The sequence below is a fragment of the Demequina globuliformis genome, assembly GCF_000975155.1.
Taxonomy (GTDB): domain Bacteria; phylum Actinomycetota; class Actinomycetes; order Actinomycetales; family Demequinaceae; genus Demequina; species Demequina globuliformis.
In genome coordinates, this window is the sequence record NZ_BBRG01000001.1 from 114078 (window position 1) to 227889 (window position 113812).

General features: G+C 66.8%; 113 protein-coding genes (2 of these 113 only partly in view). 20 read left to right on the top strand and 93 right to left on the bottom strand.

All coding sequences use genetic code 11. The features are described from left to right. A protein-coding gene (locus AOP75_RS00510) for a spermidine synthase (RefSeq protein ID WP_152649892.1) crosses the window boundary here: on the top strand, positions 1-6 show its 3' portion. It extends 771 nt beyond the left edge of the window; 6 of the gene's 777 nt are visible here — the last part of the coding sequence; its start codon lies off the left edge, out of view; it ends in the stop codon at positions 4-6. Between the two features lie 103 nt (positions 7-109). On the opposite strand, the gene AOP75_RS00515 is transcribed toward AOP75_RS00510, so the two are convergent. Beyond that, the gene (locus AOP75_RS00515; protein WP_062076443.1) at positions 110-313 is read right to left on the bottom strand and encodes a cold-shock protein; all 204 of its coding nucleotides are present in this window, start codon (positions 311-313) and stop codon (positions 110-112) included. Between the two features lie 145 nt (positions 314-458). Beyond that, entirely contained in the window at positions 459-1382 is a 924-nt protein-coding gene (locus AOP75_RS00520; protein WP_062076444.1) for a PAC2 family protein, read from the bottom strand. Between the two features lie 171 nt (positions 1383-1553). On the opposite strand from AOP75_RS00520, the gene AOP75_RS00525 reads away from it, so the two are divergent. After that, positions 1554-3746: a HelD family protein gene (locus AOP75_RS00525; protein WP_062078248.1), complete on the top strand. Its 2193-nt coding sequence runs from the start codon at positions 1554-1556 to the stop codon at positions 3744-3746. 63 nt (positions 3747-3809) lie between these two features. Here the strand turns inward: AOP75_RS00525 and AOP75_RS00530 are convergent, their stop codons facing one another. Next, positions 3810-4604 carry a hypothetical protein gene (locus AOP75_RS00530; protein ID WP_062076445.1) on the bottom strand — a complete coding sequence of 265 codons (795 nt, stop codon included), beginning with the start codon at positions 4602-4604 and terminating at the stop codon, positions 3810-3812. Positions 4605-4750: 146 nt separating this feature from the next. Here AOP75_RS00530 and serA point away from each other — a divergent pair, with 146 nt between their 5' ends. Beyond that, complete coding sequence (gene serA, locus AOP75_RS00535; protein WP_439645176.1) at positions 4751-5947, top strand: phosphoglycerate dehydrogenase; 1197 nt, start codon at positions 4751-4753, stop codon at positions 5945-5947. 83 nt (positions 5948-6030) lie between these two features. After that, entirely contained in the window at positions 6031-7944 is a 1914-nt protein-coding gene (locus AOP75_RS00540) for a DEAD/DEAH box helicase (protein ID WP_236683046.1), read from the top strand. Positions 7945-7981: 37 nt separating this feature from the next. Here AOP75_RS00540 and nrdR read toward each other — a convergent pair whose 3' ends face one another. Together nrdR and AOP75_RS00550 are read right to left on the bottom strand one after the other, a co-directional pair. After that, positions 7982-8431, bottom strand: a complete 450-nt coding sequence (nrdR, locus tag AOP75_RS00545) for a transcriptional regulator NrdR (RefSeq protein ID WP_062076447.1) — start codon at positions 8429-8431, stop codon at positions 7982-7984. 63 nt (positions 8432-8494) lie between these two features. Further along, positions 8495-8869 (bottom strand): LysM peptidoglycan-binding domain-containing protein, encoded by a 375-nt coding sequence (locus AOP75_RS00550; RefSeq protein ID WP_201774134.1) that lies wholly within the window; start codon positions 8867-8869, stop codon positions 8495-8497. Between the two features lie 182 nt (positions 8870-9051). Here AOP75_RS00550 and lexA point away from each other — a divergent pair, with 182 nt between their 5' ends. After that, positions 9052-9759, top strand: coding sequence for a transcriptional repressor LexA (gene lexA / locus AOP75_RS00555; protein ID WP_062076449.1), 708 nt, complete (start codon positions 9052-9054; stop codon positions 9757-9759). Positions 9760-9762: 3 nt separating this feature from the next. On the opposite strand, the gene AOP75_RS00560 is transcribed toward lexA, so the two are convergent. From AOP75_RS00560 to hflX, 3 genes are read right to left on the bottom strand one after another with little or no spacing between them, the layout of a single operon-like run. Then, entirely contained in the window at positions 9763-10002 is a 240-nt protein-coding gene (locus tag AOP75_RS00560; RefSeq protein WP_062076450.1) for a hypothetical protein, read from the bottom strand. A gap of 37 nt (positions 10003-10039) precedes the next feature. Further along, positions 10040-11992, bottom strand: a complete 1953-nt coding sequence (locus tag AOP75_RS00565; RefSeq protein ID WP_062076451.1) for an ATP-dependent DNA helicase — start codon at positions 11990-11992, stop codon at positions 10040-10042. Then, positions 11989-13479, bottom strand: coding sequence for a GTPase HflX (hflX, locus tag AOP75_RS00570; RefSeq protein ID WP_062076452.1), 1491 nt, complete (start codon positions 13477-13479; stop codon positions 11989-11991). The genes AOP75_RS00565 and hflX overlap by 4 nt, the downstream gene beginning before the upstream one ends. A 62-nt stretch (positions 13480-13541) precedes the next feature. On the opposite strand from hflX, the gene AOP75_RS00575 reads away from it, so the two are divergent. Then, positions 13542-14162 carry a class I SAM-dependent methyltransferase gene (locus AOP75_RS00575; protein WP_062076453.1) on the top strand — a complete coding sequence of 207 codons (621 nt, stop codon included), beginning with the start codon at positions 13542-13544 and terminating at the stop codon, positions 14160-14162. 21 nt (positions 14163-14183) lie between these two features. Here the strand turns inward: AOP75_RS00575 and dapF are convergent, their stop codons facing one another. The 10 genes from dapF to pgsA all read right to left on the bottom strand — a co-directional run bounded on the left by dapF (position 14184) and on the right by pgsA (position 22673). Next, the gene (gene dapF / locus AOP75_RS00580) at positions 14184-15092 is read right to left on the bottom strand and encodes a diaminopimelate epimerase (RefSeq protein ID WP_062076454.1); all 909 of its coding nucleotides are present in this window, start codon (positions 15090-15092) and stop codon (positions 14184-14186) included. Then, positions 15089-16012, bottom strand: coding sequence for a tRNA (adenosine(37)-N6)-dimethylallyltransferase MiaA (gene miaA, locus AOP75_RS00585; RefSeq protein WP_152649893.1), 924 nt, complete (start codon positions 16010-16012; stop codon positions 15089-15091). The genes dapF and miaA overlap by 4 nt, the downstream gene beginning before the upstream one ends. A gap of 17 nt (positions 16013-16029) precedes the next feature. Further along, on the bottom strand, positions 16030-17568 hold the full coding sequence (gene miaB / locus AOP75_RS00590; protein ID WP_062076456.1) for a tRNA (N6-isopentenyl adenosine(37)-C2)-methylthiotransferase MiaB: 1539 nt from the start codon (positions 17566-17568) through the stop codon (positions 16030-16032). 2 nt (positions 17569-17570) lie between these two features. Continuing rightward, positions 17571-19031, bottom strand: a complete 1461-nt coding sequence (rny, locus tag AOP75_RS00595; protein ID WP_152649894.1) for a ribonuclease Y — start codon at positions 19029-19031, stop codon at positions 17571-17573. Between the two features lie 54 nt (positions 19032-19085). Beyond that, a complete protein-coding gene (locus AOP75_RS00600; RefSeq protein WP_062076458.1) occupies positions 19086-19616 on the bottom strand; it encodes a regulatory protein RecX in 531 nt (176 codons plus the stop codon). Further along, the gene (gene recA / locus AOP75_RS00605) at positions 19616-20674 is read right to left on the bottom strand and encodes a recombinase RecA (RefSeq protein WP_062076459.1); all 1059 of its coding nucleotides are present in this window, start codon (positions 20672-20674) and stop codon (positions 19616-19618) included. The genes AOP75_RS00600 and recA overlap by 1 nt, the downstream gene beginning before the upstream one ends. Positions 20675-20902: 228 nt before the next feature. After that, a complete protein-coding gene (locus AOP75_RS00610) occupies positions 20903-21136 on the bottom strand; it encodes a DUF3046 domain-containing protein (protein ID WP_062076460.1) in 234 nt (77 codons plus the stop codon). Positions 21137-21150: 14 nt separating this feature from the next. After that, positions 21151-21462, bottom strand: coding sequence for a helix-turn-helix domain-containing protein (locus AOP75_RS00615; RefSeq protein ID WP_062076461.1), 312 nt, complete (start codon positions 21460-21462; stop codon positions 21151-21153). Positions 21463-21509: 47 nt separating this feature from the next. Further along, positions 21510-22034 carry a CinA family protein gene (locus AOP75_RS00620; protein WP_062076462.1) on the bottom strand — a complete coding sequence of 175 codons (525 nt, stop codon included), beginning with the start codon at positions 22032-22034 and terminating at the stop codon, positions 21510-21512. 6 nt (positions 22035-22040) lie between these two features. Next, entirely contained in the window at positions 22041-22673 is a 633-nt protein-coding gene (gene pgsA, locus AOP75_RS00625) for a CDP-diacylglycerol--glycerol-3-phosphate 3-phosphatidyltransferase (RefSeq protein ID WP_062076463.1), read from the bottom strand. 62 nt (positions 22674-22735) lie between these two features. Here pgsA and AOP75_RS00630 point away from each other — a divergent pair, with 62 nt between their 5' ends. Continuing rightward, complete coding sequence (locus AOP75_RS00630; protein ID WP_083966584.1) at positions 22736-24097, top strand: CapA family protein; 1362 nt, start codon at positions 22736-22738, stop codon at positions 24095-24097. 60 nt (positions 24098-24157) lie between these two features. Here AOP75_RS00630 and AOP75_RS00635 read toward each other — a convergent pair whose 3' ends face one another. From AOP75_RS00635 to AOP75_RS00655, 5 genes are all read right to left on the bottom strand, one after another. Continuing rightward, positions 24158-26434 carry a putative bifunctional diguanylate cyclase/phosphodiesterase gene (locus tag AOP75_RS00635; protein ID WP_083966585.1) on the bottom strand — a complete coding sequence of 759 codons (2277 nt, stop codon included), beginning with the start codon at positions 26432-26434 and terminating at the stop codon, positions 24158-24160. Beyond that, a complete protein-coding gene (locus AOP75_RS00640) occupies positions 26419-29022 on the bottom strand; it encodes an FtsK/SpoIIIE family DNA translocase (RefSeq protein ID WP_062076464.1) in 2604 nt (867 codons plus the stop codon). The genes AOP75_RS00635 and AOP75_RS00640 overlap by 16 nt, the downstream gene beginning before the upstream one ends. Positions 29023-29101: 79 nt before the next feature. Further along, positions 29102-30784, bottom strand: a complete 1683-nt coding sequence (locus AOP75_RS00645) for a ribonuclease J (protein ID WP_062076465.1) — start codon at positions 30782-30784, stop codon at positions 29102-29104. 7 nt (positions 30785-30791) lie between these two features. Beyond that, on the bottom strand, positions 30792-31691 hold the full coding sequence (gene dapA / locus AOP75_RS00650) for a 4-hydroxy-tetrahydrodipicolinate synthase (protein WP_062076466.1): 900 nt from the start codon (positions 31689-31691) through the stop codon (positions 30792-30794). Positions 31692-31733: 42 nt separating this feature from the next. After that, the gene (locus AOP75_RS00655; protein WP_062076467.1) at positions 31734-32072 is read right to left on the bottom strand and encodes a cupin domain-containing protein; all 339 of its coding nucleotides are present in this window, start codon (positions 32070-32072) and stop codon (positions 31734-31736) included. Positions 32073-32163: 91 nt separating this feature from the next. Between AOP75_RS00655 and AOP75_RS00660 the strand changes: the two genes are divergently transcribed. The 5 genes from AOP75_RS00660 (at position 32164) to AOP75_RS00680 (ending at position 35341) form a co-directional block, all read left to right on the top strand. Next, entirely contained in the window at positions 32164-32967 is an 804-nt protein-coding gene (locus tag AOP75_RS00660; protein WP_062076468.1) for a thymidylate synthase, read from the top strand. Positions 32968-32969: 2 nt separating this feature from the next. Beyond that, positions 32970-33488, top strand: coding sequence for a dihydrofolate reductase (locus AOP75_RS00665; RefSeq protein WP_062076469.1), 519 nt, complete (start codon positions 32970-32972; stop codon positions 33486-33488). 2 nt (positions 33489-33490) lie between these two features. Further along, positions 33491-34126, top strand: coding sequence for a GNAT family N-acetyltransferase (locus tag AOP75_RS00670; RefSeq protein WP_062076470.1), 636 nt, complete (start codon positions 33491-33493; stop codon positions 34124-34126). 196 nt (positions 34127-34322) lie between these two features. Further along, the gene (locus AOP75_RS00675; protein ID WP_062076471.1) at positions 34323-35021 is read left to right on the top strand and encodes an AzlC family ABC transporter permease; all 699 of its coding nucleotides are present in this window, start codon (positions 34323-34325) and stop codon (positions 35019-35021) included. Then, on the top strand, positions 35018-35341 hold the full coding sequence (locus AOP75_RS00680; protein WP_236683047.1) for an AzlD domain-containing protein: 324 nt from the start codon (positions 35018-35020) through the stop codon (positions 35339-35341). The genes AOP75_RS00675 and AOP75_RS00680 overlap by 4 nt, the downstream gene beginning before the upstream one ends. 3 nt (positions 35342-35344) lie before the next feature. Here AOP75_RS00680 and AOP75_RS00685 read toward each other — a convergent pair whose 3' ends face one another. Further along, entirely contained in the window at positions 35345-36109 is a 765-nt protein-coding gene (locus AOP75_RS00685) for a ZIP family metal transporter (RefSeq protein ID WP_062076472.1), read from the bottom strand. A gap of 79 nt (positions 36110-36188) precedes the next feature. On the opposite strand from AOP75_RS00685, the gene AOP75_RS00690 reads away from it, so the two are divergent. Further along, positions 36189-36680, top strand: a complete 492-nt coding sequence (locus AOP75_RS00690) for a GNAT family N-acetyltransferase (RefSeq protein ID WP_062076473.1) — start codon at positions 36189-36191, stop codon at positions 36678-36680. Between the two features lie 68 nt (positions 36681-36748). On the opposite strand, the gene AOP75_RS00695 is transcribed toward AOP75_RS00690, so the two are convergent. From AOP75_RS00695 to rimP, 18 genes are all read right to left on the bottom strand, one after another. After that, complete coding sequence (locus AOP75_RS00695; RefSeq protein WP_152649896.1) at positions 36749-37222, bottom strand: hypothetical protein; 474 nt, start codon at positions 37220-37222, stop codon at positions 36749-36751. 9 nt (positions 37223-37231) lie between these two features. Further along, a complete protein-coding gene (dapB, locus tag AOP75_RS00700; protein WP_062076475.1) occupies positions 37232-37975 on the bottom strand; it encodes a 4-hydroxy-tetrahydrodipicolinate reductase in 744 nt (247 codons plus the stop codon). Between the two features lie 36 nt (positions 37976-38011). Beyond that, positions 38012-39334, bottom strand: a complete 1323-nt coding sequence (locus tag AOP75_RS00705) for a M16 family metallopeptidase (protein ID WP_062076476.1) — start codon at positions 39332-39334, stop codon at positions 38012-38014. Positions 39335-39499: 165 nt separating this feature from the next. Next, positions 39500-41713, bottom strand: a complete 2214-nt coding sequence (locus AOP75_RS00710) for a polyribonucleotide nucleotidyltransferase (RefSeq protein WP_062076477.1) — start codon at positions 41711-41713, stop codon at positions 39500-39502. 341 nt (positions 41714-42054) lie between these two features. Further along, entirely contained in the window at positions 42055-42324 is a 270-nt protein-coding gene (gene rpsO, locus AOP75_RS00715) for a 30S ribosomal protein S15 (RefSeq protein WP_062076478.1), read from the bottom strand. Positions 42325-42414: 90 nt separating this feature from the next. After that, on the bottom strand, positions 42415-43515 hold the full coding sequence (locus AOP75_RS00720) for a zinc-binding dehydrogenase (protein ID WP_083966586.1): 1101 nt from the start codon (positions 43513-43515) through the stop codon (positions 42415-42417). Between the two features lie 126 nt (positions 43516-43641). Beyond that, complete coding sequence (locus AOP75_RS00725) at positions 43642-44505, bottom strand: glutamate ABC transporter substrate-binding protein (protein WP_439645177.1); 864 nt, start codon at positions 44503-44505, stop codon at positions 43642-43644. A gap of 144 nt (positions 44506-44649) precedes the next feature. Continuing rightward, a complete protein-coding gene (locus AOP75_RS00730) occupies positions 44650-45531 on the bottom strand; it encodes an amino acid ABC transporter permease (RefSeq protein ID WP_062076480.1) in 882 nt (293 codons plus the stop codon). Continuing rightward, positions 45528-46181: an amino acid ABC transporter permease gene (locus AOP75_RS00735; protein WP_062076481.1), complete on the bottom strand. Its 654-nt coding sequence runs from the start codon at positions 46179-46181 to the stop codon at positions 45528-45530. The genes AOP75_RS00730 and AOP75_RS00735 overlap by 4 nt, the downstream gene beginning before the upstream one ends. A gap of 75 nt (positions 46182-46256) precedes the next feature. Then, on the bottom strand, positions 46257-47132 hold the full coding sequence (locus AOP75_RS00740) for a glutamate ABC transporter substrate-binding protein (RefSeq protein ID WP_062076482.1): 876 nt from the start codon (positions 47130-47132) through the stop codon (positions 46257-46259). Positions 47133-47188: 56 nt separating this feature from the next. Then, entirely contained in the window at positions 47189-47959 is a 771-nt protein-coding gene (locus AOP75_RS00745) for an amino acid ABC transporter ATP-binding protein (protein ID WP_062076483.1), read from the bottom strand. Between the two features lie 52 nt (positions 47960-48011). Then, positions 48012-48986: a bifunctional riboflavin kinase/FAD synthetase gene (locus tag AOP75_RS00750; RefSeq protein ID WP_062078254.1), complete on the bottom strand. Its 975-nt coding sequence runs from the start codon at positions 48984-48986 to the stop codon at positions 48012-48014. Between the two features lie 52 nt (positions 48987-49038). Further along, complete coding sequence (gene truB, locus AOP75_RS00755; RefSeq protein WP_236683048.1) at positions 49039-49965, bottom strand: tRNA pseudouridine(55) synthase TruB; 927 nt, start codon at positions 49963-49965, stop codon at positions 49039-49041. Then, positions 49949-50395, bottom strand: coding sequence for a 30S ribosome-binding factor RbfA (rbfA, locus tag AOP75_RS00760; protein WP_062076485.1), 447 nt, complete (start codon positions 50393-50395; stop codon positions 49949-49951). Before rbfA ends, truB begins: the two co-directional genes overlap by 17 nt. After that, the gene (gene infB / locus AOP75_RS00765; RefSeq protein WP_062076486.1) at positions 50395-53112 is read right to left on the bottom strand and encodes a translation initiation factor IF-2; all 2718 of its coding nucleotides are present in this window, start codon (positions 53110-53112) and stop codon (positions 50395-50397) included. Before infB ends, rbfA begins: the two co-directional genes overlap by 1 nt. Positions 53113-53246: 134 nt before the next feature. Then, the gene (locus tag AOP75_RS12330; RefSeq protein ID WP_083966589.1) at positions 53247-53516 is read right to left on the bottom strand and encodes a YlxR family protein; all 270 of its coding nucleotides are present in this window, start codon (positions 53514-53516) and stop codon (positions 53247-53249) included. Positions 53517-53575: 59 nt separating this feature from the next. Continuing rightward, the gene (gene nusA, locus AOP75_RS00770; RefSeq protein WP_062076487.1) at positions 53576-54580 is read right to left on the bottom strand and encodes a transcription termination factor NusA; all 1005 of its coding nucleotides are present in this window, start codon (positions 54578-54580) and stop codon (positions 53576-53578) included. A 64-nt stretch (positions 54581-54644) separates the two neighbouring features. After that, on the bottom strand, positions 54645-55106 hold the full coding sequence (gene rimP / locus AOP75_RS00775; RefSeq protein WP_062076488.1) for a ribosome maturation factor RimP: 462 nt from the start codon (positions 55104-55106) through the stop codon (positions 54645-54647). Between the two features lie 93 nt (positions 55107-55199). On the opposite strand from rimP, the gene AOP75_RS00780 reads away from it, so the two are divergent. Beyond that, positions 55200-56183: a DUF4439 domain-containing protein gene (locus AOP75_RS00780; RefSeq protein ID WP_152649897.1), complete on the top strand. Its 984-nt coding sequence runs from the start codon at positions 55200-55202 to the stop codon at positions 56181-56183. A 75-nt stretch (positions 56184-56258) separates the two neighbouring features. Here AOP75_RS00780 and AOP75_RS00785 read toward each other — a convergent pair whose 3' ends face one another. From AOP75_RS00785 to rpsB, 13 genes are all read right to left on the bottom strand, one after another. Further along, positions 56259-58052 (bottom strand): proline--tRNA ligase, encoded by a 1794-nt coding sequence (locus tag AOP75_RS00785; protein ID WP_083966804.1) that lies wholly within the window; start codon positions 58050-58052, stop codon positions 56259-56261. A 120-nt stretch (positions 58053-58172) separates the two neighbouring features. Further along, a complete protein-coding gene (locus AOP75_RS12685; RefSeq protein ID WP_062076490.1) occupies positions 58173-60089 on the bottom strand; it encodes a choice-of-anchor U domain-containing protein in 1917 nt (638 codons plus the stop codon). A gap of 152 nt (positions 60090-60241) precedes the next feature. Then, complete coding sequence (locus AOP75_RS00795; protein ID WP_062076491.1) at positions 60242-61165, bottom strand: GNAT family N-acetyltransferase; 924 nt, start codon at positions 61163-61165, stop codon at positions 60242-60244. Continuing rightward, a complete protein-coding gene (ispG, locus tag AOP75_RS00800) occupies positions 61162-62295 on the bottom strand; it encodes a flavodoxin-dependent (E)-4-hydroxy-3-methylbut-2-enyl-diphosphate synthase (RefSeq protein WP_062076492.1) in 1134 nt (377 codons plus the stop codon). Before ispG ends, AOP75_RS00795 begins: the two co-directional genes overlap by 4 nt. 58 nt (positions 62296-62353) lie before the next feature. Then, positions 62354-63664 carry a M50 family metallopeptidase gene (locus AOP75_RS00805; protein ID WP_062076493.1) on the bottom strand — a complete coding sequence of 437 codons (1311 nt, stop codon included), beginning with the start codon at positions 63662-63664 and terminating at the stop codon, positions 62354-62356. A gap of 37 nt (positions 63665-63701) precedes the next feature. Beyond that, positions 63702-64856, bottom strand: coding sequence for a 1-deoxy-D-xylulose-5-phosphate reductoisomerase (gene dxr / locus AOP75_RS00810; RefSeq protein WP_062076494.1), 1155 nt, complete (start codon positions 64854-64856; stop codon positions 63702-63704). Then, complete coding sequence (locus AOP75_RS00815; RefSeq protein ID WP_083966590.1) at positions 64850-65407, bottom strand: DivIVA domain-containing protein; 558 nt, start codon at positions 65405-65407, stop codon at positions 64850-64852. The genes dxr and AOP75_RS00815 overlap by 7 nt, the downstream gene beginning before the upstream one ends. 3 nt (positions 65408-65410) lie before the next feature. Continuing rightward, positions 65411-66523 carry a dual-specificity RNA methyltransferase RlmN gene (rlmN, locus tag AOP75_RS00820; RefSeq protein WP_062076495.1) on the bottom strand — a complete coding sequence of 371 codons (1113 nt, stop codon included), beginning with the start codon at positions 66521-66523 and terminating at the stop codon, positions 65411-65413. Next, on the bottom strand, positions 66520-67650 hold the full coding sequence (locus AOP75_RS12465; protein WP_062076496.1) for a phosphatidate cytidylyltransferase: 1131 nt from the start codon (positions 67648-67650) through the stop codon (positions 66520-66522). Before AOP75_RS12465 ends, rlmN begins: the two co-directional genes overlap by 4 nt. Before the next feature lie 30 nt (positions 67651-67680). After that, positions 67681-68238, bottom strand: a complete 558-nt coding sequence (gene frr, locus AOP75_RS00830; protein WP_062076497.1) for a ribosome recycling factor — start codon at positions 68236-68238, stop codon at positions 67681-67683. Between the two features lie 32 nt (positions 68239-68270). Next, entirely contained in the window at positions 68271-69020 is a 750-nt protein-coding gene (gene pyrH, locus AOP75_RS00835; protein ID WP_236683050.1) for a UMP kinase, read from the bottom strand. 54 nt (positions 69021-69074) lie between these two features. Continuing rightward, complete coding sequence (gene tsf / locus AOP75_RS00840; protein ID WP_062076498.1) at positions 69075-69914, bottom strand: translation elongation factor Ts; 840 nt, start codon at positions 69912-69914, stop codon at positions 69075-69077. 11 nt (positions 69915-69925) lie between these two features. Further along, entirely contained in the window at positions 69926-70897 is a 972-nt protein-coding gene (gene rpsB, locus AOP75_RS00845; RefSeq protein ID WP_062076499.1) for a 30S ribosomal protein S2, read from the bottom strand. Between the two features lie 389 nt (positions 70898-71286). On the opposite strand from rpsB, the gene AOP75_RS00850 reads away from it, so the two are divergent. Continuing rightward, positions 71287-71871 (top strand): M23 family metallopeptidase, encoded by a 585-nt coding sequence (locus AOP75_RS00850; protein ID WP_062076500.1) that lies wholly within the window; start codon positions 71287-71289, stop codon positions 71869-71871. Positions 71872-71891: 20 nt separating this feature from the next. On the opposite strand, the gene AOP75_RS00855 is transcribed toward AOP75_RS00850, so the two are convergent. The 14 genes from AOP75_RS00855 to rimM all read right to left on the bottom strand — a co-directional run bounded on the left by AOP75_RS00855 (position 71892) and on the right by rimM (position 84491). After that, positions 71892-72749 carry a FliA/WhiG family RNA polymerase sigma factor gene (locus tag AOP75_RS00855; RefSeq protein WP_062076501.1) on the bottom strand — a complete coding sequence of 286 codons (858 nt, stop codon included), beginning with the start codon at positions 72747-72749 and terminating at the stop codon, positions 71892-71894. A 9-nt stretch (positions 72750-72758) separates the two neighbouring features. Continuing rightward, a complete protein-coding gene (locus AOP75_RS00860; protein WP_062076502.1) occupies positions 72759-73709 on the bottom strand; it encodes a tyrosine recombinase XerC in 951 nt (316 codons plus the stop codon). A 103-nt stretch (positions 73710-73812) separates the two neighbouring features. Then, positions 73813-75057, bottom strand: a complete 1245-nt coding sequence (gene dprA, locus AOP75_RS00865) for a DNA-processing protein DprA (protein WP_062076503.1) — start codon at positions 75055-75057, stop codon at positions 73813-73815. After that, positions 75054-76580 (bottom strand): YifB family Mg chelatase-like AAA ATPase, encoded by a 1527-nt coding sequence (locus tag AOP75_RS00870; RefSeq protein WP_062076504.1) that lies wholly within the window; start codon positions 76578-76580, stop codon positions 75054-75056. Before AOP75_RS00870 ends, dprA begins: the two co-directional genes overlap by 4 nt. Next, entirely contained in the window at positions 76577-76933 is a 357-nt protein-coding gene (locus tag AOP75_RS00875; protein WP_062076505.1) for a YraN family protein, read from the bottom strand. The genes AOP75_RS00870 and AOP75_RS00875 overlap by 4 nt, the downstream gene beginning before the upstream one ends. 86 nt (positions 76934-77019) lie before the next feature. After that, a complete protein-coding gene (locus AOP75_RS00880) occupies positions 77020-78384 on the bottom strand; it encodes an MFS transporter (RefSeq protein WP_062076506.1) in 1365 nt (454 codons plus the stop codon). Continuing rightward, on the bottom strand, positions 78381-78971 hold the full coding sequence (locus AOP75_RS00885; protein WP_062076507.1) for an ArsR/SmtB family transcription factor: 591 nt from the start codon (positions 78969-78971) through the stop codon (positions 78381-78383). The genes AOP75_RS00880 and AOP75_RS00885 overlap by 4 nt, the downstream gene beginning before the upstream one ends. Positions 78972-79208: 237 nt before the next feature. Next, entirely contained in the window at positions 79209-80894 is a 1686-nt protein-coding gene (locus tag AOP75_RS00890) for an MDR family MFS transporter (protein WP_083966593.1), read from the bottom strand. Between the two features lie 39 nt (positions 80895-80933). After that, entirely contained in the window at positions 80934-81257 is a 324-nt protein-coding gene (locus tag AOP75_RS00895) for a DUF2469 domain-containing protein (RefSeq protein WP_062076508.1), read from the bottom strand. A gap of 58 nt (positions 81258-81315) precedes the next feature. Further along, positions 81316-82050 (bottom strand): ribonuclease HII, encoded by a 735-nt coding sequence (rnhB, locus tag AOP75_RS00900; protein ID WP_062076509.1) that lies wholly within the window; start codon positions 82048-82050, stop codon positions 81316-81318. Between the two features lie 3 nt (positions 82051-82053). After that, the gene (gene lepB / locus AOP75_RS00905; protein ID WP_083966594.1) at positions 82054-82779 is read right to left on the bottom strand and encodes a signal peptidase I; all 726 of its coding nucleotides are present in this window, start codon (positions 82777-82779) and stop codon (positions 82054-82056) included. Continuing rightward, entirely contained in the window at positions 82776-83123 is a 348-nt protein-coding gene (gene rplS / locus AOP75_RS00910) for a 50S ribosomal protein L19 (RefSeq protein WP_062076511.1), read from the bottom strand. Before rplS ends, lepB begins: the two co-directional genes overlap by 4 nt. A gap of 133 nt (positions 83124-83256) precedes the next feature. Continuing rightward, positions 83257-83961, bottom strand: a complete 705-nt coding sequence (gene trmD / locus AOP75_RS00915) for a tRNA (guanosine(37)-N1)-methyltransferase TrmD (protein ID WP_062076512.1) — start codon at positions 83959-83961, stop codon at positions 83257-83259. After that, entirely contained in the window at positions 83958-84491 is a 534-nt protein-coding gene (gene rimM / locus AOP75_RS00920) for a ribosome maturation factor RimM (protein ID WP_062076513.1), read from the bottom strand. Before rimM ends, trmD begins: the two co-directional genes overlap by 4 nt. 100 nt (positions 84492-84591) lie before the next feature. Here rimM and AOP75_RS00925 point away from each other — a divergent pair, with 100 nt between their 5' ends. Next, complete coding sequence (locus AOP75_RS00925) at positions 84592-85002, top strand: DUF7144 family membrane protein (RefSeq protein ID WP_062076514.1); 411 nt, start codon at positions 84592-84594, stop codon at positions 85000-85002. Between the two features lie 67 nt (positions 85003-85069). Here the strand turns inward: AOP75_RS00925 and AOP75_RS00930 are convergent, their stop codons facing one another. From AOP75_RS00930 to AOP75_RS01000, 15 genes are all read right to left on the bottom strand, one after another. Further along, positions 85070-85300: a KH domain-containing protein gene (locus tag AOP75_RS00930; RefSeq protein WP_062076515.1), complete on the bottom strand. Its 231-nt coding sequence runs from the start codon at positions 85298-85300 to the stop codon at positions 85070-85072. Between the two features lie 2 nt (positions 85301-85302). Beyond that, on the bottom strand, positions 85303-85785 hold the full coding sequence (gene rpsP / locus AOP75_RS00935; RefSeq protein ID WP_062076516.1) for a 30S ribosomal protein S16: 483 nt from the start codon (positions 85783-85785) through the stop codon (positions 85303-85305). A 162-nt stretch (positions 85786-85947) separates the two neighbouring features. Then, positions 85948-86577: a hypothetical protein gene (locus AOP75_RS00940; protein ID WP_062076517.1), complete on the bottom strand. Its 630-nt coding sequence runs from the start codon at positions 86575-86577 to the stop codon at positions 85948-85950. Between the two features lie 66 nt (positions 86578-86643). Continuing rightward, entirely contained in the window at positions 86644-87420 is a 777-nt protein-coding gene (locus tag AOP75_RS00945) for an FAD:protein FMN transferase (RefSeq protein WP_062076518.1), read from the bottom strand. Then, positions 87417-87893: an FMN-binding protein gene (locus AOP75_RS00950; protein ID WP_152649898.1), complete on the bottom strand. Its 477-nt coding sequence runs from the start codon at positions 87891-87893 to the stop codon at positions 87417-87419. Before AOP75_RS00950 ends, AOP75_RS00945 begins: the two co-directional genes overlap by 4 nt. Before the next feature lie 3 nt (positions 87894-87896). Then, on the bottom strand, positions 87897-89249 hold the full coding sequence (locus AOP75_RS00955) for a ferredoxin reductase family protein (RefSeq protein ID WP_062076520.1): 1353 nt from the start codon (positions 89247-89249) through the stop codon (positions 87897-87899). Next, the gene (locus tag AOP75_RS00960; RefSeq protein WP_062076521.1) at positions 89246-90337 is read right to left on the bottom strand and encodes an amidohydrolase family protein; all 1092 of its coding nucleotides are present in this window, start codon (positions 90335-90337) and stop codon (positions 89246-89248) included. Before AOP75_RS00960 ends, AOP75_RS00955 begins: the two co-directional genes overlap by 4 nt. A 4-nt stretch (positions 90338-90341) precedes the next feature. Next, complete coding sequence (gene ffh, locus AOP75_RS00965) at positions 90342-91934, bottom strand: signal recognition particle protein (protein WP_062076522.1); 1593 nt, start codon at positions 91932-91934, stop codon at positions 90342-90344. A gap of 86 nt (positions 91935-92020) precedes the next feature. Continuing rightward, positions 92021-93790 carry a [protein-PII] uridylyltransferase family protein gene (locus tag AOP75_RS00970; protein WP_062076523.1) on the bottom strand — a complete coding sequence of 590 codons (1770 nt, stop codon included), beginning with the start codon at positions 93788-93790 and terminating at the stop codon, positions 92021-92023. Between the two features lie 17 nt (positions 93791-93807). Next, the gene (locus AOP75_RS00975) at positions 93808-94146 is read right to left on the bottom strand and encodes a P-II family nitrogen regulator (protein ID WP_062076524.1); all 339 of its coding nucleotides are present in this window, start codon (positions 94144-94146) and stop codon (positions 93808-93810) included. A gap of 2 nt (positions 94147-94148) precedes the next feature. Beyond that, positions 94149-95387, bottom strand: coding sequence for an ammonium transporter (locus AOP75_RS00980; RefSeq protein WP_062076525.1), 1239 nt, complete (start codon positions 95385-95387; stop codon positions 94149-94151). A gap of 215 nt (positions 95388-95602) precedes the next feature. Beyond that, positions 95603-96433 (bottom strand): DUF2510 domain-containing protein, encoded by an 831-nt coding sequence (locus AOP75_RS00985; RefSeq protein ID WP_083966807.1) that lies wholly within the window; start codon positions 96431-96433, stop codon positions 95603-95605. A 118-nt stretch (positions 96434-96551) separates the two neighbouring features. Then, positions 96552-96932: a hypothetical protein gene (locus AOP75_RS00990; protein WP_062076527.1), complete on the bottom strand. Its 381-nt coding sequence runs from the start codon at positions 96930-96932 to the stop codon at positions 96552-96554. Further along, positions 96929-98056 (bottom strand): signal recognition particle-docking protein FtsY, encoded by a 1128-nt coding sequence (ftsY, locus tag AOP75_RS00995; RefSeq protein ID WP_062076528.1) that lies wholly within the window; start codon positions 98054-98056, stop codon positions 96929-96931. The genes AOP75_RS00990 and ftsY overlap by 4 nt, the downstream gene beginning before the upstream one ends. Before the next feature lie 84 nt (positions 98057-98140). Further along, on the bottom strand, positions 98141-98551 hold the full coding sequence (locus AOP75_RS01000; protein WP_062076529.1) for a hypothetical protein: 411 nt from the start codon (positions 98549-98551) through the stop codon (positions 98141-98143). Positions 98552-98679: 128 nt separating this feature from the next. Between AOP75_RS01000 and AOP75_RS01005 the strand changes: the two genes are divergently transcribed. Beyond that, positions 98680-99933, top strand: coding sequence for a hypothetical protein (locus tag AOP75_RS01005; RefSeq protein ID WP_062076530.1), 1254 nt, complete (start codon positions 98680-98682; stop codon positions 99931-99933). 7 nt (positions 99934-99940) lie between these two features. On the opposite strand, the gene smc is transcribed toward AOP75_RS01005, so the two are convergent. From smc to ndk, 3 genes are all read right to left on the bottom strand, one after another. Further along, a complete protein-coding gene (smc, locus tag AOP75_RS01010) occupies positions 99941-103492 on the bottom strand; it encodes a chromosome segregation protein SMC (RefSeq protein WP_174435787.1) in 3552 nt (1183 codons plus the stop codon). A gap of 101 nt (positions 103493-103593) precedes the next feature. After that, a complete protein-coding gene (locus AOP75_RS01015) occupies positions 103594-104199 on the bottom strand; it encodes a TIGR00645 family protein (RefSeq protein ID WP_083966595.1) in 606 nt (201 codons plus the stop codon). Beyond that, positions 104196-104645 carry a nucleoside-diphosphate kinase gene (ndk, locus tag AOP75_RS01020; RefSeq protein ID WP_062076531.1) on the bottom strand — a complete coding sequence of 150 codons (450 nt, stop codon included), beginning with the start codon at positions 104643-104645 and terminating at the stop codon, positions 104196-104198. Before ndk ends, AOP75_RS01015 begins: the two co-directional genes overlap by 4 nt. A 101-nt stretch (positions 104646-104746) precedes the next feature. On the opposite strand from ndk, the gene AOP75_RS01025 reads away from it, so the two are divergent. Beyond that, positions 104747-105247, top strand: coding sequence for an adenine phosphoribosyltransferase (locus tag AOP75_RS01025; RefSeq protein ID WP_201774135.1), 501 nt, complete (start codon positions 104747-104749; stop codon positions 105245-105247). Here AOP75_RS01025 and AOP75_RS01030 read toward each other — a convergent pair. The 3 genes from AOP75_RS01030 to AOP75_RS01040 are packed head-to-tail and all read right to left on the bottom strand — an operon-like array spanning position 105244 to position 107563. Continuing rightward, positions 105244-105696: a hypothetical protein gene (locus AOP75_RS01030; protein ID WP_062076533.1), complete on the bottom strand. Its 453-nt coding sequence runs from the start codon at positions 105694-105696 to the stop codon at positions 105244-105246. The genes AOP75_RS01025 and AOP75_RS01030 overlap by 4 nt on opposite strands. 26 nt (positions 105697-105722) lie before the next feature. Beyond that, on the bottom strand, positions 105723-106160 hold the full coding sequence (locus AOP75_RS01035; protein WP_062076534.1) for a DUF4233 domain-containing protein: 438 nt from the start codon (positions 106158-106160) through the stop codon (positions 105723-105725). After that, positions 106157-107563, bottom strand: a complete 1407-nt coding sequence (locus tag AOP75_RS01040) for a bifunctional folylpolyglutamate synthase/dihydrofolate synthase (RefSeq protein WP_062076535.1) — start codon at positions 107561-107563, stop codon at positions 106157-106159. The genes AOP75_RS01035 and AOP75_RS01040 overlap by 4 nt, the downstream gene beginning before the upstream one ends. A 37-nt stretch (positions 107564-107600) precedes the next feature. On the opposite strand from AOP75_RS01040, the gene AOP75_RS01045 reads away from it, so the two are divergent. Both AOP75_RS01045 and AOP75_RS01050 read left to right on the top strand, forming a co-directional pair. Further along, on the top strand, positions 107601-108281 hold the full coding sequence (locus AOP75_RS01045) for a cyclase family protein (protein ID WP_062076536.1): 681 nt from the start codon (positions 107601-107603) through the stop codon (positions 108279-108281). Positions 108282-108339: 58 nt separating this feature from the next. Next, positions 108340-109083: an aminoglycoside phosphotransferase family protein gene (locus AOP75_RS01050; RefSeq protein ID WP_062076537.1), complete on the top strand. Its 744-nt coding sequence runs from the start codon at positions 108340-108342 to the stop codon at positions 109081-109083. Positions 109084-109148: 65 nt separating this feature from the next. On the opposite strand, the gene AOP75_RS01055 is transcribed toward AOP75_RS01050, so the two are convergent. From AOP75_RS01055 to ileS, 3 genes are all read right to left on the bottom strand, one after another. Then, complete coding sequence (locus AOP75_RS01055) at positions 109149-110600, bottom strand: bifunctional folylpolyglutamate synthase/dihydrofolate synthase (RefSeq protein WP_152649899.1); 1452 nt, start codon at positions 110598-110600, stop codon at positions 109149-109151. 100 nt (positions 110601-110700) lie between these two features. Next, positions 110701-111537 carry an alpha/beta hydrolase family protein gene (locus tag AOP75_RS01060; protein ID WP_062076538.1) on the bottom strand — a complete coding sequence of 279 codons (837 nt, stop codon included), beginning with the start codon at positions 111535-111537 and terminating at the stop codon, positions 110701-110703. A 136-nt stretch (positions 111538-111673) separates the two neighbouring features. Beyond that, positions 111674-113812, bottom strand: partial view of an isoleucine--tRNA ligase gene (gene ileS / locus AOP75_RS01065; RefSeq protein ID WP_062076539.1) — the 3' portion only. The gene runs 1095 nt beyond the window's last position; only the last 2139 of its 3234 coding nucleotides appear in the window; its start codon lies beyond the right edge, outside the window; the stop codon is at positions 111674-111676.

A 113812-nucleotide genomic window follows, 5' to 3' on the forward strand; every position in this document is an offset into this window, starting at 1 on the left:
TCCTAGGCCCGAGCACGACGAAGGCCGCCACCGGAAATCCGGTGACGGCCTTCGAGAAAACTTAAGTCTGCCCCCGAGTCATGCTCGGCGACAGGGAACTCTCAAGTCCTTAGAGGGGGCGAACGTTCGCCGCCTGGGGGCCCTTGGGGCCATCGGTCACGTCGAACTCGACGCGCTGAGCCTCTTCAAGGCTCTTGTAACCGTCGGTCTCGATTGCCGAGTAGTGGACGAAGACGTCGTCGTTCGAGCCGTCCTGGGCGATGAAGCCATAGCCCTTTTCAGCGTTGAACCACTTCACAGATCCCTGTGCCATGCGTATTTCCTTTGTCTATCTTGCCCGCGGACGGGAGCACCGAACACTCTGCCCGGCGCTGTCGCCGCAATGTTCTTGTTCCGAGCCCAGACAGACCGGTTCTTGCACACTACGTTTTCTGCAACCAGGGCAAGTGTGTCACGTTTTACGCTCCAGGGGGAGTGTCTCCCCGCTGTTGTTGCAGGAATTTTTCAAATTCCGCCCCGAGTTCCTCCGCCGAAGGCAACGGCCCGTCGGCCTCGATGCCGTCCTCACGGCGCTCCATGAAGGCGTCGTACTGCTCTTCGAGGGCCTGGACGAGTGCCTGCACCTCATCTGATTCCGCGCTCTGACGTGCGATCTCCTCGCTCGCCACGAGCGCGTCGTCGGTGAGACCTTCCGCGTCCAACAAGAGTCCAGAGATGTCCTCGACAGCGGCGATGGCGCGGGCCGCCGCTTGCGGGTACGACGACTGCGCAAGATAGTGAGGCACGTGAACCGCCACGTTGACAGCCGACAGGCCCCACTGGCCAAACCGGTACTCCATCAGGTTCATGGCGCTCGCCGGTACCGCGGCCGTGCCGAAGAACGACGCCGCGTCCGGCAACAACTCCTGCGGAGTGCCGTGCACCGTCACACCCAGGGGGCGCGTATGCGGAGCCGCCATCGGGATGCCGTGCGTTCCAAGCGTGAGGCCTACGTGCATGCGCTTCACAATCTCGCGCACCTCAGCGATGTATGCCTCCCACCGGATGTCGGGCTCAAAACCGTGCAGCAACAAGAACGGCGTGTCCTCCAGGTCGCGGACGAGATCCACGTGGAGGTGAGGCTCGTCGTAGTCGGTGAACTCGTTCACGGAGAAGGTCATCTCTGGCCGGCGCGAGCGGTAGTCAAGCAGTTGGTCGATGTCGAAGCTCGCCACGCGCACCGGCTCACAGCCGTCGAGGATCTGCCGCGCCACGAGTGAGCCGGTGTTCCCTGCGTCGATAAAGCCTCGCAACGAGTGCATGAGGACGGCGGAGTCGGCGGGCGCAATGCGCTCCCACTCCTCGACGCCGTCCGGGTTCCAACTCACGAGTGCAGAATTCATAGTTCCTTCATTGTTTCACGCACCGGGCACGGTTTGGCCGATGCACGCTGAGCGCGAAACACCTGCGAGCACCGGCCCATTCCCCGAGTCAGGGGGTGGCGAGCACCCCGAGGTACGGGGATAATGGAGGACTGCCTTGACGCGAGCGGGTCAAGGATGAAGGGCGAAAGCATGCATGACGACAGCACCCGGACCGCCTACGGCCTGGATGCGGAACAGCGCGTAATTGACGGGCTGTACGGTCGCCTCGACGATCTCCGCGGTGAGACCGAACGGCGACTAGCCGAGGTCCGCAAGTCGGGACCGTCGGGATCCCCGCAAAACCGTTCCGAGCGCGATGCCTTCGCGACCCTGTACGAGGACCGCATCATGCAGCTCGACGCGGTGGAGGACCGGCTGTGCTTTGGTCGCCTCGACCTGGCCGACGGCGACCGGCTCTACGTAGGCCGTATCGGGCTGTCAGATGAGGCCCACGCTCCCCTGCTCACTGACTGGCGCGCTCCGGCAGCACGGGCCTTCTATTCAGCAACCGCCGCCAACCCGTCCGGCGTGGTCAACCGCCGTCACCTCACGACGCGCGGCCGCGTGGTCACGGCAGTGGAGGACGACGTCCTCGACGTCGCCGCGCTGCGAGAGGCCGGACTCGACGACACCCTCGCGGGAGAGGGCGCGCTGCTGGCGGCACTCGACGCGCGCCGCACGGGGCGCATGGGCGACATTGTCGCGACCATTCAGGCCGAGCAGGACGCGGTGATTCGCGCCGACCTCGACGGTGCGCTGGTGGTGCAAGGTGGGCCAGGGACCGGCAAGACGGCCGTGGCTCTTCACCGCGCCGCCTTCCTCCTGTACCACCACCGCGAGCAGCTTGAGCGCCGTGGTGTGCTGTTGATCGGTCCGTCGGCGCAGTTCCTGCGCTACATCGACCACGTGCTGCCGTCTCTGGGTGAGACGGGCGCGGTCTCGACCACCTTGGCCGGGTTGGTGCCCGGAGTGCGCATCGGCGCCGTGGAACGGGACGACGTCGCCTCCGTGAAGGGCCGCACCATCATGAGCCGCGTGATCAAGAACGCGGTGCGCGAACGCCAGCGCCTACCGCGCGAGGACCAAGAAGTCTCGATCGACGGACGCACGGTCGTGATTCGCCGCTCAGATATTCGCGAGGCCCAGTCGAAGGCACGCCGCGAGGGCAAGCCCCACAACGAAGCGCGCGCGTCCTTCGCCAAGGAGATGATTGGCCGGCTCACCGCCCAACTCGTCGAGCAACTGGACCACCACCTCGACAACGACGAGCGGTTCGAGCTCGAACGCGACGTACGCGATTCCAAGACAATCAGGATTGCGCTCAACCTGTGCTGGTTGCCCATCACGCCCGTGCAGTTCATTCGCGACCTCCTGTCCAAGCCCCACCTTCTTGACCACGCAGCGCGGAGCCTCAGCGCCCACGACCGCGCGCTCCTCATTCGCCCCTCCCACGCCCCCATGACAGAGGCCGACATTCCCCTCCTGGACGAGGCCGCGGACCTGTTGGGCGATATGCCGTCCAACGCCCCCCGCGCCGCCACGGGAGCCAGCGAGGAAGAGATCGAATACGCCCGCGAGGTGCTGTCGACTTTCGACACCGACGGCATGGTGAGCGCGGAGGACCTCGCCGAACGCATGCGCGGATCAACGTCGCGCATGACCCTCGCCGAACGCGCAGCGAGTGACCGCACCTGGACCTACGGTCACGTGGTGGTTGACGAGGCACAGGAGTTGTCGCCCATGGCATGGCGCATGCTGCTACGCCGCTGCCCCACGCGTTCCTTCACGATCGTGGGCGACGTGGCGCAGGTGACGAGCGCGGCGGGCACCCAATGGTGGCCCGAGACCATGGATCCCCTGTTTGGACCATCGTGGCACCTGCGAGAGTTGACGGTGTCGTATCGCATCCCGGCGCAGGTGGCGCAGGTAGCGCAGTCCTTCGCCAAGGCCGCGGCGCTGCCGGTGAGCGAGTTGAGTGCGGCGCGCGAGGTGGACGATGCGGTCGCCCTGACAACGGCCGATGCCCCAGTTGCGGCGCGAACCGCGGCTCGCCTTGCAGGCGAGCACGCGGCGCGCATGGCCGACAGCGAGGGAGGCTTGGTAGCGATCATTGCTCCGCAGGACAGTCTGGGAGCGGTCCGCGAGGGCCTCGCGCAGCACGCCGCCGCGGCTGACGTCACCGTGTGCACTCCGTTGGAGTCCAAGGGTCTTGAGTTCGACGTGGTGGTCGTGCTCGACCCGGCGGCAATTGCGGCCCGTCCAGGCGACCTCTACGTGGCGCTCACGCGCCCCACTCAGCGCCTGGAGATCGTTCACACCGGACGTTTGCCCGCTGGACTGTGAGGTGCGGGGCGCTGCGGCAAGGAGCGCTCGTGTGACGACGCATCGCCGCTGAGGCTCCAGGCGCTACTGGCAGGGACCCGCACCGGCGACCGCGAGCGCGTACCGGTCCCCCGGCCCCCAGGACGCCGCAGCCATGTTCTCCGTGTGCATCAGCTCAGTGGGATCGTCAACGTGACCCAAGCCCACGACGTGCGCCAACTCGTGACGGATGATTGACTCGGCACGCTCAAGCCCACCTGGCTCCTCCAGCAAGTCAGCCAAGTCTTCCCTGTCCAAGATGACGACTCCCGCGGCCAGGAAGCGTTGGTCGCCGTATGCGCCGGTGACCGATGACGACCCGCCGAGACCTGCAGTGGAACCCGCGAGGTCGGCGGTCTCTTGCTCGTCTGACCACCCGATCACGATCGGAGCAAACCGCTCGCCGTACCGGTCTTGAATCAGCGGCCGGTCGAACGATGCGAGTTCCGATGTCTCCCCTTCGAAATCGAACACCAGACCGGTGTAAACCTCGATGTCAGCGACTGCCCGTTCCACGAGACCCTGAGCGCCTGCAGGCATCCCCTCAGGATTGTGCACCCACGCCAACGCCACGCAAGGGTCGTAGCGCGTCGGCTCGCCGTCCTCTTCGAACAAGAACGCGTGATCTCCTGAGGTCGACGCCGCGACCGCTGGTGCCAGGCGCGCGCCGGACGACTGTGCCTGCGGGACGCGGATCTCCTGCCCCTCGATCTCCAGCACGTTGCGAGGTTGACCCAAATGAGAAATGTCTTCCCACGTGGCGCCCGTCGCCCACACCCCTGCCCCGGCCGCGGCAACGCCGAGTCCGGTGATGACGAGGAGCCTGCTAGCCAGATTCACAGGACATAGCCTGCCATGCGCCCCGTCCGCGCCGTCGCACCCACACGAGCCCAGGCATCGGCCCATTCCTCGGTCCCGCAGGGACCATGACCAACCGCCGGGTAGTCGGATTGGTCACAGCGCCCCATTTGCGGAAAGATAGCCCCGTGCGCGCACTTCTACTTGAGAATCTTCACTCCAAGGCCACCGAGAACTTCGAGGCCGCCGGCATCTCCGTCGAGAACCACGCTGGCGCGATGGACGAGGACGAGCTCATCGAGGCCCTTCAGGGCGTTGAGATCCTCGGCATCCGTTCCAAGACCCAGCTCACCGAACGGGTCATGGCGGCCTCGCCCTCGCTGATCGCGGTCGGAGCGTTCTCCATCGGCACCAACCAGATTGACCTCGACGCCGCCGCGCGCCGGGGCATCGCGGCCTTCAACGCGCCGTACTCCAACACGCGTTCCGTCGTCGAGATGGCGGTGTCGGAGATGATCTCCCTGACGCGCCGCCTCCCGGTTCACCAGAAGCTCATGCACGAGGGCGTGTGGAACAAGAGCGCTGACGGCGCCCACGAGATTCGTGGCCGCACGCTGGGCATTGTCGGGTACGGCAACATCGGTTCACAGTTGTCCGTGGTCGCCGAGGCGCTGGGCATGAACGTCATCTTCTTCGACAGCGCTGAGAAGCTCGCTCTGGGCAACGCCACGCGCATGCCGTCGCTCGATGCCCTGCTGCGCGAGGCAGACATTGTGACCTTGCACGTGGACGGCCGCAGCGGCAACCAGGGCTTCTTTGGCCGCGAGCAGTTCGAATCGATGAAGCATGGTGCGCACTTCCTCAACCTGTCGCGTGGGTTCATCGTCGACGTTGATGCCCTGCGCGAAGGCCTCGAGTCCGGCGCCATTGGTGGAGCCGCCATCGACGTGTTCCCGGAGGAGCCCAAGAAGAAGGGCGACCCGTTCCTCACGCCGTTGCAGAACATCCCGAACGTCATTTTGACCCCGCACATTGGCGGATCAACGGAAGAAGCCCAGCGCGACATCGGCATCTTCGTGTCCACGCGTCTGTGTGACTATGTGACGAAGGGCTCTACGTCCCTCAGCGTCAACCTGCCCAACCTTCAGCTCGACCGCCCGTCCGGATCGCACCGCATCGCCCACCTGCACGAGAACGTGCCCGGTGTGCTCGCGGCCGTCAACCGAGTGTTCGCCGAGCACGAGGTCAACATCGAAGGCCAGATGCTCGCGACCCGCGGTGAACTGGGTTACGTGGTGACGGACATTTCCGCCGGCGTGACCGAGGAGTCCGTGGCAGCGTTGGGCGCCATGCCAGGAACCGTCCGACTGCAGGTGCTCTCATAACTGTCCACGACGCCAGCGACCCGATCGCATTCGCAGACCTCGGTCTGCCACCCACCCTTGTCGAAGCTCTCGACAGGGCGGGGTTGACCACCGCATTCCCGATCCAGTCGGCGACCATCGCCGACGCCCTTGCGGGGCGCGACGTGCTCGGCAAGGCCCGCACAGGCTCAGGCAAGACCCTTGGCTTTGGCCTCCCAGCCATCGCTCGCCTGGCCGACGGAGACAAGCCTGCGCCCACGAAGCCGCGCGCGATCGTGTTGGTTCCCACGCGCGAGCTTGCGATGCAGGTCAACGACGCGCTCGAACCGTTCGCCCACTCGATGGGGGTATCGCTACGCCTGGTGGCAGGCGGCCTGTCCATGACCAAGCAGGTGCAGGCGCTCGAACGCGGAGTCCACCTCCTTGTCGCGACTCCCGGACGCCTTGCCGATCTGACGCGCCGCGGACACGCGGATATGTCAGACGTGGAACTCATTGTGCTCGATGAGGCGGACCACATGGCTGACATGGGGTTCATGGACGAGATCAATGAGATCCTCGAACACGTGCCCGCTGGCGGACAACGCCTGCTGTTCTCCGCCACCCTTGACGGCGACGTCGACCGCCTCGTGGCGGAACACATGGTTGACCCTGTCCTCCATGACGTCACGGGCGGAGACGATGGTCCCGCCAGCATGACCCACCTGGTGCTGAGCATCCCGCCACACGTGAAGTACCAGCTCGCGCACCGGATCGTCGCGCGCGAAGGCCGCACCATCGTGTTTGTGCGCTCGAAGTTGGCCTGCGACCGTATCGCGGGCGAGATGCGAGACGCGGGTGTGCTCGCAGTGTCCCTGCACGGCGACAAGTCGCAGGCAGAGCGCAATCACGCCATTACGGGTTTCCGGGCAGGGCAGATTCCTGTGCTGGTCGCCACCGACGTTGCCGCGCGCGGTATCCACGTCGACGCCGTTGACCTGGTGCTGCAAATGGACCCGCCGTCCGATTTCAAGGACTACACGCACCGTGCCGGGCGCACCGCGAGGGCGGGCAGCGCCGGCATTGTGGTGACTCTGTCACTTCCCCACCAGCGCAAGACCGTTGACCGCCTCATCGACAACGCCGGCGTGGACGCGATCTTCCGCAAGGTACGCGGGGAAGATCAGGAATCGCTCGCGCTGCTCAGCGAGCTCACAGGCGCACGCGAGCCCTCAGGAGTACCGGTCCCCGAGCCCCTGCCAGACAGCGCCCTGCGTGGACGCGGCGGACGCGGACGGCCCGACCGTGGGGGTCGCGGCCGCACCGACAGGAACGGTCGTGAGCGTCCAGCGCGCACCGACTACGGTGCGCGAGCTGACCGCACCCGACGTCCTGCCCGGGGCCGCGATGACTTCGCCGATGAGTCGCGCACCGCCCGCGAGAATGCTCTCCTGGCACGCGAGGAGCGCCTCGCGCGACGCGAAGCCGAACTCGAGGCACGCGAACGCGACGTCGCGCAGCGTGGCCGCTCGCGGGACTACGAGACTGGGCCCGCGAGACGCGGCGGTAGCCGTGATCGCAGCCCCGAACGCGCGACCGGCCGTACTCGCGGAGATGACGACAACCGTCGTGGGTCCAAGCCAGAGGCGCGGCGCCAGGCGCGTGGTGACGGCGACACCCGGCGCCCACCCAGGACGGAGACTCGACGGGACTCGCGCTTCGACGACCGTCGAGACAGTCGCGGAGGCTCAGACAGTCGCGGAGCCTCAGACAGTCGCAGAGGCTCAGGCCGCTCGCGCGATGCACAGGCGCCCGCAAACGACGGCCGCCGCCGTCCCTCGAGCCGCCAGCGCCCACAGGATGATGCTCCGTCCACCGCGCGCGATCGTGGCCAGGCACGGCCCGAGGGTCAGGCGTTCGAATCCAAGAAGGGCGCGTCACACGGCAAGAAGAAGTCTGCCGCGAAGCAATCGGGCCGTTCGGGCAAGGCCCGGCCCAAGAACAAGGGGCAGGGCAAGGGCAAGCGCTCCAAGCGCTAACGGGCCGCCCGGTGGAGCCGGCGGTGCCAGAACGTGGTTACTGCTGACCCGTCCGGAGGTCCGTGATGGCCGCGTCGAAGTCGTCGAGGTTCTGGAAGTCCTGGTACACGCTCGCGAACCGTAGGTATGCCACCTCATCGAGTTCGCGCAGCGGCGGCAGAATCGCCAGCCCAATGTCGGTTGCCTTAATCTCCGCTGCCCCAGAGGCGCGGATCGATTCCTCGACCTTGTGTGCCAGCACTGCGAGGTCGTCGTCGCTGACGGGGCGGCCCTGGCATGCCTTGCGTACACCCCCCACGACCTTCTCGCGACTAAACGGCTCCCCCACGCCATTGCGCTTCATCACCATGAGGCTTGCGGTCTCAATCGTCGAGAAGCGCTTGCCACACTCAGGGCACTCTCGGCGCCGCCGAATCGCAAGACCGTCATCGGACGTGCGTGAGTCAATGACTCGGGAGTCGGCATTCTTGCAGAAAGGACAGTGCATGCCCCTACTTTCCCACGACTAGGCGGTTAGTCGGAATCCTGGGTCCGGCTGCCGCCTGGGGACCTACTCGCTGACGGGCACCCGCAGCTGCTGGCCAACCTGCAGGGAGGACCCTCCCAGTGCGTTCAGCGAAGAAATCTCCGAGACGGCATCGCGCACATCTTCGCCCTCGGGGGTGTATGCGGATGCAATCGACCACAGTGTCTCGCCGTGCGCCACGGTGTAGGTGTCGAAGGCAGTGGGTGTCCCGCCCTCGGAGTCCGCGAACGCCTGCGGGCCAACAATCGCGGCCACGATTGCGAGCAGCACAGCCACGACCGTGCGGCGACGACGGCGCATGACCGGGGTGTCGATCACCCGCACACGGGGGCGCGGCGCGGCGCCTACCGGGCGTGGGCGAACTGCCTGCTTGGGGCTCGTCATCGCAACTGCGGTCATGATCTCCTCCATTCGAACACTTGTTCGTCGAACATCTGTTCTATTTGTAGCACTCTGGGCTGGCTCTGGCAAGACACGCTCGAACATATGTTTGATTCCTGCGCTCGGGTGCTCTACCGTCATGAAGGACAGCGAATCACCGGGGTCTGACATCACAGGCGCCGGGCACCTCAGGAGGCGACATGGCGCAGGCACCGGGAGACGGCGAAGCCACCATCCACGAGTTCCCCGACAAAGGTGGCGCGGGCCTCAGTGAGCGCCAACGGCTCATTCTGGAGTTCATCAAGGAGTGCGTCGAGAGCCGGGGCTATCCGCCGTCCATGAGGGAGATTGGCCGGGCAGTGGGGTTGACGTCGACTTCCTCGGTACAGCACCAGCTGAGCGCGCTCGAAGGCAAGGGCTACCTGCGCAGGGATCCGCACCGCCCCCGCGCGATGGAGGTCGTGTTGCCGGAGGCAACCGACTCCCCCGCGCTCGACGCCCCTGCCGCCCCGCAGGCGCCGGCTGTCCCCGACGACGTCTCTCACGTCCCGCTGGTGGGCCAGATCGCTGCAGGCGGTCCTATCCTCGCGGACCAGGCAGTCGAGGACGTATTCTCGCTACCCCGTCAACTCACCGGACAGGGCGAGCTCTTCATGCTCACCGTCAAGGGTGACTCGATGATCGACGCCGCCATCTGCGACGGCGACCTCGTTGTCGTGCGCCGGCAGAACACCGCTGACAACGGCGACATTGTGGCGGCGCTCTTGGATGACGAAGCAACCGTCAAGACGTTCCGCCGTACAGACGGACAGGTGTGGCTCATGCCTCACAACCCGGCGTACACCCCCATTGATGGCACGCACGCATCGATCATGGGCAAGGTCGTGTCCGTCTTGCGAAAGGTCTAGCGGCTACTCGCCGTCTTTGCCGCTTCGCCAGCCATCCTGCCAGTGAAACTCGCCGGTGATGGCGCGGCGCATCGCGTTCATCGCGTTGGCGATGGTCGTCTGGTACACGCGCGACTGCTCGGTTTCGGCCTCCGCGGCCATAGTCCTCGAGCCCTTCTCGAAGTGTTCGAGGTACTCAGCGAACCTCGCGCGCTCAGCCTCCTGGCCGCGACGGAACTCTTCTGACGTGTCCTGGTCACTCATGTCTCTCCCTCACCCTCGCATCGTCTCTGGATAGAGGCTACTGCCCCGCCGCACGTGCGGCCTCGTCTAGTCGCTCGAGTGCCCCCACGACAACTGCCCTATCCGTCGTGCCCCACAGCGCGGGCATTGACCGGGCGAGGAAGCCGCCGTAACGCGCGTGCTTCAACCGCGAGTCCAGCACAGCGACCACCCCCCGGTCTGCGTGGGTGCGGATCAGGCGGCCTGCGCCTTGAGCCATCAGCAGCGCCGCATGCGTCGCAGACACGGCCATGAATCCGTTGCCGCCGCGTTGTGCGACCGCCTCAGTGCGGGCTTGAGCGATGGGCTCGTCCGGCCGCGGGAACGGAATGCGGTCGATGATGACGAGTGTGGCGGACGGTCCCGGCACGTCGATTCCCTGCCACAGCGACGTTGACCCAAACAGACATGCGCGCGGATCCGCCTTGAATTGCTCGACGAGCGTGGGCAGTTGATCGTCAAGTTGGTAGAGAACGGGCAGATCCAAGCGTTCACGCATTGCCTCGGCAGCCGCCTGGCCTGCCCGGTGCGACGAGAACAAGCCCAGCGTGCGGCCGCCCGCGGCCCGAATGAGAGTCTCCATCTCATCCAGCGCCTCATCGGTAATCCCGCCTGCGCCTGGCTTGGGGAGGTGCGCCGCCACGTACAGGATCCCCTGCTTGTCGTAGTCGAATGGGCTGCCCGCGTCGAGGGTCATCGGCTCGGACACGCCCAGGTGAGCGCTGATGGCGCGGAAGTCGCCGCCCAAGGCAAGAGTCGCGGAGGTGAAGACCGCGGACTTCTCCTCGATCAGCCGCGTACGGATGAGTCCCGCGACGTCGAGTGGCGCAGCCACGATGCGCACGGCCTGCCGCGAGTCGTACTCACCGTCGGGTGGAGCAAGCCAGATGACATAGCGCCCGTGTTCGCCCTGCAGCTCTTCACAGACGTCGTGTATCTCCTGCAGTGCCGCGCTCGCCATCTTGGCAGTGGCTGAGCCAGCGTCTGGCCCGCTCTGTTGGGTTTTTTGCACGGCGCTCAGCAACGCACGCGCGGCACCCCGCACAGCCTCGATAGCCTCCGCGAGCTCCTCGCCTAGCCCCGAGCGCAATCGCGTGGGCTCATGTTCGCCCAAGGCAGCGTCCAACCGGCGCGCAGCGCGGTCAAGGTCGTCGGTGGTGTGCCCCGCCCTCCTGGCAGCGCGTGCCGCCCTGTCCACGCGCAGCACAGTGATCTCGTGGGTCGCGGCGGACGTGATTCGCGACACGAGTTCGTGCGCCTCGTCCACGACCAGCGCGTCGTGGTCGCCCAGGAGGTCATGGGATGCGGCCTGCACGCCCAAGACGGCATGGTTGGTCACCACGATCTTCGCCTGCGCGGCCTCGTCCCTGACCTTTTGGGAGAAGCACTCCTTGATCATCGGGCATTTCGATTCCAGGCATTCGCGTCCCGACACCGACACCTGGGCCCAGGCACGATGGGAGACGCCAGGGATCAGGTCATCGCGATCACCAGTGTCCGTCTCGTCGGCCCACTGGTGCAGGCGCGCAACCTCTTCGCCGAGCGCGCTCGTAGGGCCCGCGGAGATAGGCAACATGTCGTCATCGGGTTCGCCGTAACCGCCAGCGAGTTTATGGACGCACAGATAGTTCGCGCGTCCCTTGAATAGCGCCGCAGCCGGGCGCGTGCCGAGTTCCGGTTCGAGCGCGTCGAGGACCAGTGGCAAGTCCTTGGTAAAGACCTGACGTTGGAGCGCAAGGGTCGCGGTGGACACGACCACGCGCGATCCTTCGCGCGCCGCGTGTGCCACGGCAGGCACCAAGTACCCCAGTGACTTACCGGTACCGGTACCGGCCTGGACAAGCACGTGTTGCTGAGACTGCAGAGCCTCGTCGACGACCTCGGTCATCTGGGTCTGGCCCTCGCGAGGAGAGCCCCCAAGCGCCCCGACAGCGACCTCAAGAAGCCGGACGGCCTCGTCCCTGTCACTCACGCGAAGACGGCCGCCTCCCGGAGCCGTGCGGCGAGCGCCTCATCCACGAGGGCCACCAGGTGGGTACCGGCGCCCTCGTGCGTTTCAGTGAGCACCTCGCCGTGCTTGTGCGCCTCGTTGACGAGGTCACCGCGGGTGTATGGCACAACCAGGTCGATGCGCACCTCGGGACGCGGCAGCTCGCGCGCGATCAGGGCAAGCAACTCGTCGATCCCCGCGCCAGTCAGCGCGGACACCTCGATGGTCATGTCCCGGCGCGCACGCAATCGCATGAGCGTCTCGGGCTCGGCGATATCCGCTTTGTTGAGGACAATGACCTCCTTCACCTGGTCTGCCCCTGGGACGTCGGCGAGCACTTCCCTCACGGCCGCGATCTGGCTCTCCGGGTCAGGATGTGAGGCGTCGACGACGTGCAGCATGAGGTCGGCGTGCGACACTTCCTCGAGCGTCGAGGAAAACGCGGCGACCAACTGGTGCGGGAGGTTGCGCACAAACCCCACGGTGTCAGACACCGTGAACTCGCGGCCATCCGGTGTGCTGGACCGCCGCACGGTGGGATCAAGGGTGGCAAACAGCGCGTTCTCGACGAGCACTCCCGCGCCCGTGACGCGGTTGAGCAGGGAGGACTTGCCCGCGTTGGTGTACCCCACGATCGCCACGTTGGGAAGCGCAAGGCGACGGTCCCGCCGCACGTTACGGGCCGGCTCCATGGCCTTGATCTGGCGGCGCAGTTGCGCCATGCGGGTGTGGATGCGGCGACGGTCGAGTTCAATCTTTGTTTCACCCGGGCCGCGCGAACCCATGCCGGCTGCAGCGCCACCCACCTGACCGCCGGCCTGGCGCGACATGGAGTCACCCCATCCGCGCAGACGTGGCAGAAGGTACTCAAGCTGCGCGAGTTCTACCTGCGCCTTACCTTCCTTGGACTTGGCGTGCTGGGCAAAGATGTCCAAGATCAGCGCGGTGCGATCAATGACCTTCACCTTGACGACGTCCTCAAGTGCGCGTCGCTGGCTGGGCGCGAGGTCGTCGTTGACGACGACGGTGTCCGCGCCCACGGCGTGCACGATCTCCTTGACCTCCTCAGCCTTGCCCTTGCCGATGTACGTGGCGGGGTCAGGATGGGGCCTGCGTTGCAGGACTCCGTCGAGCACCTGCGATCCCGCGGTTTCGGCCAGCGCAGCGAGTTCACGCAGTCCCACCTCCGCGTCTTCGACGGTGCCCCGGGAGAACTGCCCCACGAGCACGACCTTCTCGAGTCGCAACTGGCGATACTCGACTTCAGTGATGTCTTCAAGTTCGGTCGACAGGTTGTCGACACGACGCAATGCAGCGCGTTCATCGCGGTCGAACTGGTCCCCGTCGTAGTCGGTGCGGAGCGTCTGTCCCGCGCTCACTGCGGTCCCGGCGCGCGACAGCACACGGGAAATCGTCGCATCGTCTCGGCGCGCGCGGTCCGCGGAGGTGTCCTCATTCAGGTCTGACATATGCGTCTATTGTCTCACCCCGGGCAGACACGCACCACGCCCGGGCCTGTAACCTCGCTTGAATGAGCACCGCCGACCACTACTTCACGGCCGACCCTGCCTCCGCTGATGAGCGCCGCATCATCAGGGCGGCCATCGCGGGACGCGAAGTCGACCTCGAGACAGCACCAGGCGTCTTCTCCCCCGACCACGTCGACCTCGGCACCCAGGTGCTGCTGCGCCACCTGCCGCCACCGGCGGAGACGGTCCTCGACCTCGGTTGCGGCTGGGGTCCGTTGGCGCTCACCGCGGCGCTGCAGCGGCCCGATGCCCGCATCACCGCCGTCGATGTGAACAGGAGGGCGTTGGACCTGCTGGAGCGCAACGCGGCTCGCTTGGGTGCGTCAGCGGCAATCGAGGCGCGTGAACCTCAAGCCGTGCCCGCCGACCGCACCTTTGCCGCGATCTGGTCCAACCCTCCGATCCGCATCGGCAAGCCGGCGTTGCATGCACTCCTCAGTACGTGGCTTCCGCGGCTCGAGTCCGGTGGTCACGCGCACCTCGTGGTGCAAAAAAACCTGGGAGCGGACTCGCTAACGGCGTGGATCGCGCGTCAGCGGGACGATGCCGGCCGCAGTTGGGGTGACATCGAGAAGGTTGGGTCTGCCAAGGGCTTTCGGGTCTTGCGCTTGACGCGTCGCTAGCCAGTTCGCGGCGCCGTGCCGTCACGCGCCTGCGGGAATAGTGACGCCGTCGGCGACCAGGACCGCAGGCCCCTCAAGCGTGGTCGCATCGTCGGTAATCCGGACGGTCACTTCTCCCCCGGGTACCTCAATGTCCCACACACGTGGCGCATCGGCCCCACCCCAGGTGGACAGCGCCAACGCCACGGCGCAGGCTCCCGTACCGCACGACTGCGTCTCTCCTGATCCGCGCTCGTGGACGCGCATGCGGGCCCAGCCGCGCACCTCGCCGGCGACCTCTCGTTCGCCCAGGGCCACCGCAAACTCCACATTCGAACCGTTCCTGGGCGCCGGTGTCACCGTTGGCGCGGCCGTCAGGTCAAGCGCCGCGAGCTCGTCTCCTGTCGCCAGTGCCACGACATGGTGGGGGTTGCCCACGTTGACGGACAGCGCGGGTCGAGCCACGTCAAGCCCTGTCGCGCGCACCTCGGAATCGAACGGCTCCACCGTGGTCGCGCCCTCGCGGCCCACCACGTACGCTCCCATCCCGATCGCGTACCGGCACTCGCCAACGGCTGTGACACGGCGCGGGCCGCCCCGCGTCATGAAGTCGAGTCCCTCACTCAGATCTTCGCCTGCCTGGGATTCGAGGAAAGCCCCGAAGACCCGGGCGCCATTTCCGCACATCTCTGAGGTGGTGCCGTCAGCATTCCAGTAGTCCATGAACCAGGTCTGCGGCTCCGCGCCTGCCCCTGCGGGCAACGCGCCGGAACGCACGGCACGGATGACCCCGTCGCCGCCGATGCCGCCGCGCCGGTCTGCCAGCGTGCGCACGAGCGCAGGAGTCAGATCAATGGCGCCCGCCTCATCCATGAGCAAGACGAAGTCGTTGCGCGTGCCGTGACCCTTGGTGAAGGCCACGGCGGCGGTCGGCTGGGGCACGTCAGTCATGACCCCAGGTTACCGGCCACACGCACCACCGCCGCGGCAGCGCGTGCCACATCGCTCCTGGATGCGGGGGCTGGAATCCACGTCACCCGTGGATCGGGCCCAAACCACCTGCGCTGACGGCGCGCGAGACGACGTGTGTGTTGGGCGATGAGTTCACGGGTCTGCTGAGCAGTGAGCTCGCCATCGAGGTGCCGCAAGGTCTCGGCATACCCGACGGCGCGCTGCGCAGTGGTGGCCTCGCGCAAGCCGCGCGCGACGAGCGCACGGACCTCGTCCACCAGGCCGCCGTCCCACATGGCGTTGACGCGGGAGTCGATCCTGGGGTCCAACGTCGCGTAGTCGAGGTCGAGCCCCACCTGCACCGTCGGGATTTCGTAGGTGTGCTGCGGCAATACGGACGAGAACTGCTCCCCCGTCAGCGTGATGACTTCGAGTGCGCGCACAATGCGCTTGGCGTTGCGCGCGTCGATGCGCTCCGCAGCAAGGGGGTCGACGGCGGCGAGCTCGCCGTGCAGGATTCCCGGGCCCTCCGACTCGGCCCGAGCTTCCAGCGCGGCGCGCAGCTCAGGGTCAGTCGGCGGAAACGAGAAGCGGTCAATCAGCGCTCGGTGGTACAGCCCGGAGCCACCCACGACGATGGCACGCTTGCCCCGTGCGTGAATGGCCGCGATGTCCGCGCGCGCCTCCCGTTGAAAACGCGCGACCGAGGCATCCTCGCTGACATCGAGAGTATCGAGTTGGTGGTGCGCAATGCCGCGGCGTTGGTCGACCGGGAGCTTCGCGGTCCCAATATCCATACCGCGATAGAACTGCATCGAGTCCGCATTGACGATCTCGCCGTCGAGGGCCTCAGCCACCGCGAGTGAGACGTCTGACTTACCCGTCGCGGTGGAACCGACTATGGCGATGACCGGTGGCACCGGCGACGCTGTAGCGTTCACGCTCCGGCGACGCGCAAGGTGGGGATCCCCAGTCCTACTGGACCCGCGGCGGGTGTGCCCGTGCCGCAGGAACTACCACAGCCGCCACCCCCGTGGTCGTGGCCACCGTCGCGCACCTGCTGCCACGCATCGCCCGCCTGCGTGGATCGCACGGCGTAGGTCCCGCCGGCAATCGCGGAGTCGGCGATCAGGTGATACGGCGCCGCATGCGTCACATCGACCGTCACCAGGTCTCCCGGGCGGGGAGCCGGCCCGTTCTCGGGAACCGTGAAGTGCACAAGTCGGTTATCCGGCGCACGCCCGGACATGCGCTCGTGCTGCGCATCCTTGCGGCCACCCGAGCCCTTGCCTGTGCTGTCCAACACGAGGACCTCGACGGTGCGGCCCACGATCTTGTGATTTTCCTCGACTGAGATACGGTCCTGCAGCGCAAGCAGCCTCTCGAAACGCGCCTGAACGACCTCCTTGGGAAGCTCCGGCAAGTCGAAGGCCGGCGTCCCTGGCCGCGGCGAGTACTGGAACGTGAAGGCGCTCGAGAAGCGCGAGGCCTCGACCACTCGAAGCGTTTCCTCGAAATCTTCCTCGGTCTCCCCTGGGAAGCCGACGATGATGTCAGTGGTGATCGCAGCGTCAGGCATGACCGCCCGCACCTTGTCGAGGATTCCGAGGAACCTCGCTGACCGGTAGGACCGACGCATGGCGCGCAACACCGCGTCCGAGCCGGACTGGAGCGGCATGTGCAGACTCGGCATCACGTTGGGCGTCTCCGCCATGGCGTCAATGACGTCGTCAGTGAACGCTGCGGGGTGGGGCGAGGTAAAGCGCACGCGCTCGAGCCCATCGATCTGACCACAGGCACGCAAGAGCTTGGCGAAGGCTCCCCGATCACCGAACTCGACGCCGTAGGAGTTGACGTTTTGCCCCAGGAGCGTGACCTCGACGACGCCCTGAGACACGAGCGCCTCGACCTCCGCGAGAATCTCCCCCGGCCGGCGGTCGCGCTCCTTGCCACGCAGCGACGGAACAATGCAGAAGGTGCACGTGTTATTGCACCCCACCGAGATTGACACCCAGGCGCTCGAGATGGCGTCTCGACGGCTCGGCAGCGTGGACGGGAACACCTGCAGAGATTCCTCGATCTCCACTTGAGCCTCAGCGTTGTGCCGGGCGCGCTCAAGCAAAGCTGGCAGAACGTCGAGGTTGTGAGTGCCGAACACGACGTCCACCCAGGGCGCCATTTCGACGATCTCTCCACGGTCCTTCTGCGCAAGGCAGCCGCCGACGGCGATTTGCATGCCAGGACGCCTGGCCTTGACGGACGCCAACTGCCCCAGATTGCCGTAAAGCTTGTTGGCTGCGTTTTCGCGGACCGCACAGGTATTGATGACGACGACGTCTGCCTCGGATTCGTTCGGCGCGGCGGCGGTGTAGCCGGCGCCTTCGAGGAGACCCGCCATGTGCTCAGAGTCGTGGATGTTCATCTGACATCCGAGCGTTTTGACGAGGTACGTGGGTGCGAGTGCGGTGTCTGTCATGCCTATCCTGCGACGGCGTCCGCGCGGCGTTCGCGGATCACGGTCACTTTGATCTCCCCAGGGAAGCTGAGGTCATTGCTGATGTGCTCAGCAATTGTACGCGCCAGATCCCCTACCGCGGAGTCCGCGACCTCGTCTGGTTCCACCATGACGCGCACCTCGCGGCCGGCGGACATGGCGAGAACGCGGCTGACCCCTGCGTGCTCAGCGACCAAGTGCTCGAGGTTCTCGAGGCGTTCCACGTAGCCGTCAGAGTCGTCACGGCGGGCGCCCTGACGACCTGCGGAGACGGCATCAGCGACCTGCACGATCACGGCCTCAACCGTCTCTTGCGGCACCTCGTCGTGGTGGGCAGCGATGGCGTTCACGACGCTGGGCTGCTCGCCATGCTCGGCGGCGAACGCCGCCCCAATCGCTGCGTGCGTTCCGGGAGTGTCGTGTGTGAAGGCCTTGCCGATGTCATGCATGAACGCTGCGCGGCGTGCCAGGTCGACGTCTGCACCGATCTCTTGAGCGATGTCTGCCGCAATCTGTGCGCACTCCACCAGGTGGGCCAACACGTTTTGCCCATACGACGTGCGCAGGCGCAACTTCCCCAGAGCTTCGATCATCGCGGGGTCAACTGCGCTGACGCGTGCAGCCTCGAGGGCGTCGAGCCCGGCGTCATGGTGACGCTGCTCGGCCTCCTCAACGGACTTCGCGTACGCGGCCTCGACGCGCTGCGGGTGGATGCGGCCGTCCTCGACAAGATCGCGCAGCATGACCTCGGCGATTTCTCTACGCGCGACGTCGAAGCAGGACAACTGGACTGCATTCACGCCTTCTTCGACAATCACGTTAACGCCGGTCAGAGCCTCAAAGGCGCGGATATTGCGGCCCTCACGACCGATGATGCGCCCTTTCATCTCCTCGTTCGGCAAGTCGATCCATACCGTCGCGCTCTCGGAGGACGTGTCCGCGGCTTGGCGCTGCATCGCCTGAACGAGGATCTCGCGTGCCTTGCGGTCGGCGTCCTTGCGCGCGGCGCGGCCAATGCGGCGCACGGTCGTGCGCGCACTCTCTTTGGCATCTTTGATCAGACGCGCCTCGAGCGCCGTCCTCGCCTCGTCTGCATCAAGGTGGGCGATGTCAGCGAGAGCCTCGCGCTGCTGACGCTCGTAGCCGCTGCGCTCCTCGTGGAGGCGGCGCTCGTCGCGCGCGATGACTGCGGCACGCTCGTCGAGCGCGCGTGAGTACTTCTGGGCGGCGCGTTGGTCGGCCGACAGTTCTTTTTCGCGCTGCGCTACCCGCTCCTCGCGGCGTTGTGCCTCCGACAACAGCTCGCGCGCCTCCGTGCGGATACTCTGCACTTCCTCGGTGCTGGAGCGGCGAATGTCGGAAGCCTCGCGCCGCGCGAAGTGCACCAGCAGTAGGGACACCAGCAACAACACCAGGGTCGCGACGGTGGCGATCAGTTGCGTCACGCCCACTCTCCTTGGGTCTCGAGGCTCACGCGCCCCTCGGACGCTGGTGACAGACTACGCACCCTCACTATCGGCACGTTGCAAGTCTTTCACGAGCGAGAACGCCAACGACGGCGAATAACCACGCCGTCCGAGCATGCCCACGACGCGTCGCGCGCGAGCATCGTTGTCGACGTGCGACAACTGATTCCACCTTTTGTGCGCGAGCGCCGCGGCCGCGGCGCGCTCGTCATCGTCGCTGATCTGCTCGACCGCCTCCTGCACAAGTGAGTCGTCGAACCCTTTACGCCTTAGCTCCTGCGCGATCACGCGCCGTGCTTTGCCGCGCTCGTTGTGGCGAGTGCGAGCAATCGCGCCCGCCAAAGCGGCGTCGTCGAGCAGCCCCACCTCGACGTAGCGAGCGACGACCTCATCGGCAACGTCGTCGGGAACGTCGCGGGAGATCAGCGCCTCCCGCAACTGCCCCGTGGAACGAGGCGAATGCGACAGCAGTCTCAGCGCGATCTCCCGGGCACGCTCGCCGGGGTCAGCGTCGTGGGACGCCGACCCCGCGCGTGCCTGTTTGCGCTGGGACGAGGACGCCATCAGAAGGTGGCGCTCTCCTTGTCCTCCGGCGCTGCGTCTGCAGGCGCGTCCTCTTCACTCAGACCGCCCACGCCAAGCTTGCGCTTGACCTTCAACTCCACCTCAGTCGCGAGCTCAGGGTTGTCCTTGAGGAAGTTGCGGGCATTCTCCTTGCCCTGGCCCAACTGGTCGCCCTCGTAGGTGTACCAAGCGCCGGACTTCTTGATGAAGCCGTGCTCGACACCGAGGTCGATGATGCCGCCCTCCTTGGAGATTCCCTGGCCATACAGGATGTCGAACTCCGCCTGCTTAAAGGGCGGGGCCATCTTGTTCTTGACGACCTTGACGCGGGTGCGGTTTCCGACAGGCTCGGTGCCCTCCTTCAGCGTCTCGATACGGCGCACATCCAGACGCACCGACGAGTAGAACTTCAGCGCCTTTCCACCAGTGGTGGTCTCCGGCGAGCCAAAGAAGACACCGATCTTCTCGCGCAACTGGTTGATGAAGATGGCGGTCGTGCCAGTGGTGTTCAACGCACCGGTGATCTTGCGCAGGGCCTGTGACATCAGGCGCGCCTGCAGGCCCACGTGGGAGTCGCCCATCTCGCCCTCGATCTCCGCCTTCGGGACCAGGGCTGCCACCGAGTCGATCACGAGGATGTCAACGCCACCGGAGCGCACGAGGATGTCTGCGATCTCAAGCGCCTGCTCGCCTGTGTCAGGCTGCGAGACAATCAGGTTGTCCGTGTCGACACCCAGCTTCTTGGCGTACTCGGGGTCCAGCGCGTGCTCGGCGTCGATAAACGCCGCGGTGCCGCCCTGGCGCTGCATGTTCGCGACAGCGTGGAGGGCGACGGTCGTCTTACCCGAGGACTCGGGGCCGTAGACCTCCACGATGCGGCCGCGCGGCAGACCACCAATGCCGAGCGCGATGTCGAGAGCAAGCGAACCAGTCGGGATCGCCTCGACCGCTACCTTCTTCGACTCGCCGAGCCGCATGGCCGACCCCTTGCCGAACTGACGATCGATCTGCCCGAGCGCCGCCTCAAGGGCCTTGCCGCGGTCTGCTGCCTGTGCCATGTCATTTCCCTGTCGTTCGTGGCATTCCTGCCGTGCCGTTGAGTTCACTGACGACGCTACGCCGTACCTGTGACACAGCGGCCCTGGCGCGTGCTCGTGTGTGCACAACAATCCATGGAATTGCGTCCTGGGGACCAGCCTAGTCGAACGCATGTTCGAATGCGCGCCAAGCCGACGGGCGTGTCGCCGAATCGCCGCCAGGCGCATTCAGAACCAGCCGCGGGACGCTTACCGCGGCGGTGGGATCATCGTCTCCCGCTGGCCGCCGTCGCGGGCATGGGCAGGAACATCCATCTGATCACACAGTCCGTGCCATACATCCCTCGCAGCGACACCGTCCGACAACGCCTGTTCACAGGTGCGTGAGTCCAGCGCATCGAGTGCGAGTTCGCGGGCAAGCGTGCGTGAGTACCGTTCACCGAACACGGAGTCGGCAAGTGACCAAAACTCGCTAATGCGCACGGAATGAGGAGGCGCTACCGCGCGCGGACACCACTGAGGAGTTCAGGAACCGTGTCAGGGATGCGCGGCATGACCTCGACGGTGTCGAGGGATTCAGCGGTGGCGAAGCGGTCAGAGACCTCACGCAGCACGGTCGACATGGGCACGTCCAAGGCATCGCAGATCGACGCGAGCAGCTCGGAGGACGCCTCCTTCTGACCGCGCTCCACCTCTGACAGGTAGCCCAGGGAGACGCGTGCACCAGAAGAGATGTCCCGCAGAGTCTTGCCCTGCGTCAGGCGCGCGTCCCGGAGAACGTCGCCAATTTCGTTGCGAAGCACAGGCATGTGCCGCCTCCTCCCGATCATGGTGGTCACGCCATGTCCAACGCAGACTACCCCAGTTGTGTTCCCGACTGCCAGGCCCGCGCGCTCTGGGCGTCCGTGAGCACGGCCCAGGCGAGCTCGAGCGCGGCGCTGCGGGCCCGCTCGCGCACGTGCGCGCGGCCACCGTCGCAGTGGAGGCACCGCGCCCAGTCGCCATCTGCCGTGGCGACCGCAATCCAGACTGTCCCAGGAGCGTGGTCGCCGTGGGGCTCAGGCCCTGCGACGCCGGTGGTCGCGACTGCGAGGTCAGCGGAAAGCACGCGACGTGCACCGTGCGCCATGGCCGTGGCTACCTCTGCCGAGACGGGGCCTGGCGTATCGAGAATGTCGGCCCCCACACCCAGCACGGTGTGCTTCACGTCGACGGCGTAAGCGGTAATAGTCCCGCGATACACGGCCGATGCGCCTGGCACCTCCACGAGGCTCGCACCGACCGAGCCTCCCGTCAGGGACTCGGCGCTGCCCACTGTGAGCCCGCGCGCCCGCGCGGCCTCGATCACCTGCTGGGACACGGACGGGGCCGGGCCGGTCATCGCGGCTTACGTTCCGTCCGTAGCGGAGTGTGAGTCGGACGCCGCGCCTTGGCCGTGGGGCGTAGCCGCATTAGTGGCGCCGTCGCGCGATTCCCGGTGAGCACGCGCGGCGCGCGCGATCATGCGCGCATAGTCGATTCCGGTCACGACCGCCACGACGACGGCGGCGACGAGGATCCACCACGCGGCTACGTCGATCCATCCTGGAGCGCCTGGAATGAGGAACATGATGATCGCGGCCATCTGCAGGACAGTCTTGAGTTTGCCTCCACGGGAGGCGGGGATCACGACGCCCTTGGCGACCGCCAGGCGTCCGACCGTGACGCCGACCTCACGCACCACCAGCACCGCAAGCGGCCACCACGGGAGACCGTCAACCCACACCAAGCCGGCGAGGACGCCCAACACCAGTGCTTTGTCCGCGATGGGGTCGGCAAGCTTGCCGAATGACGACACCACGTTCCAGCGGCGGGCGAGGTAACCGTCGAGCCAATCCGTCAGCGATGCGAGCACCACAAGGATCAGCGACCACCAGCGGGCGGCGCCCTCCTGGTCCCCATCGATGAACAGCAAGAACACAGCAACAGGCACCATCACCAGGCGCATTGCCGTGATCGCGTTGGGGAGGGTCGCTGTCACGCCTCAACCCTATAGCCCGCTGGTGTGCACGTCGCCCATCGCGACCCCTGGATAATGGCCGCATGCTTGCCAGCCCCGCGACCAACCCGCGACGCCGACGGTGGATCGCCGCCGCCGCGGCGGCAGTCGTGGGCGGCGCATGCGGTGTCGCCGTGGCGGCGCTAGCCACCCAGCCGGACCCCACGGACCTCGCCACCTCTCCAAGCCCCACGCCGAGCGCATCTGCCGCGGCATCGGCCCCCCAGCCCAGCCCCACGCCGTCGCCGACTCCGACCACACCCACGGTGGAGTTCACAGTGGTGGCGGGAGGCGATGTGCTGCCTCACATGCCGGTCGTGCGGTCCGCCACACACGCAGACGGAATGGACTTCTCCGCGCTCATGGAGGGCATCACCCCGTGGGTGGAGGGCGCGGACCTGGGCTTGTGCCACCTTGAGTATCCCGTCGACGCCACCGGCAATTTCACCGGGTATCCCCTGTTTGGCGGTCCCGCTCAGCTCATCACCGACCTGCGCGAGGCGGGCTGGGACGGATGTTCCACGGCTTCTAACCACTCCGTCGACCGCGCCTATGCGGGCCTCGAGGCCACCATCGACACGTTGATCGACGAGGGGCTGGGGTACGCCGGCACCGCCCGCACCGAGGACGAAGCTGCACAGACACAGGTGTACGACGTCGAAGCTGACGGCCGCACAGTGACGGTGGCCCACCTGTCGTGGACGTATGGACTCAATGGCCTCCCTAAGCCCGAGGGCATGCCGTGGTCTGTCGACACGTTCGATGCCGACGCGGCCAACGCCGCCCCCATCATCGAGGCGGCTCGTGGCGCCCGCGACAAGGGAGCCGACGTCGTGATCGCCTCGGTGCATTGCTGCGTCGAGTACCAGACGGAACCCACCCCAGCGCAGCGCGACATCGCGCAGCAGATCGCGGACTCCGGCGCCGTCGATCTCTACGTAGGCCACCACGCGCATGTGCCCCAGCCCCTCGAACTGCTCGAGGGAGGCCCCACCGGCGAGGGCATGTGGACCGCCTTTGGCCTCGGCAACTTCTTGTCCAACCAAGACAGTGCCTGCTGCGTGCCCCAGACGGCTTCAAGCGTGTTGCTGTCCGCGACCATCTCTGTTGCACCCGACGGCGCGACAACGGTCACGACCGAGTGGACGCCACTCACGATCGACCGGCGCGACGCGCACACCATGCATGCGCTCACCGAAATCGAACAAGGGGCCGGCACCCTCACCGCGTCTGAGGTCGCCACCCGGTACGGTCTGGTGGCCGACGCCGTCGGGACACAGGCCACGGAACGCACCTCCCCCATCGGCCCCCTCGCTGACGCGGTGAGCGTCCGAGCGCGGTCAGAAACGGCTGCCGAGGCCAGCCCGGGTGCGAGCGCTTCTGCAAGCCCTAGCGCGCGCCCGTAGCGCACAGACGGCGCCGCCTGTCAGTGCAGCCGCAAGTCAGTGCAGCCGCAGGTCAGTGCGTTAGTCGCGGTCCAAGCGCATGGCCTCCACGGCCGTCTCGCCCTCCGTGGGCCGCGGGTCGATCAGGCTCGACATGAACTCCGGGCGCTGCTCGCGCAACGCCTGCGCGGGCTGGGCAACACCGAACAGCCAGCCCTGGCCGTAGCGCCACCCGCAGTCAGCGAGGAACTCTGCCTGGTCCTCGGTTTCGATGCCTTCCGCGATGGTTGCCAGGCCGAGCTCGCGCGCCAGCGCCCCGAGAGCCCGGGACACACGCGCGCCGGCGGGATCCTCGGGGATGCCGGCAACGAAGGACATGTCGAGCTTCACGCCGGACACAGGGAGGTCGCGCAAATAACTCAAAGGCGAGACGCCCGTCCCGAAGTCGTCGAGCAAGATGGGCACGCCCGCGTTGCGCAACTCCGTCAACTCGTGCCGGATGCGCGTGTTTGGCGCCACGAGCGAGGCCTCAGTGAGCTCGACCACGAGACGCTGCGGGCTCAGTCGGTAGTGACCAATCGCGCTGAGGACCTTGTCCGCGAACTCCGAGTCTCCCAGCTGGTCGGCGGAGACGTTCAGCGACACCCATGTCGACTGCGACGGTCCGGTCGCGAGGAAGGTCGCGGCCTGGTCAACGAGGGACATCCCCAGCGCGACGGAGAGGTTGCGGTCGTCAATGAGGGGCAGGAAGCTGCCGGGAAGCAGTAGCCCGCGCGTGGGGTGCTGCCAGCGCACGAGCGCCTCGTAGCCCACCACAGTCCGGGTGCGCAGTTCCAAGATGGGCTGGTAATGCAGCACCAGATCGCCGCGCTCGATGGCCTCTGCCAACTCCGCAGCAAGACCGGTATTGCGTTCGCTCGCCGTCCGCATCGATGGCTCGAAGACCTCGGTGCGCGCCTTGCCCATGGACTTGGCGCGGTACATCGCGGAGTCGGCGGCGCTCAGCAGCGAGGGTGCTCCCCCGTCCATGGTCTCCGCGTCCGCGATCGCGATACCGACGGAGGCGTGCAGGGCAACCTGGTGGCGCTTGATCTGGATGGGACGGCGCAGGCCATCGTGGATCGCCCCGGCGATGTCGTACATCGCCTTGGAGCAGTCGTGGTCCTGCACCACGATCACGAACTCGTCGCCACCAATACGCGACACCGTGCCGCGCCCGGCCGCAGCCGCGCGCAAAATGCCAGCGACGTGCACCAAGGCATTGTCACCAGTGGCGTGCCCAAAGCGATCGTTGAGGCCCTTGAAGCCGTCAAGGTCGATGGCCAGCACGCCCACCCGCGACTCGGGATCGGGCTGGTCAAGCAACTCCTGCAGGACCTCCTGCATGAGGGTCCGGTTGGCGAGGCCCGTCAAGGGGTCGTGCATGGCTCGGTGCGCGAGGATCTCGGAATGCATGCGGTCGTCGGTGCTATCGCGCACCTGGACCACGTAGTGGTCGGGCGCACCGCCTGCGTGCCGCACGAGTCCCACGTCAAGTTTGGCCCACACCACGTTGCCGTCGGCGCGTACGTAGCGCTTTTCCAGGTTGAAGCGGTTCTGGAGGCCCTCATATAGGCGCGTGAGCTGGTCGCGTTCGGCGTGGAGATCCTGCGGGTGCGAGAGCGACGAGAACGGCACGCCGCGCAAGGCCGCGACCGTGGAGCCCATCATCTCCGCAAACGACCGGTTCACCTCCATGAGGCGCCACTCAAGGTCGACCAACGCCATCCCGATGGGAGCGTTCTCCATGGCCTTGCGGAACTGTGCGTCGGACCGGCTGATCGCTTCAGCGGCCTCACGCAGCCCAGAGGTATCCATGATGGTGACGATGGTCACGGGACCGTCGTCGAGCCCGTCCTGGACCACTCGCGCGCGCACCTGAACCCAGCGCACGTCATCGGCGCCGCGGCGGCCGGGCACGCCAACGATGCGTGACTTGACGTCGTCAGTGTCGATGCCAAAGGCCTCACGCAGCAGGATGGGCCGCAGGCGGTCGTCGACGACCCTCAGACCCAGGCGCGACAGCGGCTTGCCGACCGCGGCCGCGCGATCGACGCCCAGGACGTTGGCGGCGACGTCAGACAGCAGTGCGATCTCGTCCGTGCGGGTCACGATCAGCACGCCATCGCGGGTGGAAGACATGACGGCCTCGAACTGGCGCCGCAAGCGGCGTTCCCGAGCGGAAATCTGCTCCTGCGCGAGGCGGGCGCGGCGTGACCGTCCAAAGAAGTAGAGGGCAAGGCACGCGAGGATCAGAACGGCGAAGGTGCCCGTCCACGCTACGGCGGGCTCCGTCAACACGTCTACGACTCCTCCCATGGTGCTCCTTCGACCTCCTCGTCGACGTCGGCGCTTGGCGCCGGTGTAGGACTCTCTCCACGCAGGATAGCGAGTGTCGCGGCAAGGTCGTCAGGACCGACCAGTACCTCGCGCGCCTTGGAACCCTGCGAGGGGCCAACGACCTCGCGCGTCTCGAGCAGATCCATCAAGCGTCCTGCCTTCGCGAAGCCCATCTTGAGCTTGCGCTGGAGCATCGAGGTGGAGCCCAGTTGCGTCGTGATGACGAGTTCTGCAGCCGCCACGAGGTCATCGAGGTCATCCCCGATGTCCTCTGCGACGACGGCACTACTGCCCTGCGGCTGCGTGACGTCCTCGCGATACTCCGGGTTCGCCTGGTCCTTGGCGTGCTCGACCGCGGCGTGGATCTCCGACTCCGAGACCCACGCGCCCTGCACGCGCATGGGCTTGGACTCGCCCATGGGAAGGAACAACGCGTCACCCTGACCAATGAGCTTCTCGGCGCCAGGCATGTCGAGCACCACGCGCGAGTCCGCCAAGGACGACGTCGCAAACGCGAGGCGGGAGGGCACGTTGGCCTTGATGGTTCCCGTGATGATGTCGACCGAGGGGCGCTGGGTCGCGAGCACCAAGTGAATACCGGCGGCGCGTGCGAGCTGAGTGATGCGCTGGATGGACTCATCGACGTCGCGCGGCGCCACCATCATGAGGTCGGCGAGCTCGTCGACGATCACCAACAGGTAGGGGTAGGTGGTGAGCGTGCGCTCCGAACCGGGCAGCGGCTTGAGCTTGCCCGAGCGGACGGCCTTGTTGAAGTCGTCGATGTGCTTGTAGCCGAACATCGCGAGGTCGTCGTAGCGCATGTCCATCTCCTTCACCACCCACTCCAAGGCCTGCGCGGCCTTCTTTGGGTTCGTGATGATCGGAGTAATGAGATGCGGGATGCCCTCGTAGATCGTCAGCTCTACACGCTTGGGATCCACCAGCACCATGCGTACCTCGTCTGGGGTGGCACGCATCAGGATCGACGTGATCATCGAGTTCACGAACGACGACTTACCTGCACCGGTGGCACCGGCGACCAACATGTGCGGCATCTTGGCGAGGTTGGCCATCACATAGCCGCCCTCGACGTCCTTGCCGATGCCGATCGCCATGGGGTGATCGTTCTTGATCGCGGTCGAGGACCTCAGGACGTCTCCCAGCGCCACCGTTTCGCGGTCAACGTTGGGGATCTCGATACCAATCGCTGACTTTCCTGGGATGGGCGACAGGATGCGCACGTCGGGACTCGCGACGGCGTAGGCAATGTTCTTGGACAGGTTGGTGATGCGTTCGACCTTCACGCCCTGGCCGAGCTCGAGCTCGTAACGTGTGACCGTTGGGCCGCGCGTGAAGCCGGTGACTTCCGCATTGACGCCAAAGTCCTCGAAGACCTGCTTGAGCGCCTCCACGACGCGGTCGTTGGCAGCAGAGCGGGTCTTGTGGGGCGCTCCCTTGGCAAGGATCTCGGTACTCGGCAACACATAGGGGCGGGAGTTTTCCAGTTCGCCCTGCTGCCCGGTGGGGACCAAGCGCGTGGTCGCGGGAGCTTCGCGTTGGGGCAGGTCCTTGGACGGGACGTCCTCGTACTGGTCGTCGGAGTCGCCGTCAGCGACCGTGGCGCCCGCCAAGTACGGCGAAACTTTGCCGCCGGTCTTGAGCACCTCAGTCCCGCCTGGGGCGAACTCGGGTTCCTCGTCGCCGTGAGCGACCTCAGCGGCGGACGCGAAAGCCTCATCGGCCTCGTACTGCTCGAGTTGCCGCTCGTCCTTCTTGGGTTCCTTGGGGCCAAACAGGCGCTTCTTGGGGGCCGATGCTCGGGCTGGCTTGGCGCCCTTACGGTCAAGGGTGCGGTGCTCAGGGAGGTCCATGTCGTCGTCGGCTGGGGCGCGACCGAACCGCTCCTTCACCAGCGCGATGAGTTCACGCGCAGGCATCCCGATCACGATGAGAATGCCGAGCAATGTCAGCAGAATAAGCACGATGACGGCCAGCGGTGTGGACAGCAGATTGGACAGGCCGTTGCCGACGGCGAACCCCAGGAAGCCACCGGCCTCCCTGAGGCCTTCCCAGCCAGCGCTCATGCTTGGCCGGCCGTCAATAATGGCGACCAAGCCTGTCACGGTGAGCAGCAAAACTACTGCGCCGAGGGTGAGCCTGTGGTTCGCTTCCTCCTCTTGAGGGGCGCGGAACAGGCGCACGGCGGCCGCGCCGAGCACGATGGGCAGTACTACGCCCACCACGCCAACGGAGCCGGCGACGACCCAATGGATCGCGGCGCCGGCCCACGACGTCATGCCGAACCACTCCCGTGCCGCGATGAGGATCGCGCCAATGATCAAGAAGATCGCGACCCCGTCACGACGGACCTCGGGACTCACCTCCCGGGCGCCGTGGCCGATGCTCCTCACAGCAGAGCCAACGCCGCTCGACACGCCACGGCTCATGGCTACCACGCCGCGCAGGATCGCCGGAGGGCGCTTGGGGGCATTCTTCGCTGAGCCCTTGGCGGGCGCGCGCTTAGGCGCGGGCTTGCTGCGGGTGCTCGCGGGACGTGACTGAGCCATGCTTCCGGAGGCTACCCGGGCATTGGCCCTATCGAGTGTTGCCACCCCGCGCGTACGAGGATCGCAACGTCACGGCTCGCTAAGACTCGATGACGATCGGGATGATCATGGGTCGACGACGTAGCTTGGTGCCCACGTACCGCCCCAGCACGCGTCGCATCACCTGCTGCAACTGGTGATTGTCAGCCTTGCCGGAGGCAGCGGCCTCCTCGAGCGCCTCTTTGATCTTGGGCAAGATGGCGTCGAACACGGAGTCGTCCTCGGCGAGGCCGCGCGCGTGTACCTCGGGGCCAGAGACCACGGACCCGTTGGACGAATCCACCACCGCGAACACGGAGACGAAGCCCTCCTCCGACAAGATCCGGCGGTCCTTCAGTTCCGCGTCGGTGACCTCACCCACTGACGAGCCGTCGACGTACACGTTGTGCACCTCGACAGCACCCACAATGCGAGCCACGCCGTCCTTGAGGTCAACGGCGACGCCGTTCTCCGCGAAGATGACGTTCTCACGAGGCACGCCCGTCTTGATCGCCAGATTGCCGTTGGCGAGCAAGTGGCGAACCTCACCGTGAATGGGCATCACGTTCTTGGGACGCACGATGTTGTAGCAGTACAGGAGTTCGCCTGCGCTGGCGTGACCGGACACGTGCACACGGGCGCTGCCCTGGTGCACCACGGTCGCACCCAGGCGCATGAGGCCGTTGATGACGCGGAACACCGCATTCTCATTGCCGGGGATCAGGGACGATGCCAGCACGACGAGGTCGCCAGGGCCCACACTGAGTTTGTGGTCGAGCGAGGCGATGCGGCTGAGCGCGGCCATCGGCTCACCCTGCGAGCCGGTGCACATGTACACGACCTGGTCCGCGGGGAGATTGTCCGCCTTCTTGGCGTCCACCAGGATGTTCGCCGGCACATCCAGGTAGCCCATCTCCGCGGCAATGTTCATGTTGCGCACCATGGAGCGCCCCACGAAGGCGACACGGCGGCCGTGCGCGTGCGCAGCGTTGATGACCTGTTGGACGCGGTGGACGTGGCTTGAGAAGCTCGCGACCACGATGCGGCCAGTGGCTTGCGCGAAGGTCTGGTCCAGCACCGGGGTGATTTCGACCTCGGAGGCGGTGAAGCCAGGAGCCTCCGCATTGGTCGAGTCGACCATGAAGAGGTCCACTCCCCGCTCGCCTAGCTTGGCGAACGCGCGCAGGTCCGTGATGCGGCCGTCGAGTGGCAACTGGTCCATCTTGAAGTCGCCTGTGCCCAGCACGGTGCCGGCGGACGTCGTGATGAAGACCGCGAGCGCATCAGGGATCGAGTGGTTCACGGCGACAAACTCGAGGCCGAACTTGCCTAGCTGCTCCTCTTGCCCTTCCTTGACGGCCAGCGTCACCGGCGTGATGCGATGTTCCTTGAGCTTGGCCTCGATGAACGCGAGGGTCAACTGCGAGCCGATGATCGGGATGTCTTCGCGCAGGCGCAGCAGGTAGGGAACCGCGCCAATGTGGTCTTCGTGGCCGTGCGTGAGCACGATCGCCTCGATGTCGTCGACGCGGTCTTCGATGTAGCTGAAGTCGGGCAGGATCAGGTCGACGCCGGGCTGCGTGTCCTCGGGGAACAGCACGCCGCAGTCAACAATCAGCAGGCGGCCGTCGATCTCGAAGACCGTCATGTTGCGCCCGACCTCGCCCAGTCCGCCGAGCGGCACCACGCGGAGGGTGCCTGGCTCGAGTGCGGCGGGTTCGGACAGTTCGGGGTGGAAGGTCACTTCTCTCCTAGGGGTTGACCGGTACGCCGGCGTCACGCAGTTGCGCGACGAAGTGGGCGTACTCGGCATCATCAAAAGTCACGTGGGGCAGCCGCATGTGGCGGCTCGTCGTTGCCCCGAGGGCCTGCATTGCAGCCTTTGCGGTGACGGCGCCAAGGCCGCCGCCCATGATCACGTCAATCGCTGCGCTGTGGGCCTCGTATTCGGCCTCCGCAGTCTCGGCGTCGCCAGCATCGTGCGCCGCAATCATCCGGGAGATCGACTCACCGACCGCGTGCGAGGCGACCGACACGACGCCCACGGCGCCAGCCCGCAGGAACTCAAGCGTGAGGGGGTCGTCCCCGGAGTACCACGCGAGACCAGTGCGCTCAATGCGAGCCTTCGCCTGTGCGACGTCTCCTGTCGCGTCCTTCACTGCCACCACGTTGTCGCGCTCAGCGATCGCGTCCAGGACGCCATCGCTGATGGGCTTGGCCGTGCGACCGGGAATGTCGTACAGCATGACGGGCAACGATGTTGCGCTCGCAATCGCTTCGAAGTGGGCAAGCACGCCCACGTCGGAGGGCTTGGAGTAGTAGGGCGTCAGAGCGAGCACGCCGTCCGCCCCGCACTCCTGTGCCTGCTGCGCCATCATGACCGCGTGCGCGGTGTCATTAGACCCGGCGCCAGCGACAATCGTGGCTCGGTCTCCCACGGCCTCGACGAGCGCCGTGGTGAGCTCGACCTTTTCGGGGGCGTGCGTGGTGGGCGCCTCGCCAGTGGTGCCGGAGATGACGAGCCCGTCGGACCCGTGAGCCAGCAGGAACTCGGCCACCTTGATTGCGCCGTCGATGTCGAGCGATCCATCGTCGTGCATCGGCGTCACCATGGCCGTGAGCACGGTCCCCAGCGGGCGGTTGTGAGTCATAGGGCTAAACCTATCGCGCCACGGGGTCCATCACCGTCGCCGTCAGCGCTCGCCGCGGGTCGCCACGGTCAGGACTACCGCGCAGTCAGTGACGGCCTCCAGCCCGTGCCTGATCGGTGGAATCACCAGGAAATCGCCGGCCGACATCGCGAGCGCCCCATCGCCTGCGGTGAAGGTCGCCTCTCCCCTCAGCACCTGAAGTGTCGCCTCGCCGGGGCTGTCGTGCTCATGGAGCGCGTTGCCCCCAGCCAGCACAATCAAGGTCTGACGCAGGTCGTGTTCACGTCCACCCGCAAGGGTGCACGAACTGCGGCCGCTGTGCGCGGAGTACGCCAGCTCGAGGTGCTCGTCGATGAGCGCGTCAAGGTCCAGGATCTCCATCTGTCCACCATAGGATCCCCGCCCACCGTGCGCGCGCGATACGCGGCGTGGACATACGCTCGCTCGCGCGCGCGGCGCGTACAGTGTCTGCATGCCTGCGATCCCCACTCCATACGAGGACCTGCTGCGCGACGTGTTGGACACCGGCACGCGCAAGGAGGACCGCACGGGAACGGGAACACTGTCCGTGTTTGGGCGACAGCTGCGCTACGACTTGAGCGCAGGCTTCCCGCTCATCACCACCAAACGCGTCCACATGAAGTCCATCACCGGCGAACTGCTGTGGTTTTTGCGTGGAGACACGAACGTGCGCTGGCTCCAGGAGCGCGGCATCACGATCTGGGACGAGTGGGCCGACGACAACGGCGACCTAGGACCCGTCTACGGCGCGCAATGGCGGTCATGGCCCACGCCCGGCGGCGACTCCATCGACCAGATCGCGAACGTGATCGAGTCCATCCGCACCAAGCCGGACTCCCGCCGGCACATCGTCAGTGCGTGGAATCCCGCTGAGGTCGACAACATGGCGTTGCCTCCCTGCCACGCGATGTTTCAGTTCTACGTGGCCAACGGCAAGCTGTCATGCCAGCTGTACCAGCGCAGCGCTGATCTGTTCCTCGGCGTGCCCTTCAACATCGCCTCCTACGCGCTCCTGACCCACATGATCGCGGCCCAAACCGGCCTCGAGGTGGGCGAGTTCGTGTGGACCGGCGGGGACTGCCACATCTACGCGAACCACGTTGAGCAGACCGAACTGCAGCTGAGCCGCGAGGCGTACCCCTACCCCACGTTGCGCCTGGCGAGCCGTGATTCGCTCATGGACTACGACCTCGACGATGTGGTCATCGAGGGGTACCAGCACCACCCGGGCATCAAAGCGCCCATCGCGGTGTGACCATGGCACTCAGGGCGATATGGGCACAGGCGCGCGACAAGGCCGGCCAGCCTGTCATTGGCGCGCACGGCGACATGCCGTGGCAGTTGCCCGAGGATCTGAAGCACTTTTCTTCCCTCACGCGTGGCTCGGCCGTGGTCATGGGCCGGCGCACATGGGAGTCATTTCCCGAAAAGTTCCGGCCACTGCCGGGCCGCATCAACGTCGTCATCACGAAAGCGCCAGAGGTTCCCGGGGCCGATGCCGTGGCAGGCTCGCTTGAGGAGGCGCTGACAACCGCGGCACGGCTCACGCCGAGCGACGACGTCTGGGTCATCGGCGGAGGACGCGTTTATGCCGACGCGATGCCCCGGCTCGACGCCCTTGAGGTCACCGAGATCGACCTCATTGTGGACGGGGACACGTTCGCGCCGGTCATCGACCCCGACGTCTGGACCCAGTCCGGAGACTCCGGATGGCGCGAGTCCGCGACCGGCCCGCGACACCGGTTCCTGACCTACCGACGCCGTCACGGCGCCTAAGCGTGCTGTACCGCGTTCCCCATCGCATCGAGACCGACCGCCTGGTCATCCGTCGGTACACGGAGCCTGACGCCGACCAACTCGCCACGGTCATCGCGCGCAACATTGATCACCTGGCCCGCTACATGGAGTGGATCACGGTGGAGCCCCAGTCCCTCCAGCAGCGCCGTGCCTTTATTGCGGACGCCAACCATAAGGCCGATGCCGGCGAGGACTACACGTTCGGGATGTTCCTGCACACGGGAGAACTCGTAGGCGGGTCGGGATACCACGTGCGTGCGGAACCCGACCGGCTCGCCATTGGCTACTGGATCGCCGCCGAGCACGAACGCCAGGGCCTGGTGACGGAGGCCTGTGCGGCCCTCACCTGGGTGGGCCTAGGGCTCGCGGGCGCGTCGGTCATCGACATCTCTCACGCGCCATCAAACGCGAGGTCACAGGCGGTGCCGCAGCGGCTCGGCTTCACGCTCCAGGACGCTCGGGGCGACGCCTGCTACGACCGCGGCTGCCGAGAATCAGCGACGATGTGGTGGGCGGCACCGGCAGACCTCACGCGGGAGCCGCTGGCGAGCGTGGAACGTCCGCGAGCCTTCGATGCCGATGGCCGCGAACTGCCCTGGCCGCATCCGCCGCGCTGAGGGGCTAACCGAAGATCGTCGTGAGGACGATGCCCCCTGTGACCGAGAGGGTCAAGGCGACGATGGTGATCAGGGCGACGATGCGCACGCGGCGCTGCTGCTTGTCCTCGGAGCTCATGGACAGCAACTGTAGCGGCCAGGAGCGGCCCCGGGTGGGCGCAACACCTGTCACCCGCGCACTCCCGGCGCTGGCACAATGACGGCCATGTCCCGACGTGATGCCGCGCGCCAGCAAGCGCTGTCGGTGTCCTTGGCCACGGGCGCCTACGCCGTCAGTTTTGGCGCCCTCTCCGTCGCCGCTGGTCTCGACGTGTGGCAGACCATGGCACTCAGCCTGTTGGTCTTCTCCGGAGGCTCGCAGTTCGCCTTCGTGGGCGTGTTGGGTGCCGGCGGCACCGCCGCGGCCGCAGTGGCGACGAGCACCTTTCTGGGGTTACGTAACGGCTTCTACGGCGTAGCACTCGCGCCCGTCCTGCGACCCCTCGCGGGGTGGCGACGCGCGTGGGCCGCGCAGGTGACCATCGATGAGTCCACGGCGGTGGCGCTCGCGCAACCAGCAGACGACATTCGTGCTCGCCGCACCGGCTTCTGGTGGACCGGTGTGGGTGTCTTCGTTGCCTGGAACGCGATCACGGTGGTCGGCGCACTCTTGGGCTCGAGCATCGGTGACCCCGCTCAGTGGGGCCTCGACGCTGCCGCGGCGGCCGCGTTCCTCGGCCTCCTGTGGCCGCGGTTGGCGACCACGCCAGCCCAGGCCGTCGCTGCGGCATCGGCCGTCATCGCTCTTGTCCTCACGCCCGTCCTGCCCTCGGGGCTACCGATCCTCGCTGCCGCACTCGTCGCCGTAGCCGCGGGATGGCGCGCCCCGCGTGCACCTGAGGAGGTGCCCGAGTGAGCGACTACATCCTCATGTGGATCGCGATCGTCGCGGCCGGGGCCCTAGCGTGGGCGACCAAGTACGCAGGCCACGTTGTCCCGGAGTCGTGGCTCGAGAACCCCCGTGTGCACCGCATCGCGGCCTACGTCACGGTAGCGCTGCTTGCCGCGCTCTTCGCGGTGCAGGCAGTTACCTCCGGCACTGACGTGGTGCTCGACGCACGGGTCGCGGCCGTCGGTGTCGCGGCGGTGTTGCTGTGGAGACGCGCCCCATTCATCGTGGTCGTGTTCGCCGCGGCCGCCGTGGCGGCCGGCCTCCGTGCGCTCGGGTGGGGCTAAGCGCTACGTCAGTTCGTTGAGCACAAACGCGACCAAGAACCCGGCCGCCGCGATGAGGCCCGTCGCCCAGTGATCCTCAGCAAAGGCCTCGGGGATCATCGCGTTGCACACCATCGCCAGCAGTGCGCCAGCGGCGATCGATGTGGTCACCGCGAGCACCTCCGGCGGCGCACCTGCGAGCACCACGGCACCGACCACGGCTGCGACGGTCGCGATGGCGGTGATCCCCGCCCACAAGCCAAAAACAAAGCGCGCCGGCCGGCCGGACTTCTTGAGCGGAACAGTGCCAGCGAGCCCTTCCGGGATGTTGCTCAAACCGATCGCCGCCACAATCGCGACCGGGAACTGGCCTGTGAGGGCGGAGAGCCCAATGACGATGGCCTCAGGCACCCCGTCCAGGAGCGCGCCCACGGCGATAGCGCCACCGTCGCCCGGGCTGTCACCGCCGCGTCGCGCAGTGATGTTGCGCGATCCGTCAGCCGCCTGCCGCGCCGCCCTGCGCTTGCTCAGTTTGCCGATCGCCAGGTCTCCAGCGACATACAGCACCGCACCGGTGGAGAATCCCACGACGACCGGCCATACTCCCCCGCCGTCGGCTGCCTCCGCTACGAGTTCGAGGGCGAGCGTCGCCACCATGACGCCCGCGCCAAACGCCATGACTGCCGCGACCGCGCGGCGGGACACGTTCCAGCGCCACGCGACCCACGCACCCACCAGTAACGTACCGATGCCGATCGCGCTCGCGAGCGCCGCCACACCTATGCCCATGCCGCCACCCTAGCGAGGCAGGTCGCGCCCAGCGGCGCTGACACCGGGCATCGGCCCAGCGCCGCGTACCCTGGTACGCATGCCTACCGCAGATGTCTCCGCTCGCCCCGCCGTTCCTGGTGACGAGGAGGCGATCACCGCCATCCAACTCGCCGCCTGGGCGCTGACGCTCGGCGAACAGGCTGTCGAAGCCTTGCCCCGCGATCAGATCTTGGCGCAGTGGACAGCAGCCATCGAGGCGCCGCCGTCACGCCAGCACCGGGTGTTCATCGCCACCGACGGTCCCCACGTGGTGGGGTTCGCGGCCCTGGCCACCACCGAGATAATTGCACTTGAAGTGGCGCCTGAACACCGCCGCTTGGGCCATGGGTCGCGCCTGTTGGCCGCGTGCGTCGATACGGTCCGGATTACCGGCGGCGGTGAAATCAAGGCTTGGGCGCTCGAAGGCGATGAGGTCCGCGCCGCGTTTCTCAACTCAGCGGGACTGGGCGAAGGTGGCGTGCGCCGCGGCATTGATGGCCCGGGGGACGAACTTCACGAAGTGATGTGGAAGGCACGGCTCACCGACTAAGGCGGTCGCCCGCCTGACTGCCAGGCGGGCCGCAACCGCGGCGACCAGGACGGTAGCCGGACGCCGGCCTAGGTGCGGGAACGGCGCCGGGCCCGACGCTCAGCGCGGAACAGGTCGGCGGCGTGGCGCAGCGACTTGCGGGCCATCGACCGGTCACGGTTCTCCTCGTACGCGTACGCGACCCGGAACCAGGGCTCCCAGCGCTCGGGCGCTGCGTCGACCTCGGCCTTCGCCAGGGTAAAGGCCTCGTGAGCTGCCTCTTCCGTGAGCCGGCCCGCGGGAGTGGTCTCCCCCGTGAACGCCGGAAGCTCCTCGCGCTCGGTGAGTTCGCGCGACATCGCCTGAACCGTCATCCCCAGGCGCCACTCCACCACCAGGTACCAGCCTGCGATCACTGGCAGCACCATGAGGAAGACGCCGAGCGCCTTCGCCTGCCACGCATCGCTGCGGATCAGCAGCCACGCGAAGTTCGCCGCGAACCCGACATACAACGCGAGGATCACCGTCATGGCGACGGCGCCGAGGAACGCGGGTGAACGCATGAACGACATCTACAGGCTCATGTACTGGTCGAGGCCCACGGTGAGGCCGGTGTGCAGGCCCACTTGGCGCACCCCCAACAGCACGCCTGGCATGAAGGACACGCGGTCAAAGCTGTCAGTGCGAATCGTGAACGCCTCCCCCTCGTTGCCGAACAGCACTTCCTCGTGCGCGACCATGCCGCGCAAGCGCACAGCGTGCACGTGAACGCCATCGATGTCTGCGCCGCGCGCCCCGCCCGGGTCGTGCGTCGTGGCGTCAGGGCTTGGGGCAAGTCCAGCGGCCGCGCGGGCCGCGGCGATCCCCTGAGCGGTGTGGACCGCGGTGCCTGAGGGCGCGTCGACCTTCTTTGGGTGGTGCAGTTCCACGACCTCAGCGGACTCGAAGTAGGGCGCCGCCATTGCTGCGAAACGCATCGCCAAGACGGCACCGATGGCGAAGTTGGGGGCGATCAGCACGCCCAGATCGGGACGCTCGCGCAGGTGTTCCTCCACGCGGCCAAGGGAGTCACGCGTCCACCCGGTCGTGCCGACCACTGCGTGCAGCCCGGCATCGATCAGGGCGTGCACATTGGCCTCCGTGGCATCGGGGACCGTGAAGTCCACCGCGACCTGGGCGCCCGCACGGGCCGCCTCCGCGATGTCATCCGTCACGTCCAAGGCCGCGACCACCTGAAGGTCATCAGCGGCCGTGACGGCGTCCACCACATGAGTTCCCATGCGCCCCGAGGCGCCCAGCACTGCGACGTTAATCATGCGGACTACTCTACGGGCGTGGTCACCACGGCCAGGTCACTCACCCAACTGGCCCACGCGCACGCTGACACGCTCACGTGAGGCGAGGTCGGCCGCCAAAGCGACCACGTCATCGGCCGTCACCGCCCGGACCCGGTCCAAGGACTCGCCAATGCTCCACAGTTCGCCTTGCACGAGTTCAGCCTTACCCAGGCGTGACATTCGTGAGTAGGAGTCCTCGAGGCGCAACACGGTGGTGCCGGCGATCTGCCCTTGGGCCCGCTCGAGTTCCTCCGCCGTGATGCCCTCCGCGAGCCTTTCCAGCTCGGTGCCGAGCAGCCGCTCGACCTCGTCAGCGTTCGCGGGGTTGCATGCCGCGTACATGCCCCACACGCCGGTGTCGGCGCTGGGGGCGCCAAAGGAGTACACGCCGTACGTCAGACCGCGCTTCTCCCGAATCTCTTGGAACAGACGTGAGGACATGCCGCCGCCCAGGATCGCGTTGGAGACGCCCAGCACCGAGCGGCGCTCGTCTGTGGCGCGGAAGCCGCGCGTTCCCAGGAGGACGTGCGTCTGCTCGAGATCGCGGTTGACCCGCACCTGCGGTACCAGCGACGCTTCCACGGGCGCGAGTGGATCGCGCCGCTCAAGCGGTGCGCGATCGTCAGTGAGATCCCACCCGCCTCGAATCAGCGCTTCCGTCACCAGCGCGCACACCGTGTCGTGATCCAGGCCACCGGCAGCGGTCACGATGAGCCCCTCCGGCACATAGTGCTGGCGGTAGTGGTCCTCGACGGCGTCTCGGGTCACGGCGCGGATAATTTCCGGCGTGCCACCAATGGGCCGCCCTAGCGGGTGCCCGTGCAGGACCGCTTCCGTGAACCGCTCATGCGCGACGTCTCCCGGGTCGTCCTCGCTCATCGCGAGCTCTTCCAAAATGACGCCACGTTCCATCTCGAAATCGGCATCATCGAGCCGAGCGGACGTGACCATGTCACCGATGACGTCGATCGCGAGCGGGAGATCCTGGTCGATGACGCGGGCGTAGTAGCACGTGAACTCCTTCCCCGTCATCGCGTTGGACTCACCGCCCACGCGGTCGAACGCGACGGCGATGTCCTGCGCAGAGCGGCGCTGCGTGCCCTTGAAGAGCAGATGCTCGAGGAAGTGCGTGGAGCCTGCGTGCTCCGGCGTCTCGTCGCGGCTGCCTACCCCGACCCACGCACCGACCGTGGCCGATCGCATGCCGGGAATCTGCTCGGTGAGCACGCGGACGCCGCCCGGCAGCACGGAGCGGCGGATCACGGCGCCATGGTCCTGTTCCACCGCGAGGTGAGCGCCGATGGACTGGGCAGACACGAGAGGGAGTGCATGAGGCATAGGGGCGAGCCTAACGCGGCTGAGCGGCTTCACTGTGCTGAAGACTCGCACCGCGATGGTCCCCGCCCATGGTGCTGAACGGTGCCAGGCCCAGACATGCCACGAGGGCGGCCCCACCGAGCGTAACGCCCGGGGAACCGCCCTCGCGGAAGGATCAGTCAGCGATTACTCGCCGGCCTCCTCGGCAGCCTCGTCGGAGGAGCCTTCCTCGACCACACCGAGCGACAGCTTGCCGCGCGGGTCGACCTCGGCGATCTCGACCTGGATCGTCTGGCCGATGGACAGGACGTCTTCGACGTTCTCCACGCGCTTGCCACCGACGAGCTTGCGGATCTGCGAGATGTGCAGCAGTCCGTCCTTGCCGGGGCTCAACGAGATGAAGGCGCCGAACGCGACGGTCTTCACGACGGTGCCGACAAAGCGCTCGCCGACCTCAGGCACGTGGGGGTTGGCGATCGCGTTGATGGCCGAACGGGCGGCCTCAGCAGCCTCGCCGTTGTCCGCGCCAATGAACACGGTGCCGTCGTCCTCGATGCTGATGTCCGCGCCGGTGTCGTCCTGGATCTGGTTGATCATCTTGCCCTTGGGCCCAATGACCTCACCGATCTTGTCCACGGGCACGCGCACGGTGATGATGCGCGGTGCGTGCGGGCTCATCTCGTCGGGCTCGGAGATGGCCTGCTCCATGACGCCGAGGATGTGCAGACGCGCATCCTTAGCCTGGCCCAGGGCACCTGCGAGGACGGATGCGGGGATGCCGTCGAGCTTGGTGTCGAGCTGAATGGCGGTGACGAACTCGCGAGTACCGGCAACCTTGAAGTCCATGTCGCCGAACGCGTCCTCGGCACCCAGGATGTCGGTGAGCGCCGCGTAGCGGGTCTCACCGTCAACGGTGTCGGACACGAGGCCCATGGCGATACCGGCCACGGGGGCCTTCAGCGGCACACCGGCGTTGAGCATGGCGAGCGTCGACGCGCAGACCGAACCCATCGAGGTCGAACCGTTCGAGCCGAGCGCTTCAGAGACCTGGCGAATGGCGTACGGGAAGTCCTCACGCGACGGCAGCACCGGCACGAGAGCGCGCTCAGCAAGCGCGCCGTGGCCGATCTCGCGGCGCTTCGGTGACCCTACGCGACCCGTCTCACCCGTGGAGAAGGGCGGGAAGTTGTAGTGGTGCATGTAGCGCTTCTTCGTCTCGGGGTTAAACGAGTCGATCTGCTGCTCCATCTTGAGCATGTTCAGCGTGGTAATACCCATGATCTGGGTCTCGCCGCGCTCGAAGATGGCGGAGCCGTGCACGCGCGGGATGGGGCCAACCTCGGCCGACAGCGGACGGATGTCCTCGAGGCCACGGCCGTCGATGCGGACGCCGTCCTTGAGGATGCGCTGGCGGATGGTCTGCTTGGTCACGGAGCGGATCGCTGCCGAGACCTCCTTCTCGCGGCCCTCAAACTGCTCCGCGAAGTGGTCAAGCGCCCCGGCCTTGATCTCATCCAGGCGGTTCTCGCGCTCCTGCTTGTCTGCAATCTGCAGCGCGGAGGTCAGGTCGCCGGCGACGTGAGGCTCGACGGCAGCGAAGACGTCGTCCTGGTAGTCGAGGAAGCGGGGGAACTCCACCGTCTCCTTGGCGGCCTTGTCGGCGAGCTCCTGCTGAGCGTCGCACAGCGCCTTAATGAACGGCTTGGCGGCCTCGAGCCCCTCGGCCACGACCTCTTCGGTGGGCGCCTGAGCGCCCTCGGAGACCAGGTTGAAGGCGTCGTCGGTGGCCTCTGCCTCGACCATCATGATGGCGACGTCGTCGCCCACGATGCGACCGGCAACGACCATCTCGAACACTGCGCGGCCCTTTTCGGAGTAGCGCGGGAAGGCGACCCACTGGCCGTCGATGAGCGCCACGCGGACACCACCGATGGGGCCGGAGAAGGGCAGCCCGGACAGCTGCGTCGACATCGAGGCCGCGTTGATCGCGAGCGTGTCGTAAGCGTCGTCAGGGTTAATGGCCAGCACGTCGATGACGACCTGGACCTCGTTGCGCAGACCCGACACGAAGGACGGGCGCAGCGGGCGGTCGATGAGGCGGCAGGTGAGGATCGCGTCCGTCGAGGGACGGCCCTCGCGACGGAAGAACGAGCCAGGGATCTTGCCGGCTGCGTACGAGCGCTCCTCGACGTCCACCGTCAGGGGGAAGAAGTCGAAGCCGTCGCGGGGGTGCTTGCCAGCCGTCGTGGCCGACAGCAGCATGGTGTCACCGTCGAGGTAGGCGGCGGTGGAACCGGCGGCCTGCTTGGCCAGACGGCCAGTCTCGAAGCGGACGGTACGGGTGCCGAACGAACCATTGTCAATGGTCGCCTCGGCGAACTGAATCTCGGGACCTTCCATGTGGAAGTTGCTCCTTTGTTCGTAGAGCAGCCCAGGCGAACTGAAGAAGCTCATGTGAGCCTCACTGATCGTCAGTCGACATAGTCAGACGTGCACCCGCTCGCATACGCGGGGGTTCTGCCCATCTCCACCGAGGATCAGCGTCCTGCTGGCCTGCCAGGTGTATGAAATTGGGCGCCGCCGTCAACGGCGGGCCTTACCCATGCTATCAGCGGTGAGCCGATGCTGGGGCGTGACCATGCTCGGCGCGGCGCGCAGTGACAGGTCCTGACATGCGAAAGACCCGGCCGCTCAACCTCCGCGAGGAGGGAGCGACCGGGCCGAGCGCGACTGGGTGCGCCTTAGCGGCGCAGGCCCAGGCGCTCAATCAGCGAGCGGTAACGCTCGATGTCGACGCGCTGAAGGTAGTTCAGCAGGTTGCGGCGCTTACCGACAAGCAGCAGCAGGCCACGACGCGAGTGGTGGTCGTGCTTGTGCTCCTTGAGGTGACCGGTGAGGTCGTTGATGCGCTGCGTGAGGAGCGCGACCTGGACCTCGGGCGAACCGGTGTCACCCTCGACGGTTGCGTACTCGGTCATGATGGACTTCTTGGTGGCTGCGTCCAGAGGCACGGCTCACTCCTTCTGATGTCTGTTGCACGGAGCTCCCGGGCCTGTTCTCCGGGGGCTTACGATCCGCGGCCGTTTCACGGCGACGTCCAACTATACAGCAGATTGGCCTGCGGAGGCACCCGGTGAGGACCCGAAAGCCACCAGAGCGCGAGCGTGTCGACCCTCAGCGTACGGGAGGGTGGATCCCACCTGATCCAGCGCGATGGGCGGTGCGAGCAGCGAACCCCAGTCCCGGGCTGCGTGCGTAGCGGCCAGGAAGTCCAGCGCGGCCAGGACATGCCGTCCCGATACGGGAGGTGCGCCTCGCACCGTGACCGCGCGCGCAGCGAGCAGGCCGGCATCGACGGTGAGCGGCCGTCGGTTTCTGCCGGCGCGCCCCAACACGAGCACTCCCCCGTGCGCGAGCGCGTCCATCGCATCGGCCAGCGCTCCATCACCCCCGGAGACGTCCACGATCACGTCCGCCCGCCCAAAGCCCGCGCCCGGCTCAAGCGCGGCATCGGCCCCAAACTCCAGCGCGCGTAGCCGCCGCTGCGGATCGGGTTCCACGATGGTGACCGAACCCGCCCCCTCTTCCGCAGCCATGGCCACGGCGACCAGGCCCTGCATGCCAGCGCCGATGACGAGGACACGCTTGCCCACCAACGAGCCAGCGGATTCCATGACCGCGCAAACCGTGGCAACGGCGCACCCGGCTGGCACCGCGACCGGGTCTGGGACGCTGGGAGGCACGACTGCGATCACGGCGGCGCGCGGCAGCAGCGCGCGCGTCACGATGGAACCGGCAAAGGCGCAGTCGTCGGGCGCCATGTCGACGCCGAGTGCGATGGGCCGTCGGCATCCTGTGCCTTGTGTGCAACCTCCACACTGACGGCAGGGGCACGCGCGGCCCCACACGATCCGCATCCCGGGAGCGAGCAGAGTGCCATCAGCCGCAGCGGCGTCTCCCCCGCGGCCAATGGCTTCGATGGTGCCCACGCCTTCGTGGCCCAGAGCCGTGGCACGTGACGGGGATACATTGGAGGCAATCGCATCCTTCACGCACCCACACGGGGAGGCCAGCCGCATCGCGACACGGACTTGGCCCGGTTGGAGTGCGGGCACGGGCAGCGTGACGGCGCCGACGACGCCGCTATGGACCATGAGGGCGCGAGTGGTTGTCGTGGCAGCGGGAGCTGCGGCGGGGGGCATGTGGTGGAGACTGCCTCAGACGGGCCGATGCCCGCTACCGCCGAGCGCGGTTCTCGCCAGAGATTCACCGAGAGTTCAGCGGAGCGTCACCTTGCTGGGCGCGGAGGCGCCGCCATGACCCGTGGGCTACGTTCCGTCGGTGACGGCCGCGTAGCGGTCAATGTACGGACGCTGCGGTTCGGGCAAGACCGTCCCGGCCGTGCTGTCCCACGCCTTCTTCCAACGTCCGTCGTCCATCGCTTCTTCAAGGACGTCGTCAATCCACAAGCGGAACTCGTCGTCTTCGCGCGCCACGCCAATACCGTAGGGCTCGGCGGTAAAGGGCGCACCGACAATACGGAACTGCCCGCCCGCTTCCGCGGCGTAGCCCGCCAAGATCACGTCATCAGTGGTCACCACGTCCACTTGGCCAGTGCGCAATGGCTCGAGGCAGTCCGAGTAGTCGTCGAACAAGACCACCGCGGCACCAGGAGATACGCGTTTGATGGTCTCCGACGCCGTTGAACCGGCCACGGTGCACACGTGCTTGCCGTCGAGGTCGAGCGGCGACGCGATATCGACGTCGTCCTTGCGTGTCATCAGCGTCTGACCAGCGACGTAGTAGGGCCCCGCGAAGCCGACTGACTCCTTACGACTGTCGCTGATGGTGTAGGTGGCGACGATGAAGTCAACGTCGCCGTCCATGAGGAGGTGCTCGCGTTCGTCCGAGGGCGCCTCGACCCACGTGATGCCGGATTCATTGATGCCGAGCGCGTCGGCCACCAATCGCGCCACCTCAATGTCGAACCCCTGCGGCACGCCGTCACTATCGAGCTCGCCAAACAGTGGTTGGTCGTGCTTCACGCCAATGGTGACTGCACCGGCCTCGTGAAGTGTGGCCATGGTGCTGTCACCGGGGAACTTCTCAGCCGAACACGCGGCCAAGGCCACTGCGGCAACGCCAACTGCGGCCGCGACTCCGATGCGGCGCATTGTTCTCACTAGTGACATCGTTATCCCCTCTGGGCACTGAGGGTACACTCTCCCGCCCCGCGTGCCGCCGCAATCTGGCGCAGCGGTGAGGCTGAGACGCGCCCTTTGCACACGGGCCCGCCGGGGACAACGTCAGTTCGCTCTCCCACCGCCCGGGTCAACCTAGTTGGCTTGTGCCTGCGCCTCAAGGCCAGGCGCTGTGTCCTTGGGGGCAGTGCCGGAAGGCAAGGTCTTGCGCATGCGCCCCTCAAGCCAGGTCGCCAAGCGAGACACCGCCATGTTGACGCCGATGTAAATGACGGCCGCCGCGAGCACGAGCGGGACCACGGAACTGTTGCCAAAGAAGTTGTAGAGGTTCTTGGTGACCGTGAGCAGTTCGACGTACCCGATGATGAAGCCGAGCGAGGTGTCCTTGAGGAGCACAACGATCTGGCTGATCAGGGCCGGCAGCATGATGCGGATCGCCTGGGGCAGCTGAATGCGCATCATGGTCTGCAGCGGAGTCAGGCCGATGCTGAGACCAGCTTCCCGCTGACCGCTCGGCAGGGCGGCAATACCGGCGCGCAGAATCTCGGCGACGACCGCAGTGTTGTAGACAACGAGGCCGAGCACCACGGCCCACAGGGGCTCGAGGTCAAGGGCGAGGACGCCAAAATAGATGATGAGCAGGACGGGGATGCCGCGGAACACGTGGGTGAAGCCGTAGGCCGGGTAGCGCACCCACCGCGTGGGTGCCTGGCGAGCAATAGTCAGTGCCAGGGCGAACACGGCGACAACCGGAACCGCGATCACGACCGCCTTCATGGTGCCGAGGATCAGGCCATCCCACAGGAGGCGCTCCCACACCTCGAGGCCGGAGAAGCCCTTGTCGCCGGCCCACAGCACCTGCCACCGGTCGTTGAACAGACCACGGCTGGCGGCGTCGATGACGAACCACACAATCGCGCCAACGATGACGACGGTGAAAATGATGTTGAGCCACAGGTCCCGGCGGATCGCCTTGGGACCGGGGATGTCATAGAGGACTTGCTGCTTCTCGCTCATCGGGCCACCGCCACCTTCGACTCGAGATTCTCTGCCGCGATCGACAACGGCAGCGTCATGATCAGGTAGGCGATGCCGACTCCAGCGAAGATGCCCACCACGTCACCGGGGTTGCCATTCGAGAGTCGGTTCGCAATCGCGACCAACTCCGTGGTCGCAAAGCCTGCCGCGACGGACGTGTTCTTGATGTGGGCGATATACACATTGATGAGTGGCGGGATTACCGACCGGAACGCCTGCGGGAGCACTACATTCGTGAGCGTCTGCACAAAGGTGAGACCCACGGCACGCGCGGCCTCCGCCTGGCCCACACCCACCGAGTTGATGCCTGACCGGATTGCCTCACACACGAAGGTGGCCGTGTACAGCGACATCGACAAAATAGCCATGGGGATACCCAGCGGTACGACCAGGCCGAGAAGCTGGGGAATCGCGTTCAGCATGAACAGGAACAGGAGCGTCAACGGCGTGTTGCGGATGATGTTGACGTACGCGCTGGAGAACACCCGCAGCGGACCCACGGGTGAGACCCGGAAGGCCGCGAGCAGTACTCCCCAAATGAAGGACAACACCCCGGCCGCGAAAGCGATCCACAGTGTCGTCACGAAGGCGCGCCATAGTAGATCGAAGTTTTCGATCAAGGCTCCCATGCGGTATTCCCCTGACTACATGCGGGTGTGTCCCGGCGCTTGATCGCACCGGGACACACCCGACGATGCGTGTAACTAGCTGTTCTCGTAACGGTCGACGGTGGGAACCTCAGGCTCCGGCAGCACGGTTCCAGCCGAGCCATCAGCGTTCCAGGCGTCCAGCCAGCGGCCGTCCTCGAAGATCTCCTCGAGCACGTCGTTGATCCAGTCGCGGAACTCGTCATCCTCGCGAGCCAGGCCAATGCCGTAGGGCTCCTCGGTGAAGGGCTCACCGGCGATGGCGAACTCGCCGTCGGAGTCGTCGACGTAGCCGGCGAGAATCACGTTGTCGGTGGTGACGACGTCAACCTGACCGTTGCGCAGGGGCTCGAGGCAGTCGGTGTAGGCACCAAAGAGCACCAGGTTCGCCTCGGGATAGTTGTCCGCGATGTTAGCCGCGGGCGTCGAGCCCTCGACCGAGCAGACGTTCTTGCCGCTGAGGTCGTCCGGCCCGGCGATGTCAGTGTTGTCGGCTAGCACCATGAGCGACTGACCCGCGTTGTAGTAAGGCCCTGCGAACGAGACCTTTTCCTTGCGCTCGTCGTTAATGGTGTAGGTCGCGACCACGAGGTCAACCTGACCACCCTCGATGAAGGGCTCGCGGTTGGCGGACACCGTCTCCACCCAGTTGATGTTGTCAGCGGAAATACCCAGCTCTTCCGCAATGATGGTGCCAATGTTGACGTCGAAGCCGACGGGAGCGCCGTCGGGTCCCACGAGGCCGAACAACGGCTGGTCAAACTTGGTGCCGATGGTGATCGAGCCGGCGTCCGACAGCTCAGCCATGGTCGAGCCCTCGGCGAAGTCGCCCGCGGACGCCTCCTCCGAGGATCCCCCGTCGTCGGAGCTGCAGGCGGACAGTGCGAGCACTGCTGCGGCACCCAGTGCCGCCACCTTGGTCTTCGTGAACATGTGGTGTTCTCCTCTCATCAGCTGCGGGCGGGTAGCCCGCAACAGTTGTTGACGCGTCAGTGCGTCAAAATCTTGGACAGGAAGTCCTGTGCGCGTGCGCTCTGCGGGTTGGTGAAGAACTCCTCAGGAGTGTTCTCCTCCTGAATCCTTCCGTCCGCCATGAAGACCACTCGGTTGGCGGCCTTGCGCGCGAACCCCATCTCGTGAGTCACGACAATCATCGTCATGCCTTCTTTTGCGAGGTCCGTCATCACGTCGAGGACTTCATTGATCATCTCGGGGTCAAGTGCGGACGTGGGCTCATCGAACAGCATCACCTTGGGGTGCATGGCGAGCGACCGAGCGATCGCGACGCGCTGCTGCTGACCACCTGACAGTTGCGCGGGGTACTTCTGGGCTTGGTTGGCGACGCCCACGCGCTCCAGCAGCTCCATCGCCTCCGCCTCGGCCTTCTTCTTTGACAGCTTGCGCACCTTGATGGGGCCTAGCGTGACGTTCTCGAGGATGGTCTTGTGCGCGAAGAGATTGAACGACTGAAAAACCATGCCGACGTCGGCACGGAGTTTGGCGAGCGGCTTGCCCTCCGCGGCCAGCGGCTGGCCATCGATCTCAATGAGGCCATCGTCAATGGACTCAAGGCGGTTGATGGCACGGCACAGCGTCGATTTGCCGGAGCCTGACGGCCCAATGACCACCACAACCTCACCGCGCTCGACGGTCATGTTGATGTCATTGAGGACGTGCAAGTCCCCAAAGTGCTTGTTCACTTGCTCCAGCCTGACGAGCGTCTGTGTCCCGCCGGCCGTTCCGTTCAAGGAGACGTCCATCCTGTGACCTTAGCGGCAAAGCAGGACCTAAGACCTACTTTCACGCTCCGGTTTAATCAAGATGTAACACGTCGCGGCACCAGGCAACATCAGCACCCAAAGCGTCAATGAGCGCCTCGACGGAACCGAAGTCGAGCATCGGCCGGCGCCACTGCACCAAATCAAAGGCCACCTCGGCGTCATACAGATCGAGGCCCTTACGGTCCATAGCAAAGCCCTCCACGCGCAGCGTGCCGCCACCAACGGTGTAGTTGATGCCGATGCTGATGGCCGCTGGCATCCGGTCCCCCACCAGCCCCACCGCGGCCCCGTTGCCGCGCGCGTCGAGCACCTCGAGGTAACCCGCGTACACGCCATGACGCGGAATCATGCCGCCCGTGACGCCCAGGTTCGCCGTGGGAAAGCCAATCTCCCGGCCCAACTTGTCACCGTGCTCCACGACCCCCCGGAGGCGGTGTGGCCTACCAAGAATCTCCGCGGCCTCCACCATGCGACCGTTGTCGACGAGGTCCCGCACCCAGGTCGAGGACCAGCGCCGACCCGCCTCAGACACCGCGCACGCATCCGAGATCACGTCCGTCTCGAAGCCCATGGTCGAGCCCAAGGCGCGCATGGTGTCCACGTCACCCGCGTTGCCGCGGCCGAACTTGGTGTCCTGACCCACCACCACGGTCTTGGCGTGCAGCCCATCCACCAGCCACCGGCGCACAAACTCTTGCGGAGTCTGTTGCGCAAATTCCAGGGTGTACTCCACGACCAGCACTGCATCCAGTCCGGTCGCAGCCAACCGGTCCAACTTGTCGTCGAGCCCAGTGATCAGCACGGGCGGGTGCGCAGGGTCGTGGATGGCTTTGGGGTGCGGTTCGAACGTCATCGCGACCGCGAGCTGCTCCCGCTCGCGCGCATCTGCGACCATTCGCGACAACACCGCCTGGTGCCCCAGATGGACGCCGTCGAAGTTGCCGATCGTCACGGCGGTGTCACCCAGGTCCGAGGGGATGTCCGCCAACGCGCGCCAGATATGCATGGCGACCATTGTGCCTGACCCTCGTCACCCCGAAGGCGACGCGGGTTGAGCCTTACGCCTGCGAGGGCTTGAAGACCAGCTCAGGCTTGATGCGGCCGTCCACCTGGCGCACGATCGCGATCAACTCACCCTGGGGGTCAATGCCGGCGAGCGGCCCGTCCCAGCGGAAGTCCTCGGTGTCGTCGAACTGCTGGCCAAAGCCCAACGTGCGCGCTTCGCGGTCCGTCAGCGCGCGCACGGGCAGAATGTCAGCGCCCGCGGCACCGAGCGGCAACCGAGGCACCTCTCCCCCGGCATCGACCACCGCACCCAACTGATCAAGCGTCATGGCATCGGCGACCTCAAAGTCGCCCACATTGAGGCGACGCAGGGCGGTGAGGTGGCCGCCAACGCCCAACGCAGCGCCCAGGTCACGGGCCAACGCGCGCACGTAGGTGCCTGATGACACCTCGACACGCACGTCGAGGTCAATGAAGGTGCCCTCCCGACGGGCCCGGGTGACGGCGAACTCGTGCACCGTCACTGGGCGCGGAGGGATCTCGACATCTTCGCCGTCGCGCACCCGCTTGTAGGCGCGCTCGCCCTTGATCTTGATCGCGCTCACCGCGCTGGGGACCTGCTGAATGTCACCAGTGAGCGTGGTGATTGCCGCGGCGATGTCCGCCTGCGTGACCCCAGCGGTGTCACTGGTGTCGACAACGTCGCCTTCGGCGTCGTCCGTCACGGTGGTTTGGCCTAGCCGCATGGTGGCGGTGTAGGTCTTGTCGTGGCCCACCACGTAGGTGAGCAATTTGGTGGCTTTGCCGATGCCGATCACCAACAGGCCAGTGGCCATGGGATCGAGAGTGCCGGCATGACCGACCTTGCGGGTGCCGGCCAGGCGGCGCATGCGGCCGACGACGTCATGCGACGTCCAGCCCGCCGGCTTGTCCACCAGGACAATGCCGGGAACGGGCTCGTCCTTAGCGCCCTTCGCCATCGTCGTCGGCATCGCCCTTGTGGCGGTACGGGTCCTCGTCGCCCGCATAGCGCGCGTTCTCACGCAACTTGCGGAGTTCCTCATCCCGCTGATGAGCCTCGTGGAGTGCCTTGTCCAACGTCGCGGCCGTCTCAGGGACAGCGTCGAGGTGGAACTCGAGGGTGGGCGTGAGCCGGATGCCCAGCTCACGACCCACCAGCGAGCGCAGTCGGCCCTTGGCGGAGGCGAGGGCGGCGGCCGTTCCCGCACGCTCCTCTTCCCCGCCGTAGACCGTGTAGAACACGGACGCCTGCTGGAGGTCGCCGGTGACGCGAACGTCCGTCACCGTGACGAAACCCAGTCGTGGATCCTTGATTTCTGTCTCAAGCGCGCGAGCGACCAACTTCTTGATGGTCCCCGCGAGCTTGAGCGCCCGTGCACTGTCTGCCATTAGTTCCTCGGAATCTCGACCATCTCGAAGGTCTCGATGATGTCGCCCACCTGAATGTCGTTGAACTTACCCAGGCCAATACCGCACTCGTAGCCGTCCTTGACCTCGGTGACGTCGTCCTTGAAACGACGCAGCGTGTCGATCGTGGGCTCGCCGATGACGACGCCCTCGCGGACCACCTTGGCCTTGGCGTTGCGGTTGATCTTGCCCGAACGCACCAAGCAACCGGCGATGTTTCCGAACTTGGAGGAACGGAAGATCTCCTGGATCTCGGCAGCACCGACCTGCTTCTCCTCGAACTCGGGCTTGAGCATGCCCTTGAGCGAAGCTTCGATGTCCTCGATCGCACGGTAGATGACCGAGTAGAAGCGCATGTCGACGCCCTCGCGGTCCGCCAGCTCCTGCACGCGCTCGGCAGGGCGAACGTTGAAGCCCAGGATGATCGCGTTGTCGACCGTCGCCAGGTTCACGTCGTTCTGCGTCACAGCACCCACACCACGGTGGATGATGCGCAGGTCAACCTCGTCGCCGACGTCGATCTGGAGCAACGCGTCTTCAAGCGCCTCGACGGCACCGGAGACGTCACCCTTCACGATCAGGTTCAGGGTGTCGACCTTGCCGTCCTCGATGGCCTTGTTGAGGTCCTCGAGGCTGATGCGCTTGCGACGCTTCGCCAGCTGTGCGGCACGCTGCGCGGCCTCACGCTTTTCGGCAATCTGGCGTGCAGTGCGGTCATCCTCGGCCACCAGGAAGGTGTCGCCGGCTCCTGGCACGGAGGTCAGACCGATCACCAGCACGGGACGCGCAGGCGTGGCCTCGTCGACGGGCTTGTCGTGCTCATCGAACATTGCACGGACGCGGCCGTATGCCGTTCCCGCGACAATCGAGTCGCCGACGCGCAAGGTGCCGGAGTTCACCAACACCGTTGCCACCGCACCACGTCCCTTGTCCAGGTGCGCTTCGACGGCCACACCGCGAGCGTCCTTGTCGGGGTTCGCGCGCAGTTCCAGGCCGGCGTCTGCGGTGAGCAGCACCGCCTCGAGCAGCGAGTCGATGTTCAGTCCGTCACGCGCAGAGACCTCGACGAACATGGTGTCGCCGCCCCAGTCCTCGGAGACCAGGTTGTACTCGGTCAGCTGCTGACGGATCTTGTCCGGGTTCGCGCCTTCCTTGTCGATCTTGTTGATCGCGACCACGATCGGCACGTTCGCCGCTTGGGCGTGGTTAAGCGCCTCGATGGTCTGAGGCATCACGCCGTCGTCCGCCGCGACCACAAGGATCGCGATGTCCGTCACCTGTGCACCACGGGCACGCATGGCGGTGAACGCCTCGTGACCCGGGGTATCGATGAACGTGATCGCACGGGTGACGCCCTCGTGCTCGTGATGCACCTGGTACGCACCGATGTGCTGGGTAATGCCGCCGGCCTCGCCGGAGATGACATCGGCCTTGCGGATCGAGTCCAGCAGACGGGTCTTACCGTGGTCAACGTGACCCATGACGGTGACGACTGGCGGACGAGCCTCCAGGACATCGTCGCCCTCTGCCTCGAGTTCAGCCTCGATGTCGAGTCCGAAGTCCTCGAGCAGCTCGCGGTCCTCTTCCTCGGGCGACACGATCTGGACCTTGTAGCCCAGCTCGGCACCCAGCGCGGCGAAGGTGTCCTCGTCGAGCGACTGCGTGGCCGTGGCCATCTCACCGAGGTGGAAGAGCACGGTCACGAGCGACGCGGGGTTCACATCAATCTTGTCCGCGAAGTCCGACAACGTCGCACCGCGGCGCAAGCGAATCAGAGTGTCGCCATCTCCACGGGGAATCTGCACGCCGCCGATCGCGGGCGCTTGCTGCTGCTCGTACTCGGCCCGCTTTGCGCGCTTGCTCTTGCGCGAACGTGCGGGGCGGCCTCCCTGGCGCCCGAAGGCACCGGCCGTACCGCCACCGCGACCGCGGCCACCTGCGGCAGGACGGCCACCGGGGCCACCGAAGCCTGGACGACCACCGGGACCACCTGGGCCGCCACCGGGGCGACCACCGGGTGCGCCGCCAGGACGGCCGCCGAGGCCACCTGGGGCCTTCTGCGGCATCTGGCCTGGCGTAGGACGGGGGCCACGGCCACCAGGACCGCCTGCGCCACCGGGCCCACGGCCGCCTGCGCCGCCTGGACCACCTGCGCCGCCTGGACGCGGGCCAGGGCGGTTGGTCTGGAACGGGTTGTTGCCGCCTGGACGCGGACGCGGGCGGGGGCCTGCGGTGCGGTCCGAGAACGGGTTGTTGCCGCCTGGCCGAGGCCGTGGCTTGGGCATGTCAGCCGGCGACGGCGCGCCGGGCTTGGGGGCCGCAGGCTTCGAGGACTGGGTCTCCGCTGGAGCCTCGGGTGCCGCTTCTGCGGGGGCCGATGCTGCGGGGGCCTGAGGCGCGGGCGCCTCCTGAGCGGCTTCCGGCTCAGGGGCAGGCTCGGGAGCCTTCTTGGGACCCGGCTTGGGGCCGGGCTTGGGCGCCACGGGCTTCTTGGCCGGGGCCTTCTTTGCGGGGGCGGACGACTTTGAGTCGGCCGAGTCAGCGGGCGGGAAGGCTTCACGAGCCTTGCGCACCACGGGCGCTTCGAGCGTCGAGGATGCACCCTTGACGTACTCGCCCATGTCGTTGAGCTTGGCGATCAGGTCCTTGCTCGGAATACCGAGCTCCTTCGCGATCTCGTGAACGCGGGGCTTTGCCACAATTCTCCTGTCTCGGTCCGACCGAGGCAGGGGTCGAACCGTCGTTACGGGTGGGTACTCATCGTGAGGTACTCATCGGATGGCCATGGGCTTTCATCCCAACTTGTTGACGGTCAGTGGGGCGGCGCTGATGTTCACGGCACCCGCACCTGCGACGTGTCCGCTCCAGGCGAGCGCAAGGCTCGCCCGATGGCACGTCGCTTCAGCGCGAGTTCTAGACAGGCCGGCGTGGGGTGCAGCCAAGCACCCCTCCCCGGACTGGTCGCGGCCTCGTCGACAACCACATGGTCGCCGCCGAGAACCAGACGCATCAGAACCGACCGAGGCGCCGTGTCCTTGCAGCCGACACAGGTACGCACCGGCTCAGAAGAGCCTGGGGCGGGCGTGCGGGAGCGACCGGACATGGTTTCTCGGCCCTTCTAGTCTAGCGGGTCACGGCTGGACGCCTAACCGCGGCGTGTTGTCAGCGGCGTGCGACCGGGGAATCAGGGTCCTCATCGGAGCGGATGTCGATGCGCCATCCAGTGAGACGGGCCGCGAGCCGGGCGTTCTGGCCTTCCTTGCCGATGGCCAGCGACAGGTGGAAGTCGGGGACGATCACGCGTGCGGCGCGCTCGTCCTCGTCCACAACGGTCACGGACACGACCCGCGACGGCGACAAAGCGTTGCCCACAAACACGGCCGGATCCTCGTCCCAGTCGACGATGTCGATCTTCTCGCCGTGCAGTTCGCTCATCACGGCGCGCACACGCGAACCCATGGGGCCAATGCAGGCTCCCTTGGGATTGACACCTGGCACCGTCGCGCGGACGGCCATCTTGGTCCGGTGGCCCGCCTCACGCGCCAAGGACATGATCTCCACGGTGCCGTCAGCGATTTCTGGCACCTCGAGCTCGAATAGGCGGCGCACCAGATTGGGGTGCGTGCGCGACAGCGTGATGGAGGGCCCCTTGTTGCCGCGGGACACGTCAAGCACGTACCCGCGCAGACGCTCGCCGTGCGTGTACGTCTCCGTGGGAACCTGCTCGTGCTGCGGCAGTACCGCCTCGACGTCGCCAATGTCGACGTGCACGTTGCGCGGATCAGCGGCCTGCTGAATCACGCCAGAAACGATGGTTCCCGCGCGGTCGGCGTACGTGCCCAAGACCTGATCGTCGCCTGCCTGACGCAGGCGTTGGACGATCACCTGGCGTGCCGTCATGGTCGCGATGCGCCCAAAGTCCTTGGGGGTGTCGTCGAACTCGGGCATCTCCGAGGGTTCGATCCCCGACTCGGGGTCCGCGTCCTCGCGCGCGAAGATCGTGACCCGGCCGCTGACCCTATCGACGTGTGCGCGCGCGTTCCGGTATGCGCCCGGCGTCTTGTGGTACGCGGAGAGCAACGCCTGCTCGATCGCGTCGATCAGTACGTTGAGAGAAATCTCGCGTTCCCGCTCAAGACCCTTCAGGGCCGCCATATCAATGTCCATCAGTCCTCCTGCTGGCGTGAGATCGTCACGCGCTCAATGTGTCGCGGGTCGTGCGCAACGACCGTTAGTCAAGTCGCTTGAGTTCCACCACGATGCGGGCCTTGTCCACCTGCGCCAGGCTCACCTCGCGCGTGGTGCCGTCAATGTCGAGTTCCAGGGTGTCGCCGGTGACGTCGACGAGACGTCCGGTCACGGTCTCCCCCGCCACCGCGAGCTCGACCACGCGCGTGCGGGCACGCATGAAGTGGCGGCGCTCGGTGAGCGGACGATCCGTTCCGGGGGTGGAGACCTCCAGCACGTAGGGAGTCGACGGCACGTCCGCCTCATCGAGAGCAGCCCCAATGGCGCGCGATGCGGCCGCGACCGCATCGAGGTCCGCGCTGCCGGTGCTGTCCTCGGGGAGGTCGACGGTGACGACGACTTTGGTGCGCTTACCTGCGGGTGAGACGCGAACCTCGTCGAGAACGAGGCCTGCTTCCTGAGCGGCCGGCCCTGCGAGGTCGGCAATGCGGCTGTCGATGTCCATGGGCCATTCGCCTCCTCGCGTGCTGCGCACACGCTTCCGTTGCTGAAGTTCGTCTGCGCCATTCTACCGGCGACACGTGGAATCATGGCCGCCATGACACTGTCCGCACTCGCTTGGCGCTCAACCGCCGCTGGATCCCTCGTTTTGGCGCTCGCCGGGTGCTCCTGGCGTATGGAAACGCCGGCACCCGACTGGCCCTCGCCCGACGAGGTCACCCTCATGCGCGACGCCGCAGCGCAACGCGAGCAAGACGTGATTGACGCCGCAGCGGGCGCGACCGCGTCGACGACGCACGACGCTCTGGTGCTCGCCGACCTGGAGGCCGACGCCGCACCCGAGCGTCTCGAGGCCTTCGGCGGACTCTACGTCGCGTACCCGAGCGCGAGCCCATCGCCAAGTGCGCAGGAGGACAGCGTCGGCGGCCTGCAGGAGACCGTCATCGATGCCCAAGACGGCCACTTTGCTGATGCGCTCACCGCGACGGACCCCGACCTCGCCGTCCTGACGGCCTCGGCCGGCCTCTCGCACGCGCTGAGCCTGTGGTACTCCACCTGGGTCGCGGGCGTCGTTGAGGGCGACGAGGCCGCCGCGTCGGCTGAACGGGTCTTTGAGTCGTCGGCTCTCGCGGGCGAGACGCTCGTGCCGGAGGGCACCGCGGTGGATGCGGCCACGGTCGCCGAGCTAGTGCGGTCTCACGACGAGGCCGGCTATCTGTACGAGGTCCTGGCCGCGCGCGCGGCTGACAGCGAACGTGACCAGTGGCTTGCACGCAGAGACCTGCAACGCGATCGCGCATCCGCACTCGTGGCACTCCCCGGCATCGAGGACGTGCGCGAGGCTACCTACGTCACGCCCACACGCGAACTACCGGATGCGGCCTCCCGCGTCGTGGCGGCGCAAACGGAAGAGCTCAGCATCGCTGAGACCTACATGTCTCTCGTCCCCGGTGCGGACCCCGAGGATCTCGCCTGGCTCCTCACCGCCGCCTACGATGCCTACGCGCAGGCTGCGGCCTATGGCGACGCCACGGTCCAAGCCTCCGTGCCCCCACTACCTGGCGTGGCGAGCGCGCCGTAAGAGCGTCCGCACGCGCTTCACGACCATGAGCGCGCGCGGACCTGCGAGGCGCTCGCTGCGCGCCTCGCAGCGCCCCTACCCCTCGAGCGCGGCGGCGACGCGGCGGGCAACCTCTGCCCCGGCATCGGTCACCGGAATGTTCTCCGACTCGCCCGTGGCGCGCGTCTTGAGCTCCACGAGCCCCTCAGCGAGACCGCGGCCCGCAACAAGAATGAACGGCGCACCGATCAGTTCTGCGTCCTTGAACTTCACACCCGGCGAGACCTTGGGCCGGTCGTCGTACAGGACCTCAACCCCTGCCGACTCGAGGCCCTCTGCCAGGCCAAGCGCGGCATCGAAGACGTCCTGATCTTTGCCGGTCGCAACCACGTGTACCTGGACAGGCGCCACGTGCGCAGGCCACGTCAGGCCCAGCTCGTCGTGGTTGAGCTCGGCGAGCAGCGCGAGCACGCGCGTCACACCAATTCCGTAGGAGCCCATGGTGACCACCTGCTGCTTGCCGTTCACATCCAGCACCTTGAGGTCGAGGGCCTCGGCGTATTTGCGTCCCAGCTGGAAGATGTGACCGATCTCCACCCCGCGAGCAAGTTCAAGCGGTCCCGAGCCGTCGGGCGCCGGGTCTCCCGCACGAACCTCGGCGGCCTCGATGGTGCCGTCGCCGACGAAGTCGCGGCCGGCTACCAGGTCAAACACGTGCTTGCCGTGCTCGTTGGCACCGGTGATCCAGCGGGTGCCAGGAACGATGCGCGGGTCAAGCATGTAAGGAATGGTCGCGTCATCCTCGGAGAGGAACTCGACCCCCTCAGGCCGGGCCTGCGGCCCGAGGACACCAGGGCCGATGTACCCCTTCACCAGTTCTGGGTGGGCCTTGAGGTCGTCATCCGTGGCCGGCTCGACGGTGGCGGGCGCGAGCGCCGCCTCCAGGCGGGTGAGGTCGACGTCGCGGTCGCCTGGCACGCCTACGACGAGCACACCTCGCTCGCCGGCAGGGTTCGTCGCCGCGATCACGACGTTTTTGAGCGTGTCAGCGGCGGTCCACTCGCGGTCGGCGCGCGGATAGCGCGCATTTGCGGCCGCGACGAGTGTGTCGATCGTGGGGGTGTCGGGGGTGTCCTCGACGTGCGCGGCCGGGGCGTCATCAAACGGCACGGCGTCCGGCACGGGCGTCGTGACGGCCTCGACGTTCGCCGCGTAACCCCCGGGCGAACGAACATAGGTGTCCTCGCCGATCGCCGTTGGGGCCAGGAACTCTTCCGAACGGGAGCCGCCCATGGCGCCCGAAGTCGCGGCCACAATCACGTACTCGAGGCCAAGGCGGTCAAAGATGCGGATGTACGCCTCGCGCTGCGTCTCGTAGGAAGCCTCAAGGCCCGCGTCGTCGATGTCGAACGAATACGCGTCCTTCATGATGAACTCGCGGCCGCGCAGCAGGCCCGCGCGGGGGCGTGCCTCATCGCGGTACTTCGTCTGGATCTGGAACAAGGACAGCGGAAGGTCCTTGTAGGACGAGTAGAGATCCTTCACCAACAGGGTGAACATCTCCTCATGCGTGGGTGCCAGGAGCATGTCGGTGCCCTTGCGGTCCGCGAGCCGGAACAGATTGGGACCGTACTCCTCCCACCTGCCAGTGGCCTCGTAGGGTTCGCGCGGCAACAGTGCCGGGAAGTGCACTTCTTGACTCCCGGAGCGCTCCATCTCCTCGCGCACCACGGCCTCCACCTTGGCGAGTACCCGCAGGCCGAGTGGCAGCCACGAGTAGATGCCGGGAGCGGCCCTGCGGATGTACCCCGCGCGCAGCAGCAATTTGTGCGAGGCGACCTCTGCCTCAGAGGGGTCTTCACGAAGGGTGCGGAGAAAGAGCGTGGACATGCGCAACATGGCTCCCATGCTAGTGCGCACCGCTACCCCACCGTTCCCACCAAAGCGAAAGCGCGGCCCCTCCCCTGGTCGGGAAGGGGCCGCGCTTGTCCTGGGAGCGCCCGCCGGGTGTTAACCGGTGAAGGTCGCCGTCAGAGCAGGAGCGGCGGGGTCAACGATGACGCCGTTGACTTCACCGTCAGCATCGCCAGCGCCACCGTCGGTCACGACGAACTCGACCGTGGTGCCGGAGAAGGTGGCGGGGTACTCCACCCAGCCGTCTCCCAGGTGCTTGTACAGCGAGTTGACGGGGCTCGGCAGGTCGATCGTGATGGTCGCCGACGACCCCTCCTGCACCGCCAGCGTCACGCCGAACGCGCCGAACGGCATCGACACATTCGCCGGGATGGCACCCAGATCGCTCGGGTTAGCCGTGAAGGTGGTCTCGGCGACCAGCGCGCGGGCGTCCGGTGCCTTGATGCCGGACACCGTGACCGTGGCCTCCGTGTCGCCATCGAACACCACGGTCTCGCGCACGGTCGTGCCCTGCGTGGCGTCGCCATCGGTCGAGCCGCCCGTGCCACCGTCAGTCGAGCCGTCCGTCCCGCCGTCGGTGTCGCCACCATCGGTCGAGCCGTCCGTGCCACCGTCAGTCGAGCCGTCCGTCCCGCCGTCGGTGTCGCCACCATCGGTCGAGCCGTCGTCACATGCGTTGCTGGGGCGCTCGGCGTTGAGCAACACGTTGTCGATCGGAAGGCCGTCGTACGAGTTGTTGACGAGCCATCCGTAGCGGTTACCGCCAGCGGAGGCGACGGCACGATCGGTGCCGTCCATGACCCATGAGCCGAGCTCGACACCTGCTGCGTCAAGGACTGCAAGCGTCGGAACAACGGCGCCGTCGACCGCGGCGAAGGTGTGCTGGAACGTGTACCAGCCCGACTCGGAGATGGTGATGGGCGAGTCGCCGTAGCTCGCGAAGTAGTTGTCGTCGGCGTTGGTGTTGGCACCGTGCCCTGTGCCCACGGTCCAGTTGCCAGCGCCGTCTGCGCCCGCGTGGAAGACGAAGTCCTGGTCGTGGATACCGTCGGGGCCATTCAGCGCGTGCGACCAGGAAAACTGGCCCTCTGGCGCTTCCGCATCGAGGTAGACGTCCGCTGACGCGAAGTAGCCAGCGTCGGGGAACGCATCCGAATAGCCGGCGTACCTGGTCACGACGAAGCCGTCGGTGCCGTGCGTGCCGTAGTTCGTCACGGGGGCCTCAGCGTAGAAGCACCCGGCAGCAGGGGCCACGCCCGCGTCGGAGGCCGCAATCGTCACGCCCACCAGGCCGCCTTCGGCCGAGTCGGCGTCCGTTGCCTGCTCGAAGCCAATCAGCGCGCTGGGCAGCTGGGGGCCGCCAGGCACGGATGCCGAGTCCGAGAAGCGGTACTCAGTGCAGCCCGCGGTCACGGAACTCACCACGCCGGAGCCGACTGAGGTGGAGCCCAACGAGAAGCCAACGCCGATCACATCTGCCTCGGGGTACTCGGCCGCGAAGTCCTCGAGAGTGAACAGGCGCCAGTTATCGGCCTTGTTGTCCTTGGTGCTCCACCAGTTGCCTTCGCCGTACACGCCGGGCTCGTACACGAGCGTGCCAGACCACTGCACCGAGGAGTCCTCGGCGTACGCGAGGTTGAGGCTGATGTCGTGCGTGCCGGACGTGCGCTCGTAGTCGAAGTCCGTCAGCCCAGCATCTGCCACATCGAAGCGCTCGATGCCGTAGTTCATGTACGCGACCTTGCCCGTGGAGTCGATCGCGAGCCCATCAGCGGTGAACTCCACCGTCGAGCCGTTGGACAGGGTCCACTCGTCGAACGAGCTGTCAGTGTTGAGCTCGGTCAGGTACTCAACCTGGGGGGACGCGCAGCTGGCGCCGCCGGTGGCGTCAGCAGGAACAGCAAGCGCGGCGGTCGCCGTGACACCGCCCGCTGTCAGCCCCAGAGCGAGCGCGGCGGCACTGGTGCCCGCGATCGCTGCACGCGGTCCGCGCGCACGGAAAAGTGAAAGCATATGAAGTCCCCCTCGTGGGAATCAGGGTTCGCACAGGTGCGCGAACGACTCTCTGTCGGGGGAACGTTATCGAACTAGATAACGACGCACCATCCACCGTGGCGGATTCCACACCCGGCCGCAAAGCGGACATTCAGGGCGAACGTGACGGGTCAGAACATCACGGTCGCGAAGGCGCCAGCGCGCACCATCCCCACCGCGTCATAGGCCGCCAATGCAGGGGCGTTGAAGTCGTTGACATACAGCGAGACAGTCGGGGCGTGCCGGCCTCGCACGGCATCGATCACGGCGACGAGCCCCGCACGAGCGAGCCCGCGTCCGCGCGCGGACGGGTGGACCCACACTCCTTGCAACTGGGCGACTCCCCCGCCTAGCGCGCCCACCTCAGCCTTAAACACGACTTGCCTGCGTCCGTCGATCTCGCCGTATTGCAGGTAGGCACGCCCGCCGCGCACCAAGTAGCGCAGCCGCTCCTCATAGGCGGCACGCCCGTGGCGCATGGGGTCGTACCCGACCTCGCCGATGAACATATGCACGCACGCCGGGAGAAGCAGGTCGTAGTCGGCCTCGGTTGCCGGCCGCACCGCATCGAGGCGGAGGTCATCGGTGGCGAGGGCGGCCACCGTGCGAGCCGGACCCTGGATTGACATCGACACCTGATGGGGCCGCACCTCGCGCGCGGGCGCCCACCACGGCTCGACCCGGCCCCACAGGTCCAAGGTGATGTCGGCGGCACCGACGAGCGCGGCTGGCCGGGACATGCGCCCGATGAGCCCCGCTGCAAGGTCGGCACGCACGCCATCCTCGGCGTCCTCGTCCGCGGCTCGCGGCAGGACGACGGTGAGGTTGGCACCGCCCCACACCAAGCCAATCAGTTCCCGTGACCACCCGGCACGCTTGCGCACAGCCCACAGACCTGCAGGCACCACGCCAGAGGCCAGTGCCACCTCGACGTGCATGGCAGGAACGACGTTCATGACAGGGTCCGCCGCACACATCGCGGCCAACTCCTCGAGGTCACGACGCTGCGCCGGCGCCAGCGAATGCTGAGCGCGCCGGAGCAGCGAGTCGGTCATGACGTAGCGACCACCTCGGGCGAGGCGCCCTCCTGCGGCTCCATGGTCTCGGCGATGCGCATGGCCTCTTCGATGAGAGTCTCGACAATCATCGCCTCCGGCACGGTCTTGATGACCTCGCCCTTAACGAAAATCTGGCCCTTGCCGTTGCCCGAGGCAACACCGAGGTCTGCCTCCCGCGCCTCGCCAGGTCCGTTCACGACGCAACCCATGACGGCGACGCGCAGGGGCACCTCCATGCCTTCCAGGCCGGCGGTCACCTTCTCTGCGAGCTCGTACACGTCGACTTGGGCGCGACCGCACGAGGGGCACGAAACGATCTCGAGCTTGCGCTCTTTGAGGTTGAGCGACTGCAGGATCTGAATGCCAACCTTGACTTCCTCAACGGGCGGCGCGGACAGCGACACACGGATGGTGTCACCGATCCCTTGGCTCAGCAATGCCCCGAAGGCCGTGGCGGACTTGATGGTGCCCTGGAACGCGGGCCCGGCCTCCGTCACGCCGAGGTGGAGCGGCCAGTCACCGCGCTCGGAGAGCATCTCGTATGCCTTCACCATCACGACGGGGTCGTTGTGCTTGACCGAAATCTTGAAGTCGTGGAAGTCGTGTTCCTCGAACAGGCTCGCCTCCCACACGGCGGACTCGACCAGCGCCTCTGGGGTGGGCTTGCCGTACTTCTCGAGCAGGCGCTTGTCGAGTGAACCGGCATTGACACCAATGCGCAGTGAGGTGCCGTGGTCCTTGGCGGCCTGGGCGATCTCCTTCACCTGGTCATCGAATTTCTTGATGTTGCCCGGGTTCACGCGCACTGCAGCACAGCCGGCCTCGATCGCGGCAAAGACGTACTTGGGCTGGAAGTGGATGTCTGCGATGACGGGGATCTGAGACTTCTTCGCGATCGCTGGCAACGCATCTGCGTCGTCCTGAGTCGGGCAGGCCACGCGCACAATGTCACAACCGGCGGCCGTCAACTCGGCGATCTGCTGCAAAGTCGCGTTGATGTCATGCGTCTTGGTCGTCGTCATCGACTGCACGCTCACGGGCGCGTCACCGCCGACGTACACATTTCCCACCTTGATCTTGCGCGTCTTGCGGCGCGGCGCGAGCGTGGGGGCGGGCATGGCCGGCATTCCGAGTCCGATAGCAGTCACAGGTCCATTATCTCCTTACAAGCAGTACGGACGCGCATCACGTCACCGTGACGGGCGCCACGATGTCGGCATAGATCAGGATGACGCCCATGACGAGCAACACCCCAAACATGCCGTACGCGAGCGGCATCATGCGGGCCACGTCGACAGGCGCAGGCATGGATAGGCCGCGCACGCGAGCCCACCCGTTCTTGATCGCCTGCCACAACGCGGATGCGATGTGGCCACCGTCGAGCGGAACCAGCGGGATCATGTTGAACGCAAAGAGCGCCAGATTCAATCCCCCAAGCAACATCAGCATGTCGCCAATGCGTTGGGTGAGCCCGTAGCCCTCCACATCTGCGGACGCAATCTCACCCGCCACCTGGCCCACGCCCACCACACCAATCACGGAGCTGGCGTCACGCTCTTCCAGCCCCAAGGCTGCACGCGCGGTGTGATAAATGTGCTCGGGCAGGTGAATGATCACGTCGAGCGTCTGGCCCAAGTAGTTCCACGCGAGCACCGTGCCCGCGGTGAGCGGTTGCTGCTGCACCTGGACGTCCGAGTACATGCCCATGTACCCCACGGTCTCCGTCACTGGCTCGTCGTCGTCCCCGGTGACTGGTTGCCCCAGGTCGTCGTAGACCACTCGCTCGCGCGGTTCAGGTGTCACGGACAAGGTGACCGGCGTGCCGGCGCGGTCGACCTCAACGGGGATGGTTTGCCCCGCAGACTCAGCAATGATCGAGGTCGCCTGATCCCAGTCCGCGACCTCGACGCCGTCGACGGTCGTGATGGTGTCCCCTGCCTGAAGCCCGGCGGCGGCCGCAGGTGACTCGGGATCCGTGGCGGTGCACTCGGTGGCGCCCGCGGCCGGCACACACGGCACCACCGCAGACACGGTCAGGGTCGACGTGGGCGCGCCAATGAAGGTCAGGGTCGCGGTGAACATCAGGATCGCGAGCGCCAAGTTCACGAGAGGACCGCCGGCCATCACGATCACCTTGCGCCACCAGGTCAGGTGGTAGAAGGCTCGCGAATCCTCGCCTTCGTGAATCTCCTCCACGGCCGCCTCACGCGCATCAGCGATGAGGCGCGACGCCCACCCAGTGCCGCGCACAGGCTTCACCCTGTCGGCTGGCGGGATCATGCCCACGAGCTTGACGTACCCGCCGAGCGGGATGGCCTTGAGCCCGTACTCGGTCTCCTTGCCACGGCGGGACCACAGCGTGGGCCCGAACCCGACGAAGTACTCGCTCACTCGCACGCCAAACTTCTTGGCGGGCAGCATGTGCCCGACCTCGTGCAGCGCGATCGACACCAAAAGTCCGACCACGAGCACCACGACGCCGATGACGGTTGCCATTGTCCTACCCTACGTTTCCGATTCTTGAGCGCTAGCGTCAGCCGATAGCGGCGAGGGCACGCTCGCGCGCCCACCGCTCGGCCTCGTCTACCGCAGCCAACGACAGCTCCTGGGGAGCCTCGTACGCCTCCACAACGCGCCGCACCGTCTCGACGATCCCGAGGAAAGGCAACCGACCGTCGATGAACGCCGCGACGCACTCTTCGTTGGCGGCGTTGAAGACTGCGGGGTGGAGGGCCGATGCCGCGACGGCCTGCCGGGCCAGGGCGACAGCGGGAAAGGCTTCCTCGTCGAGAGGGGCGAAGGTCCACGTCTGCGCCTGGGTCCAGTCCATGGCGGGTGCGGCGTCCGGCACCCGATCGGGCCAACTCAGTCCCAGGGCGATCGGCAAGCGCATGTCCGGTGGGGACACCTGAGCGAGGGTGGAGCCGTCAACGAACTCCACCATGGAGTGGACGATGGACTGCGCGTGCACCACTACATCGATACGCTCCATCGGGATATCGAAGAGCAAATGCGCTTCGATGACTTCGAGGGCCTTATTGACCATCGAGGCCGAGTTAATAGTCACGACCGCGCCCATGTCCCAGGTGGGGTGGCGCAAAGCATCGGCGGCCGTGACGTCGGCAAGGTCCTCCCGCGACTTCCCACGAAAAGCCCCGCCCGAGGCGGTCACGACCAACCGCTTGACCTCGTCCGCACGACCGCCGCGCAGCGCCTGCGCCAATGCCGAGTGTTCCGAATCGACCGGCACAATCTGGTCGGGCCGCTGCATGGCGCGCCTCACCAGAGCGCCGCCGGCGACCAAGGACTCCTTGTTGGCCAGAGCCAAGGTGCTGCCGGCCTCGAGTGCGGCGAGCGTGGGCCGCAGGCCCACGGACCCGGTCACGCCATTCAGGACGACGTCGGCTCCTGAACCAGCGGCGGCTACTACGGCATCGGCCCCACCCTCGACCCGAACCCCCGGCAACGCGGCGGCGATCTCAGCCACGGCATCGGCCCGTGCTACGGCCACCAAAGGCGCGCCTGTGGCGCGTGCCTGCTCGATGACCTGAGTGGGGTTACTGCCGCCGGCGGCTAGCGCCGTCACGCGGAAGGAGTCGGGATTGCGTTCGATGACATCGATCGCTTGGGTGCCGATCGAGCCCGTAGAACCAAGGAGCGCGACCGACCGGGTCGCGCCACTCACGATGCGCCGAGGAGAATGTCGACAGCGCGGGCCAGATACGCGTCAACGACGCGCTCTTGGTAGGCGTGAGAACCGCGCTTGCGAGAGAACGTGACCGAGCGGATCTCGTCCGCAGTGATGGCCTGGCCAGAATCGAAGAACGCGATGAGCCGGTCCAGCAATGCGTCCACCTCGCTCGCGTCGTATCCGGAGCTGACGGCACCTGGGTGCGCGAATCGCTCCCCCGATGGCCGGCGTAGTCGCGGGTAGAGGCTCTGGGCCCGGTCGGCGAGGCCACGCATCCAGGCGTCCTGGCCGTGTTCCTTCACGAAAGATTCGCGCGAGCGCAAGGAGAACGCCACTTCGAGGCGGTCAAGCGCCGCATCGACGGCAGCGGGGTCGTAGCCGCCGTGCGAGAGGTCGAACGACGCACGTCGCACCTGGAAGGGCTCCAACTTCTTGTCCGACTCGAGGTCCTCGTAGGCGCCCCTGGCATAGTCGAAGAACTCTTCAACGTCCTCGCGCTCGTAGCCAAGCTTGAAGATGCTGACCTTGGGGAACAGGCCCTTCGCCACGATTCACGCCTCCTTGATCGCGAGCTGCCCGCAGGCACCGTCAATATCGCTACCACGAGTATCGCGGATCGTGGTCGGAATTCCGTGAGCACGCAGGCGGTTCACGAATTCTCGCTCCACCGCCGGGTCCGAGGCCGTCCAGATGGACCCCGGGGTCGGGTTCAACGGGATGGGATTCACATGCACCCAGCCTTCCCCGCGGGCATTGAGCTTCTCTCCCAACAGGTCCGCGCGGTGGGCGTGGTCGTTCATGTCGCGGATCAGGGCGTACTCGATCGACACGCGGCGACCGGTCGCGTCGAAGTAGCGACGGGCGGCGTCGAGGGCCTCATCCACTGACCAACGCGTGTTGATAGGGACCAGCTCGTTGCGCAGCTCGTCGTCCGGCGCGTGAAGGCTGAGCGCCAGCGTCACCGGGATGCCTTCCTTGGCAAGCTTGTCGATGGCCGGCACGAGCCCCACGGTCGACACCGTGACGTGCCGCGCGGACAGGCCAAAGCCCTCGGGAGCTGGCGTCGTCAACGCGCGCACCGCGCCCATGACGGCCTTGTAGTTCGCCAGCGGCTCGCCCATGCCCATGAAGACCACGTTCGACATCCGGACAGGCTCGCCGCCGAGTTCGCCATCGCGAGCGGCGCGGGCCGCCATACGGACCTGCTCGATGATCTCCGCGGCAGACAGGTTGCGAGTGAGGCCCATCTGGCCGGTGGCGCAGAACGGACATGCCATCCCGCACCCGGCCTGGCTCGTCACGCACAGCGTCGCGCGCTCGGGATACTTCATGAGCACGGACTCAACCTTGACATTGTCGTGCAGGCTCCACAGCGTTTTGCGCGTGGCGCCACCGTCAGCGACCAGCGACGTCACCTGGGACAGCAGTGGCGGGAAGAGCGCTTCGACGACCTCTCCGCGGCTGCCGGCCGGGAGATCCGTCATCTCCTCAGCGTCATTGGTCAGGTGCGTGTAGTAGTGATGCGACAGCTGCTTGGCGCGGAACGCGGGTTGCCCCAGTTCGCGCACAGCGTCTTGGCGTTCCTCGCGGCTGAGGTCGGCGAAGTGGCGCGGCGGCTTGCCACGCTTGGGTGCCGCCATCTGCAGCAAAGGTCGGTCCGTCATGAAGCTCCCAAAAACAGTGCGAAGACGACGTAGCCTGCGGGGGCGGCCACGACGATCGAGTCCAGTCGGTCCATGATCCCACCGTGACCGGGGATCAGCCCACTCATGTCCTTGACCTGGATGTCGCGCTTGAGCGCGGACTCGGCCAGGTCGCCGAGCACACCCGCGAGGGCACAGGCCAGGCCAACGCAGGCGCCAATCCACCACCGCTGGTCAAGCGTGAACCAGGCGGCGACGGCAGCGGCCACGGTACCGAGGATGATGCCGCCCGCAAAACCCTCCCAGGTTTTCTTGGGACTCACCCGCGGCGCCATGGGATGTTTACCAGCAATGATGCCGGCGGCGAGCCCTCCGGTGTCGTTGCCGACCACCGCGATCACGAGGATCAACACCCGTGCCCAGCCGTGGTCAGCAGTCTCCATCAAAATGAGGAAACTGGCGAGGAAGGGGATCCACATCAAGGTGAGGATTGAGGCCATCGAGTCGGCCATGGTGTTCGCGACCCGCTCGTCTACGACTCGCCACGCGACCACGCCAGCGCAGCCGACCAGCAGTGCCACGACCAGGCCTTCAGGCCCGCCCGTCCACGTCGCGACCCCCATGCCGGCTGTGGCCAGCAAGATGGGGATGATCGACACCTCGCGCGAGCTCGTGGCGAGGGCGGTCTTCCACTCGTACGCCGCACCCATGCACACCAGGGTCAGCGCGATAGTAAACGCGAGGGGGCTCCACCATGCGATGAACAGCGCCGCGATCAAAATAGTCAGGCCGACGGCGGTGGCCACCGGCATATTGCGCCCACCCTTGCGGGCAACGGGTGCGACCTGGGGTACCGGCGTTTCCACCGCAGGCCCAATCCGCGGGTCAATTGCGTCACCGTCGACGCCTTCGTCGGGGACGTCCGCCTCTGCCCGTGCGCGCTCCTGAGCCTGCCGGACCTCCGCTGCGGTACCAACATGCGGTGCTGTCGCGACGGCCGCGGTGGACCCGGCCGCATGCTCAGCCCCGGCATCGGCCCCGTGCAAAGACGGCAGCCCGGTGCCAGTCAGATGCTGGGGAACGAACGAGGTCGGCGACGAGGCAGGAATCTCCTCATGCGGGGACTTCCGCCGTCGAAAGATGCTCATGAATGGCGCCGCCGGACCTCGTACACGAGGTCAAACCTCGAGCAGCTCGCTCTCCTTGGCGGCCAACAGCGCGTCCACGGCGTCAACGTGCTTCTTGGTGAGGCCGTCGAGCTCCTTCTCCGCGCGTGCACCCTCGTCCTCGCCGACCTCGCCGTCCTTCACGGCGCCGTCGATCAGATCCTTGGCCTTGCGGCGCATGTTGCGGATCGTCACGCGAGCGTCTTCTGCCTTGGACTTCGCCAACTTCACGTAGTCGCGGCGACGCTCCTCAGTGAGCTGGGGCATATTGATGCGCAGAACCGTGCCGTCGTCCGAGGGGTTGACACCCAAGTCGGAGTTCCGCAGCGCGGTTTCAATGTCCTTCTTCGCGGAAGCATCATAGGGAGAGATGAGGACCATGCGCGGCTCAGGCACGGAAATCGAGGCGAGCTGCTGCAGCGGCGTGGGAGCGCCGTAGTAGTCGATCGCGATGTTCGCGAACATCGCGGCCGAGGCCTGGCCGGAACGAATACCAGCGAAGTTGTCCTTCGCGACATTCACGGCGCGGTCCATGTTCTCCTCTGCGTCCAGCAGAATCTCGTCAATCACGTGCGTCTCCTTAAAAGTCTGCCAGCGCCGCGTTAGGCGGTGACCAGCGTGCCGATTCTCTCACCCAGCAGGGCGCGGGTCACGTTGCCGGGCGCCTCGAGCCCGAACACCAGCATGGGAAGCTCGTTCTCCATGCACAGCGAGAAGGCGGCAGCGTCCATGACCTGCAGGTTCTTCGCCAATGCCTCGCGGTAGGTGATGTGGGTCAGACGCTCGGCGTCCGGGTCCACGCGTGGGTCTGCCGAGTACACGGCGTCCACACCGTTCTTGCCCATGATGACTTCCGTGCAACGGGTCTCGAGCGCACGCTGCGCGGACACCGTGTCCGTCGAGAAGTACGGCATGCCGGCGCCGGCGCCGAAAATCACGACGCGACCCTTCTCGAGGTGGCGCATGGCGCGGCGCGGGATGTAGGCCTCAGCGACCTGGCCCATGGTGATCGCGGTCTGGACGCGCGTGTCCACGCCTGCCTGCTCAAGGAAGTCTTGGAGGGCGAGGGCGTTCATGACGGTACCCAACATGCCCATGTAGTCGGCGCGCGCACGCTCCATGCCGCGCTGCGATAGTTCCGCACCGCGGAAGAAGTTTCCGCCGCCCACCACGATGCACACCTGCACACCTTCGTTGACGGCGTCCGCGATCTCGCGTGCGATACGCGCAATCACATCGGCGTCGAGCCCGACGGACCCACCGCCGAAGGTCTCACCTGAAAGCTTCAGCAGAACGCGCCGCTGCGCCGGAGAATTCTCCTCGCCCGTCGTCATGTCACTGTCGTCGGGCATGGAGTTCCTCCTTGGCGTAGCGGCGCGTTACTAATGCTGAATGATGGGTGTGGGTCAGGCTCCCACACGGAAGCGAGCGAACGTGGTCACCGCGCCGCCCGTGCTCTCGATGACCTTGCCGACCGTGGTCTTGGGGTCCTTCGCGAACGCCTGGTCCACCAGGGTGTTCTCCTTGAAGAAGCCGTTCAGGCGGCCCTCCACGATCTTGGGCAGGGCAGCCTCAGGCTTACCCTCACCCTTCGCGGTCTCCTCGGCCACGCGGCGCTCGTTCTCGACGGTCTCCGCCGGAACGTCCTCGCGAACCAAGTAGGTGGGCGAGTAGGCAGCGATGTGCATCGCGATGTCGCGAGCAACCTCACCGGCCTTCGCGTCCGAACCGACCAGGACGCCCACCTGTGCGGGGAGGTCCTTGTTGGTGCGGTGCAGGTACTCGGTCACCACGGGTGCCTCGACGCGCGCCACGCGACGCAGCACGACCTTCTCACCCAGCGTGCCGGCAGCAGCGTCGATGTACGCGCCCACGGTGGTGTCCTCGATCGAGGCCTCCAGCGCGGCTTCAGCGTCAGCGGCACCTGCCGCCGCAACAGCGGCGAGCACGTCGTTAGCGAGGGTGATGAACTTGTCGTTCTTCGCGACAAAGTCCGTCTCGGAGTTGAGCTCGATCAGCGTGCCGACCTGGCCGCCGTCCACGTCGGCGATCGACGCGACAACGAGGCCCTCAGACGCCGAACGGCCCTCGCGCTTAGCGACGCCCTTCAGGCCCTTGACGCGGAGAATGTCGACGGCCTTGTCCAGGTCGCCGTCTGCCTCGTCGAGTGCCTTCTTGACGTCGAGCATGCCAGCGCCAGTGCGCTCACGCAGTGCCTGGATGTCGGCAACGGTGTAGTTCGCCATGAAAGCGTTCCTTACTTCTCGTCGGTAGCGGCCTCGGCCTCAGCGGCCTCGGGCTCGTCGGTCTTCTCAGCCTTCTTGGCAGCCGGCTTCTTGGCGGGAGCCTTCTTCGCCGGAGCCTTCTTGGCAGGTGCCTCGTCAGCCTTGGCCTCGTCCTTCGCCTCAGCAGCGGGAGCGTCGTCAGCCTTGGCCTCAGCGGCAGGAGCGTCCTCGTTCTTGCCCTCGAGCAGCTCGGACTCCCACTCAGCCAGCGGCTCGGTCTCGCCCTCAGCGGCGGCCTCGTCACCCTTGGGGGTGTGGCGGATCTTGAGACCCTCAGCGCACGCGTCAGCGATCACGCGGGTCAACAGCGACACGGAACGGATCGCGTCGTCGTTGCCGGGGATGCCGTAGGTGACCTCATCGGGGTCGCAGTTGGAGTCGAGGATGCCGACGACGGGAACGCCCAGCTTGCGGGCCTCGTCCACGGCCAGGTGCTCCTTGTTGGTGTCGACAACCCACACCACGGAGGGGACCTTGCCCATGTCGCGGATACCGCTCAGGACCTTGCTCAGCTTGTCCTTCTCACGACGCATCATGAGGAGTTCCTTCTTGGTGCGTCCCGAACCGGCGACGTCGTCGAAGTCGATCTCCTCAAGCTCCTTGAGACGCGAAATGCGCTTGGAGACCGTCTGGAAGTTGGTGAGCATTCCGCCCAACCAGCGCTCGTTCACGTAGGGCATGCCCACGCGAGCGGCTTCGGTGGCGATGGGCTCCTGAGCCTGGCGCTTGGTGCCGACAAACAGCACGGTGCCACCGTGGGCAACGGTGTCGCGCACGAAGGAGTAGGCGGCGTCGATCTTGCCCAGCGACTGCTGAAGGTCAATGATGTAGATGCCGTTGCGCTCGGTGAAAATAAAGCGCTTCATCTTGGGGTTCCAGCGGCTGGTCTGGTGTCCGAAGTGGACTCCGGAGTCCAGCAACTGGCGCATGGTCACGACGGCCATGGCTGTCCTTATCCGCACACCCATCGGTGTGCCTTGCTTGGGCGGGTGGTTGACCCGCGTTTCGGTTGCCGATGGTTTCCGTGGGGAAACCATCCCTAGCGCCAACGCGTTCACAGCACCGAGCGGACTCGGACCTCGCTGTTCCCGGCGCACTCCCCTGGGGATCAACTCTCCTGGGTAGCGCGAATGGCGCGCGATGTCATCCGGGCATACCGGATGCAGGGTCAATGATAACTGACGAGGGGCACACCACGCGACGTGTGTGCTGCCTGCGGTGACGCGACATCAGGTGACACTCCCGTCCCCAGCAGGCAACCTGACCTTGCCCTGTCCCCATGTGCCATCCAGTGCTCTCGCGATCGGAGGCGCGTGCGTGGTGCGCTGGGGTTATGTCTCGTGCACAGCGCGTCTTTGGAATCGCATCGATAGTGGTCGCCGCCGGCCTTACGTGGGGCGCCGCGTCAGCATCGGCGGCCGATGCCCCGGGTCGCTCGTCCGCGCCCGCACCGGCTAGCGGTGTGTGGGAGCGGGCCGCGACTGGGAGTGAGGAAGGCGTGCCCGCTGAGGGGTTCATCTCACCGATCCAGCCCTTAGTCGTCACGGCGCCGGCACGGGTTCCGGATCAACCGTGGCAGCCGGGCCACCGCGGCATCGACATCGCCTCCCACGTGGACGCCCCTGTGCGCACACCCGCGGACGGTGTCGTGACGTTTGCGGGCACAGTGGTCGACCGCGCGGTGGTCTCCGTGAGGCACGCCAACGGCCTGACCTCCTCCGTCGAGCCCGTACGCGCCACCGTGACGGTGGGTGACCACGTCCCGCGGGGCGCAGAGATTGGTCGCGTCACCGCTGAGCGTGGCCACTGCGCACCCGCGACATGCGTGCACTGGGGCGTGAGACGTGACGACACATACATCGATCCGCTCGACGTCCTTGAGGGCTATGGCCCGGTGCGGCTTTTGGAGGTCGGCTAGCGTAGGGCGACCGGCCGCAGTTAGAACGCGCCCGTCCGCAGGAGCGACTCGCGCAGCTTCTTCACAGCGCCAGAGTGAATCTGCGACACCCGAGATTCCGTCACGCCCAGGATCTGTCCAATTTGGGCGAGCGTGAGGTTGTCGAAGTAGTACAGCCGCAGCACTTCTTGCTCGCGGTCCCGCACGCCCTGGATGGCAGCCGCCAACAACGCACGGGTCTCCTGCGCCTCGACGGGCGACGATGCCTCCGGCAGTGTGAGGTCATGCGTCGCATCGAGTGCACCGCTGTCGCCGCCGGACACCATTCCGTCCAGCGCGGAGATGTGCGACAGCGCGACCTGCGCGCGAACGTGGCGCACATCGCTTGCGTCCCAACCGATCTGCGCGGCGACGTCCTCGTCGGTCACGGGGCGCAGCAAAGTCTGCTCGAGCGCACGGGTGGCCTGTTCTACGGTGCGCGCCTTGGCCCGGACCGATCGGGGAACCCAGTCAGCCGCGCGGAGTTCATCGATGATGGCACCGCGGATGCGCTGCGACGCGTACGTCTCAAATTTGAATCCACGTTCGACCTCGAACTTCTCGACCGCGTCGATCAGGCCAAAGAACCCATACGAGACCAAGTCCGCAAGTTCGACGGTCTCTGGCAGCCGCACAATCATCCGGGAAGCAACCTGATTCACCAGAGGCGAGTAATGAGTGATGATCGCGTCACGCGCGTTCTTGCGTTCCGTCACGTCGCCGTCGCGCATCAACGCCCACGAGTCGGTGAGCGCAGGAGCGGGCGGCCCCGGAGGGGCGACAGGTCGCGCGGCCGTCGCAACTGCGGCGTGGTCTTCGCCGAATGCCTCGACGGTCGTGGTTTCCCTCAGCTCGGTCATCGTTTCCCCTCAAGCACGCGGATGCGCGAGTTGGTATGCGGCCCTCAGCCGCTCGGCGGACACATGGGTGTAGCGCTGCGTGGTCGTCAGGCTGGCGTGACCCAGGACCTCTTGAACCGATCGCAAATCTGATCCCTCCGTGAGGAGGTGGGTGGCAACGGAGTGACGCAACGCGTGCGGCGCCACATCCGGGACACCGGCGGCGTGACACAGGTCGTGGATCACCTGGCGGAGTTGGCGCTGGTCGGCGCGCCCACCGCGCCGGCCGAGCATCAGCGCCGCATCGGTGTGCGTTGTCACCAGCTGCGGGCGGGCGACGTCGAGCCACAATGCCAGCGCACGGGCGGCGGGCACACCGAAGGGCACGACACGCTCTTTGTCGCCCTTGCCAATGACGCGGATGAGGCGGTTGTCGAGATCAACGGAGTCAACGTTGGCGCTCGACAACTCCCCCACGCGCATGCCCGTCGCGTACAGCAACTCCGCGCTGGCCCAGTCCCGTACGTGGAGCGGATCGCCGTCGTCGCACCGCGTGCGAGCCACCTCGAGAAGCGCATCGATATCCGCTGGGGACATGACGTCGGGAAGTACCGACGCGGGGCGGGCAGAGGCGAGGCGAGCCGCCGGGCTTGCAGCGACCCGCTCGGTGGATTCAGCCCACGCGTAAAAAGTCCGTGCTGCCGCGCCTCGGCGCGCCAGCGTAGTCCGCGACAACCGCGCGTTCGCCATCGAGGCAAGCCACGCACGCAGGTCGGGAAGAGTCACCGCCGCGAGTACTGCATCGACATCGCGGCCAGCCGCATCAAGGCCACGCTGGTCAATACCCATGTGGTGGGCGAGATGGAGGAGATCTCCCTGGTACGCGCGCACCGTGTTGTTCGACAGGCCGCGCTGATGGCGCAGGTACCTCTCAAACTGCGCGAGCAGTTCGCTCGCTGGGGGCGCATCGGTGCCGGACATGTCGCCATCGTGGCACCGTCACATCTGTCAAATCAACCCCTTGAGTCACATTTGTCACATCTGCATCGTCTTTTCACGGCGCCGAGAGGTCGCTTAGTGCTTGTTACTGCCGTTTGATGGCGATTGATGGCGTGGCGCCCGCCGGCGCAGCGCGACGCCACAGCCCACCGGCGTGACTCGCCATTCCAGCCATTTCCAGGCGTCCCAACGACATCAGGGCCTCTTGAGTGGTGAGACCAGCGTCCTTCATCACATCTTCGACTGCACTGCCCCGCGCTCCAATCGCGTCGTAGGCCTTGCGATCATGAGCGTGGGCGAACTCGATACCGCCCGGGGGCCCGGCGTTGAGGCCGAGGTCCAGTTCGAGTACCTGCTCGATGGGCTCCACAAGCTCAAGCACGTCTCGCGCACTCGTGCACAGCACCGCCTGCTGGTCACGGATGAGCCGGTGGCAACCGGCGGAAGAAGGCGACGTCGCCGGGCCTGGAATGGCAGCAACGGGCCGCGCCAGGTCGAGCGCATGACGCGCGGTGGACAGCGCCCCGGAGCGGACAGCGGCTTCAACGACGACCGTCGCGGCAGCCGTGGCAATCAACCTGTTGCGCTCGAGAAATCGGGAGCGGTGCGGGGCCGACCCTGGCGGAAACTCGGACACGAGGGCACCGCCGCGGACAATGGCAGCCAGGAGATCAGCATTGCCCGCCGGGTACAGGCGGTCCACTCCCCCGGCGAGGACGGCGACCGTCCTTCCGCCCGCCGCGAGCGCGGCCCGATGGGCTCGCGCGTCGATGCCGTAGGCGCCCCCAGAGATGACCGCGCGGCGCCCGTCGGCGATTCCCGCCGCCACCTCAGCGGTCATGTGCTCGCCGTATGCAGTGGCGGCCCGTGCCCCCACAACGGCCACGCCAGCATCAAAGGACGCCTTCAGATCCGCGTCACCTCGCACCCACAGCACATACGGCTGCTGCTGACCCAGGTCCGCGAGCGCTCGGGGCCAGCCAGGCGCTCCCCTCTCAATGACCCGGGCGCCACAGGCGGATGCCTGTTCACGAAGCCGGCCGGGTTCGCTCCGTTCCCTGCGCGCCTCCCAGCGTTCCACGGCGCGCTCTATCCGCTCCCTGTCCCGCGGCTCCACGCTGGCGGGGAGCGCCACACGCCCATTCGACTGGACCGACTCCTTCCACCACTGAAGCGCCTCCTTGGCACCGACAGTCCCCACGAGCCACTGAGCGATGCGGTCCCCCGGTTCCGCCAGCGCAGACCACGCCACCAAAGCGTCGCCCTCTCCGGGCTCGAGCTCCTGCGCCACCTCCGCAGAGCGCCGGTCACCTGCTCCCTCCCCGGTCACGCCGCCACCCGCGTCCGTAGTGCCATCGCCGTCGCCACGAGGGCGGCGGTCGGCGCTGGCTCACCCGCGAGGTCAGCGAGGGTCCACGCCACCCGCAGGGTGCGATCCGCACCGCGCGCAGTGAGCAGACCCTGGTCGAGCGCCTGCATCATGTCACGCGTCGCACTCGCGGGCGTGTGGTCACGGAGCCACGTCCCGGAGGCTTGCGCGTTCACGGACCACCCCCACTCGCTGAGCCGGCTCGTCGCGACGGCGCGGGCCTGTGCCACGCGTGCGGCGACGTCTGCACTGCTCTCGCCGGCCTCGTCGAAGCCTCGGCGCACTGGGCGCACCTCCACTTGGAGATCGATCCGGTCCAGGAGTGGGCCCGACAAACGTCCGAAGTACCTTCGTCGCGCCACCGGCGCACAGCCACACTCGGACCCGGATCCGAAGTACTTGCCGCACGGACACGGGTTCGCCGCCAAGACAAGTTGAAAGCGCGCGGGGTACCGTGACGCTCCGAGCGCACGGTGGAGCACCACCTCGCCGTGCTCGAGAGGCTGGCGCAGGGTTTGCAGCACTCGGGTCGCAAACTCGGGTGCCTCGTCGAGAAACAACACGCCACCGTGTGCGCGTGAGATTGCTCCAGGACGCGCCCAGGCGCTCCCTCCACCGACGATGGCCGCTGCCGAGGCCGAATGATGCGGAGCCTCAAACGGCGGCCTGCGCATGAGACCACCGTCGGGGTCGAACGTGCCCGCCAGTGAATGCACGGACGTGACGTCGACAGCATCGCGATCGCTGAGGTCGGGGAGGATGCCCGGCAGCCGCGTCGCGAGCATCGTTTTGCCAGCTCCTGGCGGCCCCACCATAAAGAGGTGGTGCCCGCCCGCAGCCGCCACCTCGAGCGCTGCGCGCGCCTCGGGCTGCCCGCGGACGTCCGCCATATCAGCGCCTGGACGCATAGCCGCATCCGGATGGGCAGAGGCCACGGGGCGCCGCTGACTGATCGCCGGGTCCTCGCGCACATCCGCGCATCCATACGCCCGCGCCGCGTGCGCAAGGCTGCGGACCCCTGTCACGCGAGCGCCGGGGATCAGCGCGGCCTCCGCACGGTTCGCCTCGGGCACCACGATCCGCGTCACCCCGGACTTGACCGCTGCGGCGACCGCAGGGAGGATCCCGCGGACCGGTCGCACTCGGCCGTCCAGTCCGAGTTCGCCAATGTGCACGGCGCTGGCAACCTGAGAGGCATCGACGTCTCCCGCAGCGGCCAACACCGCCAGAGCGAGAGCGAGGTCTGTGCCTGCTCCCGACTTAGGCAGGGTGGCCGGTGTGAGATTTACCGTGACCCGACGAGCGGGCCACGTCAATCCCGTCGATCCGCACGCCGCTCTCACCCGATCGCGCGCCTCCGACAGTGCGGCGTCGGGCAAGCCGACGATGGTCAACGACGGCAGTCCTGACGCGACGTGCGCCTCCACCTCGATGACATGCCCCGCCACACCGGTCAGCACGACAGACCTTGTGCGTCCAATCATTCGACGCCCCGCAGGTGCTCCACATTGACCGATGCGTCAGGCCCCACCCGCACAGCGAACACATCGATGCGCACCTGGGACCAATGGCGACCGCTCGCGCCCAGCCACGCGCCAGCAAGCCTGCGAAGACGCGCCAACTTGCGTGGCGTCACCGCCTCCTGGGGCAGACCCGTCGCGCCGGATCTGCGTGCCTTGACCTCAGCAATGACGAGGGTGTCATCCTCGACCCCCACCAGATCAATCTCTCCGTGCTCACACCGCCAGTTGCGAGCGAGCACCCGCCAGCCCCGATCGACCATCCACTCGTAGGCGGCATCTTCGCCGATCCGCCCCACTTGCTGCGCTGTTGTCACCGTTCACCTCCACGTCGAGAGTGGACGCGCGGTGCAGGGGCCTGCCAGCCGTGCACACTAGTTGGTGGACAGCCGTGGTGCGGGGCCTACCTGGGGACGGGGCTCGGCTCTTTGGGCGCGTCTTCGGCGGGCCCGGCACCCGCTCCTGCCGCCGTCTCTCGCGGACCACCGTCTTCGGCCTCTCCCGCGTCATCAGCCAAGCCCGCCTGTCGCACGGCCGCCGCTGCCGCCTCAGCGGCCGTTGCCCCCTCGACCTGGGCATCGGCCCGCAGCAAGAGCGTCGCCGCACCCACCGTGACGACGAGGGCCCCGACGCCCCCCACAATGAACGGCACCTGGAGGCCGGCCTTGGCGGACCACGCACCCACCAACGTCGCCACCGGCATCATTGACCAGGTCACGGTGCGAATCGCACCGATCACGCGACCCATAATGCGGTCCGGCGTCAACACCTGACGCAGCGTCGCCCACGGAACGTTCCAGCTCGAGATGCCGTACGCGCTGATGGCGTAGCCGACCATGGCCAGCCACAGATAAGGAGCAAGCCCCACCACGATCAAACCCACAGCCCCCAGCAGCGAGCCCGCCACCAGCGTGCGCCCGTAACCCCAGCGCCGCATGACCCGTCCCGCCGTCAGCGCGCCAGTAAGCCCACCCACGCCAATGCCGGCGGTGACAAACCCCATTGCCGCATCTGGCACGCCAAACTGTTCGACAAACAGCAAGATGGTGACCGACTGCGCGAGCGCGATGCAGGCTCCCACCGCGCTGGTGACGATCGTGATTGCCCGTAAGTAGCGGTGATTCCATAGGAACCGCATTGCCTCTCGCAACGAGATGGGGTCAGCGCTGTCACCCGGCTCAACCCGCGGGCGTGCCACCGCCACAGGGAGCACAAGCACCAGCACCACGGCGACGACGTAGCCGGCAGACGAGACGACCATGGGCAGTGCCACCGCCACGGCGTACAGAAGACCGCTCACCGGCGTCGCCACGAACATGTCCACGCCGACCTGAGCGGCCTGAATGCGTCCATTCGCACTACCCAGCTGCGGCCGTCGCACCACGGATGGCACCATCGCATTCGTGGCGTTGTCGAACAGTGTCTCGCCCAGCCCCAGCACCACCGTGGCGAGGGCCAGGACCGCGATCGACACGGTTCCAGTCGCGATCGACACCGCTACGCCCGCCGCCGTCACCATGCGCACCACGTTCGCGAGCGCCATCGCATGGCGGCGGTCCATGCGGTCCACCAGCATGCCGGCGGGGACACCGAAGAACAGCCACGGAACGTACACCAGCGCCGTCAGCAGTCCAATCGCCATAGGGTTCGTCGTCAACGCCACCGCGGTGAGGGGGATCGCGAGGCGGCCGATGCCGTCCGCGAGGTTCGAACTGATCGCTGCAGTAAAGAGCGTAGAGAAGTTGCGGCCGAGGCCCGTCTCGCTCATGACTCCTCCTGGCCGGCGCCAACCACCGGGAACACATTGATGTGAGTCGCGACGCGACGTGCATTCGGGGGGTCCTCCCGTTCGCGCAGCGGCTCGAGGAACGCACTCAGCGCGTCAGCAAGGTGCTCCGACAGCGCCGAGGTCTCCTCGACGGTGAGCGCCACCATCGCTGACGAGAACATGGAGGCATCAACCCACGGCGAGTCGCCGTTTGCCTCGCTGTGGCGCAAGAACTCGTCGACTCGGCGTGCACGCTGGTCGGCGAACTGCCGGGCGACTTGCATCGCCGCGCGTTGCGAAGCGCTGTCTCCCGCCATGTCCGACGCGGCGATGGTCATGCCGCCAGGGACGGGGCGCCACCACCGCTCGCGTCCGCCCGCGTGAGCCGGGTCGTCCTCGATGTACCCGTGCCGCGCGAGTTGGCGGAGGTGGTAACTGGTCGCGCCCGATGACTCCCCGAGTTGCTCGGCGAGCTGGCTGGCCGTGGCGGATCCCGCGGCGATCAGCGCGTCGAATAACTCGACCCGGAGCGGGTGCGCGAGGCCCTTCAGTGCGGCGGCGTCAACGTGGCGTTGCGATGTGCTCATGGGGCGAGAGTACGCTTACAAAGCTTTCTTTGCAATAGTTTCTTTGCACGGAATCGAGCGAGCGCTCGCGCGGCGCCACCTAAGGGGGAAAGCCGGCCGATGGGGAGAACTAAACGCCACCGCCACCGCCAGGCGCTGCGTGCATGTGAGTGCCGGAAATCGCCGCGATCCCGGCACTGACATGCACGGACGGTGGGGCGGGCGACGAGCGCTGGCGGGAGACGCGACGGGCGCTGGCTAGTGCGAGTCAGGCTTGTGGTGGTGCTGGATTTCCTCGACCTTGTGATCGAGCTCATCCGCATACGCGCGGGCCTCATCGCGGAGGTCTTCGAGGATCACCTCGCGCACCTCATCCGTGACGGGAGCACCGTAGTCCGACTCGAGCATGCCGTCACTGTCACCCACCACCACCTCACGCTCAGTGGACGTGCGTAGTGGCACCTCCTTGACGAACATGAGGAGCACCATCGCCACGAGGGTCAGCGGCGCCAGCCATCCGAGCACCGGGGCAATCGCATCGTTATACGAGCTCACGACGATGTCGTGGTACGGGTCTGGCAGGCCCGCAACAATCTCCGGAGTGATGGAGTTGAAGTCCTGCCCCGAGCTTTCCACGGCATCCGCAGGCAGCCGCTCCCCCAACAGGCCAGTGAGATTGGCGGTGAACATCGACCCCACAAAAGCCGCGCCGAGCGATGCGCCAATCTGCCGGAAGTAGTTGTTTGACGATGTGGCCGTGCCGACCACCTTGAGCGGGAAGGTGTTCTGCACGACGAGAACGAGGTTCTGCATCGTCATCCCCAGGCCCATACCCAAGATCGCCAGGTACAAGCACGTGAGCCAAATGGGCTCGTCCCACACCATCGTGGACATGAGAAACAGCGCGATGCTTGCGGTACCAGCACCCGCGATGAGCAATCGCTTGTACTTCCCTGTCCGTGTCACGGCACGCCCGGCAATGATCGACGTGACGAGCATGGTGCCCATCATCGGCACCAGCAGCAGCCCCGCCACCGTCGCGTTGACGCCCGTGACCATCTGCATGTACGTGGGCATGTACGTCAACGTGCCGAACATTGCCACGCCGATGAGCAGTCCAGCAGCGGTGGTGAGCACAAAGTTGCGCTTGCGGAAGAGGTCCAGCGGCAGCACGGGTTCGGCCGCGCGACGCTCGACTGCGACGAAGGCCACTGCCGACACCACCGTCAGCGCGCACAGGCCAATAATCATGGGCGAGACCCAGTCGTACTCGTGACCGCCCCACGACGTCGTGAGCACGAGCGACGTGGTCGCGATCGCCAGCAACATCATGCCCGCAACGTCCACCTTGACCTTGCGGCGCTCGACCTTGGGCGGGTGAAGGAAGAACAACACGGAACCGATGGCGAGCGCGCCCATGGGCAGGTTGATCCACAAGCACCACTGCCACCCAATGGTCTCCGTGAACCACCCACCCAACAGCGGACCGGCGACCGATGAGAACGCGAAGACCGAGCCCAACACGCCCATGTAGCGGCCGCGTTCGCGCGCGGGAATGACGTCCGCGATGATCGCCTGCGACAGGACCATCAGGCCGCCACCTCCGATGCCTTGGATGGCGCGGCCGATGATGAGCTCAGGCATGTCTGAGGCGAGCGCGCCCACCACGGAGCCTGCGATGAACACCGCGATGGCGCCAATCAGCAGGCCCTTGCGGCCAATGAGATCGCCGAACTTTCCGTAGAGCGGCATCATGATCGTCGCCGCGAGGATGTAGGCCGTCGTGACCCACAGCATCAGGTCCACGCCACCGAGATCTCCCACAATGGTGGGCAGCGCCGTGGCGAACATGGTCTGGTCGAGCGCAGACAGCAGCATGGCTGTCATCAGCCCGACGAACATCGGGAGAATGCCGGTCCGGGGCTTCGCGGGCGCTGTCGTCATAGTCGCCACACTAGCCAGCGGGCCCGCATCGCGCGCGGGTTAGCGTCCGCGGATCACCCGAATGTCAGGCATGGCGTCATCTTGTGCCAGCTCCTCGATATTGACGTCCTTGAATGTGACGACCCGCACCGTCTTGACCAGGCGCGCTGACCGGTACACGTCCCACACCCAGGCGTCGGTCATATTGACCTCGAAGTAGACGTCGGTGCCGGCTGACCGCACGTTGAGGTCCACCTTGTTGCACAGGTAGAAGCGTCGTTCGGTCTCGACCACGTACTGAAACAGCCCCACGATGTCGCGGTATTCGCGGTAGAGGGCCAGTTCGGCCGCGGTCTCGTAGTTTTCGAGGTCGTCACTGCTCACCCCACCATCTTGGCGGGCGGCCACGCATTGCGCCCGATGGCGCGCCGCGACAGCGGGGTCAGTCTCCGTGCGGCGCCGGAAGAGACCAGCTGCGCCGGTGGAAATCGGTGGGGCCTCGATCGCGGATGGCGTCCAGGTGGGCGGCGGCGCCGTAGCCCTTGTTGCCTGACCATTGATAGTGCGGGTGCGCCTCGTGCGCCGCCACCATGATCGCGTCGCGCTCAACCTTGGCAAGGATGGACCCGGCCGCGATGGACGCGCACAGATCATCACCCTTGATCACCATCGTCACCGGCGGCGGCACGCGTGAGATGAGGGCCGATGCCTCGGCGTGCGCTTCGTACTCCGGCTCACGGTCACTGGCGGATTGCGCCGCATCAAAGAGGTCGACGGGAGGAGGGGTGAGCCAGTCGTGCTTGCCGTCGAGCACGATGGCATCCACAACGACGCCAGCGCCTGCGATCTGGGCGAGTGCCCGGTGGCCGGCAATGCGAAGTGCGGCGACGATCCCGTGCGCGTCGATTTCTGCCGGGCTCGCGTGGCCTACCGCGCGCGCGAGCCCAAAGCCAGTGCCGTCGTGTTGGGCGAGAGCGAGAAGCATGTCTTCGCGCTTGGCAGCGCTCAGTCGCTTCGAGTCTGCGAGGCCAGCCGGCCACGTGTGGCACGGCGCGACTGCGCATACGCCGACTGTGACGGGGCCAGCGAGCGCGCCGCGGCCTACCTCGTCGATGCCTGCAACGACGCGGGCGCCCGCATCCCACAGGACGCGCTCGTGCTCAAGGGAGACAGCCATGGGCTAGTCGGCGACGACGTCGGGGTCCTCGTAGGGGTTGCCGATGCCGTGGAAGTGCTGCAAGGGCCACACCGTTGCGAATGCCGTTCCCACGATCGAATCGATCGGCACCGCCCCGCCGCCGGGATTGCCCATGTGCGCTCGAGAGTCAGCGCTGTTGGGGCGATTGTCGCCCATGACCCAGATGTAGCCGTCCGGCACCGTCGCCGTGAAGTCCGTCAAGGACGGCGCAGTGCCCTCGGGAAGGTACGGCTCATCCAAAGGCTCGCCGTCGACGGTGATGTTGCCGTCTGCGTCGCAGCAGACCACGGTCTCGCCTGGCAGCCCCACCACCCGCTTGACGAGGTGGGTGCCGGCGTCCTCGGGCAAGAGCCCGGTGAAGGTGAGAACGTTCTTGCCGGCGCGCTCCCAAGTCGAGTCATCGGCGCCGTCGTCAGGAGGCGCCAGCCAGCCCCCCGGGTCTTTGAAGACCACAATGTCTCCGCGACGCAGGTCAAGGGGGTCGGGGCGCCACTTGGTCACGAGGATCCGGTCGTTCTCTTGCAGGGTCGGATCCATCGAGGCGGACGGGATCCAGAACGACTGGAAAAAGAAAGTCTTGAGGATGAGCGACAGCGCCAATGCGCACAGCACAATGACGAGGAGTTCCTTGACAAACCCCCACAGACGCCGACCGGCGGAGGGCGCAGAGCCCTCCGCCGGTGCTGGCGACGCGTCGCTGATGATCAGTTCTCGCGCTTCTCGCGGATGCGAGCTGCCTTACCGCGCAGGTTGCGCATGTAGTACAGCTTGGCGCGGCGGACATCGCCGCGGCTGACCAGCTCGATGTGGTCGATCGTGGGAGCGTGCACCGGGAAGGTGCGCTCGACGCCCACGCCGAACGAGATCTTGCGGACGGTGAAGGTCTCGCCGATTCCCTGGCCCTGGCGACGCAGGACAAAGCCCTGGAACACCTGGATACGGGAGCGGTTACCTTCAACGACCTTGACGTGCACCTTGACGTTGTCGCCAGGGCGGAAGTCGGGGACGTCGTCGCGGACCTGGCCCGCGGTTACGTGGTCAAGCTTCTGCATGACTTCTTACTCCTACGCACACGCCACAGGTCCTGCACGCACTCTGCCTTACGGCCTAGTTCAGTGATGGCGTCGAAGCGGGATGTGCTGGAACCCCCTGTGGCAGGCCGTCAGCCCCGCTCGCACCGAAGATCTATTGTGCCACATCCGCGTCGCCGTCACCGAGCAAATCCGGTCGACGTTCGCGCGTCCTCGCGAGCTGCTGCTCGTGGCGCCACTGGGCGATCTTGCCGTGGTGACCGCTCAGCAAGACGTCAGGAACCTCGAGTCCGCGCCACTGTGCCGGGCGGGTATAGCTGGGGTACTCGAGCAGCCCGTCGGAGTGCGATTCCTCCACGATCGACTGCGCGTTGCCCATGAAGCCTGGGATCAGCCGGGTGATGGCCTCGATCATCGCGACCACCGCGACCTCTCCCCCGTTCAGCACGTAGTCGCCCAGCGACACTTCGCTCACACGGAACCCAGCGCTCGCGTAATGCTCCGGTACGCGCGCATCGATCCCCTCGTAACGGCCGCAAGCGAAAACGAGTTGGGGCTCGTGAGCGAGCTCGGCGGCCATCGCCTGCGTGAACGGGCGGCCCGCCGGGGTGGGTAGCACCAGGTGAGCCCCCTCCTGCATGACGTCGTCCAGGGCCGCACCCCAGACATCGGCCTTCATCACCATCCCAGCGCCGCCGCCAAATGGAGCGTCGTCGACCGTGCCGTGCACGTCACTGGTCCAGTCGCGTAGGTCGTGCACGCGCGTGTCCACCAGCTCCTTCGCGCGCGCCTTTCCCAAGAGCGACAGGTCAAGGACGGAGAAAAACTCGGGGAAGATCGAGAGGACGTCAATCCTCATGCGCGCGTCTCCCCCGTTTCCTCCGGCGACTCACCGTCGAGGAGTCCATAGGGAGGGGTGACGACGACCCGCTGTGTCTCGAGGTCGACCTCGACGACGAACTCGTCGACGAAGGGAATCATGGCCCGCCGTCCGCTCGGCTGTGTGACGACCAGCAGGTCCTGCGCGGGCATGCTGAGGAGGTCCACGACCTCGCCCACGCGCTCCCCTGACGGACGTTCCACCGTGAGTCCCACCAGCTCATGCACATACCAAGCGTCGTCCTCATCCGACTCATCCCCGTCGATGACGAGCTCCGTCCCGCGGGCGGCGTCGGCCTGCTCGCGGGTGGAAATCTCGTCGAAGCGCAGGTACCAACGCCCGGCTTGCGTGCGCACGTGGGCGATGGTGAGCGGGCCTGCGGTAGCGGGCTCCGTCTCGTAGGCCTCTCCCGGCACGAGTCGCTCTTCCGGGATGTCGGTGCGCACCTCAACGGTGACCTCACCCTTGAGCCCGTGGGCACGGCCGATGCGGGCAACAGTCAACTTCATGGGTCCAGCGTAGAGCCCCGGCGAGCGTTCCCCAGGACAGGGAGAGCGGGCCTCGCTACATTGAGCGATACCAAGCGTGGCGTGACACGAAGGAGCAGGCATGTCGAATCCCACCTCCAGGCCAGGATCGGTGACCTTCGTCGTCGTCCTCGTATGGATCTACGCCATCATGATGCTGATTTCCGGAGGCCTGTGGCTGTGGATGTCTAATGACAGCGCCTTTGTGGGCGACGTCGATGTCGATGCGGGCGAGGCGCAAATCTACGGGTGGACCATTCTTGTCATGGGCCTCATCACGCTCCTGACGGCGATTGGACTGGGGCGCGGGTCGCGGCTCGCCCGGTTCATCGTCAATGCGGTGATGACGCTGCGGATCATCGCGGACGTGCTGGGGCTACTCCTGCTGACCGGCTACCCCCTGTGGCAGGCGGTCGTATCGATCGCGTGGGCTGCGCTGATTCTGGTTCTGCTGAACAATCGCGCGTCATCGCGCTGGTTCCTCGGCGCATAGGAGCCACCAACGACGAAACCCCCGGCGCCAGGCGGCACCGGGGGTTTCGTATGTCAGGCAGTGGCTGCTAGGCCACGTCCACAATGTTGACGCGAACGTCGTCACGCGCGATGGCGTCGACGACGGTCCGCAGCGAGGTGGCGGTGCGGCCGCGTCGGCCAATCACGCGCGGGAGGTCCTCGGGGTGCACCACCACGTTGACGGTGGTGCCGCGACGACCGGAGCGCTCGGACACCGTGACGTCGTCCGGGTGACGGACGATGCTACGCACCAGGTACTCCACGACGTCGACGACCACGGTTACTTCTCCTCAGCCTCAGCGGCGTCGTCGGCCGCGGGAGCCTCGTCGGCAGCCTCAGCGGCGTCGGCCTCAGCCTTAGCAGCCGCCTCGGCCTCCTTCTTGGCCTTCTCCGCCTCTGCGGCCTTCTCAGCCTTGAGCTTCTCGGCGGCGTCAGCGGTGGCCTTGATCTGGTCCTCGGGGCTGAGCTTGCCTGCGGGGGTCTCCAGGGTGGACTTCGCGTCCTTGTCACCCTTGAAGGTGCCCCAGTCGCCGGTCAGTTCGAGCAGCTTGCGAACCTGGTCCGAGGGCTGCGCGCCCACGGAAAGCCAGTACTGCGCGCGCTCGGAGTCGATCTCGACGAACGAGGGGTTGGACAGCGGGTGGTACTTGCCGATCTCTTCGATCGCGCGACCGTCACGCTTAGCGCGACTGTCGATGACGATGACGCGGTAGAAGGGCGCCTTCTTCTTGCCGAAGCGCTTCAGACGAATCTTGACAGCCATGGCTGTTCTCCTTGTGTTTTCGGTGTGAGCCGGTTCATCGACCTCGAGGGGAAAACACAAGGGCGCGGAACTGGCAAGACGAAAGGCAGGTGAGGATAGAGGGCCACACCAGCCAACGCACTATTGTGCCAGATCAAGCGCCTGCCGCGAAACCGTCGCGGCCTACTCGTGGTCTCCGCCGAAGTCCGGCTGCACGACAGCAGTGACAACGCCGTCCGCGACGACCAGCCACATTCCAGCGCGCTGATGGTCCGACACGGTCGCGGGGCCTTCGCTTCCCACCTGCGCGGAGGTGACTGGTTCCCAGTCATGCGACTCGAGGTACAGCCTGACGTCCGGGTCGACGGCGATGTCAACGTCGAGCGATACATCGTTCGACACGACAGCGCCTTGGGCCGCCTCGCCCTCTTCGAGCCCCGCGGCGTACGCCTGCCATTGATCGGAGTCAACGCCAAAGACGCAGGCGGCATCCGCGGTGATTGTGTGGGCCTTAGCGTCCGCGCCACCAATGTATGCAAACCACGAGCCGTCCGGCAGCGTGGTGGATTCTTCTGCGGCGCACCCCGATCCGAGCGAGCCGTCGGCGTTAGCGGGTCCGCTGAGCCGCGCGAGGGAATGCACGGACAGCCGGGTGACGTCGCGCGCGGCGGGCGTGGCTGACACGACGTTGTCGCGGTCAGCGTGCACACCCGGTGCCGCGGCGATATCCGCGCTCGGTTGGACCGTGCACGAGGTCGAGAAGATGGCCGCCAACGCGACGACAATCCCTCGACGGAGTGTTCGCGATGCCATCGCACTCCCTCAGGCTTGACTGTGAAAAAACCTAGCGCAGACCACACCGGGCGCGCATCTTGCCTGCTAAACCGACCATCTCGGAGTTGAAAATGACTTGACCCGCTCCCCTACGATGCGCAGGGCCATGACTTCCATGCCGAACTCGGGTGCGCGTTGAGCCACCTCGAGTCCGCCAGCGACAATGGCGGTGGCCCACGCGTCGCACTGCACCAGATCGGAGCCTCGCACGCTTGCCTGCGCAACCTCGGGCCCACGCGACCGGCGGGGCGCCCAGATATGTCCGGGCGCTCCTGAGCGGCCCGAGGTCGCCAAGCAGGTCGCCGCCCGCTTTCCGCCGCCGAGCGTCACAGCGCTCACGCTCCGAGCGCGTGGCCCCGGCGGGTCACGCGGATCCGCGATTCCAATCCGCCATCCTGCGTCGGTGGGCGCCGCGCCAGCGACAGTGATGTCGCCAGCGCATGCGTAAGACCACCCGGAACCGCCCAGGAGACCCAGGCGCCACCGACTGCGTTCCATCGCCCACGTCTTGACGATGCCAGTCGGGTCGAGGCCACCCGTGGGCGTTCGTGCGTCGAACCACCCCCCGGTCTCGTCGCGGAAGCGCTCGCACAGGTCGAGCACCTCCGCCACCGCGGGCGGAGCATCGGCGACGGTGGCCGTGCCCGAACTGAGGCGTGACACCCACGAGTCCGCCCGGTACGTCGAGAACACCTCATCCACCCAGGCGAGGTCCGCAGCGAGGTGCGGTGCGACAAGGTCGATCGCATCCGGTGAGACGTCGCCCACGACGGTCAGCGTGAAGTCCATCGCCATCGCGGTCGTCGTATGGGTGACGGTCACAGGCCCGCATCCTCGAACGCCGCCTCAGCCGACTCCACCATGGCCGGCGACGTGTAGCTCGCGCCCGAGACGTACTCGACGTCCCACGTCTGTTCTTCCAGGAACTCCTCGGTCAATTCCGGGAGGGCCTGTTGGTTGATGCGCCGGGACTCCGCTGCATCCGTTCCGGCGACCGGATAGTCGACGGCCGTGAGGACGCCGTTGTCAAAGGTGAGCCGGACTTGGTAGTCGCCGCGAATGTTCGTCACGACGGGCCCGTCGAAGGTGCCGCTCACACCCGATGCGGCATCCGCACCGCTGGGCGACGGCGATGCCTGGGAGGTGCCCCCACCTTCCTGATTCCCCTCACCACTGCTGCCAGCGGCAGTGGCGCCACCGTCAGCGTCATCGCCTCCGTCGGGAGCCGCGGCAACGCCGCCCGCGACGATGGCGACGCAGGCGCCACCCACCCATACCTGCCTCGTGAGTCTCATGCGTCACCAACCAAACTCTTCGCGGTGGATGGCATCGGAGGCGACCCCGGCCGCGGCAGCATCGGCCTCCACCTCGCGCGCCCACGCGCGCGGTCCGCAAATGTACACGTCGGTCTCGCCAGGGTGAGGCGCAAAGTCGGTGATCGAGGCTGGGTGCGCGCGCGAGCCCCAGGTGTCTCCGCGAGGGCCAACAATCACGTGCAGGGCCACGTCGCGTTCAGCCGCGAGCGCCTCGACCTCGTCGAGCAGGGGCGCCTCATCGCGGGACCGCGCGCGGACAACGACCGTGATGTCCTCCCCCGGCGCAGCTTCCTCAAGCATGGCCCGCACGGGCGTGATGCCGATTCCGGCCGCAACGAGCAGCAATGACTCGCGGGTGCGGTGAGCGTGCGTGAAGATCCCCAGCGGGCCCTCGACCATGACTCGCGTGCCAGGAGAGACATGCCTGAGCGCGGCCGAACCGTCCCCCGACGCCTTGGCGGTGATGCGCAGGCGCTCGCCCGCAGCGGCGGAAATCGAGTACGGGTGCGCTTGCCATGTCAGGCCAGGTGCGAGGAAGCGCCATAGGAAGAACTGCCCGCCGCGCGCTCGCAGCCGCGCGAGGTTGCGGCCGTGGATCGTGACGGTGGTGGATCCGTCCGGGTGCGGCGTGACTGACTCGACCTCGAGGCGGTGACGCGTGTGCAGCAGCAACGGCCGCAGGAGCCGGAACACCACAAAGGAACCGATCGACACCATCCACAGCACTGCCCAGAACCACCAGGCCAGTCCGCCGGAGCGGAACGTCGAGCCTTCGAGGAACTGGTGGGGCACCGCCAAAGCGACCCCGATGTACACCGCGAGGTGGACGCCGTGCCAGCGCTCGTAGGGCAATCGCAGGCGCACCGCCGTGAGTGACGTCACCAGCACGACCACGAACGCGGTCGCGGCCACCAACGCCGCCAGCATCCACCAGCCGTAGTCGGGCCATGCGAGTACCTGCTGCACCACGCCACGCCCGTCATAGGTGGCCGTCACCGTCGTCATGATGACCAGATGAATCACGAGGAGGACGATCGCGAACTTACCCAGCCTGGTGTGCGTGGCGATCGCGCGGTCGTGGCCCATGGCGCGTTCCACCCACGGCGCGCGCGAGGCAAGCAGTACCTGGGCCATCATGAGCACGGCCGCCACAATGCCAAAGGCGCGGCCGCACGCGTACCACCAGTCAGGGGCGCTGCTGGCATAGGAGACGCCCCCGGAAGCGATCATGAGGGCGATGCCCGTCGCGGCCACCAGCCACACTGACGCCTCGAGGCCGTCGACCCACCAACGACGGCGCGCGGCGGACCGGCGACGCTCCTGAACCACCGTCATCCCGCACCGCCCGCCACCCGGGCGCCACGCAACACCACAGCGGTTGGCTCGTGCAGCACTCCGATGTCGGCTCGCGGGTCACGGGGATAGACAACCAGGTCAGCGCTCGCGCCTTCGGTCAGGGTGTCGGCGCCCAGGAAGCGGCGCGCGCGCCACGAGGCGCCGGCCACGACCTCGGGCGCCGGGATCGCACGCGCCATCTGAGTCGCCTCCTGGGGCAGCAGGCCGTGTCCCAAGGTGCCCCCGGCATCGGTCCCCACCAAGAGCGTCACCCCCGCTTCGTAGAGGTCGCGCACGTGGTCGTAGCGGCGCTCGTGCATGCGCCGCATGCGCGCGGCGTATCGGGGAAACTTCGCCGCGCCCGCGTCGGCAAAGCCAACGAAGTTGTCGACCTGCAAGAGGGTCGGCACCACCGGCACGCCTTGCGCGGCCGCCTGCGCCATATGCTCCGCCGTCATGCCGGTACCGTGCTCGAGGCAGTCGATGCCAGCCTCCAGCAGCGGCCCCACGGCCTCAGTCGAGAACGTGTGCGCGGTCGCCCGCGCGCCAGCGGCGTGCACGCGCGCCATCGCGGCCCTCAGCAGCTCGGGCGTCCACAACGGGGTGAGGTCGCCTTCGTCGCGGTCGATCCAGTCGGCGATGAGCTTGACCCAGCCGTCGCCCTTGCGAGCCTCATCTTCCGCCACGTCCGGCAGGTCTGCTGGCTCAATCTCGCGGGCGTAGTGGCGCAGGTAACGCTTGGGCCTGGCGATGAATCGCGCAGCGCGGATGAGGCGCGGGAGGTCGTCGCGCGCGTGGACAAAGGAGGTGTCGAGCGGGCTCCCGGCATCGCGAATCAGCAGTGTGCCGGCGTCGCGATCCACGGTCGCCTGTTTCACCGCCAGGTCGGGATCGGTCGCGCCGCCGGAGTCGAGGCCCACATGGCAGTGCATGTCCACCAGTCCTGGCACCACGGTGCCGGGCACGGTCGTGACATTGCCGCTGTGGCGCGGGCGCTCGAACGTGATGCGGTCCCCCACGACCCACGCGTGGTCCTCGACGCGGTCGTCATCGACCAGGACGGGACCAGTCAGGTGCAGGACCGCCACGGGGTTACCGCCCTAGGTACTTGCTGAGGTCCGCGTCCAGATCCTTGGGGTCAAAGTCCTTGGGCTGATTGAGCCCAAAGGCGCTGCCCGCTGGCGCCTGACCGGCGGCCTTGTTGCGTGCGGCGGCCTCCTGCTGCGCCCGCTTGGCGGGGTTGCCAGACTTACCCTTGACCTTCTTCTGCGGCGCTTGCTTGCCCTTGGACTTTTTCCCGCCAGGCATGCCGCCCCACGCGCCCGGGGCGCCGCCGCCCTGACCAGGAAGTTGCGGCATACCGCCACCGGAGGCCATGGCACGCATCATCTGCTGCGCCTGCTCAAAGCGCTTCACCAGTGAGTTGACCTCGGTCACGGTCGTGCCAGCGCCCGCCGCGATGCGTGAGCGGCGCGAACCGTTGAGCACCTTGGGGTTGTCGCGCTCCAGCGGCGTCATCGACTGAACGATCGCCTCGGTGCGCACCAACTCGCGCTCGTCGAAGTTCTCGATCTGGTCGCGCAGCTGGCCCATGCCGGGAAGCATGGTCAGCATCTTCTTCATGGAGCCCATGTTCTTGAGCTGCTGCATTTGCGACAGGAAGTCGGTAAACGTGAAGTCTTCGCCCTTGGTGACCTTGTCGGCCATCCGCTGAGCTTCGTCCTGATCGAACGCCTTCTCCGCCTGCTCGATGAGGGTGAGGATGTCACCCATATCGAGGATGCGGCTGGCCATGCGGTCGGGGTGGAAGACCTCGAACTCGTCCAGCTTCTCGCCGGTCGACGCGAACAGGATGGGCTTGCCGGTGACCTCACGGACCGACAGTGCCGCACCGCCACGGGTGTCGCCGTCGAGTTTGGTGAGGACCACACCGGTCAGTGACACGCCCTCGTCGAAGGCTGTCGCTGTGGCAACGGCGTCCTGACCGATCATCGCGTCGATGACGAACAGGACCTCGTCGGGCTCAATCGCCTTGCGGATGTCTGCGGCCTGCTTCATCAGTTCCGCGTCCACACCCAAGCGGCCGGCGGTGTCGACGATGACGACGGAGTGCTGCTTGGTCTGGGCTTCCTTCATCGCCTTCTTGGCGACCTTGACGGGGTTGCCCTTGACGCGCTCACCCTCGCGGGTGATGCCCGGCTCCGGAGCGAACACGGGGACACCCGCGCGCTCGCCGACGACCTGGAGCTGGTTGACCGCGTTGGGGCGCTGGAGGTCGGCAGCGACAAGGAGCGGCGTCTGTCCCTGCCCCTTGAGGTAGTGCGCGAGCTTGCCCGCGAGGGTGGTCTTACCCGCGCCCTGCAGACCTGCCAGCATGATGACCGTGGGGCCGGTCTTGGCGAAGGTCAACGGCCGCGCCTGGCCACCCAGGATCGCGATGAGCTCCTCGTTGACGATCTTGACGACCTGCTCGCCGGGGTTCAGAGCGCCCGAAACCTCGCTGCCGAGCGCGCGCTCGCGGATGTTGCTGGTGAACGTCCGCACCACGGGCACGGCAACGTCGGCGTCCAACAGGGCGCGACGGATCTCCCGAATGGTGCCATCGATGTCCGCCTCCGACAGGCGGCCCTTGCCCCGCAGGTTGCGGAATGTCGATGTCAGACGGTCAGAGAGATTTGCGAACACGTAACAGTCCCTTCACAGCGCGTAGGGACCTAGCCTACCGGCGCTGCTTGTGAGTGACCTGCGTGGGCCATGCTGTGGTGGCCCCACTACTGTGCCTGGGCGTGCCGTCGCGCGGCATCGGTGAGCTGATCAATCAGGGTGGTGCGCCACGTGGTCCACGCTTTGGGCCCGGCGGCCTTCGCGTCCGCCTCGGTAAGGGCTCGGAGGGTGTCGAGAAGGTCGACGCGTCCGTTCAGCCGTTCCATGAGGGCCGATGCCGTGACGGGGTCGGCAGGGTCACGCTTGGTCGCGAACTCGGCGAGAGTGAGGTGCTCGCGCACCAGCAGCGTGACGTCTGCCGTGGTGCCGTCACTCAGGCCTAGGCGCGCCGCGATGGTGGGGATGAGCGCGGCCCCGTCAGCGGAGTGGTCGGTCGCACCCGGGCGTTTGCCGATGTCGTGAAGCCACGCGGTCAGCAGCAATAAGTCCGGCGTCGGGACCTGGCGCCGCATGCGTCCGGCGAGCACGGTCGCCTCGATCATGTGCCGGTCCACGGTGTAGACGTGCACAGGGCTACGTTGCGGCCGGTTGCGGACGCCCTCCCATTCGGGAACCCAACGCACCGCGAGCCCCTGGAGGTCAATCGCTTCCCACACCGCCGCTAGGTGGGCCGAGCCCCGGAGCAGTTCGCGCAGGTGGTCGCGCGCCTGCGTGGGCCACGGCTCAGGCAGGTCCGGCGCTTGGTTCAGCGCCTCGAGGAGGCCGGGGGTGAAGACCAGGCCGGTCGAGGCAGCCGTGGCGGCCGCACGCAAAGGCAACAGGGGGTCGGCCGATGCCTGGGCGTCACTCGCGAGCGCGAGTTCGCCGTCCACGTCGATGAGCCCCTGAGCGACGTGGACGTGGCGCGGAGCGGCGCCCAAGCGGCGCGCCTTCCATGCCCGCGAGCCGATCCCGGAGCGTTCGAGCGAGCGGCGCGCGCCGCGCTCGGTCGTGTCCACGGCGTAGGCGACAGTGCGGCCAGCCTGGGCAAGCGACGCGAGCAAGTCATCCGGATCGGCGATGCCCATCAGGCTCGCGACCTCGTCCGCAAGATGGCGGCCGAGGATGTTGACGGGGCGTCCCGACACGAGGTGAATCGCGTCGCGCACGTCACGCAGATGTTCGGCGGCGTCATCCACGGCGCCGTGCGGGCGGTCCGTCAGCCAGGTCGCCGAGAGCGCGGACAGGCTCGCGTAGTCACGTAAGCCCCCGCGGGCCTCCTTGAGGTGGGGCTCGATGAGATACGCGAGCTCTCCGTGGCGCTCGGCGCGCGCACGAGAGTTCGCGAGCAGCTCGGGAAGGCGTTTGCGGGCGGCCGATCGCCAGTCTTGGTAGATCGCCGACCGGGCCTGCGTCACCAGCGCTTCGTCACCCGCGATGGGCTGCACGTCCAGCAGTCCTGCGGCCGCCGCAAGGTCCTTCGACGCGACCTGCCGGCACTCAGTGATGGATCGCGTGGAGTGATCGAGTTCGAGGCCCGCGTCCCAAATCGGGTACCACAGGCGTTGCGCGAGAGCCGCGAGGTCATCCTTGCTATGCGTCTTGCCGTCATGCAGCAAGACCAGGTCCAGGTCGGAGGCGGGCCCCGAATCTCCGCGGCCCAGCGAGCCCACCGCAGCGAGTGCGGCTCCCTCAGACGGGGCATCGGCCCCCTCCCAATGCTCCACCAGGCGCGCCTTCACCAGGGAGGTCAATGCCTTGCGGCGCTCGGGGCCTGGAACCGCGTCGTCAAACAGTTGCTGCGCCAAGGCGGCCCTGACGCGCTTGAGGTCCCGCACCCCGTGGGGGTGCGGGACCTCAGCGTCGGAGCCCTCAGCAGTGCTGGGGGTGTTCTCCATTGATGTGTGTGACTCCCTTAGAGAGCGTCGGGGCCGTGCTCGCCGGTGCGAACTCGAGCCACGTCGTCAACGGTGACGGTCCACACCTTGCCATCGCCGATCTTGCCGGTCTGCGCGGCGGAGACGATGGCCTCGGTGACGGTGGCGGCGTCCGCGTCGTCGACCAGGACCTCCATACGGGCCTTGGGGACCAGGTCCACCGTGTACTCGGCACCGCGGTACACCTCGGTGTGGCCCTTCTGGCGGCCGTAGCCGGCTGCCTCCGAGACCGTGACGCCCTTGACGCCTGCTGCCTCGAGTGCTGCGCGGACCTCGTCCGTGCGGTGGGGCTGAATGATCGCAGTGACCAACTTCATGGCTACTTCGCCTCCTCGTAGGCCGTCTCACCGTGTTCGGCGAGGTCAATACCAGTGATCTCGACCTCTTCGCTGACGCGCAGGCCGATGGTGTACTTGAGGGCCAATCCAATGATCAGCGTAGCAATGGCCGAGTAAACGATCGTGACTGCGGCCGCGGCTGCCTGGACTCCGAGCAACGAGATGCCGCCACCGTAGAACAGACCTGCGTCGCCGTTGATGGTGCCGTTGGCGATCAGGCCGATCGCGAGCGTTCCCCACAGGCCGGAGACCAGGTGGACACCCACCACGTCGAGCGAGTCGTCGTAACCGAACTTGTACTTCAGGCCCACAGCAAGGGCTGACAGGACACCGGCGAGCAGACCGATGATCGCAGCGCCGAAGGCGTCAACCGAAGCGCACGCAGGGGTGATGGCGACCAGACCGGCGACCACACCAGAGGCGGCACCAAGCGAGGTGGCCTTGCCGTCGCGGATCTTCTCGACGACGAGCCAGCCCAAGATACCAATGCCAGCGGCGATGGTGGTGTTGACCCAGGCCGTGGCAGCGAAGCCGTCTGCGGCGAAAGCGGAACCAGCGTTGAAGCCGAACCAACCGAACCACAGCAGCGCGGCGCCGAGCATCACGAACGGCAGGTTGTGGGGGCGCATGGGCTCCTTGCCGAAGCCCTTGCGGACACCCAGCAGCAGTGCGAGCACCAGGCCGGCGACACCAGCATTGATGTGCACGACGGTACCGCCGGCGAAGTCATACGGGCCAGGCAGCGATTCGAACAGCGGGCCGTCTGGGCCCAGGAGTGCAGCGAAGCCGTCGCCCCACACCCAGTGCGAGACCGGGGAGTAAACGAAGATGACCCACAGGAAAGCGAAGAGCAGCCAGGCGCTGAACTTCATGCGGTCCGCCACAGAACCGGAGATGAGGGCGACCGTGATGATCGCGAAGGTGGCGCCAAAGCCGGCGGAGATGATCCCCATCGCGTCGCCACTGGCCATCGTGTCGGCAAGGCCGAAGTCGTAAAACGGGTCTCCGATGATGTCATTCATGGTGTCACCGGCGGAGATTGAGTATCCGAAGGTGATCCACGCCAGGACTCCGACGCCCATGGCGCCAAAGCTCATCATCATCATGTTCAGTACTGACTTGCCTCGCGACATGCCTCCGTAGAACAACGCCAGAGCGGGCGTCATCAAGAGCACGAGCGACGCAGAGGTCAGGAGCCAGGCAATGTTGCCGCTGTCCATTCTGCTTCTCCTTTGTTCCCGCCCCTCGGCGAGTCACGTGTCACACTTCCCCACTGCTGTTGCCCCTGCGCGACCACGGTGTTTCGCGACTGTTACAAGACCCTCTCTCACGTAAAAGGTCTGTTGCGACAACAAAGAACAGGGAGGAAACGGACACCCTGAGACGACGAAGGCCCCGGGCAGCGGTGCCCGGGGCCTTGGTCGTGCGGGAGTCGTTACAGGAGTTCGCTCGCTCCCGTGTCGATGAGCCAGGTGTCGCCTTCCTTGACGAGATTGATCTCAACCGCGTTCGTCACGCCGTCGAGTTCGCCGGAGATTTCCACCGTCGCCGTGGCCTCGCTCACCGTGAGCGCGGTGTACGTCAGGTGTGCATCCTCGGCCTGCGCCGCCAGGTCCTCCTCGCTGAGAAGCTCGCCGGCGAGGTCAGACAACTCTTGGCACGTCATGCCCCCGAACCAGTCGTCCTTCGCTGCCTGCGTGAGATTCGGTTCCATGCCTTCGCAGTCCCACACGACTGCTGCCTCGTAAAACTCCTGGACGGTCGCTTCGACTGCGGCGTCCTGTGAGCTGCCGCCTCCCGCGAGCAACACCACGATGATGGCGATAGCGCCCACCACGACGACCACACCCGCGGCAATGACGCCCCACACCCACGGGGCGACACCCTTCTTTGTCTGAATCTGACCCGAGGGGTCAATGGTGGAGCCGTTGCCCGCCCACTGCGTCTGCTGCTGCGCGTACGGATCTGCGTGTGCGGAGTCCGTCGCCACTGCCGGCTGAGTGTAGGGGTCGGTCTGTTCGGGCCGCTCGAACGGGTCCGCGGGCGACACGTGTGCGTGCTGGTCGGCGACGTTGGCGTCAGTGTGCTCCGCGGCGTCGTGCTGAGCGTCAGCATGTGGCGCGGCGTCCTGCTGCGCGGCGGGCGGCTGCGCGGCGGGCGGCTGCTGTGGGTCGTGGAAGTGCTGTGTCCACGCGGCTCCGTCCCAATACCGCAGACGTCCCGACCCGGATCCGTCGTCATACCACCCTGCAGGCGTCGCACTCATGCGAAGTCCCCCCTCGTCGATGTTCACCTAGCCCGCTGCGGACATTGCGCGCGCGGACCCGGCCGTTGCGCGGTCAGCATAGCGGCTCACGCGCGACCGGAGCAGAAGGCGGCGCCCCCTAGTCGATCACCGACTCCTCATCGACCAACCACGTGTCGTCTACAAGGACCAGGCGGTGGCGCAGGTGCTCCGTCACGTACTCTGAGCCGTCGCGCGCGGACTCCTCCGACAACACGATCGCCTCAGTCAGATCGTCGCCAGACAGGGCGATCTCGATGACCGCGCGCCGCATGTCTGCCACAGACTCGGCGTAGTCCGCCGCGGCGGCGGCGAAGCTGTCGCCATCGGTCACGCCGAGCGATTCCCGCATGGCCGGAGTAGACGAGGCCACGTAGGCATCAAAGTTCGCCAGGTCCCATGCCGCCCAGTAGCGGGTGAGCGCGGCCTCAGCCCGCGCACCCGCGAGAGCATGCGCCTGTGCTTCAGGGGGCTGTGTCACTGGCCCAGCAGTCCATCCACGAACTGCGCGGCATCGAACGGCGCGAGGTCGTCGGCCCCCTCGCCCAAGCCAATGAGCTTGACGGGCACGCCCAACTCGCGCTGGACCGCGACGACAATGCCGCCCTTGGCTGTGCCATCCATCTTGGTCAGCACAATTCCGGTTACGGGGGCAGCCTCGGCAAACACCTTCGCCTGCGTCATGCCGTTCTGTCCGGTCGTGGCGTCCAACACGAGCAGCACCTCGACGGGGTGAGCGGCCTTGGACGACACGCGGATGATTTTGCCCAACTGATCCATAAGTCCGGCCTTGTTCTGAAGGCGGCCAGCGGTATCGATGAGCACCACGTCCGTGGAGTCCTGCGCCGCCTTGGACGCGGCTTCGAAGGCGACCGACGCGGGGTCTGCACCGTCACGGTCCGAGCGCACCACGGGCACCCCTACTCGGGCGCCCCAGGTTTCAAGCTGGTCAGCCGCGGCGGCGCGGAAAGTGTCCGCAGCACCGAGGACCACACTGCGGCCCTCGGCCACCAAGACGCGCGCGATCTTGCCAGCGGAGGTGGTTTTGCCTACGCCGTTGACGCCAACGACGATGATTGCCTCATGCGCGCCGCTACCCGGCGCCGCCAGTTTGAGATCGCGGTCAAGAGTGGGGTCGACGATCTCGAGAAGGACGGACCTGAGTGTCGCCTTCGGATCTGCCTCGGGATCAGCCCTGAGACGCTCCTTGAGCGCCGAGAGGATGTCGTCGGTCGCGGCCGCGCCCACGTCCGCCATGAGGAGGGTCTCCTCGAGTTCGTCCCAGTCGTCCTGCGTAAGCGAGCCCCGGGAGAAGATCGACAACAGGCTGGCGCCGAGGCCGCCCGACAATCGGGTGCGCAAGCGCCCCAGACGGCTGTCAGGGGACTCCGGCGCGTCAACGCTCGATTGAACAGGCGCCGTGGCCGGCGCGGGCGCCTGAGGAGAGGCCGGCGCGGGAGCGGTGTCCGAGTCGCGCTGCGGGCCGGGCGCGCCACCCTTGCTCGAGCCACGCTTCAGGTAGCCGACGATGCCGCCCAGGGCGGCCACTGCCACGACTGCGACGACGATGAGGTCGGCGTCGCCAGGAATCCAGGTCACGTCCATGGCTTCAGTCTCTCAGGTCGCCGCGCGCTCGCGGGTCACCGCCGTCCGGCGTGCGCCGCGCACTCGCCGCGGCAGTCGGAAGATTTAGCGCCGGCCGATGGCGAGCTCACCCGTGGTGGGCAACTCACCGGTCTCAGGGTGGGCCTCCGAGGTGGTCGCCAGGCGTTCGCGACCGGCTTCGACTGCTCCGACGGTGAGATCCTTGGCGTGAGTTCCCAGATCTTTGGCCTGCGCATATCTCCCGCGAGCCCACTCCTTGGCTCGCTCAGACCCGGACACCTCGTCGGGTTCGGAGTTAATACCGCCGAGCAGGGTCCAGTCGGAGGCCTCACGGGGAATCTCGTCATACACGTGCTCCACCCCACGCCGCCGGTCAATCCCCAGTGCCACGCGCAACACGTGACGCAGGCGTCCCTCCGACAGGCCGGCAACGATGACGACGATGGCCGCCAGCACGAACAGCACGACAAGCGCGGATCCGAGCGAGTTCAACATCGGTGAGACCTCCGGAGAATAGGGACAAAAGGGACACGGCACGCTGGCCGGCACCCCCTTGGTAACAAGGAGGTGGCCCGCGCCGCAAGGTGACACTGCGACGACTCTCCAACCGATAGCCTCCACCCATGACGAACGCTGTGCGCACTCGCTGGGTATGGATCGCCATCGCCGTGGCCGTAGTGGCCGCGGGAGCGGTCATCGCGGTGCTCGCCTGGGGCGACGACCCGGTGGATTCCGAACCGTCCCCCTCCAGTGCGGCGGGCGTCGGCTGCAACGCCGACTCGGTCGAGTATATCCGTCTCGATACTCAGATCTCTGAGCCGGAAGGCCCGGTGTGCTTCGAGATCACTGAGCGCGCCACGGTCACCGTCGGGGCGGCCGCGCTGGTGCCGGAGCCGCTCATCTCTGTCGCTTTAGCAACTGCCAGCGGGGACATCATCGACTCGACGGACGCTACTGCGCAGGAGGATCCCGACGTAACGGCGGAGCTTGAGCCCGGCGTGTACGAGATCCTCGTGTCGCCCGTCGGCGAGTCGGGCGCCACCCCTCCCCCTTACCTACTGGTGACCGCTACGGATGCGGCGACTACGGCATCGGCCTCCCCCACGCCGTCGCCAACGGCAAGTCCGGACGCCAGCATCGATGCGGACCTTCCGGATGCGTCCGCGTGCGGTGCCACGGTGCCAATCGCCGCGGCTGACTCGCCCGCACAGGTCACCAGTGACGCGCCCTACGCGTGCATCGAAGCGACCGAGGACGGCTTCTGGAGAGTCGGTGTGACGTCAGACGCCGACTCCACGGCGGACCTGCGCATGGTCGTGTACGGCTCCGACGAGGACCACGGCGTGGTGGCGTCCGTCGACGACACCTTCGGCAGTGATCCCGACATCAGTCACGACCTTGCCGCGGGCACGTACATCGTGTCGGTGAGCGCCTGGGATGAGGCGCCCTTCGTCGGCGCCGAGGTCTACGCGGACAACACCGGGACCCTAGTGCGGACGGGCGAACCGTCCGCGGCTCAGGCACTGCTCGACCCCAGCGTGTGCGAGACCGCGCCTGCGATGGGCGTCGGTGACGCACTGACCGTCGAGGATCAGTACGCCTGCCTCACGGTGGACGAGGCGGAACGGCTGACAATTCAGGCGGCCACGCTTGGTACGCAGGACCTTGTGGTCGAGGTGCTGGGCTTTGGTGCCGAGGGCGAGCCCTTCCGTGCGGCATGGGCTGACGGCAATCCGGATGCCACGAGCCTGGGCGACACCGACCCGCTGCTCGATCAGGTCATCGAGGCGGGCACGTGGGTCATCGCGGTGACGGACTTCCTCGGCGAGCCCGGCGCCGACTACGACCTCCGGGTGGTGCCCACGGCCGCACGCTAGGTGACCGCTACGCCTCTTCGCTGAGCCGCTGCGAGATCACCGTCGTGACGCCGTCGCCACGCATCGTGACGCCGTACAAGGCGTCAGCAATCTCCATGGTGCGCTTTTGGTGCGTGATCACGATGAGCTGGCTGTCCTCCTGCAACTCGGTGAAAATCTCCAACAGGCGGCCAAGGTTCACGTCGTCGAGGGCGGCCTCGACCTCGTCCATCACGTAAAACGGGCTAGGCCTGGCCTTGAAGATGGACACCAGCATCGCCACGGCAGTCAACGACCGCTCGCCACCTGACAGGAGGGACAGCCTCTTGACCTTCTTGCCTGCCGGCCGCGCCTCGACCTCGATTCCGGTGGTGAGCATGTGGGCGGGGTCCGTCAAGACGAGCTTGCCTTCGCCACCGGGGAACAGGCGGGGGAAGATCCTGTCGAACTGACGGGCCGTGTCCTCGTAGGCCTCAACAAAGATGCGCTCGACGCGTTCATCGATTTCGCGCACGATCTCGAGGAGGTCTTCGCGTGACTTCTTGATGTCGGCAAGCTGGTCCTGCAGGAACGTGTGGCGCTCCTCCAGTGCCGCGAACTCCTCCAGTGCCAGCGGATTGACCTTGCCGAGTTGGCTCATGGCCCGCTCGGCCGAGCGCAGCCGCTTCTCTTGACGCTCGCGCACATAGGGCTCGGTGGGCGCGTTGCCATCCTCATCTGGCTCGCCGTCGAGCACCGGCACCGGGAGGTGGGGGCCGTACTCCTCGACGAGCTGTCCGGGATCCATGCTGAGGTCGTCAACGGCGCGCTGCTCGAGTTGCTCGAACCGTACCCGCAACTGTGCACGCATGACCTCGTCACGGTGCGCGTCGTCGGTCAGCCTGCGGTGCTCGTCCGCGAGCTGTTCGACCAGGGCCCTCACGTCACCCAACTGCCCCGAACGCTCGGATCGCGCGGCCTCAGCAGCGGCGCGCTCGTCGTCGGCCTGAGCCACCGAGTGATCGATTGCTGTGAGAGCATCGGCACATCCCGCGATCACCTCACGCGCCGCCACCGCCTGGCGCTCCCTGCGCTTGGCCGCTTCCTGGGCGCGCACTCTGGCGTCGCGCTCCGCGATCACGGCTCGCTCGAGCGACTCGGCCCGGGCGGCCGATGCGCGGGCTCGCTCCTCAGCGGTACGTAGCGCGAGTCGCGCTTCTGTCTCCTTGGCACGCGAGGCTCGGGCCGATGCTTCGTCGTCATCGCGTTGCTGTTGCGCCTCGCGGGTGTCGGCTTCAGTCTGCTCGGGCTCAGCCTGCGCAGCAGCAAGGCGCTCGGTCAGGTTCTTCAGTTCTTCGGCCTGGTCGGCCATGCGCTGTTGTGCGGCCTCGATTTGACCAACGAGGCGCTCGGAATCCGCCTTCGCGGCGCGGGCGGAGGCGCCGAGGTGGCCCAGTTGCTCGGCGACCGCCGCCATCTTGGCGTCCGACTCATTCAAGCGGGCGAGCGTGTGTTCCTGGTGGCTCCTGGCGTCAGCGGCAGCTTGCTCAGCGTCGTGAAGTTCCTGGGTGACGCGGTCGGCCTCCGTGGCCGCGGCGTCGCGCTTGGTCCGGGCCTCGTCGAGGGCGGCCTGCATCTGCAGCACGCTGGGAGCGTCGCCTGCTCCGCCCGAGGCGGACCTGGATCCCAGCACATCCCCACGCCGCGTGACGGCGGTGACCTCAGGCAGCGCAGCGACCAGTGAGCGCGCTGCGGCGAGGTCGTCAACGACGGCCACGCCAGCCACCAACGCCCGCACGGTCTCCGCAATTCCGCCAGCGCCCGACACCAGGTCGGAGGCCCAGTGCGCGCCGGCCGGCAGGCTCACTGCGGGCTGCGTCACGGTCGCGGAGGGGTCCGCCACCAAGAAACGCGCGCGGCCGGCGTCCTCGTCGCGGAGCCACCTGATCGCGTCCACGGCGTCCTCGACAGTGTCGACCGCGAGTGCGTCGGCAAGCGACCCCAGCGCCGCGGCGATCGCGTCCTCGGCGTCCGCCCCTACCTCGATGAGCGCGGCAACGGTGCCGCGCACCGACTTTGATCCTGAGGCCAACAGTTCGCCTGCGCCGTCCTTGCGCGCCAGGGACAACTCGAGAGCCTCTGCCTTCGCCGCCCACGTGTCCCGCTCGCGCATCACCGTGTGGAGCGCATCCTTGAGGTCATCGCGCCGCGCCTTCGCGTCATCCCACGCCTCGGTGGCGTGCTCGTGGAGCGCGTCGAGGTCCTCGTCGTCGCCTTCTACGGAGGCCACGGTGGTTTCGAGCGCCTTGAACTCCGTCGTGGCATCGTGGGCGCGCTTGTCGGCGTCGTCCCTGGCCTCGCGCAGGCGCCCGATCTCCTGCTCTGCGGCTTCCACGCGGCTGCGGCGTGCGGACACATCGCCGGCCAAGCGTGCGACTCCCTCACGGCGGTCCGCGACCGACCGCATCAGGTTTGCGAGGTGCTTCTCTGAACCCTCCGCAAGCTTCTCTGCCTCCTGGCGGTCTCGCTCGGCCTGTTCGAGCGCCGTAGCCGCCTGGGCGACCTCAGCGTCGAGCTCGTCCTTCGCCGCGCGTGCACGCTCAAGCTGTTCATCTAGGTCGACCAAATCCGTGGGCGGCGCGGCGTCCGTTGCGGTGCCAAGCATGCGCAGGCGCTCCTGCGCGAGCGACTCAAGGTTGCGCAGTCGCTCGCGGATCGCGCTGAGCCGGTAATAGATATCGTTTGCGGCTGTCAGCGCCGGCGTGGCCTCGGCGGCCGAGCGCTCAAGCGCGGCCAGACGGTCGCGGGCCTCGCCCAGGTCCTTCTCCACCAGCGCGCGGCGCTCCAAGAGTGCGGACTCGTCGGCCTTACCCGACTCCATCGTGGCCTGCATCTGGGCCAAGTCATCCGCTAGCAGGCGGGCGCGCGCGTCGCGCACATCAATCTGAATGTGTTGGGCGCGGCGGGCGACCTCCGCCTGCTTGCCCAGCGGGCCCAACTGGCGACGGATTTCCGCAGTCAGATCCTGCACGCGCGTGAGGTTGGCCTGCATGCCGTCGAGTTTGCGCAGCGCCTTGTCCTTGCGGCGGCGGTGCTTCAGGATGCCAGCTGCCTCCTCAATGAAGTGGCGGCGCTCCTCGGGAGTCGCGCGCAGCACGGCATCGAGTTGCCCCTGCCCCACAATCACGTGCATTTCGCGTCCCAGGCCCGAGTCGCTCAGGAGGTCCTGGATGTCCATCAGCCGGCAGTTCGAGCCATTGATCGCGTATTCCGAGCCGCCCGAACGGAAGAGGGTGCGCGAGATCGTGACCTCGGTGTACTCGATCGGCAGGGCGCCATCGGAATTGTCAATCGTCAGCGACACCTCAGCGCGGCCCAGCGGCGCGCGCCCTGAGGTACCGGCAAAGATGACGTCGTCCATCTTGCCGCCGCGCAGAGTCTTGGCTCCCTGCTCGCCCATCACCCACGCGAGCGCGTCCACCACGTTGGACTTGCCCGAACCGTTCGGCCCCACCACACACGTCACGCCCGGCTCGAACTCGAGGGTCGTCGCGGACGCGAAGGACTTGAAGCCCCGTAGCGTCAAGGTCTTGAGGTGCACGCGCTCAGCCTAGGGGGTGACGTGCCCAATGTGAGCGAGGCAACCCGCATCACCCCGGCATCGGCCCTGCTCACTGCACCTACGCACCCCGGCCATGACCGCTACCGAGAGTCAGCGGCGGAGACCGCCGCCTCTTCCGTGACCGTCTCCGGATTGAGCCCCAGCGCCTTGAGCTTGGTCTCAGTGAGGAGGGCTTGCCGCTTGGCTCCCCAGTAATCCATCACCGCGAAGAGCACACCCGACAGCACAAAGGTGAAGTGGAGGCCAATGCGCCACGCGACGGCCTCGTAGTCAAGGGGCTTGCTGCCTGCATCCACGAAGTCCTTGAGCAGGAGGATCACGGAGATGGCGACCAGCGAGCCGATGAGCTTCATCTTGAGCCCGGAGAAGTCGACGGTGCCCATCCACGATGGGCGGTCCTCCGAGTCCTCCGCGACCTTGATCTTGGACACGAAGTTCTCGTAGCCCGCGAAGATCACGATCAAGATCAGGTTTCCCAGCAGCGCGATGTCGATCAGGGTGAGGATCTCGACCGTGACCTCCTCCGCGCTCTTGGCGAAGGTGAAGCTCGACATCATCTTCCACAACGCCGCGAAGAACTTGAGAGTGACGAGCACGAGGCCCGCGAGGAGCCCCACGTACATGGGCGCAAGAAGCCACCGGCTGGCGAAGATACTGCGCTCAAGCCCGTCTTCGAAGCGGCTCACGACAGGCCTGGGAACCAGATGGAAATCTCGCGCGAGGCGGACTCGGTGGAGTCGGATCCATGGACCAGGTTCTGGAGCACCTTGGTGGGCCACTGGCGTCCCAGGTCACCGCGAATGGTGCCGGGCGCGGCGCTCGTGGGGTCCGTGGTGCCGGCGAGCGAGCGGAAGCCCTCGATCACGCGGTCCCCTTCGGCAACGATGGCCAGCGTGGGTCCGGACAGCATGAACTCCACGAGGGGCTCGTAGAAAGGCTTGCCCACGTGCTCCTCGTAGTGCTGCGCGAGGAGGTCGGAGGTGGCGGTGCGGAGTTCAACCGCAGCGAGGGTGTAGCCCTTGGCCTCGATACGGCGAAGAATCTCGCCGGACAGGCCTCGCTTCACACCGTCTGGCTTGACGAGGATGAGCGTGCGTTCGGTGGACGTGTGCGCTTCTTCGGGGGCAGTCATGGCGATGACAATACCGGGCGTGAGCAGCGGATCGGTGATCGGTGTCGCCGCGGTGGCGGCAGGCGTGTGGGCGCGCGGCGGCGCGTGGGACCATGGTGAACGTGATCACTCTTGACGACTTCGCGACTTTCCCCGACTTTCCCGTGCCTGGGGTCCTGTTCTATGACATTTCCCCCATCCTCGCTGACCCCGCGCGGTTCCGGGACGCATGCGAGCAGTTGACGCCAAGCGAGCCCGTGGACGTCGTGGTCGGCGTTGACGCGCGCGGATTCATCTTCGCGCCGGTCGTCGCTCAGTCGCTCGAGGTCGGCATGGCCATGGTGCGTAAGAAGGGCAAGATGCCCGGCGAACTGCTCGAGGCGGACGCCACGATCGAGTACGGCGCGTCCGAGCTGGTGTTGGACCCAGTTGGCGTGGAAGGCAAGCGCGTGCTCGTGATCGATGACGTCCTTGCGACCGGCGGCACGGCCGTCGCCGTCGCAGACATGCTTGCCCGCGCAGGTGCCACGAGCGTTCAGTTTGCGTTCCTCATGGAACTGCCGGCGCTCCAGGGCCGCGCCAAGTTGGCCGACTACCCCGTTCACGCAGTCGTCGAGGCTTAGGCGCGCCTCACGGCCTTGTACCCGGGCGCCCAACGCACGCCGATCAACACCAGCGGGATCAGCACGATCGTCACGCACAGCGTCTCGAACAGTACAAACCCAAGATCTGGCTCGGTCGGCACCGGGACCTGCTCACGCATCCACGCGGCATGAATGGCGAGCGCTGTTATCAGCACCGCACCGGCAATCACCATGATGAGGATCGCGACCCATACGCGCATTTGCTTGGTCTGCGGGTGCTCTTGGAGGTGCGCACCCCATACGCGCAAGGCATGCGCGACCAGGAAGAACGTCACGCATAGCCCCACAAACAACGTGAGGTACACGCTGAACGGCAGATTGCCGTTGGACTCGCCGCGCACCTGAGCCATCCGGACAAGCGCCGCACGTTCCAGGCCCCAAAACACCATCGCGATGCCGACGGTGCCGCCTGCGAAGGCGAGCGACATTCGCTTCAGGAGAGGCCGCGAGGAACTCACTGCGCATCTCCCCCAGCAGGCGTGGCCGCTGCTGCGGCTTCGTCTCGCTCAGCTCGCTCGCGGTCGATGCGCGTGCCCAGCCGCACCCCCATGATCCACACGATCAAAAAGACGACGCCGATGATGGTGATGGCTGTGTCGAGGAAGCCGCCAAGCAGCAGTGGCAGCTGCATGGCCCAGCCCAGCGGCCGGCCCCACGACTTTGCCTGCTGTCCCGAGGCCCATGCCATGAGCACCACCACCACCAGGCCGCCCCCAAGCAGCCATGGAAGAGGGATATCGATCATGCCCCCGCGCGCGAGGCCCCACAGCAGCAAGGTCGCAAACAAGGCGCAGAAGGCCTCGAGGAGCAGCGTGGCCTGGCAAAAGATCAGCAATGCGGAGCGTTGCTTCTTCGCAGGAGGCTGGGGGGCCGGGTTCTGGGCGTCCGTCATCGCGCTTGGCCCATTCCCTTCCGCTCGTCCGCCCGCATCAGGATGCGGACCTCGGAGATCAGCGTGACGGAGCCGACGGCAAGCACGCCGGCACCCATGTCGTGCACCCGCTCGGTGATCTGTACAGCCTGATCGAGCGCATCGGGGAGGTCGCGCGCGACACTCACACGGTCGGCGCCAAAGATCGGTACCGCGATCGCTTCCAGTTCATCGGCTGGGATGGCGCGCGGTGATGCCGATGCCGTGATGACGACGTGGTCAAGCGCAGGTTCGAGGCCGGCCAGGATGCCCTCTGCGTCCTTGTCCTTCAAAATGCCGACCACGCCGACCAGGGACTCGAACGTGAACGACTCTTCGAGCGCCCCCACAAGCGCGTCAACACCCGCAGGGTTGTGGGCCGCGTCGACCAAAATCATGGGCGAGGTCCGCACCGCCTCGAGGCGGCCGGGTGAGGTGACGGCGCCAAAGCCCGCCTCCACGGTCTCCCCCGCCAGGGCCGTCGGCTCACCGCCGTCGGCCAGCAGCGCCTCGACCGCGGCGAGCGCCAACAGGGCATTGCTTGCCTGGTAAGCGCCATACAACGGCACAAAGATGTCCGCGTAGGTGGCTGCGGTGGTGCGCAACGTGACCAACTGGCCGCCGACGCCGGGCTGACGGTCTACGACTTCGAGGTCCGTCCCTTCCCATCTGGCGCGTGCCTCGCGCTCCGCGACCGCGCCGTAGAGCACCTCGAGCACGGAGTCCGACTGCTCGGCAATGACCGTGGCCGCGCCGGGTTTGACGATTCCTGACTTCTCGTGAGCGATGTCGACGAGCGTGTCGCCTAGCCACTCGGCGTGGTCCATCGCGATGGGCGCGATCACCGACACGTCGCCGTCGGCCACGTTGGTCGCGTCCCACACTCCGCCCATGCCCACCTCAATCACGGCCACGTCCACGGGCGCGTCGGCGAATGCCGCATACGCGAGCACGACGAGCACCTCGAAGAAACTCAGGCGCGGTCCGCCGTTGTCAACGGACTTGGCGTCCACGAGGTGGATGATGGGCGCGACCTCGGTCCACAGCCGGATGAAGTCCTCTTGGGCGATGGGCTCGCCGTCAATCTGGATACGTTCCCGCACCGAGCTCAAGTGTGGCGACGTGAACAGGCCAGTGCGCAGCCCGTGCTCGCGCACCAGAGACTCCGCCATGCGGGCGGTCGAGGTCTTGCCGTTGGTGCCGGTGAGGTGGATCACCTTATACGCGTGCTGGGGGTCGCCCAGCAACGCGCACACGTCGCGGACGCGGTCGAGGGTCGGTTCAAAGTTGTGCTCGGGGTTGCGGGAGATGATGTGCTGGTAGATCTCGCGCTCGGCCTCGTCCGGGGACAGGCCGCCAAGCATGAGGTCGGAAGACTCAGGCATACCCACCAGTGTCCCATGCTGGACCTAGACTCGCGCCATGCCCACCACGTACATCGATCTGTCTCAGCGGGTCGCCCACGGCACCGTCACGACGCCCGGCCAGCCCGCCGCAACGATCGATCATTGGCGCACTCACGCGGACACCGCTGCGCTCTACGCGGACGGCACGTCGTTTGCGTTTTCGCACCTGAACATCATTGGCGGAACGGGCACCTACATGGACGCACCTGCGCATCGCTTTGACGGCGGCGCGGACATCACGTCCTATGACCTCGACCGGCTCGTCGATGTGCCCGGGCTCGTGATCGATCTGCCGCACGGGTCACTTGGGGCTAACGCAGTCGCGGGGCTGGACCTCGCCGGCGTAGCCGTCCTGGTGCGCACCGGAGCGTCAGCGCGCTTCGGCTCACCCGAGTACGTCGTGAATGCGCCCATTATTGGGGCCGATGCCGGCGCCGCGTTGGCAGCGGCCGGACCGGCGTGGGTGGGGATCGACGGGCCCAACGTCGACGGCACCCGCACCGGTGAGCGACCCGTGCACACGGCGCTCCTCGAGGCGGGCATCCCGATCGTGGAGCACCTGGGATCGTTGGACGCGCTGCCGGCGCGTGGCTTCACCGTGACGGCGATCCCTCTGAACTTCGCGGGGCTGGCGACCTCACCCGTGCGGCCCGTGGCGTCGGTGCGGACAACAGGTACCGCGCCGGTCGACTCGTGACGATGACCACCACACTCGAGAGTCGCGGGTCACTGCGCGCCGCGGCACACTGTCAGCCATGGACAACAATGGCACCACCCGCGACGCAGCCACTGGCGGCGGCAACGTCAACGCGGTCGAACGGGTGGGCGCCACCGTCAGGCGCAGCGCCGGGCCCTGGACTCCCACGGTCCACCGTTTGCTGGATCACCTGCACAACCGTGGTGTCACCTTTGTGCCCCGCGCGCTCGGCATGGACGCCGACGACCGCGAGATTCTGTCCTGGATGGAAGGCGAAACTGCCGGCTGGCCCATCCCTGCGTGGGTGTGGGAGGCAGGTACACGCCATCGTGCCGGCCGCATGCTGCGCGACCTGCACGACGCAAGCACAGATTTTCCGCTCGAGGGCGCGCATTGGCGCATGCCGGCTCACCACCCCATCGAGGTGATCTGTCTTAACGACGTCGCGCCCTACAACATGGTTCACGACGGTGACCGGCTCGTGGGCATCATCGACGTCGACATGGCTTCTCCTGGTCCCCGCGTGTGGGACCTCGCGTACTTGGCCTACCGGCTGTGTGGATGGTGCGAGGACTCCCCTGCACCCGGCGACCGCTCGCCGCACGTCCTGCTGGACGATCTCCTCGATGCCTACGGCCGTGATGCCGCACCCCCGGCGACGGACGTGTTGGCGACCATGCGCGAGCGGCTTCTCGAGCTCGCCGACTGGACCCACGAACACGCCCGTGCGACGGGAGCGGCGGAACTCGACGCACACGCGCAGATGTACCGGCGGGACGCCTCCCGCCTCACTCCTCGCTAGCCGTCAGGCCCCGCTCACCGTCACGCTCAGACCACCGTCACGCTCCGACCGGGCCCCAAGACCCCCTACGCAGGCACCACTTCTGCGGACGTCTCACCGGCATCGGCCCTCTTAGGCGGCACCGTCCGCACCTGCGCGGCGTGCTCGCGCGCCACGACCTGACGGGCCGCCGCGACCAAGGTGATGGAGCCCGCAACGAGCACTCCGGCATCGGGCCCGTGCGCGACCGCCAGTCCCGAGGCGATCTCGAGTGCCTGCGCGACCGTGGGGGCGACCAGCACCCGCTCGTCGCCCCATACGTCACGCGCGCTCCGTGCGAGCTCGTCGACCGGAGTGGCGCGAGGAGACGTGGTCTGCGTCACGACCACGCGGTCCACGACCTGCGACAACCCGCGCAGAATGCCCTCGCCGTCCTTGTCCGCAAGTACGGCCACCACACCCACGACGGCGCTAAAGCCAAAGCTCTCCGCGAGCGAGCCGGCCAGCGCCTGCACGCCATGCGGGTTGTGCGCGGCATCGACCACGATTGTCGGCGCTGCCGAGATGACCTCGAGGCGGCCAGGAGACGTCGCACCGGCGAACCCGCGCGCCACGGCCTCCGGCTCCAAGACCTCGCCCGGCGCACGACCCCAGAAGCGTTCCAAGAACGCCTCAACAGCGGCCAACGCGACGAGCGCGTTTTGCGACTGGAAGTCTCCGTGCAGCGGCACCAGCACCTCGTTTTGCGCCCCGCCCATGGTGCGCAGCTCGACGTACTGCCCAGCGGCATCGGCCCGGCGAGACAGCACCTCGTGGTGCGCACCCTCCCACCGGATGTGGGCGTCTGCCAGGGCTGACGCGCCACGGATGATGTCTGCGGCCACATGCGGCTGCTCAGCGCTGACGACGGTGGCGCCAGGTTTGATGATGCCGGACTTTTCCGACGCCACGCCCGGCAGACCGCCCACAAAGTAGTCGGAGTGATCCTCGGCCATGGGCGTGAGGACAGCCACCTCGCCGTCACCCAGGTTGGTGGCGTCGCGCGCGCCACCGATGCCCACCTCGATCACCGCGACGTCGACACCCGCCTGCGCGTACGCCGCAAAGCCGAGCACCGTGAGCACCTCGAAGAAGCTCATGCGCGACCCTCCCGCGTGCACCGAGGATGCGTCCACGGCGGCAATCACCGGCGAGACGCGCTCCCACAGCGGCACCAGCACATCGGCCGGCAGAGGCTGGCCATCCAGCTGAATGCGCTCTCGGAACGTCGTCAGGTGCGGCGACGTGAACAGGCCAGTGCGCAGCCCGTGGGCGCGCAGCAGCGACTCGATCATGCGCGACGTCGACGTCTTACCGTTGGTTCCGGTGACGTGAACAATTCGCAAGGTTCGCTGGGGATTACCCAGGCGATCGAGGGCATCGGCAACGCGACGCATTTTGGCGTCGTGGTCCGTGTCTGGCTGTCGGGAAAAGATGTCGGAGTCAATCGCGCGCTCCGCCGCGGCAGGGTCGATCCCTGCGCCAAAGGCGTGGTTCACAGCAGATATTCTGCGGCACGAATCGCGCCCTCGATGACAGTTCTGGGAGTTATTTTTCGGCCGTCGGTTTTTGGGGTTTTTACCAGGGCCGATGCCGGGGCTAGGGAGAGCTCAGGAAGCCGCGAATCAGCCCGGAAGCCTCCGCACGCAGGTCGGTGCCCATCGGGTGATCGGCCCACCACCAGTAGTGCTCGACGTCCGCGCCCATCGAGCGGCCCACGGCGTGAGGCATGGCAGCCAGATAGTGCTTCGCGTTCACCTCAGGCGCGGTCTCCTGATCGGCATCCCCCCACAGGATCAGCGCTGGGGTCGCGGCGGCGCTCAGGGAGTCGCCACTCACGAGCTGCCCCAGGCTCGGTGCGAGCATAACAACCCGATGGATGCGCTCGTCCGCGACGTCGTCGCCCGCGTGTGCGAGGAGCCCGGCCAGGACCGGAGCGGGGTACTTCTGCGCGAGCCGGTCGATGAGGTCCGGCATCTCCGGCAAAGGCGGCATAGGAGACTCCTTTGCCATGATCGCGCCAAGGACGCGGGGGTCGATGCGCCCTCCTGCGAGGGCCGCGCAGGTATAGCCGCCGAGCGAAAACCCCGCTGCGTACACCGCCTCCGCGTCGACGGCGAGGGAGTCGAGAGCCCAATCGAGCCCCCGCGAGACGTCACGGGGCCGCTCCCACATGAACGCGAAGCCCTCGGGCAAGTACTCATGCGTGGACGTGTTGCCGTGGTGGTCAGGGCCAATGACGATGTGCCCTGCGGCGACAAGGGCCTCCGCGAGCCAGCCAAGGTCGGAGGCACGACCGCCGGTGCCGTGCGAGAGCAGTGTCAAGGGATGAGGCCCTGCGCCCTCCGGTTCCCACACGGTGAGGGCAATGGGCCGGGGCTGGGACGCGTCGGCCCACGAGCGCCGGGTCTCGTCGGTCAAGGCAACGGTGCGCATGGGCCTAGCCAACCACAGGGGCGCTGGAGGGCGTAGGTTGAGGCCCCGGCGCGGTGGCACCGGGGCCTCAACGGGCCGTCGTAGACGTCACACGCCTAGTCGCGGCGCAGGAGTGCTGGCGATAGGCGTGACGTGCTTAGTTGGCGACGGTGAGGGCGACCTCCACTGCCGCGGCGTCGCCCGCCTGGACCGTGACGCGAGGCTCGCCCGTGGCGGGATCGTGCGCGAGGGTCTCCGAGGCAATCAACGCGGCCCAGGCCTGGACCGCGTGCACGCGCTCGGCGGGGACGGTCAGCGACAGCACAATGCGGTCGGACACGTTGAGGTCCTGGGCCTTGCGGGTGTCCTGGACGGTTCGGATGAGGTCGCGGGCGTAGCCCTCGGCCTCCAGTTCGGGGGTCAACGCGGTCGCCAAGAGCACAAAGCCGCCGGTCGGGAGAACGGAGGCTGCGTCCTCGGATGCGTCGTCCGTACCGATCACGGTCGCGAGGTCATACTCACCATCCACCAGCGCAATACCGCCGGAGACGACGGAGCCGCCGTCGACGGACCAGTCGCCCGTCTTGGAGCCCTTGATCGCCGCCTGCACGTCCTTGCCGATGCGAGGCCCGGCCGCACGCGCGTTGACGCTGAGGCGCTGCTCGACCGGGTGATCCGCCGTGAACTCCTCGACCGAGACCAGGTCGACAGCCTTGACGTTGAGTTCGGAGGCAATGAGGTCCGCGTAAGGCTCCAAGGATGCGGGCTCTGCCACGGCGACCTTGAGCGACGCGAGCGGCTGGCGCACGCGAATGTGCTCACTCTTGCGCAGCGCGTGGGCGGACGAGACCACCTCGCGCACCTTGTCCATGACGCCCCCAAGCGAGTCATCGCGCCAGGCGCCGGGCACCTCGGGGTAGTCCGTCAGGTGCACCGAGCGCTCGCCCGTCAACCCGCGGTAGACCTCTTCCGCCAGGAGCGGCAGCAAGGGCGCGGCCAGGCGGGACACCGTGGTCAAGACGGTGTAGAGCGTGTCGAATGCCTGTGCATCCTCCGACCAGAAGCGGTCGCGCTGGGTGCGCACGTACCAGTTCGTCAGCAGGTCCATGAAGCCCTGCAGGGTCGCGGACGCGCCGGGGACGTCGTACGCCACCAATTGTTCGGTCATGGCGTCCACAAGCTCCGCCGTCTTGGCGAGCACGTACCGGTCCATCACGGGCAGGTCAGCCACCGCAGACTCGGCGACCGGGCTCGCCTGGTAGCCATCGCCGCCATTCGCGGCCCCCGCGTACAACGTGAAGAAGTAGTACGAGCTCCACAGCGGCAGCATCACTTCGCGCACGCCCTCGCGGATGCCCTCCTCGGTGACGACGAGGTTGCCTCCGCGCAGAATGGGCGAGGACATGAGGAACCAGCGCATGGCGTCAGAGCCGTCGCGGTCGAATACCTCGTTGACGTCCGGGTAGTTGCGCAAGGACTTGGACATCTTGCGCCCATCAGATCCCAGCACAATGCCGTGGGAGATCGCCGTCGAGAACGCGGGCCGGTCAAACAGCGCCGTCGCGAGGACGTGCATCACGTAGAACCAGCCGCGGGTTTGGCCGATGTACTCGACGATGAAGTCCGCAGGGTTATGGGTGTCGAACCATTCCTCGTTCTCGAACGGGTAGTGCACCTGCGCGAACGGCATGGAGCCGCTGTCGAACCACACGTCGAACACGTCGGGGATGCGGCGCATCGTCGACTTTCCTGTGGGGTCGTCGGGGTTGGGGCGCGTGAGGTCGTCGATGAACGGGCGGTGAAGGTCGGGCTCGCCGTCCTCGTTCACCGGCAAGCGCCCAAAGTCGCGCTCCAGGTCGGCAAACGAGCCGTAGACATCCACTCGGGGGTACTCGGGATTGTCGGAGACCCACACGGGGATGGGCGTGCCGAAGTAGCGGTTACGGCTGATCGACCAGTCGCGCGCGCCCTCGAGCCACTTACCGAACTGGCCCTCCTTGATGTGGTCGGGCACCCACGTGATGTCGCCGTTGAGCTCGACCATCCGGTCGCGGAAGTCGGTGACCTTGATGAACCACGAGGAGATCGCGCGGTAGATCAAGGGGTTGCGGCACCGCCAGCAGTGGGGGTAGCTGTGGTCATAGGTCTCGTGGCGCAGCACCACGCCGCGCTCCTTGAGGTCCTTGATGATGTGCGGGTTCGCGTCAAACACCTGCTGGCCCGCATAGTCAGCGACCTGACTGGTGAACTGGCCCTTGGAGTCCACGGGCACCACGGTTTCGATGCCGGCCTCACC

Coding starts and splice junctions, on each gene's coding strand:
- AOP75_RS00515 (WP_062076443.1), bottom strand. CDS start 313: ATGGCACAGGGATCTGTGAAGTGGTTCAACGCTGAAAAGGGCTATGGC.
- AOP75_RS00520 (WP_062076444.1), bottom strand. CDS start 1,382: ATGAATTCTGCACTCGTGAGTTGGAACCCGGACGGCGTCGAGGAGTGG.
- AOP75_RS00525 (WP_062078248.1), top strand. CDS start 1,554: ATGCATGACGACAGCACCCGGACCGCCTACGGCCTGGATGCGGAACAG.
- nrdR (WP_062076447.1), bottom strand. CDS start 8,431: ATGCACTGTCCTTTCTGCAAGAATGCCGACTCCCGAGTCATTGACTCA.
- AOP75_RS00550 (WP_201774134.1), bottom strand. CDS start 8,869: ATGACCGCAGTTGCGATGACGAGCCCCAAGCAGGCAGTTCGCCCACGC.
- lexA (WP_062076449.1), top strand. CDS start 9,052: ATGGCGCAGGCACCGGGAGACGGCGAAGCCACCATCCACGAGTTCCCC.
- AOP75_RS00560 (WP_062076450.1), bottom strand. CDS start 10,002: ATGAGTGACCAGGACACGTCAGAAGAGTTCCGTCGCGGCCAGGAGGCT.
- hflX (WP_062076452.1), bottom strand. CDS start 13,479: ATGTCAGACCTGAATGAGGACACCTCCGCGGACCGCGCGCGCCGAGAC.
- AOP75_RS00575 (WP_062076453.1), top strand. CDS start 13,542: ATGAGCACCGCCGACCACTACTTCACGGCCGACCCTGCCTCCGCTGAT.
- dapF (WP_062076454.1), bottom strand. CDS start 15,092: ATGACTGACGTGCCCCAGCCGACCGCCGCCGTGGCCTTCACCAAGGGT.
- miaB (WP_062076456.1), bottom strand. CDS start 17,568: ATGACAGACACCGCACTCGCACCCACGTACCTCGTCAAAACGCTCGGA.
- AOP75_RS00600 (WP_062076458.1), bottom strand. CDS start 19,616: ATGGCGTCCTCGTCCCAGCGCAAACAGGCACGCGCGGGGTCGGCGTCC.
- recA (WP_062076459.1), bottom strand. CDS start 20,674: ATGGCACAGGCAGCAGACCGCGGCAAGGCCCTTGAGGCGGCGCTCGGG.
- AOP75_RS00615 (WP_062076461.1), bottom strand. CDS start 21,462: ATGCCTGTGCTTCGCAACGAAATTGGCGACGTTCTCCGGGACGCGCGC.
- AOP75_RS00620 (WP_062076462.1), bottom strand. CDS start 22,034: ATGACCGGCCCGGCCCCGTCCGTGTCCCAGCAGGTGATCGAGGCCGCG.
- AOP75_RS00630 (WP_083966584.1), top strand. CDS start 22,736: ATGCTTGCCAGCCCCGCGACCAACCCGCGACGCCGACGGTGGATCGCC.
- AOP75_RS00635 (WP_083966585.1), bottom strand. CDS start 26,434: ATGGGAGGAGTCGTAGACGTGTTGACGGAGCCCGCCGTAGCGTGGACG.
- AOP75_RS00640 (WP_062076464.1), bottom strand. CDS start 29,022: ATGGCTCAGTCACGTCCCGCGAGCACCCGCAGCAAGCCCGCGCCTAAG.
- dapA (WP_062076466.1), bottom strand. CDS start 31,691: ATGACTCACAACCGCCCGCTGGGGACCGTGCTCACGGCCATGGTGACG.
- AOP75_RS00655 (WP_062076467.1), bottom strand. CDS start 32,072: ATGGAGATCCTGGACCTTGACGCGCTCATCGACGAGCACCTCGAGCTG.
- AOP75_RS00660 (WP_062076468.1), top strand. CDS start 32,164: ATGCCTGCGATCCCCACTCCATACGAGGACCTGCTGCGCGACGTGTTG.
- AOP75_RS00665 (WP_062076469.1), top strand. CDS start 32,970: ATGGCACTCAGGGCGATATGGGCACAGGCGCGCGACAAGGCCGGCCAG.
- AOP75_RS00675 (WP_062076471.1), top strand. CDS start 34,323: ATGACGGCCATGTCCCGACGTGATGCCGCGCGCCAGCAAGCGCTGTCG.
- AOP75_RS00685 (WP_062076472.1), bottom strand. CDS start 36,109: ATGGGCATAGGTGTGGCGGCGCTCGCGAGCGCGATCGGCATCGGTACG.
- AOP75_RS00690 (WP_062076473.1), top strand. CDS start 36,189: ATGCCTACCGCAGATGTCTCCGCTCGCCCCGCCGTTCCTGGTGACGAG.
- AOP75_RS00695 (WP_152649896.1), bottom strand. CDS start 37,222: ATGCGTTCACCCGCGTTCCTCGGCGCCGTCGCCATGACGGTGATCCTC.
- dapB (WP_062076475.1), bottom strand. CDS start 37,975: ATGATTAACGTCGCAGTGCTGGGCGCCTCGGGGCGCATGGGAACTCAT.
- AOP75_RS00705 (WP_062076476.1), bottom strand. CDS start 39,334: ATGCCTCATGCACTCCCTCTCGTGTCTGCCCAGTCCATCGGCGCTCAC.
- AOP75_RS00710 (WP_062076477.1), bottom strand. CDS start 41,713: ATGGAAGGTCCCGAGATTCAGTTCGCCGAGGCGACCATTGACAATGGT.
- AOP75_RS00720 (WP_083966586.1), bottom strand. CDS start 43,515: ATGCCCCCCGCCGCAGCTCCCGCTGCCACGACAACCACTCGCGCCCTC.
- AOP75_RS00725 (WP_439645177.1), bottom strand. CDS start 44,505: ATGTCACTAGTGAGAACAATGCGCCGCATCGGAGTCGCGGCCGCAGTT.
- AOP75_RS00730 (WP_062076480.1), bottom strand. CDS start 45,531: ATGAGCGAGAAGCAGCAAGTCCTCTATGACATCCCCGGTCCCAAGGCG.
- AOP75_RS00735 (WP_062076481.1), bottom strand. CDS start 46,181: ATGGGAGCCTTGATCGAAAACTTCGATCTACTATGGCGCGCCTTCGTG.
- AOP75_RS00740 (WP_062076482.1), bottom strand. CDS start 47,132: ATGTTCACGAAGACCAAGGTGGCGGCACTGGGTGCCGCAGCAGTGCTC.
- AOP75_RS00745 (WP_062076483.1), bottom strand. CDS start 47,959: ATGGACGTCTCCTTGAACGGAACGGCCGGCGGGACACAGACGCTCGTC.
- AOP75_RS00750 (WP_062078254.1), bottom strand. CDS start 48,986: ATGCATATCTGGCGCGCGTTGGCGGACATCCCCTCGGACCTGGGTGAC.
- truB (WP_236683048.1), bottom strand. CDS start 49,965: ATGGCGAAGGGCGCTAAGGACGAGCCCGTTCCCGGCATTGTCCTGGTG.
- rbfA (WP_062076485.1), bottom strand. CDS start 50,395: ATGGCAGACAGTGCACGGGCGCTCAAGCTCGCGGGGACCATCAAGAAG.
- AOP75_RS12330 (WP_083966589.1), bottom strand. CDS start 53,516: ATGTCCGGTCGCTCCCGCACGCCCGCCCCAGGCTCTTCTGAGCCGGTG.
- nusA (WP_062076487.1), bottom strand. CDS start 54,580: ATGGACATTGATATGGCGGCCCTGAAGGGTCTTGAGCGGGAACGCGAG.
- rimP (WP_062076488.1), bottom strand. CDS start 55,106: ATGGACATCGACAGCCGCATTGCCGACCTCGCAGGGCCGGCCGCTCAG.
- AOP75_RS00780 (WP_152649897.1), top strand. CDS start 55,200: ATGACACTGTCCGCACTCGCTTGGCGCTCAACCGCCGCTGGATCCCTC.
- AOP75_RS00785 (WP_083966804.1), bottom strand. CDS start 58,052: ATGTCCACGCTCTTTCTCCGCACCCTTCGTGAAGACCCCTCTGAGGCA.
- AOP75_RS12685 (WP_062076490.1), bottom strand. CDS start 60,089: ATGCTTTCACTTTTCCGTGCGCGCGGACCGCGTGCAGCGATCGCGGGC.
- AOP75_RS00795 (WP_062076491.1), bottom strand. CDS start 61,165: ATGACCGACTCGCTGCTCCGGCGCGCTCAGCATTCGCTGGCGCCGGCG.
- ispG (WP_062076492.1), bottom strand. CDS start 62,295: ATGCCGGCCATGCCCGCCCCCACGCTCGCGCCGCGCCGCAAGACGCGC.
- AOP75_RS00805 (WP_062076493.1), bottom strand. CDS start 63,664: ATGGCAACCGTCATCGGCGTCGTGGTGCTCGTGGTCGGACTTTTGGTG.
- rlmN (WP_062076495.1), bottom strand. CDS start 66,523: ATGACGGACCGACCTTTGCTGCAGATGGCGGCACCCAAGCGTGGCAAG.
- AOP75_RS12465 (WP_062076496.1), bottom strand. CDS start 67,650: ATGAGCATCTTTCGACGGCGGAAGTCCCCGCATGAGGAGATTCCTGCC.
- pyrH (WP_236683050.1), bottom strand. CDS start 69,020: ATGCCCGACGACAGTGACATGACGACGGGCGAGGAGAATTCTCCGGCG.
- tsf (WP_062076498.1), bottom strand. CDS start 69,914: ATGGCGAACTACACCGTTGCCGACATCCAGGCACTGCGTGAGCGCACT.
- rpsB (WP_062076499.1), bottom strand. CDS start 70,897: ATGGCCGTCGTGACCATGCGCCAGTTGCTGGACTCCGGAGTCCACTTC.
- AOP75_RS00850 (WP_062076500.1), top strand. CDS start 71,287: ATGTCTCGTGCACAGCGCGTCTTTGGAATCGCATCGATAGTGGTCGCC.
- AOP75_RS00855 (WP_062076501.1), bottom strand. CDS start 72,749: ATGACCGAGCTGAGGGAAACCACGACCGTCGAGGCATTCGGCGAAGAC.
- AOP75_RS00860 (WP_062076502.1), bottom strand. CDS start 73,709: ATGTCCGGCACCGATGCGCCCCCAGCGAGCGAACTGCTCGCGCAGTTT.
- AOP75_RS00870 (WP_062076504.1), bottom strand. CDS start 76,580: ATGATTGGACGCACAAGGTCTGTCGTGCTGACCGGTGTGGCGGGGCAT.
- AOP75_RS00880 (WP_062076506.1), bottom strand. CDS start 78,384: ATGAGCGAGACGGGCCTCGGCCGCAACTTCTCTACGCTCTTTACTGCA.
- AOP75_RS00885 (WP_062076507.1), bottom strand. CDS start 78,971: ATGAGCACATCGCAACGCCACGTTGACGCCGCCGCACTGAAGGGCCTC.
- AOP75_RS00890 (WP_083966593.1), bottom strand. CDS start 80,894: ATGACGACAGCGCCCGCGAAGCCCCGGACCGGCATTCTCCCGATGTTC.
- rnhB (WP_062076509.1), bottom strand. CDS start 82,050: ATGGCTGTCTCCCTTGAGCACGAGCGCGTCCTGTGGGATGCGGGCGCC.
- rplS (WP_062076511.1), bottom strand. CDS start 83,123: ATGCAGAAGCTTGACCACGTAACCGCGGGCCAGGTCCGCGACGACGTC.
- trmD (WP_062076512.1), bottom strand. CDS start 83,961: ATGAGGATTGACGTCCTCTCGATCTTCCCCGAGTTTTTCTCCGTCCTT.
- rimM (WP_062076513.1), bottom strand. CDS start 84,491: ATGAAGTTGACTGTTGCCCGCATCGGCCGTGCCCACGGGCTCAAGGGT.
- AOP75_RS00925 (WP_062076514.1), top strand. CDS start 84,592: ATGTCGAATCCCACCTCCAGGCCAGGATCGGTGACCTTCGTCGTCGTC.
- rpsP (WP_062076516.1), bottom strand. CDS start 85,785: ATGGCTGTCAAGATTCGTCTGAAGCGCTTCGGCAAGAAGAAGGCGCCC.
- AOP75_RS00940 (WP_062076517.1), bottom strand. CDS start 86,577: ATGGCATCGCGAACACTCCGTCGAGGGATTGTCGTCGCGTTGGCGGCC.
- AOP75_RS00950 (WP_152649898.1), bottom strand. CDS start 87,893: ATGAGACTCACGAGGCAGGTATGGGTGGGTGGCGCCTGCGTCGCCATC.
- AOP75_RS00955 (WP_062076520.1), bottom strand. CDS start 89,249: ATGACGGTGGTTCAGGAGCGTCGCCGGTCCGCCGCGCGCCGTCGTTGG.
- AOP75_RS00970 (WP_062076523.1), bottom strand. CDS start 93,790: ATGGAGAACACCCCCAGCACTGCTGAGGGCTCCGACGCTGAGGTCCCG.
- AOP75_RS00975 (WP_062076524.1), bottom strand. CDS start 94,146: ATGAAGTTGGTCACTGCGATCATTCAGCCCCACCGCACGGACGAGGTC.
- AOP75_RS00980 (WP_062076525.1), bottom strand. CDS start 95,387: ATGGACAGCGGCAACATTGCCTGGCTCCTGACCTCTGCGTCGCTCGTG.
- AOP75_RS00985 (WP_083966807.1), bottom strand. CDS start 96,433: ATGAGTGCGACGCCTGCAGGGTGGTATGACGACGGATCCGGGTCGGGA.
- ftsY (WP_062076528.1), bottom strand. CDS start 98,056: ATGGACGTGACCTGGATTCCTGGCGACGCCGACCTCATCGTCGTCGCA.
- AOP75_RS01000 (WP_062076529.1), bottom strand. CDS start 98,551: ATGTTGAACTCGCTCGGATCCGCGCTTGTCGTGCTGTTCGTGCTGGCG.
- AOP75_RS01005 (WP_062076530.1), top strand. CDS start 98,680: ATGACGAACGCTGTGCGCACTCGCTGGGTATGGATCGCCATCGCCGTG.
- ndk (WP_062076531.1), bottom strand. CDS start 104,645: ATGACTGCCCCCGAAGAAGCGCACACGTCCACCGAACGCACGCTCATC.
- AOP75_RS01030 (WP_062076533.1), bottom strand. CDS start 105,696: ATGTCGCTCGCCTTCGCAGGCGGCACCGTCGGCATCGCGATGGTGTTT.
- AOP75_RS01035 (WP_062076534.1), bottom strand. CDS start 106,160: ATGACGGACGCCCAGAACCCGGCCCCCCAGCCTCCTGCGAAGAAGCAA.
- AOP75_RS01040 (WP_062076535.1), bottom strand. CDS start 107,563: ATGCCTGAGTCTTCCGACCTCATGCTTGGCGGCCTGTCCCCGGACGAG.
- AOP75_RS01045 (WP_062076536.1), top strand. CDS start 107,601: ATGCCCACCACGTACATCGATCTGTCTCAGCGGGTCGCCCACGGCACC.
- AOP75_RS01050 (WP_062076537.1), top strand. CDS start 108,340: ATGGACAACAATGGCACCACCCGCGACGCAGCCACTGGCGGCGGCAAC.
- AOP75_RS01060 (WP_062076538.1), bottom strand. CDS start 111,537: ATGCGCACCGTTGCCTTGACCGACGAGACCCGGCGCTCGTGGGCCGAC.